Source organism: Pseudoalteromonas sp. 120-MNA-CIBAN-0494 (assembly GCF_040308885.1).
Classification (GTDB): domain Bacteria; phylum Pseudomonadota; class Gammaproteobacteria; order Enterobacterales; family Alteromonadaceae; genus Pseudoalteromonas; species Pseudoalteromonas nigrifaciens.
In genome coordinates this window covers 1-81,079 of sequence record NZ_JBEOOE010000016.1, presented here as the reverse complement: position 1 = coordinate 81,079, position 81,079 = coordinate 1, and the positions used below count along the sequence as shown (strand labels likewise).

At 40.2% G+C, this 81,079-nt stretch carries 69 protein-coding genes, 1 pseudogene and 2 riboswitches; of the genes and pseudogenes, 27 read left to right on the top strand and 43 right to left on the bottom strand.

Annotation, left to right across the window (positions count from 1 at the left end):
- Nucleotides 1-156 precede the first annotated feature (156 nt).
- Nucleotides 157-2,313 carry a prolyl oligopeptidase family serine peptidase gene (locus AAEY55_RS11450; protein ID WP_350551333.1) on the bottom strand — a complete coding sequence of 719 codons (2,157 nt, stop codon included), beginning with the start codon at nucleotides 2,311-2,313 and terminating at the stop codon, nucleotides 157-159.
- A gap of 158 nt (nucleotides 2,314-2,471) precedes the next feature.
- On the opposite strand from AAEY55_RS11450, the gene AAEY55_RS11445 reads away from it, so the two are divergent.
- Nucleotides 2,472-2,780, top strand: coding sequence for a DUF962 domain-containing protein (locus AAEY55_RS11445; protein WP_058373217.1), 309 nt, complete (start codon nucleotides 2,472-2,474; stop codon nucleotides 2,778-2,780).
- Between the two features lie 217 nt (nucleotides 2,781-2,997).
- Nucleotides 2,998-5,580: a TonB-dependent receptor gene (locus AAEY55_RS11440; RefSeq protein WP_350551330.1), complete on the top strand. Its 2,583-nt coding sequence runs from the start codon at nucleotides 2,998-3,000 to the stop codon at nucleotides 5,578-5,580.
- 109 nt (nucleotides 5,581-5,689) lie between these two features.
- Here AAEY55_RS11440 and AAEY55_RS11435 read toward each other — a convergent pair whose 3' ends face one another.
- The 3 genes from AAEY55_RS11435 to AAEY55_RS11425 form a co-directional block, all read right to left on the bottom strand.
- Nucleotides 5,690-6,691 (bottom strand): branched-chain amino acid aminotransferase, encoded by a 1,002-nt coding sequence (locus AAEY55_RS11435; RefSeq protein ID WP_254910712.1) that lies wholly within the window; start codon nucleotides 6,689-6,691, stop codon nucleotides 5,690-5,692.
- Between the two features lie 224 nt (nucleotides 6,692-6,915).
- A complete protein-coding gene (locus AAEY55_RS11430; RefSeq protein WP_058373214.1) occupies nucleotides 6,916-7,968 on the bottom strand; it encodes an acyl-CoA desaturase in 1,053 nt (350 codons plus the stop codon).
- Nucleotides 7,965-9,008, bottom strand: a complete 1,044-nt coding sequence (locus tag AAEY55_RS11425; RefSeq protein ID WP_350551327.1) for an FAD-binding oxidoreductase — start codon at nucleotides 9,006-9,008, stop codon at nucleotides 7,965-7,967. The genes AAEY55_RS11430 and AAEY55_RS11425 overlap by 4 nt, the downstream gene beginning before the upstream one ends.
- Nucleotides 9,009-9,235: 227 nt before the next feature.
- Here AAEY55_RS11425 and AAEY55_RS11420 point away from each other — a divergent pair, with 227 nt between their 5' ends.
- Together AAEY55_RS11420 and AAEY55_RS11415 are read left to right on the top strand one after the other, a co-directional pair.
- Nucleotides 9,236-9,415 (top strand): DUF6435 family protein, encoded by a 180-nt coding sequence (locus AAEY55_RS11420; protein WP_041454400.1) that lies wholly within the window; start codon nucleotides 9,236-9,238, stop codon nucleotides 9,413-9,415.
- A gap of 453 nt (nucleotides 9,416-9,868) precedes the next feature.
- A complete protein-coding gene (locus tag AAEY55_RS11415) occupies nucleotides 9,869-10,291 on the top strand; it encodes an N-acetyltransferase (protein WP_176359660.1) in 423 nt (140 codons plus the stop codon).
- A 29-nt stretch (nucleotides 10,292-10,320) separates the two neighbouring features.
- Here the strand turns inward: AAEY55_RS11415 and AAEY55_RS11410 are convergent, their stop codons facing one another.
- The 5 genes from AAEY55_RS11410 to AAEY55_RS11390 form a co-directional block, all read right to left on the bottom strand.
- Nucleotides 10,321-10,914 carry a DUF2238 domain-containing protein gene (locus tag AAEY55_RS11410; RefSeq protein WP_086994238.1) on the bottom strand — a complete coding sequence of 198 codons (594 nt, stop codon included), beginning with the start codon at nucleotides 10,912-10,914 and terminating at the stop codon, nucleotides 10,321-10,323.
- Between the two features lie 42 nt (nucleotides 10,915-10,956).
- A complete protein-coding gene (locus AAEY55_RS11405) occupies nucleotides 10,957-11,748 on the bottom strand; it encodes an SDR family oxidoreductase (RefSeq protein ID WP_089368159.1) in 792 nt (263 codons plus the stop codon).
- 51 nt (nucleotides 11,749-11,799) lie between these two features.
- Nucleotides 11,800-12,303 (bottom strand): DUF962 domain-containing protein, encoded by a 504-nt coding sequence (locus AAEY55_RS11400; protein ID WP_011327946.1) that lies wholly within the window; start codon nucleotides 12,301-12,303, stop codon nucleotides 11,800-11,802.
- Between the two features lie 87 nt (nucleotides 12,304-12,390).
- The gene (locus tag AAEY55_RS11395; protein ID WP_086994199.1) at nucleotides 12,391-12,798 is read right to left on the bottom strand and encodes a hypothetical protein; all 408 of its coding nucleotides are present in this window, start codon (nucleotides 12,796-12,798) and stop codon (nucleotides 12,391-12,393) included.
- A gap of 228 nt (nucleotides 12,799-13,026) precedes the next feature.
- Nucleotides 13,027-13,980: a LysR family transcriptional regulator gene (locus AAEY55_RS11390; RefSeq protein WP_192531461.1), complete on the bottom strand. Its 954-nt coding sequence runs from the start codon at nucleotides 13,978-13,980 to the stop codon at nucleotides 13,027-13,029.
- A gap of 108 nt (nucleotides 13,981-14,088) precedes the next feature.
- Here AAEY55_RS11390 and AAEY55_RS11385 point away from each other — a divergent pair, with 108 nt between their 5' ends.
- Together AAEY55_RS11385 and AAEY55_RS11380 are read left to right on the top strand one after the other, a co-directional pair.
- Entirely contained in the window at nucleotides 14,089-15,036 is a 948-nt protein-coding gene (locus AAEY55_RS11385) for a sodium-dependent bicarbonate transport family permease (RefSeq protein WP_192531460.1), read from the top strand.
- Nucleotides 15,037-15,459: 423 nt separating this feature from the next.
- Complete coding sequence (locus AAEY55_RS11380; protein WP_011327942.1) at nucleotides 15,460-16,629, top strand: MFS transporter; 1,170 nt, start codon at nucleotides 15,460-15,462, stop codon at nucleotides 16,627-16,629.
- A gap of 131 nt (nucleotides 16,630-16,760) precedes the next feature.
- On the opposite strand, the gene AAEY55_RS11375 is transcribed toward AAEY55_RS11380, so the two are convergent.
- On the bottom strand, nucleotides 16,761-17,168 hold the full coding sequence (locus AAEY55_RS11375; RefSeq protein WP_011327941.1) for a hypothetical protein: 408 nt from the start codon (nucleotides 17,166-17,168) through the stop codon (nucleotides 16,761-16,763).
- Between the two features lie 343 nt (nucleotides 17,169-17,511).
- Between AAEY55_RS11375 and sbcB the strand changes: the two genes are divergently transcribed.
- Nucleotides 17,512-18,957: an exodeoxyribonuclease I gene (gene sbcB, locus AAEY55_RS11370; RefSeq protein ID WP_086993433.1), complete on the top strand. Its 1,446-nt coding sequence runs from the start codon at nucleotides 17,512-17,514 to the stop codon at nucleotides 18,955-18,957.
- Nucleotides 18,958-19,189: 232 nt separating this feature from the next.
- On the opposite strand, the gene AAEY55_RS11365 is transcribed toward sbcB, so the two are convergent.
- Nucleotides 19,190-20,071: an NAD(P)-dependent oxidoreductase gene (locus AAEY55_RS11365; protein ID WP_089368116.1), complete on the bottom strand. Its 882-nt coding sequence runs from the start codon at nucleotides 20,069-20,071 to the stop codon at nucleotides 19,190-19,192.
- A 118-nt stretch (nucleotides 20,072-20,189) separates the two neighbouring features.
- Here AAEY55_RS11365 and AAEY55_RS11360 point away from each other — a divergent pair, with 118 nt between their 5' ends.
- On the top strand, nucleotides 20,190-20,684 hold the full coding sequence (locus tag AAEY55_RS11360) for a glutathione peroxidase (RefSeq protein WP_089368115.1): 495 nt from the start codon (nucleotides 20,190-20,192) through the stop codon (nucleotides 20,682-20,684).
- A gap of 53 nt (nucleotides 20,685-20,737) precedes the next feature.
- Here the strand turns inward: AAEY55_RS11360 and AAEY55_RS11355 are convergent, their stop codons facing one another.
- Nucleotides 20,738-22,063: a sodium-dependent transporter gene (locus tag AAEY55_RS11355; RefSeq protein ID WP_011327935.1), complete on the bottom strand. Its 1,326-nt coding sequence runs from the start codon at nucleotides 22,061-22,063 to the stop codon at nucleotides 20,738-20,740.
- Between the two features lie 173 nt (nucleotides 22,064-22,236).
- Here AAEY55_RS11355 and AAEY55_RS11350 point away from each other — a divergent pair, with 173 nt between their 5' ends.
- A complete protein-coding gene (locus AAEY55_RS11350; RefSeq protein ID WP_086993429.1) occupies nucleotides 22,237-22,980 on the top strand; it encodes a 4'-phosphopantetheinyl transferase superfamily protein in 744 nt (247 codons plus the stop codon).
- On the opposite strand, the gene lysC is transcribed toward AAEY55_RS11350, so the two are convergent.
- Together lysC and nhaD are read right to left on the bottom strand one after the other, a co-directional pair.
- On the bottom strand, nucleotides 22,957-24,348 hold the full coding sequence (gene lysC / locus AAEY55_RS11345; RefSeq protein WP_172459232.1) for a lysine-sensitive aspartokinase 3: 1,392 nt from the start codon (nucleotides 24,346-24,348) through the stop codon (nucleotides 22,957-22,959). The genes AAEY55_RS11350 and lysC overlap by 24 nt on opposite strands.
- 75 nt (nucleotides 24,349-24,423) lie before the next feature.
- Nucleotides 24,424-24,596, bottom strand: a riboswitch (Lysine riboswitch).
- Nucleotides 24,597-24,728: 132 nt separating this feature from the next.
- Nucleotides 24,729-25,976 (bottom strand): sodium:proton antiporter NhaD, encoded by a 1,248-nt coding sequence (gene nhaD, locus AAEY55_RS11340; RefSeq protein WP_089368114.1) that lies wholly within the window; start codon nucleotides 25,974-25,976, stop codon nucleotides 24,729-24,731.
- 231 nt (nucleotides 25,977-26,207) lie between these two features.
- Here nhaD and AAEY55_RS11335 point away from each other — a divergent pair, with 231 nt between their 5' ends.
- The 4 genes from AAEY55_RS11335 (at nucleotide 26,208) to AAEY55_RS11320 (ending at nucleotide 31,459) form a co-directional block, all read left to right on the top strand.
- Nucleotides 26,208-27,479, top strand: coding sequence for a hypothetical protein (locus tag AAEY55_RS11335; protein ID WP_086993437.1), 1,272 nt, complete (start codon nucleotides 26,208-26,210; stop codon nucleotides 27,477-27,479).
- Between the two features lie 5 nt (nucleotides 27,480-27,484).
- Nucleotides 27,485-28,033 (top strand): condensin complex protein MksE, encoded by a 549-nt coding sequence (locus AAEY55_RS11330; RefSeq protein ID WP_058373159.1) that lies wholly within the window; start codon nucleotides 27,485-27,487, stop codon nucleotides 28,031-28,033.
- A complete protein-coding gene (locus AAEY55_RS11325) occupies nucleotides 28,030-30,804 on the top strand; it encodes an ATPase (protein ID WP_350551317.1) in 2,775 nt (924 codons plus the stop codon). Before AAEY55_RS11330 ends, AAEY55_RS11325 begins: the two co-directional genes overlap by 4 nt.
- A gap of 109 nt (nucleotides 30,805-30,913) precedes the next feature.
- Entirely contained in the window at nucleotides 30,914-31,459 is a 546-nt protein-coding gene (locus AAEY55_RS11320) for a DUF4136 domain-containing protein (RefSeq protein ID WP_011327927.1), read from the top strand.
- Nucleotides 31,460-31,607: 148 nt separating this feature from the next.
- Here the strand turns inward: AAEY55_RS11320 and AAEY55_RS11315 are convergent, their stop codons facing one another.
- Nucleotides 31,608-32,117, bottom strand: a complete 510-nt coding sequence (locus AAEY55_RS11315) for a peptide-methionine (S)-S-oxide reductase (RefSeq protein WP_086993420.1) — start codon at nucleotides 32,115-32,117, stop codon at nucleotides 31,608-31,610.
- Nucleotides 32,118-32,281: 164 nt separating this feature from the next.
- Here AAEY55_RS11315 and AAEY55_RS11310 point away from each other — a divergent pair, with 164 nt between their 5' ends.
- On the top strand, nucleotides 32,282-34,150 hold the full coding sequence (locus AAEY55_RS11310) for a TonB-dependent receptor domain-containing protein (RefSeq protein ID WP_350551314.1): 1,869 nt from the start codon (nucleotides 32,282-32,284) through the stop codon (nucleotides 34,148-34,150).
- A gap of 55 nt (nucleotides 34,151-34,205) precedes the next feature.
- Here AAEY55_RS11310 and AAEY55_RS11305 read toward each other — a convergent pair whose 3' ends face one another.
- Nucleotides 34,206-34,469 carry a YkgJ family cysteine cluster protein gene (locus tag AAEY55_RS11305; protein ID WP_011327924.1) on the bottom strand — a complete coding sequence of 88 codons (264 nt, stop codon included), beginning with the start codon at nucleotides 34,467-34,469 and terminating at the stop codon, nucleotides 34,206-34,208.
- Between the two features lie 312 nt (nucleotides 34,470-34,781).
- Between AAEY55_RS11305 and AAEY55_RS11300 the strand changes: the two genes are divergently transcribed.
- Nucleotides 34,782-36,452, top strand: coding sequence for a pseudouridine synthase (locus AAEY55_RS11300; RefSeq protein ID WP_350551310.1), 1,671 nt, complete (start codon nucleotides 34,782-34,784; stop codon nucleotides 36,450-36,452).
- Nucleotides 36,453-36,514: 62 nt separating this feature from the next.
- Here AAEY55_RS11300 and AAEY55_RS11295 read toward each other — a convergent pair whose 3' ends face one another.
- Together AAEY55_RS11295 and AAEY55_RS11290 are read right to left on the bottom strand one after the other, a co-directional pair.
- Nucleotides 36,515-37,138, bottom strand: coding sequence for a LysE family translocator (locus AAEY55_RS11295; protein ID WP_011327920.1), 624 nt, complete (start codon nucleotides 37,136-37,138; stop codon nucleotides 36,515-36,517).
- Between the two features lie 120 nt (nucleotides 37,139-37,258).
- Nucleotides 37,259-38,194, bottom strand: coding sequence for a LysR family transcriptional regulator (locus AAEY55_RS11290; RefSeq protein ID WP_179806694.1), 936 nt, complete (start codon nucleotides 38,192-38,194; stop codon nucleotides 37,259-37,261).
- Nucleotides 38,195-38,362: 168 nt separating this feature from the next.
- Here AAEY55_RS11290 and AAEY55_RS11285 point away from each other — a divergent pair, with 168 nt between their 5' ends.
- A complete protein-coding gene (locus AAEY55_RS11285) occupies nucleotides 38,363-39,019 on the top strand; it encodes a nitroreductase family protein (RefSeq protein ID WP_086993412.1) in 657 nt (218 codons plus the stop codon).
- A gap of 72 nt (nucleotides 39,020-39,091) precedes the next feature.
- Here AAEY55_RS11285 and ribB read toward each other — a convergent pair whose 3' ends face one another.
- The 7 genes from ribB to dapB form a co-directional block, all read right to left on the bottom strand.
- Nucleotides 39,092-39,745, bottom strand: coding sequence for a 3,4-dihydroxy-2-butanone-4-phosphate synthase (gene ribB, locus AAEY55_RS11280; RefSeq protein WP_179806779.1), 654 nt, complete (start codon nucleotides 39,743-39,745; stop codon nucleotides 39,092-39,094).
- A gap of 159 nt (nucleotides 39,746-39,904) precedes the next feature.
- A riboswitch (FMN riboswitch) is annotated at nucleotides 39,905-40,084 on the bottom strand.
- Between the two features lie 64 nt (nucleotides 40,085-40,148).
- Complete coding sequence (locus AAEY55_RS11275; protein WP_089368110.1) at nucleotides 40,149-41,207, bottom strand: S66 peptidase family protein; 1,059 nt, start codon at nucleotides 41,205-41,207, stop codon at nucleotides 40,149-40,151.
- Nucleotides 41,208-41,414: 207 nt separating this feature from the next.
- Complete coding sequence (locus AAEY55_RS11270) at nucleotides 41,415-42,260, bottom strand: magnesium transporter (RefSeq protein ID WP_011327914.1); 846 nt, start codon at nucleotides 42,258-42,260, stop codon at nucleotides 41,415-41,417.
- A gap of 522 nt (nucleotides 42,261-42,782) precedes the next feature.
- Entirely contained in the window at nucleotides 42,783-43,259 is a 477-nt protein-coding gene (gene greA / locus AAEY55_RS11265; RefSeq protein WP_011327913.1) for a transcription elongation factor GreA, read from the bottom strand.
- Between the two features lie 53 nt (nucleotides 43,260-43,312).
- On the bottom strand, nucleotides 43,313-46,531 hold the full coding sequence (gene carB, locus AAEY55_RS11260) for a carbamoyl-phosphate synthase large subunit (RefSeq protein ID WP_179806695.1): 3,219 nt from the start codon (nucleotides 46,529-46,531) through the stop codon (nucleotides 43,313-43,315).
- 16 nt (nucleotides 46,532-46,547) lie between these two features.
- A complete protein-coding gene (gene carA / locus AAEY55_RS11255; RefSeq protein ID WP_041454397.1) occupies nucleotides 46,548-47,684 on the bottom strand; it encodes a glutamine-hydrolyzing carbamoyl-phosphate synthase small subunit in 1,137 nt (378 codons plus the stop codon).
- Between the two features lie 360 nt (nucleotides 47,685-48,044).
- Nucleotides 48,045-48,848, bottom strand: coding sequence for a 4-hydroxy-tetrahydrodipicolinate reductase (dapB, locus tag AAEY55_RS11250; RefSeq protein WP_011327910.1), 804 nt, complete (start codon nucleotides 48,846-48,848; stop codon nucleotides 48,045-48,047).
- A gap of 308 nt (nucleotides 48,849-49,156) precedes the next feature.
- On the opposite strand from dapB, the gene AAEY55_RS11245 reads away from it, so the two are divergent.
- A complete protein-coding gene (locus AAEY55_RS11245) occupies nucleotides 49,157-50,470 on the top strand; it encodes a Na+/H+ antiporter NhaC family protein (RefSeq protein ID WP_011327909.1) in 1,314 nt (437 codons plus the stop codon).
- A gap of 116 nt (nucleotides 50,471-50,586) precedes the next feature.
- Entirely contained in the window at nucleotides 50,587-51,375 is a 789-nt protein-coding gene (locus AAEY55_RS11240; RefSeq protein WP_086993405.1) for a nucleoside-binding protein, read from the top strand.
- 124 nt (nucleotides 51,376-51,499) lie between these two features.
- Here AAEY55_RS11240 and AAEY55_RS11235 read toward each other — a convergent pair whose 3' ends face one another.
- Entirely contained in the window at nucleotides 51,500-52,297 is a 798-nt protein-coding gene (locus tag AAEY55_RS11235) for a M48 family metallopeptidase (protein ID WP_011327907.1), read from the bottom strand.
- 401 nt (nucleotides 52,298-52,698) lie between these two features.
- Between AAEY55_RS11235 and AAEY55_RS11230 the strand changes: the two genes are divergently transcribed.
- Nucleotides 52,699-53,901 carry a Bcr/CflA family efflux MFS transporter gene (locus AAEY55_RS11230; protein WP_089368106.1) on the top strand — a complete coding sequence of 401 codons (1,203 nt, stop codon included), beginning with the start codon at nucleotides 52,699-52,701 and terminating at the stop codon, nucleotides 53,899-53,901.
- A gap of 27 nt (nucleotides 53,902-53,928) precedes the next feature.
- Here AAEY55_RS11230 and grpE read toward each other — a convergent pair whose 3' ends face one another.
- Both grpE and AAEY55_RS11220 read right to left on the bottom strand, forming a co-directional pair.
- A complete protein-coding gene (grpE, locus tag AAEY55_RS11225) occupies nucleotides 53,929-54,540 on the bottom strand; it encodes a nucleotide exchange factor GrpE (RefSeq protein ID WP_011327905.1) in 612 nt (203 codons plus the stop codon).
- A gap of 57 nt (nucleotides 54,541-54,597) precedes the next feature.
- On the bottom strand, nucleotides 54,598-55,563 hold the full coding sequence (locus AAEY55_RS11220; protein WP_041454395.1) for an HrcA family transcriptional regulator: 966 nt from the start codon (nucleotides 55,561-55,563) through the stop codon (nucleotides 54,598-54,600).
- 167 nt (nucleotides 55,564-55,730) lie between these two features.
- On the opposite strand from AAEY55_RS11220, the gene nadK reads away from it, so the two are divergent.
- From nadK to recN, 3 genes are all read left to right on the top strand, one after another.
- Nucleotides 55,731-56,615: an NAD(+) kinase gene (gene nadK, locus AAEY55_RS11215; RefSeq protein ID WP_086993357.1), complete on the top strand. Its 885-nt coding sequence runs from the start codon at nucleotides 55,731-55,733 to the stop codon at nucleotides 56,613-56,615.
- A gap of 77 nt (nucleotides 56,616-56,692) precedes the next feature.
- Nucleotides 56,693-57,250 (top strand): hypothetical protein, encoded by a 558-nt coding sequence (locus tag AAEY55_RS11210; RefSeq protein ID WP_089368105.1) that lies wholly within the window; start codon nucleotides 56,693-56,695, stop codon nucleotides 57,248-57,250.
- 75 nt (nucleotides 57,251-57,325) lie between these two features.
- Nucleotides 57,326-58,999 carry a DNA repair protein RecN gene (recN, locus tag AAEY55_RS11205; protein ID WP_089368104.1) on the top strand — a complete coding sequence of 558 codons (1,674 nt, stop codon included), beginning with the start codon at nucleotides 57,326-57,328 and terminating at the stop codon, nucleotides 58,997-58,999.
- A 688-nt stretch (nucleotides 59,000-59,687) separates the two neighbouring features.
- Here recN and AAEY55_RS11200 read toward each other — a convergent pair.
- Nucleotides 59,688-60,026 carry a Grx4 family monothiol glutaredoxin gene (locus AAEY55_RS11200; protein WP_004335359.1) on the bottom strand — a complete coding sequence of 113 codons (339 nt, stop codon included), beginning with the start codon at nucleotides 60,024-60,026 and terminating at the stop codon, nucleotides 59,688-59,690.
- A 267-nt stretch (nucleotides 60,027-60,293) separates the two neighbouring features.
- Between AAEY55_RS11200 and AAEY55_RS11195 the strand changes: the two genes are divergently transcribed.
- The 4 genes from AAEY55_RS11195 to AAEY55_RS11180 all read left to right on the top strand — a co-directional run bounded on the left by AAEY55_RS11195 (nucleotide 60,294) and on the right by AAEY55_RS11180 (nucleotide 65,856).
- Nucleotides 60,294-60,875, top strand: coding sequence for a superoxide dismutase (locus tag AAEY55_RS11195; RefSeq protein WP_011327899.1), 582 nt, complete (start codon nucleotides 60,294-60,296; stop codon nucleotides 60,873-60,875).
- Between the two features lie 210 nt (nucleotides 60,876-61,085).
- Nucleotides 61,086-63,008: a PrkA family serine protein kinase gene (locus AAEY55_RS11190; protein ID WP_011327898.1), complete on the top strand. Its 1,923-nt coding sequence runs from the start codon at nucleotides 61,086-61,088 to the stop codon at nucleotides 63,006-63,008.
- Nucleotides 63,009-63,038: 30 nt separating this feature from the next.
- On the top strand, nucleotides 63,039-64,322 hold the full coding sequence (locus tag AAEY55_RS11185) for a YeaH/YhbH family protein (protein WP_089368102.1): 1,284 nt from the start codon (nucleotides 63,039-63,041) through the stop codon (nucleotides 64,320-64,322).
- 19 nt (nucleotides 64,323-64,341) lie between these two features.
- On the top strand, nucleotides 64,342-65,856 hold the full coding sequence (locus AAEY55_RS11180; RefSeq protein ID WP_041454394.1) for a SpoVR family protein: 1,515 nt from the start codon (nucleotides 64,342-64,344) through the stop codon (nucleotides 65,854-65,856).
- A gap of 78 nt (nucleotides 65,857-65,934) precedes the next feature.
- Here the strand turns inward: AAEY55_RS11180 and AAEY55_RS11175 are convergent, their stop codons facing one another.
- Both AAEY55_RS11175 and AAEY55_RS11170 read right to left on the bottom strand, forming a co-directional pair.
- Nucleotides 65,935-66,906, bottom strand: coding sequence for a diguanylate cyclase (locus AAEY55_RS11175; RefSeq protein WP_011327895.1), 972 nt, complete (start codon nucleotides 66,904-66,906; stop codon nucleotides 65,935-65,937).
- 5 nt (nucleotides 66,907-66,911) lie between these two features.
- On the bottom strand, nucleotides 66,912-67,916 hold the full coding sequence (locus AAEY55_RS11170; protein WP_011327894.1) for a response regulator: 1,005 nt from the start codon (nucleotides 67,914-67,916) through the stop codon (nucleotides 66,912-66,914).
- 226 nt (nucleotides 67,917-68,142) lie between these two features.
- Between AAEY55_RS11170 and tpx the strand changes: the two genes are divergently transcribed.
- Nucleotides 68,143-68,724 carry a thiol peroxidase gene (tpx, locus tag AAEY55_RS11165; protein WP_011327893.1) on the top strand — a complete coding sequence of 194 codons (582 nt, stop codon included), beginning with the start codon at nucleotides 68,143-68,145 and terminating at the stop codon, nucleotides 68,722-68,724.
- Nucleotides 68,725-68,797: 73 nt separating this feature from the next.
- On the opposite strand, the gene adk is transcribed toward tpx, so the two are convergent.
- From adk to AAEY55_RS11105, 12 genes and pseudogenes are all read right to left on the bottom strand, one after another.
- Nucleotides 68,798-69,442, bottom strand: coding sequence for an adenylate kinase (adk, locus tag AAEY55_RS11160; protein ID WP_011327892.1), 645 nt, complete (start codon nucleotides 69,440-69,442; stop codon nucleotides 68,798-68,800).
- A 164-nt stretch (nucleotides 69,443-69,606) separates the two neighbouring features.
- Nucleotides 69,607-71,520, bottom strand: a complete 1,914-nt coding sequence (gene htpG / locus AAEY55_RS11155) for a molecular chaperone HtpG (protein ID WP_086993345.1) — start codon at nucleotides 71,518-71,520, stop codon at nucleotides 69,607-69,609.
- Nucleotides 71,521-71,630: 110 nt separating this feature from the next.
- Complete coding sequence (locus AAEY55_RS11150) at nucleotides 71,631-72,344, bottom strand: RluA family pseudouridine synthase (protein ID WP_011327890.1); 714 nt, start codon at nucleotides 72,342-72,344, stop codon at nucleotides 71,631-71,633.
- Nucleotides 72,345-72,541: 197 nt separating this feature from the next.
- The gene (locus tag AAEY55_RS11145) at nucleotides 72,542-73,711 is read right to left on the bottom strand and encodes an alginate export family protein (RefSeq protein WP_089368032.1); all 1,170 of its coding nucleotides are present in this window, start codon (nucleotides 73,709-73,711) and stop codon (nucleotides 72,542-72,544) included.
- A gap of 980 nt (nucleotides 73,712-74,691) precedes the next feature.
- The gene (gene recR, locus AAEY55_RS11140) at nucleotides 74,692-75,300 is read right to left on the bottom strand and encodes a recombination mediator RecR (RefSeq protein WP_011327887.1); all 609 of its coding nucleotides are present in this window, start codon (nucleotides 75,298-75,300) and stop codon (nucleotides 74,692-74,694) included.
- A gap of 6 nt (nucleotides 75,301-75,306) precedes the next feature.
- Complete coding sequence (locus AAEY55_RS11135) at nucleotides 75,307-75,633, bottom strand: YbaB/EbfC family nucleoid-associated protein (protein ID WP_011327886.1); 327 nt, start codon at nucleotides 75,631-75,633, stop codon at nucleotides 75,307-75,309.
- A gap of 63 nt (nucleotides 75,634-75,696) precedes the next feature.
- Nucleotides 75,697-78,231: a DNA polymerase III subunit gamma/tau gene (gene dnaX, locus AAEY55_RS11130; RefSeq protein WP_089368031.1), complete on the bottom strand. Its 2,535-nt coding sequence runs from the start codon at nucleotides 78,229-78,231 to the stop codon at nucleotides 75,697-75,699.
- 3 nt (nucleotides 78,232-78,234) lie between these two features.
- On the bottom strand, nucleotides 78,235-78,780 hold the full coding sequence (gene apt / locus AAEY55_RS11125) for an adenine phosphoribosyltransferase (protein WP_011327884.1): 546 nt from the start codon (nucleotides 78,778-78,780) through the stop codon (nucleotides 78,235-78,237).
- A 163-nt stretch (nucleotides 78,781-78,943) separates the two neighbouring features.
- The gene (locus AAEY55_RS11120; RefSeq protein WP_011327883.1) at nucleotides 78,944-79,066 is read right to left on the bottom strand and encodes a hypothetical protein; all 123 of its coding nucleotides are present in this window, start codon (nucleotides 79,064-79,066) and stop codon (nucleotides 78,944-78,946) included.
- 72 nt (nucleotides 79,067-79,138) lie between these two features.
- A complete protein-coding gene (locus AAEY55_RS11115) occupies nucleotides 79,139-79,891 on the bottom strand; it encodes a DUF2063 domain-containing protein (RefSeq protein ID WP_011327882.1) in 753 nt (250 codons plus the stop codon).
- 45 nt (nucleotides 79,892-79,936) lie between these two features.
- Nucleotides 79,937-80,764: a DUF692 domain-containing protein gene (locus tag AAEY55_RS11110; protein WP_089368945.1), complete on the bottom strand. Its 828-nt coding sequence runs from the start codon at nucleotides 80,762-80,764 to the stop codon at nucleotides 79,937-79,939.
- Between the two features lie 123 nt (nucleotides 80,765-80,887).
- A pseudogene (locus tag AAEY55_RS11105) lies at nucleotides 80,888-81,079 on the bottom strand (hypothetical protein); the annotation flags it as partial.

The following is an 81,079-nucleotide window of genomic DNA, read 5'->3' as shown; positions in this document are numbered from 1 at the left end:
TACCGACCTAATGCCGTGGAATGTGCAGCTAGACTTCGATTATAGCTAAGCGCACTGCTTAAATGCGCGCTTACTTTTAAACCATTAATAAAAAAACCGAGTAAGTTTATTTACTCGGTTTTTTTTTGTGGTTACTTCACTTTGAAAAAGTCGTAATTAAAGTGACTTAACTCCCATGTTATAAAGCGTAAAGCCATACATATCGGCGTACAAATCAATAATTTTACTCGTTGGTGTGCCTGCACCATGTCCGGCGTTTGTTTCAATACGAATAAGCGTAGGGTTTGTACCCGCTTGTTTAGCTTGTAACTGCGCAGCAAATTTAAATGAGTGCGAAGGCACTACTCTATCGTCATGATCCCCTGTTGTTATCATAGTTGCAGGGTATTCTATGCCCGCTTTTACATTATGCAGCGGTGAGTAGTTTTTTATGTAAGTAAACATTTCTTTGCTTTGCTCACTGGTTCCATAATCGTACGCCCAGCCGGCGCCTGCAGTAAATGTATGGTAACGCAGCATATCGAGTACGCCTACAGCCGGCAGCGCCACTTGAAATAAATCAGGTCGCTGGGTCATAACTGCGCCTACCAATAAGCCACCATTTGAGCCGCCACGCAGAGCTAAGCGCTGTTTAGATGTGTACTTTTTGCTTTGTAAATACTCAGCTGCGGCAATAAAATCATCAAATACATTTTGTTTTTGTAATTTAGTGCCCGCATTGTGCCACTCTTTCCCGTACTCACCACCACCGCGAATATTGGCGACCGCATACACACCGCCTTGTTCAAGCCAAGCGGCAGTGGTTGGGCTAAAGCTTGGCGTTAAGCTAATATTAAAACCACCATAACCATATAAAATAGTTGGGTTTGAACCATCTAACTTTATACCGTTTTTGTAGGTAATTATCATAGGTACTTTAGTGCCGTCTTTTGAGTTATAAAACACTTGCTCAGAGGTGTAATCGTCACTATTAAAATCAACCCCAGATTTACGATAAACACCCGACTCCCCTGTAGTTACATCAAACGTATAGGTCGTTCCTGGGGTTTTGTAATTGGTAAAAGAGTAATACAGCGTTGTTTGCTCTTTTTTGCCACTAAAGCCACCCGCTGTGCCCACACCCGGCAAGGTAATATCGCGAATTAGCTCTCCCTTTTTGTTGTACTGTTTCACTTTTGAAATAGCATCAACCATGTAATTTGCAAAAAAGGTATCGCCGCCTTTAGTAAGTTTTAATACATTTTTGGTTTCGGGAATAAAGTCTTGCCAGTTTTGCGGGCCAGGATCAGCTGCATCTACCGTCACTACTTTTTGATTTGGGGCATTTAAGTTAGTCACTAAAAACAGCTTACTACCTTCGTTATCAATAACCGATGTATCTGAGTCAGTGTTTCCTACAATAGTCACAAACTCGCTGTCTTTTTGAGTTAAGTCTTTAATAAATAGCTTATTACCCGAAGTAGAAGTACTGGCAGAAATAAGTAAATAACGGCCATCATGCGTTACATCTGCTCCTACATAACGATGTTTTTGCTCATCGGTTGCGCCAAATACCAGTTTATCGGTTGCTTGATCAGATCCTAAGGTGTGATAGTACACTTTATGCTGATCGGTTTTAGCCGACAACTCACTGCCTTCAGGTTTATCGTAGCTAGAATAGTAAAAACCCTCGTTGCCTAACCAGTCTATGCCACTAAATTTCACATCAACTAAAGCCTGCTCCACTTGCTCTTTAGTTTGTGTGTCTATAATAATAATTTTGCGCCAATCACTGCCGCCTTGAGATATTTGATACGCGAGTAATGAGCCATCTTTTGAAAACGACAACCCCGACATAGACGTAGTGCCATCGTCGCTAAACGTGTTTGGATCTAAAAACACCTCAACGTCACCACCCTCTTTACTGCGATATAAAACATACTGGTTTTGCAGGCCATCGTTTTTATAAAAGTAGGTGTAATCGCCCTCGGTAAAGGGAGCGCCTATTTTTTCGTAGTTCATTAACTTTTCAAGACGTTGCTTTAACTTATCGCGATAAGGAATTTGCTCTAAATACGAAAAGGTTACCTTGTTTTGTGCTTTAACCCAGCTGGCAGTCTCTGCGCTCATATCATCTTCTAACCAGCGATATGGGTCGGCCAGTGTTTCGCCAAAGTAGTTATCTACTACATTACCCTTTTTAGTTACAGGGTAGTTTACTGAATTTGCTTGGCTCATGGGTGCTTTAGCTTCTTTATTAGTGACGGTATTTGTTGGCTCTGAGCAGCCGCTAAGTGCTACAAGAACAGCACATGCTAGGGTTTGTTTAAACATTTATCGTTCCATTATTATTGATTTTTAATAGTAGGCCTAAGTTATTAACTTTAAGCAAGTTTGTCTAGCTAGATACGTTCAATACCACTTGTCGCTGTAAACAAGTGTAAACTTAGGCTTTAATAAGATTACACAGCATTAATAAATAAGAGCAGTACATGCCCAGCCCTAAATTTAATAGCTTTAAAGCATTTTACCCCTACTACTTAACAGAGCATCGCAATATTACGTGCCGACGCTTGCACTTTATTGGCAGCACTTTAGTACTTTTTGTTATTGGCGTAGCGGTGCTTAAATCGCAATACCGTTTATTGTGGTTGTTACCTGTAATTGGCTATGGTTTTGCCTGGGTTGGGCATTTCTTTTTTGAAAAAAACAGACCCGCTACCTTCAAGCACCCTTTTTACAGTTTGTGGGGCGACTGGGTTATGTTTAAAGATATGCTCATTGGAAAAATAAAGTGGTGAGTTATATCTAGTAAACAATGTAGTGAGTTATAGCTAATAAAATAAATTTCTATTATTAACCCCTCACTTTAAAGTAAACATTATGTTTATTGAATGTTATTCAATTGACTGCCTTTGCTGCTTGGGTATATGTTAAAAGCTGTAATTTTAATTAGCTCAATTGTTACTGCAAATTTAACTGAACTAATTTACTGCGTTTTTGAATGAGGGAATCAACATGAATAATAAATTATTATTAAAACTGCAAAAATCAACGCCACTCACTGTGTGCGCGCTAAGCGTATCGGCGGCATTACTGGGCTCTATGTACGCATCTGCTGCTGAGCAAGACACCCAAGCCGAGGCAAATATTGAACAAATTAGTGTTATTGGCTCGCGCCGACTAGGCCGAACTGTAGAGGACAGCCCAGTTCCAATTGATATTATTGGTGCCGATTCGCTTAAAAACTCAGGCCAAACCGAAACCAACGCCCTGCTTAGTAGCTTACTGCCTAGCTTTAACTTTCCGCAAGCATCACTTACCGATGGTAGTGACCATGTACGCCCAGCTCAACTGCGTGGTTTAGCACCCGATCATACCTTAGTGCTTGTTAATGGTAAGCGTCGCCATAGTAATGCGCTACTTAATTTAAATGGCTCAACGGGTCGAGGCTCATCATCGGTTGATTTAAATGCTATTCCGGCCAATGCTATTGCCCGAATTGAGGTACTGCGTGATGGCGCTGCTGCGCAGTATGGATCCGACGCAATAGCCGGTGTTATTAATATTGTACTTAAAAGTGCCAGTAGTGGCGGTTCTGTATCGGCTATATATGGCGCAAACATGACCGAAATGGATGGCGTGCCTGAACTTAAATCGGTATCAGAAGATGCCAATGGTAATTTAGCCTTTAACGAAGGGAGCGACCGTTCATTAACCGATGGCCAAACGTTAACACTGCAAGGCAATATGGGGTTTGAGCTAGGCGATAATGGTTTTTTAAATATATCTACCGAATATCGCGATCGTCATTCAACCAATCGCTCTGACTACGACCAACGTGAAAACTACGCTCGTTTAGATGATGGCTCCGTAAATGGCGCACTCGATCCACGCGAGTTAACCTGGGATCGCTACAATCATAATTTTGGTAATGGTAATGTAGAAGACTTTTCTGTTTTTTATAACGCAGGATATGAGCTAACAAATAACGCTGAACTGTATTCTTTTGGCTCTTATAGTAAACGTGAAGGCGAAGGTGGAGGTTTTTACCGCCGCGCGCAAGATGATCGTAACGTCACCGAAATTTACCCCGACGGCTTTTTACCGGTTATCACCTCTGATATAAATGACTTTTCTCTCGCATTGGGCGTTAAAGGCTTTGTGAGTGAGTGGAATTACGATGTATCTGCCGTATACGGGCTAGATGACTTTGAATTTGGTGTAATAGATAGCGTAAATACCTCGTATGGGCCAAGCAGCCAAACACGTTTTGATGCCGGTACACTTACCTACGACCAACTTACGCTTAATGTTGATTTTAGCCGCGAGGTTGATGTCGACTTTTTAGCCAGCGGCTTAAACATTGCTGTAGGTGCTGAGTACCGCCGCGAAGGCTACGAAATTCAAGCAGGCGAAGAAGCCTCTTATGCCCAAGGCACATTTGGCCCTGGTGGTGCAGTAACCGATCCAGTGAACGGCCCATTTGGTTCAGCAGGCTCGCAAGTGTTCCCTGGTTTTACCCCTGAATCGGCAAGCGATAACAGCCGCCATAATGTAAGCTTATACGTAGATTTAGAAGCCTACATTACCGACAACTGGAACTTAACCGTTGCAGCGCGTTACGAAGATTACTCTGACTTTGGTGATACCTTAAACGGTAAAATTGCCACACGTTATACACTAACCGAAGATTTAGCGCTGCGCGCCTCAGTATCAACCGGTTTTAGAGCGCCTTCGCTACAGCAACAACATTTTACTTCAGTTGCTACTGTATTTGTTGATGGTGAACCCACACAAACCGGTACTTTTGCACCCAGCAGTAACGTTGCAAAAGCACTCGGATCACCTGGCCTAGATGCCGAAGAAGCCACCAACTATGGAATAGGCTTTACTTGGTCAACCGACTTTAATTTCAGCTTATCGGTAGATTACTATCAAATACTTATTGATGACCGTATTGTACTGTCGAATAACTTATCTGGCGCTGCTATTGCCGATTTACTCGAAGGTACAGGGGCTAATCAAGGACGATTTTTCTTAAACGCTATTGATAGTAAAACTCGCGGTGTTGATGTGGTTGCATCATATAACCTAATTACAGATAACTACGGCGATGTAGCATTTAATTTAGGCTTTAACTATGGCAAAAACCAAGTAACAGACATTATTGCCCCACCTGCAGAGCTGCAAGGCGCTGGGTTTGATCAAGACAACTTATTTTCTGGTAACGAACTACGTCGCTTTGAAGTAAGTACCCCGCGTAATAAATATAACTTAAGCGCGGTTTGGACTATGGATGATTGGCGCGCCACCTTACGAAATACTCGCTACGGCGAAACCCAAGATCCATCGGATATTGCACAGCGTAACGAAGTTTTAAAACCTAAATGGATCACCGATTTAGATGTAGCCTACGCAGTAACTGACAATGTATCGGTAAGCTTAGGTGCTAATAATATTTTTGATGTATACCCAGATCCAACCCGCGACCTAATTGATGACGTAACTACATTCTCACGCTTATTTTCGTACTCAAGCTTTTCGCCATTTGGTTTTAATGGCCGCTACGTTTACGGCAAAATAGAAATGAGATTTTAATCCGCTAAGGTTTAAAGCTATTTAACCTAAGCGCTAATTAAATAGCAAAAATACAAAAGCCACCTAATTAAAGTTAATTAGGTGGCTTTTTAGTGGGTTAAATTAAAAACTAAATTTTAGTTAACCAACCGTGTGTATCTGCAGTTTTACCCCATTGAATATCGTTCAATGCTTGGCGCAGGCGCGCCGTAGTTGGGCCAGCTTCGCCGTTACCAACTTGGTATTCTTTATCATTATGAATAAACGTGCCCACTGGTGTTAATACTGCCGCAGTACCCGAAAGTGCTGCTTCAGTGCCCGGTTTAGCTGCGCGCTCTAAAAGCTCAGTAACACTAAAGTTACGCTCGCTTACCGTCATACCTAAGTCTTTAGCTATGGTTAAAATACTATTACGGGTAACACCATGTAAAAATGTGCTATCGAGCGCTTTAGTAATAATTTCGTTGCCATCAATTAAAATAAAGTTAGCTGCACCGGTTTCTTGTACGTCGCCACCTGGACAAAATAAAATTTGATCAGCCTGATGCTTAGTACGTGCTGCTGAAATTGGTCCTAGTGCACTGGCGTAGTTGCCACCACTTTTTATCATGCCCATGTGCGGCGCACAGCGCATACCATCTTCTTCAAGTAATACGCGCAGTGCCGTTGCACCGCCACTAAAGTAATCACCTACTGGCGATAACAAGGTATATAGCAATGAACTCATTGAAGGCGCAGCGGCTTTACCAATTGCGGCCTCAGTACCAATATGCGTTGGGCGAATATACATAGATCCCGGTGGTAAAGGCGTTTCATCTGCGTATTGGCGCACAATATCAATAATCATGGTTTTTAGCATCTCGCCATCAACACTTGGTAAACTAAGCAATTCAGAACTCTGCTGCATGCGCGCAATGTTTGCATCCATTCTAAAAATATAGACTGAGCCATCTTCATGGCGAAAGGCTTTTAAGCCTTCAAAACATGTGCTTGAATAATGTAAAACGTGAGCGCCAGGATGCAGTTCAAGCTTATCAGAAGGGACAATTGAGCTTTCGCTCCATTTATTATCAGAAAAACGAGCTTGAATCATCTGCGGCATAAACACAGTACCAAATGCGGCCATTTTAATCTCTCTTGTGTGGTCTATTTTTCTCCATTGTATGACAACCAACTACTACTTAACCATAGCAAAACAGCCTGTTTTTTAATTAATTAGAAGAATTTTTTGCATGTAGTGATGGTTATTTAATCAAAAAAGCCATTTTCAACACTTTAATGCAATAATCAGCTAACGCCTTTACGCTAACCGATTATTTAATGCAGGCATTACCGTTACAGCTACTTTATTAATCATTATTTAAAAGAATACCGAAATATACGCTTTAACACCGAGGCATATTGACTAAAAAACCCTCCCGTATTGTAGGCAATGCCTTGTTTTTGCAATACTGCTTGTACTTGCGGTGCCACTTCTTGATAACGCGACGAAGGCATATCTGGAAACAAGTGATGCTCAATTTGAAAACTCAAATGCCCGGTTAATACATGAAACCAACGCGGCCCTTTAATATTTGACGAGCCCAATACTTGGCGGTAATACCACTGCCCTTGGCTTTCGTTTACACAGTCTTGTTCTTTAAAAGTATGGGTTTGCTCAGTAAAGTGACCACAAAATATTATGGTCGACGTCCATAAGTTACGAATTAAATTTGCTACTAAGTTACCCGCTAATACCCACAAAAATAATGGCCCAGCAAGTAACGGAAATATCACATAATCTTTAATTAATTGGCGCGCGCCTTTACTAAAAAAGCGCTGTTTTAAGGTGCTATGCAATACGGCACCATCGCGGTGTGGCTTCTTTTTACCTATAAACACGCGCTCGCCTGCCAGTTCGTGATACGACACTCCCCATTGAAACAACACACTTAAATTTAAATAGGTTATAAATTGCCACGTGTTTTTTAAACGCCATTTAAAATCGTCACTTAACCTTAATAAGCCATAACCAAAATCGCGGTCTTTACCTATAATATTGGTGTATGTGTGGTGCTCAAAGTTATGCACTCGGTGCCAACTTTGTCCATCGCAGGCTATGTCCCATTCATAGTTTTGTGAATTAAGTTGCTTGTCGTTCATCCAATCGTACTGGCCATGCATTACATTGTGGCCAATTTCCATATTATCTAAAATTTTAGCAAGGGCGAGTAACAGCACACCCACAACCCACAGTAATGGCACAATAAAACCAAGCATAAGTAAAATACGCCCGCTCCATTCGCATACTCGCTGTTTACGTACAACAGCGCGAATATAATCAGCATCTTGCTGGCCTACTTTGCCAAGGGTATCCATTTTTATGGCATTTAATTCTTTTTCTAATTGCTCAAAGTTAATGGTTTTCATAATTGTAGCTCCAAATCACTTACCGCTTGGCTTACGCAAAGTTGAATTAACTGCTCGCCGCTATCACTTAATTCACCGGTTTTTAAATTGCGTACCACGCCCGACTTTTTAATACATTGGCACTGATGGCAAATACCAATGCCGCAACCACGTTTAACGGGTAGCTTTTTTTCTTCAAACTGAGTTAGCAAAACATCGTTGCCCAATACCACATGCGCGCCACTGTTAATTTTTACATTAAATTGGCTGTCGTCTTTTAAGCGCGGCAACGCTAAACCAAATGCCTCTTGGTAGTAATTTAAATCATGCTTTTTAGCAAAGTCACTCACCGTTTGCATAAAGGCTGCAGGGCCACAGCAATAAATATCGGGGTTTTCCCATGGTTTAATATTGCAGGTTATATCGCTTGATTGCTCGCGCGTTAATAATAAAAACGAAAAATGCGCAAACTGCGCCGCCAGTTCACTCAGCTCATCAACACATTGATGCTCAGTTACTTTTGCGTAATACACTAACAACACCTTTTGCGTGGTTTGGCTTAGGTAATCATCAAGCATAGCCAGCATGGGGGTAATGCCCGACCCACCAGCAATAAAAGTGGCCGGTGTATGTGTGTTTTTAAATACAAAGTCGCCATTTGGCGCAGAAATACTGCACCACAAACCCGCTTTTAAGGTGTTATTTAGTAAACTTGTAAAACGCCCTTGTGGATTTGTTTTGATTAGTAAACGCACTAACCCTGTATTTTTAAATTGCTGAGCGCTTGAAGCCACAGTAAAAACACGCGTTAATAATCGCCCGTTAATTTCAAGGGTTAAACTTATATGCTGCCCAGCAGTATGCTTAGGCCATTGCTTACTTGGTTTAAGTTGCACACTTAAAAAATTGCCATTAAGGGTAACTGCGTCAACTACTTGGGCTCTATATTGCCCTGCGCGCCATGCGGGTTTAAACACCTGCATAATTGGCTCTATATAACTGGCAAAACTTTGATGATGTAAAAACCATTTTGAAAATTGATCTAATATTTGCGTGATCATAAGCACTTAATTCTCTATTGCGATTCAAAACACTTTGGGCTTACACGTGTGCGCCCAAACTTTCAGCGCACAAGTGTACGCTCAATATTTGTGATTTCAACCCTGTTAGAGTAATTATTCAATATTTAGCTGCAGGACTAATTTATACTTTAATAATCGATTTTCCACGCGGCATCGTATGTATACTCAATCAAGCAAATACATTAAAAGTAATTAAGAGAGTAAGCATGTTTTCGATATTTAAATCAGATCCAAGCAAAAAACTACGCAAAGAGTACGACGCAAAATTAGAGCAAGGCATGCAGGCACAGCGTAAAGGCGATATTAAAAGCTACGCTATGTTAAGCGCCGAGGCCGAAAAAATTTGGAGTGAAATAGAAACTCTTGAGGCTAAAAAAGCTAAGTAAATGCATATAGTTAAACGCGGCTCTTTGCATTAAAAACACCGGGCAGCGTTTAGTAAAATAACTCATAAATTTAAACTTTCTTTTTATACCGTTGTGGTATTTTCTGATTACTTTCAAGTAAAAGCAGCAAATAAGTATTAATCAGCCTCCCCACCCCAAAAAAACCACTTAAAAACTTAACTACTAAATAAATCCCACTCAATAAAACCAAATAAATTATTAAGCGACAACTACTGCGCATTAAAACCGTATTTATATTTTGCCCTATAACCTTATTAAAAGTTGTTTTAGGCATAACAGTAAAACTTATTTTATACCCCGCATAAACAATTGTTTACATAGACGTTTTTAAGTGAAATTATTGAACAATATAATACACGCTATTTTGGGGTGTGATAACTCAAAAAGTGGGACTCATTATCCATATAAGTAATTAAAGCAGGGAGATTTGCAGTGATTTCATATCAAGCAACAGTCGATCTTTATGCATCGGCAGATATTACATATAAAAATATGCGTTCATACTATGAATATTATTCGGTTTGCTGGGAACAATCTAATATACAAGAGCAAATTGTAGACTTAGAAAATTGGGATATTCTTTATAATACTTCGCTCGTTGGCGCAATTCGTTTAGCCTTTGATAATGAAGGATGTTATATCCGAGATATACAGGTTAGTGAGAAATTTCAAAATAAGGGAATTGGGGCAGCTGCTCTAGCAGAGTGCGAACGATTAGCGATTAAAGCTGGTGTTAATTTACTTAGACTACGAGTTTTTAAAATTAGCCCTGCGTATCATCTGTATACGAGAAATGGCTTCGTAATAGACAAAGAAGAAGACCGGTTTTTCTATATGTCACGAAAGATCTATTAACAAGCGCTATAAAGCCTAAGCATAATAACTCATCCATAATCTTTAACGCTTTTTAGCTGCTTGTCGTGTACTTTAGAAAGTACTAACAGCGAGCAAATAGCACCTAATAGTGCTAATCCCATATCTGATTGGGTATCCCAAATATAACCTTGGGTGCCTAAAAATGCTTCGGCATTTTCGCCGCTCAACAATGCCACCCACCACTCTAGTAGCTCATAAAAAGCACTAAAGGCTAAGCATATCGAAATAATAAACGTAATGAGCCACCCTTTGCCATTAACTACATTTTTACGCAGTAAAATTTCGCGTGCTAGTAATGCAGGTACAAAGCCCTGAAAAAAATGCCCTACTTTGTCGTAGTTATTGCGCTCACTGCCAAATAAATTATCGAATAGCGGTACTTCAGCATAGGTGTAATGGCCGCCTACCATCAACACAATACAATGCGCTAAAATAAACCAATATAAAATAGGGGTTAACTTAAATTGTTTATAGGTGCCAAGCATAATTACCACACCAATAATGGCTGGTAGCACTTCTAAAAACCAAGTAAATTGATCTTTTGGGTTTATACCCGACCAGATCAGCACGCTAAAAAATAATCCGAGCCATATATACTTTATTATCATTTTTACACTCAACTATAGCTTTCTTGAATTTTGGTATTATTTAAAGTTAACTTTAGCTGTTAAACGGTTAAATAAACGCGGAAAAAAGCGTTTAATGGTAGGAGCCCAACCACTTAAGCCTTGGCCAACAATCACTTCATCTTTTTTGCTATTAATAGCGTTAATCATTTTTGATGCGGCTACTTTAACATCCATGCCATTTTCTATAGCTTGCTCAGATTTATTTTGTGCAACACCTTGCGGGTTTAATGAGTTGTGCGCAATCGCGGTTTTTATAAAACCTGGGCAAATTGTTAAACAATGAATGTTATGCTCTTTTACTTCTGCGCGCAGGCAATCCATAAACCCCACCACAGCAAATTTAGTGCCTGAGTAACCGGTTCTTAGTTTAGAGCCTACCTTTCCTGCCACACTACTTATAGCCACAACCGAGCCACTTTTTCTTGCAACCATAGAGGGCAGTACCGCTTTAGTTAATGCCACTAAACCAAAATAGTTAACCTCCATTAATTGGCGGTACACTTTAAAGTCGTTTTCTAAAAATAAGCTACGCTGCGATATGCCACCGTTATTAATTAAAATATCGATTGCGGGCAACTCATTTATTGCCGCGGTAACTTTACTTAATACTTCTTCGGGCTTTGCTAAATCGAGTGGCAATATTAAATGCCCTTCTCCTTTTAGTTCAGCCTTAAGCGCTGTCAGTTTTTCAACATTACGCGCCGATAAAATAACGCTAGCACCTAGCTCTGCAAACTGTATTGCCAGCTCCTTACCTATGCCCGATGACGCACCGGTGATCCACACTGTTTTATTATTATAATTCATACTTTGTTACCGTATTTTTATGCTTTAGTTACAGCACGTTAGTTATTGTGTTTATGGCTTGGTTGGGCCGGCAATATCGGTTACTTGCTGCTCTAGCTTTTTATAACAGCCCAACATAAATAATAGCTCTGCAGTAACATACAAAGGGCCAATAATAAGCCCCGATATATCATCTATAAACGCGGGTTTTTTACCTTCAAAATAATGGCCAGCAAACTGTAAAATCCAACCAAATACAAACAGCCCTACACTAATCGTTAACCAAGGCGTAAATGCCATGGCTGCAATAGGTTGCGCGCCCACAAGTAATATAGTTAATAGCACAGCCATAATAAGACCCAACGACACACTCAACATTAAATAATACACAACTGATACAAATACAATAAGTTGTCCGCCATCTATAACAAGGCCTCCCAACGGGATCTGAATGCGCGCCAATAAGCACAATACGGCAAATACAATGAGCGGAATGCCTAACAGGTGGGTGAGTACATTGCGTTTTGAGCGGTGATAAAGCCCGTAGTTACCTAGTTGCTGCTGCAGGGTTTTCATTAGTAATCCTTGTTTATTTTTGTTATAAGTTTTTACCTTAGCAAAAGTAAGCACAATAACAATGTAAACTATTCAATATTATGTAAATTAAATAAGTGCAAAAATTATTTTCCCCGGCTCATGCTGAGGTTTCATATCCATTCGATCGCGCCCTTGTTGGTATTCTTGCTCAAGCATTTTTTCAAGTTCGTTAATTTTATCTGCAATTACATCAAGATCAGCGCCTTGCGCTTGTAACTCTTTAGTCAGCTCCTCTATTGCCGCTTTTAGCTCGTCTATTTTGTCTTTATTTACACCTAAACGCTGATAAACAAGCGCTTCTTGGGCTTTTTCTAAAAATGATTGCTCTTTAGGGGCTGAGTTTATGCCTTTAACATCACCTGCTTTTTCATCAATGGGGGGATTGATTGCCGCAACTTCGCTTGGGCTTGCCGCTTTAGTTACACTAGAGGAGTTATAGTTACTGTATTGATTTTTAAACGTTATTGTTGTCATTAGCTCAAATCCATTGTTGCGTTACAAGCTATGCAGCAATTTTAGTTCCAACTAAGTAAAAAAGCCCTAACAAAATCTAAACTTAAACCTTACTTAGCTTTATTTAAAATAAAAGCAAAATAATAAATAGTTAGAGCTAAGTATTATGGGTGTTTTTATAACCATGTATTGATAGCAATATAACTATTATAAGTAGTTATATTGCAACATAACGACTGCTTATTTAATTTAAGTTTTAGGTTCTAAATGTAATCTATGGAGTTCATTGCGTACCCATTTAGTATCAAGGTAGTGCTCTAAATTAGCTTGGGCAAACTTTAAAAAGCTGCGCGCTGCGTGCGAAATGTGTCTGTCGGTACGCATTACAAAGTACCATTGGCTGGCTATATCGGTGTCGATCACATGCAGTTTTGTATAGCTATTATCACCTTTTGGTAAAACATGATGCGACAGCAAGCTAATTCCCATACCCGACGATACTGCAACCCGTATGGCTTCGTTACTCGCCATTTTAACGCCGTCGCTAAGTACTAAGCCCCTACTTTGTAGCTCACTTTCAAATAGCATACGTGTGGCAGAACCATTTTCACGCAGTAAAAATCGATATGACATTAAGTCCGCCAACGTTACGTTTTTTTTATTCAATAGAGGATGATTATTAGGCACTATAAATTCTAATGGATTATGTAAAAACCGAGCAGCTTGGGCTTGCTCTAACGATGGTGGGTGGCTAAAAACGTAAATGTCGTCTTCTCCACGCTCAAAGCGAGCTAATACCTCTTCGCGATTGCCTATTTCCAGCGGTAACTCTACATGCGGATGCAAATTACTATATGGGCCGAGTAATTTAGGCAAAATATATTGCGCCGTATTTACCATGGCAATTTTACATCGGCCTCGCTCGCCTCCACGTAATTCGGCTAAAAAATCTTGGTAATCTTCAAAATGAGCAAACACCTGCTTGCAGGTTCTAAATAGCTCAAGGCCAGCCTCGGTTACCTGTAACTTTTGCTGTTGCATAGTTATTAGTGGCTCTCCTATTTCTTCTTGTAAGCGCTTTATTTGAAGTGAAACAGTAGGTTGCGTTAAATAAAGCTGCCTTGCTGTTTCACTTAACGAGCGGGTTTTTACTACACTCATAAATACTTCTAGTAATCTAAACGATATATGCCTTAAATCCATACCCACCTCATAGATAGCTATCTATATATAACCACTGTTCATTTTATTATTTACTATACAAAGTTTTCTCTACAATAGCGCCACTTAATTTTATAGCTAGGAAACACCGTGCCCGATATTGTTGTTATGTTTTTTATATTAGGTTTAATCGCCGGACTTATACACTCTGATCTTGCTATACCCAAAGCCACTTACGAAACCCTAAGCTTACTGCTAATGCTTACTATTGGTTTAAAAGGCGGTATGGTTTTACACGGTAATTTAAATTGGCAACTACTCCCTGAAATGGGGGCCATTATGCTGCTTGGGGGGCTTATTCCTTTAATGCTGTACCCTATTTTAAAGTACGTTATTACACTTTCTCATGCTAATAGTGCCAGTATTGCGGCGCATTATGGCTCTGTTAGTGCGGGTACATTTGCTGTTGCGCTTGCCTACGCAGAGTCGTCTAGTTTGGTTGTAGGCGCTGAAGTAACTTTATATTTAGTGATGCTAGAGCTGCCGGCCATTATTGTTGGCCTGCTAATATATAGAAAATTTAATAAAGAAAGTGCGACAGCTAAAAAGCTGTCTTTAAAAGCGGTTTGGCACGAAGCGCTAACCAATAAAAGCGTTATTTTACTCGTTGGCGGTGTAATTATTGGCATAATGTACGGCACGCAACAAGGTAGCCAAGTTACCAGCTTATTAACTAACGGCTTTAAGGTTGTACTGGCATTATTTTTACTTGAAATGGGTTTAACCGCAGCGCAAACTTTGCGCCCTGTGCCTTGGCATCATTGGAAGTTAGCTTTATTTGCTATTATTACCCCTTTATTTTTGGGCACGCTTGGCGTAGCAGTCGGTACACTTTTACACCTGGAAATGGGTTCAATTGTAGTTTTAGGGAGCCTAGTTGCCAGTGCCTCATACATTGCAGCGCCTGCAGCCATAAAAGCCGCTATTCCAGAAGCGAATATTGGCCTTGCTATGCTGTGCTCTTTAGGTATTACCTTTCCGTTTAATGTTTTAATAGGTATTGGTTTGTATCATCAATTAGCGCTGCTAATGCAGTAATCAAACGTTTAGTTTTAACTCGGCTGCATAAATTAAAACCGCTCGTTTACAACACATAAAAGTAATCGTTTTAAAGGCTGTTACTTTTATTTGTTGTGCCGCAACTGTTTATAACTTAAAAACACTTACTAATGGTTTGCTCAATAGCTTAAATTTATTGCTCTTATCGCATTAAACCAAGCAAATAAAATAACAAAAACCATACAATTTTAATACGTTTAAAACACAAACACGTCGCAATTGTGCGCTTATTTTACGTAATTGTGCAGTTAAAAATTTATTTTCATTGATTAATAAAAAATCACTTTACTTCCTTTCAAAAGAGTCCTACATTCGCCGCAAAATCAACCAACATTAAATAATCGCCTTAAAACAGAGTCGGTAAACAGCGTTTATTTATGACCTTAAAATCGGATAATTCTAATGATAGAATTCGTTGCTACTAGCAAGTCAAATAACCCGTTAGCACCTGTTATCGGTTTGTCTTTTTTTGCTATAGCTTCTGGCTTTTTAATGAGCCTGATCCCGCTATCGCTATCGGCATTTAAACTCGATGTAGATCTTGCCCCATGGCTAGCGAGTGTATTTTATTTTGGCTTACTTATTGGCGCTACATGCATTGAACGCATAGTAGTAAAAATAGGCCACAGGTTTGCTTTTATTTTATTTCTTAGTTTATTAATTTTAAGTGTTCTTGCTCAGCTAGTTATGCCTAAAGCTGGGGTTTGGTTAATGGCGCGTTTTGTTGCCGGTATGGCCGTTGCAGGTGTATTTGTGGTGGTTGAATCGTGGTTATTAATGACCAACACGCCTAAAGCTCGTGCTAAACGTTTAGGCCTTTACATGACCTCGCTTTATGGCGGCAGCGCAGTAGGCCAACTTGCTATAGCACCGCTAGGCACGGTAGGTGCTGTGCCCTACTTATTTGTAGTTGGTTTATTATTGCTAGCAATTTTAGCACCGTTATTAATTACATCAGGCCAACCAGATAGCCAAGAACTACAAAAACTGCCATTAAAAGAAATTAAAACCCTTAGCCGCCCAGCAATATTAGGTTGCTTAGCGTCGGGGTTATTACTGGGGCCAATTTACGGATTAATGCCTGTATATATCGCAGCACAAAGCGAGCAAGCTCAATATACAGGTTTGTTAATGGCAATTATTATTCTTGGCGGCATGTTAGTACAGCCACTTGTAAGTTACTTATCTACTCGTATGGGTAAAAACTTACTCATGGCAATGTTTTGCTTTTTAGGTGCAGCAAGTGTGTTAGGTATATTGCAAGCAACCAGCTTTAGCGGCTTAGTTGTTAGCTATTTAGTGTTAGGGGCAGCAAGCTTTGCACTTTATCCTATTGCCATTACGCTCGCCTGCGACTCTTTGCCTATGGCTAAAATTGTATCAGCAACCGAAATCATGCTTTTAAGCTACAGCTTAGGCTCTGTGCTAGGCCCAATGCTTGCAGCTAACTTCTCTGATGCAAGCGATGGTATTTTACTTTATTTAGGCGGCTGCTTAGCCACCACCTGTATTTACATGCTAATTAAAAGCATGAAAGACATTCCAACAGGCAGTACACCCGTTGCAGGCTAAGCTAGCAACCACATAAATTAGTAATACAAAAATGCCGCTCAGTAAAATGAGCGGCATTTTTTGTTGTTCACAATTAATAATAATACTTTATAAAGGCATCGCCCTTTTTAATCTTTGCTATTTAATGCTTCTTATAAAGATAGCTCTTGTTTAGCGCGCGTTAAGTTATGTGATACAAGTGCGTTTTTATTAAGCTGCACTGCCTCGTATAAATCAGCGATTGCAGCAGTCTCGTTATTTGCTTTTAAACGTGCAACACCACGGTTACTTAACGCGTACGATGTAAGCTGGCGTAGTTTAAACTTAGAGCCTTGTGCATTATTTAATAGTGCAATTGCTTGTGTACACACGGCTTCAGCTTCAGCGTAATTTTTTGACTTAACGTTAAGCGCACAGCTGTTAAACGATTGCTCCAACTGCTGTGGTGCAGTTGCGGTTTCAATAACCATTAATTTGTAATCACTTTGCTCAGCCATTGCAGCAGCTGAACATGTAAGTAGTGAGCTAAGAGCGATAGTTTTGATAAGTGTTAATTTCATGGTCATAGTCCTATTAGTTAAGTCGTGCTTGTTGCCGACAACTGAACTTTAGAGAATTAACACAAAATCGACAAACGATTAAAATAAACTCGATAGGTGAATAAAACTAACCTATAGACTTTAGTCTAGTGATGATTCATTAATTTACTCTCATATAATTTATCTAGTTGTCGTAGCCCCTCTACTTACTTTTTGCTTCACTTATGCTTAAAAAGCAAGCACATCATTTTTCACCCAAAACTATAAACTCCCCCGCCCATATGCCATAATCTAAATAATTCATAATTTTAGTAACTTGGCGCTATTTTTGGCGCTTTAAAGTTAACTACTCAAGGTTTTACGCATGGCATATCAAGAGCAAAATCAACCTACAATATACTGGCACGACTACGAGACTTGGGGGGCTAGTCCGCAAAAGGATAAGCCGAGCCAGTTTGCGGGTGTTCGTACCGATCTTGATTTGAATATTATTGGTGAGCCGCTTATTGAATACTGTAAACCGCAGGCGGATTACTTGCCGCATCCTGAGGCGTGTTTAATTACCGGCATTACGCCACAAGTGGCGATGAAAAAAGGCTTGGTTGAGGCTGAATTTATAGCAAAAATTCATGCACAATTTAGTGTGCCAAATACCTGTGTTGCCGGTTATAACAGTATTCGCTTTGATGACGAAGTAAGCCGTTATAGCTTTTATCGTAACTTTTACGATCCGTACGAGCGCGAATACAAAAACAACAACAGCCGTTGGGATATTATTGATTTAGTGCGTGCTTGTTATGCACTGCGCCCAGAGGGCATTGAATGGCCGTTAAAAGAAGACGGTAGCCCAAGCTTTAAGTTAGAGCATTTAACCGTTGCCAACGGTATTGAACACGCTGCGGCGCACGATGCACTAAGCGATGTAACCGCTACTATTGCACTGGCTAAACTAATAAAAGACAAGCAGCCGAAGCTGTATAACTTCTTTTTTAGTTTACGTGGTAAAAAAGCCTTAGCTGAGTTGGTTGATGTATTTAACATGACCCCGCTCGTACATACCAGCTCACGCATTCCAGCAACGCAAGGCTGTACTAGCTGGGTTGCACCTATGAGCTTTCATCCGGTAAATAAAAATGCCGTAATTTGTTTTGATTTAACTCAAAGCCCACAAGTACTTATTGATTTAAGTGTTGAGCAATTACGTAAACGTTTATATACCAAGCGTATTGATTTAGCTGAAGACGAATTACCCGTAGGCTTAAAACTAGTGCATTTAAACAAGTGCCCTATTTTAGCACCTGCTAAAACGTTATTACCTGAAAATGCAGCGCGTTTAGGCATTGACCGCGAGCAATGTTTAAAAAACTTGGCGGTGTTAAAAGCCAATAGCGAGTTGCGCGATAAAGTAACTGAGGTGTTTAACGAACAAGGCGATTACAGCGCAACAACTAACGTTGACTATTTACTTTACGATGGGTTTACTAGCCATGCAGATAAAGCTAAATTTGCGATTATTCGCGATGCAAAACCCGAAGACTTAGCCGATTTAAAACTCGATTTTGAAAATAAAAAGTTTAATACTTTATTGTTTAGATACCGCGCTCGTAACTGGCCGCAAACGCTTAACCAGCAAGAGCTGGATCAATGGCGTCAGTATTGTCAAAACAAGTTAATGCACGGGGAAGATCAACCCTCAATTAACGCTCAAGACTTTATGATCACACTTGAGAATTTAGCCCATGAGCACGACGACAGTGAAAAAAACCTAACCATTTTAAAAGCCTTATATAACTACGCACAAAGCATGTAGCTTGCTTTAAGTTTATTGGTACAACGCATACAAAAACGCGACGCTTTATAACTAAAGCGTCGCGTTTTTTGTTTTAAGTAAATGAGAAGACATAAAACCAACAATGATCTTTTTAGATCTATCACTTCCTCTAAAAGCGCAGCGCCTCTTAACCTCTTGGTGAATAAATCACTTTACGGGCTTTGCACATCACGCAAGCTTGGCGTCTACAACGATATACTCAAGGTAAACGTTATTTTTTATGCTGTGCTTCAATGCGTGCAAGTAAGCTTGATGTATCGTAGCGGCCACCGCCTAATGCTTGCACGTCGGCGTAGTACCCATCTACTGTGGCTGTCATTGCTAGCGTTGCGCCGTTATTTTTAGCCTCATTAAGCGCTATGCCTAAGTCTTTACGCATCCAATCAACTGCAAAACCAAAGTCGTATTCCCCTGCCCACATGGTTTTGTAACGGTTTTCCATTTGCCACGAACCGGCTGCGCCTTTAGAAATAGTTTCTATTACTTTTTCACCATCAAGCCCTGCTTGCTTTGCAAAATGTAAGCCTTCGGCTAAGCCCTGTACTGCACCCGCAATACAAATTTGATTAACCATTTTACATAATTGCCCTGAGCCTACGCCACCTAACAATTGGCTAAAACGACTAAATGCCGTCATAACAGGCTGCACTTTGGCAAATACAGCTTCGCTGCCACCAGCCATTACCGTAAGCACGCCATTTTCGGCGCCAGCTTGGCCTCCCGATACTGGCGCGTCAGTAAAGTCGACTTTTAATAACGCTGCTTTTGCTGCCACTTCGCGTGCCACTGTTGCTGAAGTAGTGGTATGATCGACCAAAATACTGCCCGCTTTAATACCGGCTAATACTCCATTTTCGCCATATACTACCGAGCGTAAATCGTCGTCGTTACCCACACACATAAATACAATGTCGGCATCGTTTACAGCTTCGCGTGGAGTAGCTGCAAAGCTGCCGCTAAATTCGTTAGCCCACTTTTGAGCTTTAGCTTGAGTACGGTTATAAACGCACACACTGTGCCCTGCTTTTGCTAAATGCCCCGCCATTGGGTAACCCATTACGCCTAAACCTATAAATGCTACTTTCATTGACATAAAAATGACCTATTAAACTGATAACTTAAAAACCATGCCTGATTATGTCAATCGGTTGATAAAAAAGCGAATGAAGTCTTTATAAAGTTTATTTAATAGGAATTTAAGTAGGTGATCTATGGATAGTATTTATCAATTTAATGCAGAATGCTGTAACAAGGCGCTTTTTTCTTTTAAGCAGTTAAAAGGCAAAACGCTACTTATTGTAAATATTGCCAGTGAATGTCATTTTTCGGCGCAGTTAACCGCTTTAGAAAAACTGTATCAGCAGTATAAAAACAGTGGATTTACCATTTTAGCGTTTCCGTGCAATCAATTTGGCCAAAAGGAGCCGCTTGATAATTTAGCCATTAACAGCTTTTATCAAGCGCAATTTAATACTACATTTGAAATATTTGCTAAAGTAATGGTAAACGGCCCAGAAGCTCACCCCTTGTTTAATTACTTAAAACTGCACACCAGAGGTATTTCGCAAGGACGAGTAATAAAGTGGAACTTCACTAAATTTTTAATTAATTCGCAAGGCCAACTTGTTTCTCGTTATGCGCCGCGCACCAAGCCAGAAACATTAAAGCAGGCAATTGAAAATCAGTTATTGCTAACAGCTAGATAACAAAGCAAAACGAGAGCAAAAGCTCCCGTTTTATTTATAACGTGCAGTAATGCTTAACTACTAAATGCCACATTGGCAAATACCAAGGTCATTAATATTGGGCAAACAAAACGTATGTACTGAGCAAACCAGTAATGCGCGCCGCTAGTTGCTTGGTGTAATTTGTTACCGCGCTGCCATAACCAGCCCACTGTAACAAAGTAAAACAGCCCCATTAACGGTAATTGGTACTGGGTAAATACCATAATAACCAAGCCAAATAACCAATCAAAATTAAGTATTATTAAGCTGGCAAACACTAGCACTACGCCACTAACCAGCCACGTAGCTTTAGTGCGATCAACGCCGTGGTTTTCGACTAAAAACGCCACCGGAATTTCGGTGGTTGATATAGTAGAAGTAACCGAGGCTATCGACATTAATACAAAAAACAATAAACCAACCAATAAGCCAATATCGCCCATGGTGCTGAATAACGCTGGTAAAATGGCAAAAATAAGCTGCCCTTCGCCAATTAATTTACCGTTACTAAATACTTCTACGCCGTTGTGCTGCGCCACATAAATAGCAGGCACAATAAGTAAACCAGCTAAAAAGGCCACACTGGTATCGAGTAGTGCTACGCTGGCAGTCAGTTTTGGTAAGTTAGCACCGGGTTTTAAATACGAGCCGTAAATCATCATACAGCCCACACCTAGCGATAAGGAGAAAAAGGCTTGCCCCATAGCTGCAATAATTAAGTTAGGGTCGAGTATTTGGCTAAAATCAGGTATTAAATACGCTGCAAAGCCATCACTTGCACCATCTAGCGTTGCAATATAAATAATTAAACCAATTAGCAATACTAGTAGCACCGGCATTAAACGCCGTGACCAGGTTTCAATACCCGATTTAACCCCTTTTAAAATAATACTCGCGGTTAAAATAAGCATAAGTGGGGTAAACACAAAATTACGCAGCGCAGAGTCGCTGTGTAAAAATTCGCTAGCGCCGCTAAAGCCTAAAAATGTAGTTACGGGTTCAATAGCATACGACAGCATCCACCCCGCCACTATTGAATAAAAGCTAAGCATTACAATAGCGCCGCCAAGGCCAATATAACCTGCAGCCGCGCCTACTTTAGGGGCTTTATTTTGCCATGCTTGCCTAAGTGCTTTTACCGGATTAGCTTGGGCGTAATACCCTAAATACAGCTCGGTATATAAAGCCGGCAAAGCAAGTAAAAATATAACAATAAAGTAAACCAGTAAAAAAGCACCGCCACCATGATTAGCAGCCTGCGTAGGAAAACCCCATATATTACCTAAACCTACCGCTGCGCCAGCGGCGGCCAATACAAAACCAAGTCGACTTTGAAAACCATCACGCACTTGTGTCATACACCTACAAATCTGTTATTATTTTAGCTGTTGTGAATTAAACCATATTTCATCGCGCCTTAGTAATAAAAATGTACCTAGCGCGCACAACAACTAACAACCGCTCACTATATGTTCAGCTTATGCATACAAGCAGGTAATCGGTATTAAATTTATTATTATTTTGAGCGTTTATGAGTTCACTTTACTTTAAAAACACCCTGCAAATTAATCAGCCTTTTAGTAACAATAAAAGCCCTATTTTATTGTTTGACGCTAAAACGCTCGATATAAGCCAATATAATTTGCCTGATTATTTAAGCCCTTTTGAGCTGCAAATAATAAACCGCCGTAAAAGTGTATCGGCCAAGCAAGAATATTTAGCCACGCGATTATTACTTAAGTATTTAGTTATAACCTCGCACCCTAATATGGCGGGCATTAAGCCGTGTAATATAAGTTCAGAGTTTAACCTACAAACAAGTAAATTAGCGCTACACATTAATAACAGCCACACCGTTATTAATACCTGTATATCGCATTCTAATGGTTTTGTTGGCGCTGCACTTAACCCTACAAAAGCCCAGTTTGGTTTCGATATTGAAAAAATAAGCACAAAGCGCCCATTTGAAAAGCTCGCAAAGCATTTTTATCATACCGATGAAATTGCGCTGATCACCAAGCCTGCCAATGCAGAGGATCAAGCTAAACACTTTTTTAGAATTTGGACCTTAAAAGAAGCGCTCGCTAAAGCCACTAGCCGCCCTATTGCCAAGTTGCTAAGCCCTAATGTGTTTACTGAGTTAACTTGCTCACAGCTTAATGCCAGCAGTGCTGTGGTGGGTAAGTTTGATATAAGTGTAGTGAGTGAAAAAAGCACTGACTGGCAGTGCTCTCTTATTAATTTAGCTGTATTAGGCCGCGCAATCGCTCTCTAATAGTCGGCTATGAATAGCTTGCACTACGTTGTCGGATTCGCCTTGCTCGACCAAAAAGCACAAGTTATGCTTACTTGCACCGTGGCAAATTAGCCGTATATTAAAGTCACTTAATACCTGCATTAAGTTCATTTCATGCTGGCGTAACTGTATTTCTGAGCCAATAAGCGCCACTAAAGTTAAGTTATTTTCTACCGATACATGGCAAAACTCAGCAAGTTTATCTAAACACCCCTGATCAAGCTCTGGGCGCGATGCATTAGGCGCGTTATCAAGCGTTATTGCTACGCTAATTTCAGAGGTGGTCACTAAATCTACCGAAATATTAAACTCACTTAAAATAGTAAACACTCGTGCTAAAAAGCCACTAGCTAATAGCATTTCTGGGCTTTTAAGAGTAAGTAATATTTGGTTTTTGCGTTGTGTTACTGCGCGGATTCCTGGCAGTTGCGACTTTTCACGCTCAATCCAAGTACCACCACGCTCAGGTTCACGGCTCGACCCTACAAACACATTAATATGGCTGCGGCTGGCGGGTAAAATAGTTGCCGGATGCAATACTTTTGCACCAAAGGTAGCCATTTCGGCGGCTTCGTCAAAGCTGAGGCGTGCAATTGGCGTGGCTTTTACACATAAACGCGGGTCGGTACTAAAAATACCCACTACATCAGTCCAAATATGTACACTTTTAGCATGAATAGCCTCGGCCAGTAATGCCGCGCTGTAGTCTGATCCACCGCGCCCTAAAGTGGTCGTTTGGCCGTGTTCGTCGCTGCCAATAAAGCCCTGTGTAACAATTACTTGATCGTCTAACAGCGGAACAAGTAATGCGCTTGCCGCTTGTGCAGTAGCTGCAACATTAGGGGTTGCTTTGCCAAATTGACTGTCGGTTTTAAGCACTTGACGCACGTCAAAGCGTATTGCATTTAAACCTTTTGAGCGCAGCACTTGGGTAAATAAATAAGTTGATAATCGCTCGCCAAAACTTAATAGCTCGTCATGTAGCGCTTTTGTTTGTAACGTTTGGCTGGCTAGTTTTTCAAATGCCGCTAACGTCTGGGCAAAGCCCTGCTCTAAATCGGTATCTAAACTCAATTCAGCTAAAATAGCCTGCTGAATCGCTAGCACACCGTTAATATGCGCTTGGCGCTCATCTTCGCTAAGGCTGCTATTGCACAGCTCAACTAAATGATTAGTGACTCCTGCGCTGGCGCTTAGTGCAACAATACGCACGCTTTTATCTGCTACTATTATTTTACTACTGTGATCCATAGCTGCAAAGTTAGCTACGCTGGTGCCGCCAAATTTAGCAACGGTATAATTTGATTTGTTGCCTAATACTACATGTGGCACTGATTGGGTTGTCATTTCGTCTCCTTTCACGGCATCCAAACCGTAATAAAACAAGAAGAACTTGGCAGCAAATATAAGGTAAGAAAATTCACTGCCAGAAGCTCTCCACCTATATTGGTGACAGTTTTGAGGATTCAGCCCCATAAACCGAAAAACAACGACGACGACGTGTTATTTTTCTCGGCGAGTACTTCCCTCTTTAATGCTCAACGGCGTTCGTCACCTCACATTAAATACCTAAGTATCGCACCTCTTCTGAATGTTGTATTAATGGCTATTTTCGCAATCACTAATAAAACAAAACCCCAGCAATATATTGAAAAGCTCAATACTTTACTGGGGCTTTGAAAGTTATCGTTTAGACATCTAGCTGTCAAGCACTTTAATAACTAATATTAAACAAAACCAGCCATTAAATATGAGCCGGTATAGCCTACGGTGTAACAAATTAATAAATAAAACGACAAACGTAAGTAGTTCATAAAGGTCAGTTCTTTAACTTTACTCATGGCAATAATACCCGCCGCTGAGCCTATAATTAACATAGAGCCCCCTACGCCTGTGGCATAAGTAAACGACAGCCAATGCTGTTGTGTCATTACTATATCTGCTTTTAATAACGCGGCTGTAAGTGGTACGTTATCAACGCCTGCCGACAATATACCCATTAAATAGTTTGCGTATTCAGGTGCCATTATTGTGTACAGGTCGCTAAAGTGGCTTAACATACCAACTTCTTTTAGCGCTCCTACCAGTAATAATACACCTACAAAAAACAACAAGGTGTCGTATTCTATTTCACGAATGAAATCTATCATGTCTTTGTTTATGTCTTTTTTGCGCATTAAAAATTGCGCTACTAAAAACATCATAGACAAACCAAACAAAAAGGTAAGCAATGGCGGTACACTGTATAAAACACTCAGTGTTAAGGTAGCAATAACCGTAGATAAGAAGATAACTGCAATTGTAATATCGGTTTTTTCAATGCGTTTTTGCTTCGTTTTAGTAAAGTCGAGCTGGCCATTTAAGCCAATTGACAACAGTGCGGCTAACAGCATCACACTTACAAATGCTGGCCCAATTAACAATAACAAATTGCTAATAGTTACTTTGCCATCTAAAAATATCATTAACGTGGTTACATCGCCGGTAATTAACGACACACCACCGGAGTTAACCGCAAAGATAATCAGCGTGGCGTATCTAATTAGCTTTTTGGCTTCAAGTTTTAATGATAAAACCACCGCTAAAGATATAAGCGTAGCGGTTACGTTATCGGAAATAGAAGAGAATATAAATGCAAAAACACCAACCAAAAACATTAACTTACGTTCGCTAATTCGTTTTGGCATAATCCGGTTAACAATATTTTCGATAAACCCTTTTGAGTTTAAATAGGCAACAAAGGTCATTGCCGCCATTAAAAACAACCATAAGGAGGCAATTTCTAAAATATTATGATTAAGGAGTGATTGAATCGTATCAGGGCTTTGCCCATTAATAGGGAAGATAAAAGAGATAATCCAGCAGAGCGTACCAAAAAAAAGTGTCGTTTTAGCTTTGTTTACGTGGATTATATCCTCAATAACGATCAGCAAAAATGCAATCGCTATTAAAGTCAGGATAATAGAGGAAACCATGATAATTGAACAACCTTTGGAATAATGTAAAAATTGAACCTATGAAGAAAATAGAGCCGCACATTTCGTGTGCCTATTTTCGGTGCGGATGTTATCACTATGACCTGGTAAAAACTATTATTAAATCGTTGTAAAAACGAATACCATATAGCTATCAGCGCTATTAAAATTACGAATAACTAGCTTATTTAGCTACTTATTTAACAACATACTAGGATGTATAAACGCCTTATGATCCCAGCTAAAAAGCTATTAAATACCCTTAGCGAACATTGGGGGGTGCTAGAGCTATTATTTAAACGTTTTAAAATGGCAGACTTTAGTATTAAAGATTTGCAAAATGCCATTAAACAAAAACAACCTACATGGCATAACGAGCGTATTTATAAAGAAACTAATCGCTTGTTAAATCAAGATATTATAATTCCTTTAGCGAAATCTTCGCAGCTTGAAATAAACCGTGCCATTGCCGACTTTGCTACATTTTTACTGCAAGAAGAACATTTAGGTTTAGCACAAGAAATTAGCGTATTAGTAGAGGATTTAGCCCGCCTTGGCGATCGCTTAGCTAACGCGGGCGAAGTGGAAGACTTTGACGACTTACGCCGTTTTAGCCGTATTATGGATGATCGGGTGCGCAAAATAATGAAACTGTACGCACACAACGAAAACGCCATTTTAAATATTGTTGAGCAAGCTAAATCTAATAACGCGGTGCAATCGCTGCAAAAGCGTTATAAAGCGGTAATAGAAGCGTTTGACGAATACATAGAGCCAATGCTAGAAATGGTTGATATTCGAGGCGATTTTCATGCCTGCTTTAATCTTATAGAGCAGCAAATTAGTACGCAAATAGAGCGTATTGAGCAATCGGGTAAAGCATATACCGACAAACGCATGCTAGAGCAATTACGTACCCGTATTCTCGAAATGCATTTAATCGGCCGCGAAAGCCTGCGTAAAAGTGCCGACATGCTTATGCCACTGCGTGAAGAACTACGCCGTAATAACTTAATTACCCGCCAAGCTGCAAGAGTGCTTGGGTTAGTGCGTAAAAATGGCGTAGACAACATGCTAACTGCGGTGCAACCGCATTTTGTGAGCGACGCACAGCGTTACTCGCTGGGGCAACAACGCCATATAGTTGCCTATATGGCAAGTTTGGTTGAGTTTGAGCATCAAGAATATCAATTGCCTGATCAGCAAGATGTACCGCCTTTTCAAACGCCTAATATTCCCGATTACAACGATGTTAAAAGCAGCTTTGCAAAACGCTTCAATACAAAACGTAAAAAGCCGCAACCATTGCTGCAATTTTTAGACGAAAGTTACCCCGATTTAGATGCCGAAGAAATGCTGTTTTTGTATCAAAAATTAGTAAGTGACAACGAGCTTGAAAAAAGCCAAAGCGATGAAAAAGCGCGCTTTAAAATTGCCGGTCAGTATTTTTCTCTTTATCCCTATAATTCACAGCCGCAAACACCTAGTAAGGCAGATGAGTAATCACCATGACACAAATAAACTTAAACGAGCTTACCCACTTACAAGCAATTAATAAAAAATTAGTGGCGGGTTATCATATTTGCGAACAAGACAACCTAATGTGGCAAGAGCTGGATCAAAACATAGACGCGTACAGCGCGCTATTTAGCGCCCTAGGTAATGAGCTAAAACACGACAGCCGTGGCTTTTATTACTTTAGCAGCGACGAAAGCACACCCAATATGGGCAAAATATCCCGTGCTATTGCGCTCACTATTTATATTTTAATTGAGCACTACGCCAACACCGGCAAAGACCCAATGCGCGCCTTGTTCGACGAAGTAAACGATTTAGAGTTAATGCAAACCTTAGTGCAAATTAACAAACACTTGTTTGATCAACTAGAGATATTTTCGGGTTCAGATCTGCGCAAAGACGTGTACCTGCGCATGGTACGCTTAGGTTTGGCACGCGAAGTAGAAGCAGGCTTTATGCTGCAAGCCCCTATCCATCGCTATATAGATGCCTTAATGGAAGTAAACGAAGAAACCTACCTAACAGAGGACGAGCAATGAAAAATTTATACGGACTAAGTAAACTCGCCCTACTCAATACCGCAGGTTACGCAAAGTGTGTGATCCCGCTGGATAAAAGCAGCTCTATTTGCGCGCCCAACAATACGGGTAAAAGCTCAGTAATAAATGCCCTGCAATTTCCGCTTATTAACGATTTACGCCTAACCGAATGGGATGGCCACGATTTAGACGAAACCCGAAAGTTTTATTTTTCGTCAGATCAATCCTACATTTTGCTTGAAGCAAATTTGCCCCATGGCTCAGTAGTGATTGGTGTAGCGGGTTTGGGGAAAATTGCCGGTTATGCGCATCAATATTTTTGCTACCAAGGCAAGCTTGATTTAGAGCAGTACACCCAAGGTAAAACCATTATTAAATACACTAAGCTGTTCAGCCATTTAAAACAGCTTGGTTACAACCCCATAGAGCTAAAAGCGCAAGAACTAAACGCCCTACTCACCGGCGGCGCAACCCCGTTTGACGACGAGATCAACTTAAAAATGATCCCGCTTAATAACGTTCAAGATTCGACTATTTATAAAGAAATATTTCGCCGTATTCTTAACTTACATAAACTCGGTGCCGCCGATGTAAAACGATTTATGCTACGTGTATTTGAGCGCCACATGTCTAACTCTAAGGTCGACTTTTATGAAGTGTGGCGTCGCTCGTTCGATAAAGTAAACCGCAGTAAACGTGAATTGCACGCCCTTGAATCGATGCAAGAGCCCATAGCGGCGCTTGAGTCGATGCTAGAGAACCAAACCGTTCTAAAAGGTAAATTAGCGGCTTATGCTCCAAAAATTGACCAAGCACTGATTGATTTTGACAACTACCAAGAGTCGCAACTAGAAGAGCTAGCAATAGCACTTGAAAACATAGAACACGAAAAACACGAGTTTGAACAAAAGCAAAGTTTGTACGTACAGCAGTCGCGCGATATAGAGCGCAGGCAAACGCAAATAGAGCAATGGTTTTTAGATTTTAACGCACTTAAAAACGAATTTGAACTGGTTAACAAAGCCACGCTTAAAACGAGCCTTACCCAGTTAAAGCAAGACTACGAGTCGCTTTCACACTCTATTACCAGCGCACAAGGGCAAAGCCTGCATACACTTGACTACCGTATTACCGAAACCCAAAAACAAATTAAGAGCTTAAAGCTACAACTTAAAAACTTGGAGTTTAATTTATTTACCCGCATGCGCGAAGAGCTGTCGTTAAAAGAAGTGGAAGAAATTTCGCGCATTTTAAACCCCGACATGCTCTCGTTTGCAACCACCAGCAATGGCGGCATAAGCATTGATGACGAAGACGCATTTAGTGCGTTTTTATCGCACTTAAGCGAAAACGTAAAAGGCGGCGTGCTTAGCTTACCTGGCGCGAGTATTAAGCTTAAAAAGCTCTCCCCTGTACAAATGCAAAGCGGCGAAAATAAAGAGCAGCTAACCGCTCAATTAAGTGCCCTTGAGCATGCTTTAAAAGAGTTTAAGCAACAGCGCGATGTAGCTGCAAATGTGGCCGATAAGCAAAAAGAAAAAGACACCTTGTACGATGAACTAATGAGCGCCGAGGCCGCCCTTAAACGTTTAGAGCAGTTTGACACTATGCTGCAATCGGCTGAAGCACAAACCATGCTAAAAGAGCAGTTGTTAGCTGAGCGCGATCAGGTTGACGACTACCTACAAGACATTCAAAAAAATAGCGGCTCAATTAGCGACAGACGCTCAATTATTAAATCAAAACAGGCGCAAATTAATCGCCAATCAGATCGTCTGCGCCAAGTGAAAAGCGAACGAATTGATCACACGCTTGATTTATACAGCGGCAAAGTTACCCCTTACATGATAGAGGTAACAATAGACTTTGATAATTTAAGCGACCTAGTGCACCACTTTAATAAAGACTGCCAAGAGCTGCGTAACTTTGAGATAAACGTACGCAATACCTATTTGCATATTTATAATGCCGGTATTACCAAGTTTGATAACGAAAACGATGAGTTTAGTAAGTATCAAAAACTCATTAGTGCGTTTCATAACATTGATAACGAACGCGATGCCGTTGAGCGTCAAGGCCGTGTGGCCCTAACAGAAGTAGCCGCAACCATTAAAGGCCTACGCGAAGATTTAGACCGCCTGCGCCGCGAAATGAACAGCTTTAATAAAGGCATTAGCCAGCATCGTATTTCGAACCTGCAAGCATTTAAAATTAATGTAATACCGCGCAAAATGTTAGTTGATAGTATAGATACTATAATTAGTACCTCGCATCAGTTTGAGCAAGGGGACACGCTGGATTTACTCAGCCAAGAACCGTATAGCGAAAGCGCAGTAAACGAGGCGAAAGATCATTTAATTAAGCTCGCCTCCGACAAAGCTGGCCTTACCCTCACGGATTTATTTGATATTCGTTTTGAAGTAGTCAATCGCGCAGGCGATACCGAACACTTTGACAAAATAGACTCGGCGGGTTCAAACGGTACGCGAATAACTATTAAGTTATTATGTGGTATGTTGTTTATTCGCTATTTGTTAAGCTCACAAGAACAAAACTTATACCGTATACCTATATACATAGATGAAGCCGCCGACATTGATCCGCAAAATCAAAAGGCAATTATTGAAACCGCGCTTAGCTTTGGCTTCGTCCCTATATTTGCCTCAGTTAAACCGCAAACAAGCTGCGATTATATTGTGCCAATTCGCTCAGTTAAAGACGGTGCACAAAACTGGGTAGACGAAAAAGACTGGATAGAAGTTGAACATTAAGTAATTAATCAATGGTTCAGCTATAACAGCTAAACTGTTGTTAAGCGCTTAAATATCACACTGCCTAACAATGTGTGTTATTTTATAAAAAAGATTAGGAGTAAACTGTATGAAAAATATTTTTATTGTAGCCGCACTTGCGTTTTTAACTGCTTGTACGCAAACCGCAGATTGGGATTACGACAAGTCAGCAAACTTTGCTAACTATAAAACGTTTGCGTGGGTAGAAAATGCAGATTTAACAAAAGACACCAATAATTATCAAATTAATGCGTTAATGGAAAAACGTGTACGCAGCGCAATAAGCAGTGAGCTTAATCAAAAAATGGGCATGAGCTTAGCCGATCCTGCTCAAGCAGACGTGCTGGTAAACTACCATGCATCGGTAGATAAAGAGCTAGACGTAAGTTCTTTTAATATTGGCTACGGCGCTCGTTGGAGCTCGTGGGGTTTAGGGTATCAAAACGATATATCTGCTCGTGAATACGAAGTAGGTACTTTAGTTATTGATATTATTGACCGTGAATCAAACCAGTTAGTATGGCGCGGCGCTGAAGATGGTCGATTAAAGAAAAACCAATCTCCTGAGCAACGTGAACTGTCGGTTAGAAAAACAGTCGCTAAAATTTTAAATAACTTCCCGCCACAAAAGTAGCGGCAGGTTTTAAAGCACATAAAAAGCTCACAATTTGTGAGCTTTTTTGTGGCTGATTATTTTTTATTAAATCTTTTGTTGTAGCCACAGAGCTTACTGATGAGAGAAACAGTTGCTCTTAGCATAATTGATATAGCAGACTTTAACTTTATTTCGATTTATATTTATGTAATAACTCAGGTGGGATATGACAATAGTCATCGGGAAAATTAGTTAACCGGTCTTGGTGCTCTGCATCGCTGGGAACATAATTGGTTAGCAACTGAACTTGTACCACTATTTTATCTGCATCAGCGCGTTGATTTATATAGTCGTTTGCAATTGTTAAGTGACATTGCTGTTTACTATAAATAGCACTACGGTATTTTAAACCAACATCGTTACCCTGCTTATTAACACTGTAAGGGTCAATAATCTCAAAAAAGTATTCAATCAGTTTATAGAGTGTCACGGCTGTTATATCAAAGGTTACTTTCACGCACTCGGCATAACCGTCGTATTCACCTTGTGTATTATTATTTGTGCCATTAGCTCGCCCAGCCTCAGTGGTAACAACGCCGGGTAAGTACTTAATAAACTCTTGTACCCCCCAAAGGCAGCCTCCGGCAAAGTAAATACTTTCTAGATGCGAATTTTCGCTTGTTTGTACTGTGCTCATAAAATCAATTACCCTACTTTACGAATGATTATCAAATGCAATTTTTTAAGATTAATATACAATACCAAGCCAAATTACAATTATTTGACTACTTTATCACGCCTTAACAGGCGTGTTTCGGATTTAATTGTTAGCACAATTACATATACAAAAATGAGAAAAACATGAATCGTGCCCCGCGCCTTATATTACCCGTATTATTACCTACATTGCTATGCAGTGTTACTAGCTTTGCCTACGCTGAAGTGCAAACTAAAAATGCCACTGCAATAGAGCAAATAACGGTTGAAGCCTCCCCTACTGCAAATAAAGAACCCGTGGGCACTTTCGACTCACCGGTTTCTAATTTAGAGTATGATCCGCGTGTTGATGTGCAATCGCGTAATATGGCCGAAGCACAAGCAGATGTAACCATTCGTGGTGGTATTTTCGAAAATACTGGTTTTAGGGTTGGCAGCGCCACTTTGTTCGATCCGCAGTCGGGACATTATTTTGCCGAAATTCCTATAGCGCCGCAAATGCTACGCGGCCCAGCTATATTCACCGCAGCAGATAATGCACTTTATGGCGTTAACAGTTCAGTTGGTACAGTATCATTTGCTTGGAAGCCAATTAGTACAGGTGGTAGCGTATCACTTGGGGTTGGTAGCAATGATTTTAATTTACAAAGCCTGCATGCGGGCGTGAATATACCATTAGATGGTATTACCGATTGGCAGCTGGGTGTGGAAGGCGAGTTTTCTCACTCACAAAGTGATGGCTCTATTGATTATGGCGATCATGACTTTACCCGCGCCTCAAGCCGTGTTCAATTAGTGGGGCCAGACTCACAAACCGATCTATTTTTTGGCTCTCAAGAAAAGTTTTTTGGTTGGCCAAATTTGTATACTCCTTTTGGGGTTAACGAAACTGAAGATCTTAAAACTCAGCTATTTATGCTCAACCATAAGCAAAACTATAGCGCCGAGAGCTCGTTTGAAGTATCTACATATTATCGTAAACACGAGGATCACTATGTGTATTCTCGTGAAAACCCAATGTCGTTCGAAGCGTTTCATCAAACCGACGTTAAATCACTAGCACTTTCAGGGCGCCATGCGCACAGCACGTCTTTTGCTCTCAATTATTCTGCGCAATTTATTAATGATTCGATTGAATCGACCACGCTTGAAAATAATTTTACCACACGTAATTATTATAAAGTAAGTGTGCTGCCAGAGTACCAAATGGCACTTGAGAGCGATCAACACCTTACTATTCGCCTTGGTGCGGCTTTTGACGATACCAATCGTGACGATTCTGAAATTTCACTTATTGGTGATATAACTTTAAATACACAAAATAGTGACGGCACTGAGCGCACTGTTTATTTATCGTATGCACAGGCAAGCCAAGTAGCAGGCTATACCGCAATTGGCGGCAGTGACACTGGCGGTTTGTTTAGAAGTAACTATAACCTTGAGCGCGAAAGTACTAAAAACCTTGAGCTGGGTTTATTATTAGAGCGACAAAGTTGGCGTTTTAATTCTGCTGTTTTTTATCGTCAAGATGATAACTTAACCGATTGGACTTATAGTTTTGATGCCACTTCTGCCCGCTTTGCCAATCCGGTAGATATTAATACCTCGGGGGTTGAGTTTCTTGCAACTAAGCATTTTGATAACGCAGAAATTATTGCCAGTTATAGCTTTTTAAAAAAATCAGAGAATTATGGCGCAGCCGATATAGATGCCAGCTTTTACGCATTAAACTACCCAGACCATAGGCTAACCCTTGCGGCTATTTGGAACCCAACAGATATTTTAGAGTTTCGTATAGATAACGAGTGGCGCAAACAACATGAAAATACGCTGCGCAGTGGCGATGATGATGCGTTATTTACTCATTTAACCTTAAAAATAATGCCGCCGCAGATTAAAAACTTATTTATTACATTGGCCGCAGATAACCTGTGGAATGAATCGTTTCAAGAGATCCCGGGCACTCCTGGACGGGGCGAGCAATATACGCTAAGCGCAACGTATAGTTGGTAGCGCACTACACAAGCAAGCTTATTATTTACCAGGTGGTTGTAGATGATAGGCTTGCTCAGGTCAACTCCTCAAGCTCAGTAATAAGCGCTAAAGCCTGCGCATTAGTTGTACCGCATACATCTAATGTGGCGCTAAAATCGCTGCATACTTTTGGCCGACTGGCGTCGCCAAATAACTTACATAAATTACGCTCATCTAGCTGAATACAGCGCTCTCCGGCCTTTTTACCGTTTGGCATTCCTGGTATGGGCGAGCTAATACTTGGCGCAATACAACATGCCCCACAGCCTAACCGACACGCCATAGGCTGTGTTTTCATAATAACCTCTGTTTAAATGCATTTGCTTATTAGTAATCTAGTTGATGCTACACACACGATATTAACGCTTAGCGTTTTGTAAAATTAAAGTCCAGCCTAGCTCACTAAAACATTGATTTTTTAACGGGCTAATATTTTAACACGAATTACGATAAATAATGGCGCTACTCATTTAATTAAAACTTTGCAGCAACCCGTTACATCAAACAATTAAGGCACATACTAATAACACAACACACTTAGTGACATAGCAGCGACTATGTTATTATATTGGCTAATTATTTCGTTAAAAACTTCATTATTATATTGCCCATGCCAAATATTGCTACTTGCTTTACGCCATTTTCAGCGCCTGTAAATCACATGGCGCTACCAGATAAATTTACTTTTCCTTTTTACTATGAGCCTAAAGCAATTGCTGTAGCAGCAACCGAGCAGTTGCAACAACAGCTCGAAACACAGTTAGAGTACTTGGCAAACCCAGCTAATAATGAAGAGTCGGGTAAAATGTTTGGCGTACTAGTGGTGCAAAATAATCAGCAACAGCTTGGTTATTTAGCCGCTTACTCGGGGCAACTTGAGGGCGTAAGCAGTAAAATTAACTTTGTACCTGCCGTGGCCGATATGCAGCTACACGATGCTGAGTATTTAGCACAAAGCAGCATTATTAATAATATTAACGCCCAAATTGAGCAGCTAGAAAATAGTGAGCAATTTAGCACTCTTAATAACGCATTTAACCAAGCCAATGCCACTTATCAGCAGCAGTTAGAAGCGCAGCAAGCGTTAATGCAAGTTAGCCGCCGAATGCGTAAACAACAACGCACTGATGCAAGCACTCAGTTATCCCCAACTGACTTTGAGCAGCTAAAAATTCAGTTAGCTGGGCAAAGTATTGTCGAAAAAAAGCAACTGCAAGCACTAAAGCAGCAATGGCAAAGTAAACTCGACACCCTGCAGCAAGCTCTAAATAATATTACTGATGAAATTGCACACTTAAAAAAACGTCGTAAAACACTTTCTAAAAGCTTACAAAAAAAGCTGTTTGCGCAATACCAATTTTTAAATGCTAATAACGAAACTAAAGATCTAAACGCTATTTTTGCACCCTTGCCTGAGCATACGCCACCAGCAGGCGCAGGAGATTGCGCCGCGCCTAAGTTATTGCAATATGCGTATCAACATAATTTAAAACCTTTAGCTTTAGCAGAATTTTGGTGGGGCGCTGCGCCTAAATCAGCTATTAGGCATCATAAACATTACTACCCGTCTTGTTATAGTAAATGCCAACCTATTTTAGGGCATATGCTCAAAGGCTTACATGTAGAAGAAAATCCATTATTGATCAACCCTGCTATTGGTAAAGATTTAACTATTATTTACCAAGATCACGATATATTAGTGATCAATAAACCTGCTGAATTTTTGTCCGTTCCTGGGGTTAATATTGAAGACTCGGTTTATTTGCGCATTAAAACACAATTTCCACACGCTACCGGCCCGCTCATTGTGCATCGCTTAGATATGTCAACGTCAGGGTTATTAATTATTGCACTCAATAAAAGAGCGCATAAAGCCCTGCAAAAACAGTTTATAGAGCGTACCATAGAAAAACGTTACGTTGCTTTAGTTGCCGGAAATGTAGTTCAAAACAGTGGTACAATTGATTTACCTCTGCGCTTAGATTTTGATGACAAACCGCGCCAATTAGTGTGTTATCAACACGGTAAAGCATCCCTTACTACTTGGCAGGTGTTAGAGCGAAAAGATAATATTACCCGCTTGCACCTTTACCCTAAAACGGGGCGTACGCACCAGCTAAGAGTACATTGCGCGCATAAGTTAGGCTTAAATATGCCCATAGTTGGTGATGATCACTACGGTGAAAAAGCCAATAGATTACATTTACATGCCGAGTACTTATCGTTTTGCCACCCGATTTATCATCAGCAGTTAGAGTTTGAAGTAGCGCCCGACTTTTAAAAATGGTCGAGCCTAGGCCCATTGACTTCTTATTGTTTAAATTTGCTCTCAGGGTGTTTTGTTTAAACGCCTTGGGAGAATACCTGCAGCGTAATTTCTTTCACCACAGGTGCTACCGATAAAACCAGTAACGCCGACATAGTATAATTAAAGTAGCGTCTATAACGTTCAGACTTTAATACTTGCTTTAATAATGTACCAAAAAACAACCATACTCCTGCACACGGAAAAGCAACCAACAAAAACGTCAGCGCTAATGTAAAACTTTGCCCGTAATAACCTGCGCCAACGGTTGTAAACGCCGCAATAGCACCAGTGGCTACAACCCATGCTTTACCATTTACCCACTGAAATAGTGCTCCTTTTATAAAAGTAAGCGGCTTGGTTTGACTGTTTGTTGAGTTTACACTGCCAGATTTAGCAATGAGCCATGCTAAATACAGCAAGTACAGTGTTCCTAAGCACTTAATAATTAAATGCAAATTAGGGAACAACGCAAATAATTGCCCAAAGCCTAAGCCTATCAGTAGTATCATTAAGGCAAAACCAATACAGATCCCCGTAAGTAAAGGTAGGCTTTTTCGCACGCCAAAATTTACCCCTGAGGTCATAAGCATGATGTTATTTGGCCCAGGAGTGACCGAAGCTGATACAGCAAAAAATACGGTTGCAACTAAATAATCCATAAGCACACCTTATTAAAAGTCCTTTATTTAAATTTAACTGCCCGACTTAATATTTACCACCTTAAGCTAAAGCCTTATATTTATACCCTACACTTAAAATTATCAAGCGTAAATAAATGGCTAGTCCAATACACTTTTATCAATAATACCTTTGGCAATTAACTGTTTTATAATTGTGCGGCATTTTTCACGGCACACATCGCGCAGTAAACGCACCGCGGGAGTAATTGACTGCCTGCTTGGGCAAATAAGCCATAACTCACCGCTAACATGTTGATAATTTGGCATCACCGTAACCACCCTATCGGCCAGTAAATCATCTGCTATATCGAGCGCTGACTTAACCGCCAGCCCCTTACCGGCAACGCACCAGCGTCTAACTAAATCGCCATCGTTAGAGGCACGCTTACCTTGCATTTTAACTTTAAACTTACTTTGCCCGTCGGTAAATTCCCAGCTGTTATTTATAATGTCTTGTAGTTGATAAAACATGCCCTGATGACGATTCAATTCGTCTGGGTGATTGGGGCTACCATGTGCTATTAAGTATTCTTTAGTGGCGCAAAGGAGCCGTGGTACGTTACAAATTTTAAAACCATACATATTAGTATCGCTTGGAGATCCATAACGCAGCGCTATATCGACCGAATCACGATAAAAATCAACGTTACTGTCGCTTATATGCGTTCTTAAACTGAGTTTAGGATAATTATCCATAAGCTCATCAATCCAGGGGATCACTAAATTACGCCCAAAATCTGATGACAGTGCAACGCGCAGCTCTCCCTCAATTTCATCATGTTCGCCTTTGAGGTTTTGTTTTGCTTGCTCTAGCACTGCAAGTGCTTGCTCACACTGAGGAATGTAACGCTCACCCGCTGCCGAAAGGCGTAAGTGGCGTGTTGTTCTTATAAACAGCTCACTGCCAAGGGCTAACTCTACACGTTTAATGGCAGCACTCGCGGTTGCGGTGCGCATATCGCATTTTGCTGCGGCTAAAGTAATGCTTCTAAATTCTGCAACTTTTAAAATAAGTTTAAGATCGTCTATCTGCATATTATCTATTTTTATTTGATAATGTTTCAATTATTATGCTGTTTATTTTTCACAAAGCAAAGCGTATATTAGCTGCCATTCGCACTAAGCACTTATTACTCTAACCAATCGTTAATTTTTATCTGTTAAGTATGATTGTTTTAAAGTTAAATTTACCCGGAGAAAACCATGACTCACCCTATTATTAGCGATTTAGAAAAACGCCACACGGCCAAACATTATGATGCAGCTAAACGTATTAGCGATCACGACCTTAACGTAATTTATGAAGCTATGCGTTTATCGCCTTCATCAATTAACTCGCAACCGTGGAAGTTTATTGTTATTGAGTCTGATCAAGCTAAGCAACGTTTTCATGACAGCTTTGCAAATATGTTTCAGTTTAATCAAAAGCACGCAAAAACAGCATCGCATATTGTGCTTTTTGCTCACAAAACTAACTATACCCGTGATGATTACGCACACGTTATAGACACAGATATTAAAAATGGTCGCACGCAAAGCGAAAACCGTGAACAAGCTTTTGGCGCGTTTGCGTTTGTAGATATGAATACCGATGAGCAAGGCAATAATGCAACTTGGACTAAAGCGCAAACTTACATTGCACTTGGTAATACCATGCACGCAGCAGCTCGTTTAGGCATTGACTCAACCCCAATGGAAGGCGTAGATGCGCAGTTACTTGGTGAAATTTTTGCGAAAGAATTAGATGGTTACGTATGTGATGTCGCATTAGCGCTGGGCTATCACGATAGCGCTGAGGACTATAATGCTAAGTTACCTAAATCGCGTTTAGACGCTGAGCAAGTAATTCAGGTTTTATAATCGCGTTTATCGCCCGTTTTTAATAATTTAAACCCCTGTTTAATTAAATTAAACAGGGGTTTTTTATTGCAGTTAACTTACTTTTTGTTGTGCAATTTGAATGTACTGCACTAAATCCTCTATCGATACCACTGGCATATTATGCTTATTTGCATAACCGCTCACCTCAGGTAAACGCGCCATTGAGCCATCGGGGTTAGTTAGCTCGCAAATAACGCCAAACGGCTTTAAACCCGCAAGTTGCATTAAATCTACAGATGCTTCGGTATGACCACGGCGTACCTGTACTCCACCCGTTTTAGCTTTTAAGCCAAATACATGCCCTGGGCGCGATAAATCCTCAGGTTTAGCATTGTCGGCTGTGGCGGCTTTAATCGTTGTAACTCTATCGGCTGCAGAAACGCCTGTAGTTACGCCCTCTTTGGCCTCAATGGTTATGGTGTAAGCGGTATTGTTTTGACTGGTGTTATGAGTAACCATTTGCGGTAGGTCGAGCTGTTTTATGCGCTCCTCCCCCATGCATAAACACACAATGCCGCTGCCTTCGCGGATCATCTCAGCCATTTGGGCGGTGGTTAAATGCTCGGCTGAAAATACAAAGTCACCTTCGTTTTCACGGTTTTCGTCATCAACAACCAATACGCCTTGGCCTTGCTGTAGTGCGGTAATGGCATTTTCGACGCGCGTTAACGGCTCGCCAAATTGAGTAAGTAGAGACTGAATCATCATTATATTCCTGATTAAAAATAAATAGATTCAGGACACTGAAAGGATCGATAAAATAAACTCTAAAAGCATTAAAGTATAAGTACCAACAATAACTTAAATTAAAAAACATAAATAGCACACAGCCAAAAGCCACGCACTATTAACGCTATATTTAAGCCATATTCTCTTTCATCCGGACTGTAACCGTCGGCTCTGGCATCTCACCAGATCTGCTGACCTTTGATATTATATAAAACAACAAAGCGCTCGCGGGCTTATTTAAACACTACAAATGTAATTAAAATAGTAATTAAACATACCGCCGGTGGGGAATTTCGCCCCGCCCTGAGAATGTACTTAAATAACGAATTATAAAAGCCAGCTTATTATACCCCTGTATCGGCACGTTATTCAAAGCCAATTAAGAGAGCGACGTATTTAATGATGCTTTTATTACTCTGCCTTCGTTTATATCGGCAATTAATGTGCAAGTAGCACCGTTAATTAAATTTAAGTTAGGTGCAATATGGCCTATATCTGCATCTATAATAACCGGAAACATACAGCCCCCAAGCGCTACATTTAATGCGTGGCGATAGTCAAATTCGGGGTTTTTGCCTTGTGTAATTTCACTGCGGCCGATAATTATGCCGTTAATGTCGTCAAATATACCGGCTAGTTTTAACGACAGTAAAAATCGCGCTACAGTAGTGGGGGTTAACTCTGAATTTTCTAAGTATAAAATTAGCCCTTCGGGCGCGCTGTGCTTTTTAAATTCATGCAGGTCTAAAAATGGTGAATCGAGTAATAAACCCACGGTATCTAGGCAGCCTCCAAATAAACGCCCCGACATTTCGATAGTACGCTGATCAAAGTAATTTAAGCATTGCCACTGAGTCGTCTCGGTATAATTAAATAAGGCTTCTGGGTGCTGTGCATAATCGGGGGCTACTTTTTGATAATGTGTTGATGGTGCCTGTGTAAACTCACTATTTGCTGCATAACTTAGGGTTTCAAATATTTGTAAGCAATACGGGCTTTTTTCGTTTGGGTGCAATTGCATTAAATTGGCACAATGCAGCGTTGCCCATTGGCATTTAGCAGTGAGTGCACAGGCCACAGTACTCACATCTGAAAACCCCACAAGCCATTTGGGTTTAGCCTGTTTAATAGCATTAAAATCAAGTTGCGGCAGTATTTCCATCGCAAGTTCGCCACCAAAGGGAGGCATAATTGCATCAATACTATCGTCAACTAAAAAGCCCATTAACTGCTCTGCATGGGCTTTGGTAGCTAATTCTGCTGTTGCTTCGCTGCGCCGTAAAAACGCCCCCTCAATTACTTCATAGCCACGCTGTTTTAAACCGTTTATTACACTCTCTAAACGAGCATGATATTTAGCCGCGATCCCTTCTGAAAGCGAACACACCGCAATTTTAGAACCTACTTTTAAAGGTGCCGGGTAAAGTATATTAGCCATTATTTATCCTTATTTGAGAGGACGTTAAACCGTATTGCTCCATATCAGCATAGATCAAATTGATGGCAGATGAATAACCTAAAGAAATTTTAGTTAAAAGTAATTGGTAGAGGGGGAAATGTGCAAGAATAAATTCAAACTAAGTTTTGCGCTAATTACTGAGTGTTAAGTGATTAGCGCAAAACATATAAACCTAAAACTTTTGATTTAACCAATTTCTAAAAAATAGTTAACTACGGTAAAGTAAATCCACATCCCCGATATATCAACAATTGATGCCAATACAGGGCTCACTAATACCGCGGGGTCTAGCTTAAGTGCCCGCGCTAAAATAGGTAATAACCCCCCTAGCGTAGTAGAAATAGTTACCTGAATAAACAATGCCACTGCGATGGCCATCGCAATTATATTTAAATCGAACCCACCGGCAGATTTAACATCGCTAAAAAATAAGATGCGAATAACCATTACGCCCGCCACCGCTAACGCAAGACACACTGCAATTTGGCTTTCTTTAAGAAACACAGCAAACCATTGTCTTTTTTTCAGCTCGCCTGTTGCTAACGCCCGTATTACCAAAGTAGCCGCTTGTGAGCCTGTGTTACCGCCCGCAGCCGCAATAACCGGCATGTACACTGCCAACAATACTAACTGGCTTAATGTGTCTTCGTATTGAGTAATAATTAACCCAGACACTATACCTAATAACGCTAATACTATGATCCAGCCAATACGCTGCTGCACATGCCCCAGTGCCGAGGTATTTAAATAACTTTGCGCTGTTTCAACTTCTGAGTGAATAAAACCCAACTGATGCGCATAGTGTCGAGCGAGTTTGTCGTAACCGTCTTTTTCTAAACGACTTATTAAGTCTTGTACATAAGTAATTGAACAGTGCTGTAAAATAGCAACCGCTTCTTCAACATCCATTATTGTTAATAAGTGCACTTGTTTATTATAGCTGTGCGCTAAAAACACTTTTCTAGCCGCCCCTATTTCTGCTTGAGAAAAGTGTGGGTTATTTTCTACGTAGTTTTTGCTCATTACCGTCATGGCGAATCTCCCGATTGGCTAATGCTAGGCTAATTGTATTTTATTTAAATTAATAACATGGCGTTCAAACAGTTAAAACTACTGCTTAGCTAATAGCCATTAATTAGGAGTAAAACACATTAGCATAAGGTAACGACCATCAAATAATGAAACTATATGACTGATTAAAATACCAGCGTACTAGTAACTATAATCAGCACTTTAATAAGGCTAATTTCATTATTTATATCTAGGTGTCTGAGAGAAGAAAAATAGGAAAGAATAAAATTACTCTACCGCTTAGGTAGATTTATAGAAGATAAATACCAATACGGGTTATTTTTCTGCCCTCAATCTAGAGGGATGGTCGGTATCGTTCATAAATATCTCCGAGTAAACTGCTTAATTTGCAGCCTGTATATGGTAACAAAGTAAAATTTTTAAGGCCAATTTATAAGGGCTGTTTTAACACTTTTAAACACTTTAAAACAAAAAAGCCAGTGTATTAATACACTGGCTTTTATTTATACGTAAAGTGAGTTATTAAATATACTCAACCTCGATGATTTCGTATTCAACGGTGCCTTTAGGGGTTTCAATGTTCACAGCATCATCTGCTTGCTTACCAATTAAACCTCGTGCGATCGGTGAATTAACCGAAATACGATTATCTTTAATACTTGCTTCGTCATCACCAACAATCTGGTATTTAACTTCAACATCAGTTTCAACGTTGACAATAGTAACTGTTGTACCAAAAATAACTTTGCCGGTATTAGGCATTTTAGTTACATCAATTATTTGTACATTTGAAAGCTTAGCTTCAATTTCTTGAATTCGGCCTTCACAAAAACCCTGTTGCTCACGCGCAGCGTGATACTCAGCATTCTCTTTTAAGTCACCATGCTCTCGTGCAACTGCAATATCGCTGACGATTTTAGGACGGGTAACTGTTTTTAATTCGGTAAGTTCTTTGCGCAGTAAATCTGCACCACGAACTGTCATCGGAATTGTTTGCATACTTTTTCTCACTTAATCCCAAGGCCGCAATTTAACGGCCTTGGCACATTTCCTTAGTTCAATCGCAGGTGTAGTTCTTGAACTGACGTCACCTTCCCACGGTCATCTGCTTGGTTTGCTGTACAGTTTGCAAACGCCGCATTTAAGGTCGTAGTATAGTTGGTTTTGTGCTGTAAAGCACCACGACGTAACACCTTCGAATCTTCAATCGCTTGGCGACCTTCTGTGGTATTAACAATATAGCTATACTCGCCACTTTTGATTCTATCAAGAATGTGCGGGCGCCCTTCAAATACTTTATTTACACGGCGAACCGCAATGTCAGCATTTTCAAGTGCAGCAGCTGTACCACCTGTTGCATCTATTTCAAAACCAAGGTCTGTCATGATTTTAGCTAGTTCAACAATACGTGGCTTATCGCTATCACGCACGGATAATAGCGCGCGACCACCGCGTGGTAAAGTATTGCTTGCACCTAATTGTGCTTTTGCAAACGCTTCGGCGAAAGTATCACCAACACCCATCACTTCACCGGTTGAACGCATCTCAGGGCCACGGATTGGATCCACACCTTGAAACTTAGCAAATGGTAAAACAACTTCTTTTACGCTGTAATATGGAGGAATAACTTCTTTAGTTATACCTTGGCTTGCCAAAGACTGACCCGCCATACAACGTGCAGCTACTTTTGCAAGTGCAACACCGGTTGCTTTTGATACAAACGGTACAGTTCGTGCAGCACGTGGGTTAACTTCAATTAAATACACTAAGCCATCTTTAACAGCAAACTGAGTATTCATTAAACCAACCACACCAAGCTCAAGTGCCATATCAGTAACTTGCTTGCGCATTACATCTTGTACTTCTTGCGATAGCGTATGAGCAGGTAATGAACACGCTGAGTCACCTGAGTGAACACCCGCTTGCTCTATGTGCTCCATGATGCCGCCAATAATTACTTGCTCGCCGTCGCAAATTGCGTCAACGTCAACTTCAATCGCGTTATCTAAAAAGCGGTCTAATAATACTGGTGCTTCGTTTGAGGCTTGTACTGCTTCGGTCATGTAGCGACGTAAGTCTTGCTCGTCGTATACAATTTCCATGGCGCGACCACCTAGTACATACGATGGACGTACTACTAATGGAAAGCCAATTTCAACTGATTTTAAAATTGCTTCTTCAGTTGATGTTACCGTAGCGTTTTCTGGTTGCAGTAGATTTAAACGCTCAACTAATTGTTGAAAACGTTCGCGGTCTTCTGCACGGTCGATTGCATCTGGCGATGTACCAATCACAGGCACGCCATTCGCTTCAAGTTCACGCGCTAATTTAAGCGGTGTTTGACCACCGTACTGCACAATGACACCCACTGGCTTTTCAACACGTACAATTTCTAGCACGTCTTCAAGGGTAATTGGTTCAAAGTATAAACGATCTGAGGTGTCGTAATCGGTAGATACCGTTTCAGGGTTACAGTTAACCATAATGGTTTCATAACCATCTTCACGCAGTGCAAGCGAGGCGTGTACACAACAGTAATCAAACTCAATGCCTTGACCAATACGGTTAGGACCGCCACCAATCACCATGATTTTGTCACGGGTTGTTGGATTAGCTTCGCACTCTTCATCGTAAGTTGAGTACATGTAGGCTGTGTCTGAGCTAAACTCTGCAGCACAGGTATCAACACGCTTGTATACTGGTAATATATTGAGCAAATGACGCTTTTTACGAATTTCAGCTTCTGATACGCCAGCAATTTCTGCAATACGTGGGTCAGCAAAGCCTTTACGCTTTAACTTGCGTAGGAAGTCGGCATTTAAACCAGCCATGCCTACGTCGCTAATTTTTGCTTCGTCTTTTAAAATGTCTTCTATTTGTACTAAGAACCAGCGGTTAACTTTTGTTAGCTCGTAAACATCCTCAACGCTCATACCATGGCGCATTGCATCGGCAATATACCAAATACGCTCTGCACCTGGCTCGCGTAGTTCACGAATGATAATTTCTTTTGCTTTAGGGTCGTCAAGCGCCACAATTGGGTTAAAACCAGTTGCACCCACTTCAAGGCCACGTAATGCTTTTTGTAATGACTCTTGTTGGTTACGACCAATCGCCATTACTTCGCCTACTGATTTCATTTGCGTGGTTAAACGGTCGTTCGCACCGGCAAATTTTTCAAAGTTAAAGCGAGGTATTTTTGTAACTACATAGTCAATTGCCGGCTCAAACGACGCTGGTGTTTTACCGCCAGTAATATCATTTTGTAGCTCGTCAAGTGTGTAGCCTACAGCTAATTTTGCAGCAATTTTAGCAATTGGGAAACCCGTTGCTTTTGACGCTAATGCTGATGAGCGTGATACGCGTGGGTTCATCTCAATGATAACCATACGGCCATCTGCAGGATTAATACCAAACTGTACGTTAGAGCCACCGGTTTCAACACCAATTTCACGTAATACCGCCATAGAGGCGTTACGCATAATTTGGTATTCTTTGTCGGTTAATGTTTGCGCTGGTGCAACTGTGATCGAATCACCCGTGTGCACACCCATAGGGTCAAAGTTTTCAATGGTACAAACAATAATACAGTTGTCGTTTTTATCACGTACAACTTCTGTTTCGTATTCTTTCCAACCAATCAGTGATTCATCAATTAGCAATTCGTTCGTTGGCGATAAGTCTAAGCCACGCTCACAAATTTCTTCAAACTCTTCTAAGTTATACGCTACACCACCACCGGTGCCGCCCATAGTAAAAGAAGGCCTGATAATACACGGTAAGCCAATGCGAGTAATGATGTCTCTTGCTTCATCCATTGAATGAGCAATTTCAGCACGTGGGCATTCTAAACCAATGTTTTTCATTGCTGTATCGAAACGTTCGCGGTTTTCTGCTTTGTCGATTGCATCTGCTGTTGCGCCAATTAACTCAACGCCGTGCTTAGCCAATACGCCGTGCTTGTCTAATTCAAGCGCACAGTTTAATGCTGTTTGCCCACCCATAGTCGGTAGGATTGCATCTGGCTTTTCTTTTTCGATAATTTTTTCTACAACTTCCCAGTGAATTGGTTCGATGTACGTCGCATCTGCCATATCAGGGTCAGTCATAATTGTTGCTGGGTTTGAGTTAACTAATATAACTCGATAGCCTTCTTCTCTCAGTGCTTTACACGCTTGTGCACCAGAGTAGTCAAATTCACAAGCCTGACCAATAACAATTGGGCCTGCGCCTAAGATAAGAATGCTTTTTATGTCGGTACGTTTTGGCATTATTACTCCGGTTAAATTAGTGTTTACGCGCTTGCATCAAATCGATGAAGTGATCAAATAATGGGGCGGCATCGTGCGGGCCTGGGCTTGCTTCAGGGTGACCTTGGAAGCTAAACGCTGGCTTATCTGTACGATGAATACCTTGCAAAGTACCGTCAAATAACGATGTGTGCGTAGCACGCAGGTTATCAGGTAGCGTAGTTTCATCGGCAGCAAAACCATGGTTTTGTGCGGTGATCATCACTACATCACGTTCTAAATCTTTAACTGGGTGGTTGGCACCATGATGGCCAAACTTCATTTTGACTGTTTTAGCACCTGAGGCAAGCGCTAATAATTGATGGCCTAAACAAATACCAAAAATAGGGATTTCGGTTTCTAAAAGGGTTTTAATTGCATCAATGGCATAAGTACACGGTGCTGGATCGCCCGGGCCATTAGATAAAAAGATACCATCAGGGTTTAATGCTAGTACGTCAGCGGCAGAGGTTTGCGCTGGTACTACAGTCAATTTACAACCACGATCTACAAGCATACGTAAAATATTACGCTTAACACCGAAGTCGTAGGCAACAACATGAAACTTTTCATCAGCCGCGTTTAAGGTTTTAAAACCTTCGCCTAATGTCCAGCTTGATTCGCGCCACTCAAACATTTCCTTGGTTGAGACTACTTTTGCTAAATCCATACCTTTTAAGCCTGGGAAGGCTTGCGCGGCTTGAAGCGCTTTGTTTTCGTCTAATTCGTCACCGGCTATAATACACCCGTTTTGAGCGCCTTTATCACGCAAAATACGCGTTAGTTTTCTGGTGTCGATGTCCGCAATACCTAAAATATTACGTTGTTTTAAGTAATCATCTAACGATTGCTCGCTACGAAAATTACTTGCTAGCAGTGGCAAATCACGGATCACTAGGCCTTTGGCCCATATTTGATTCGCTTCTTCGTCTTCGCTATTAGTACCCGTATTACCTATATGTGGGTACGTCAAAGTTACGATTTGTTCCGCGTATGATGGGTCAGTCAAAATTTCTTGATAACCAGTCATAGACGTATTGAATACTACTTCACCTACTGACATGCCGTCAGCGCCGATTGCAGTACCGCGAAACACTGTGCCGTCTTCTAGGACTAACAGAGCGGATTTAGTCAAATTAACCTCCTAACAGTAAAAAACGAGGCTAAGCAAAATGCTTAACGCCCCGCCAATACCCAGGCGATTGTTAAAGCGAGTTTTTGTGGATAAAGTTATTTTATAAACAGTGTTAAATGACGCCGATAACGAGCTTTAAACCTTAATCATTTTTTCTTGCCTTAAAACGACTTTATTCCCACTGAACCCTGCTTTTTTCAAGCCACTTGGGTATAATTGGAAACACGCGATTATTAATTTTTGGCAAATTGGCTACATTTTACATTAAGTTTTCTTTTAGATCTAACGCTATTTAGTAAATTATAATAAATAACTGCTTGTACCTTTATTCAGACCCAAACAGCTGAAAGAACAAGTTAACTACTTCAAATCTAGCACATCTTGCATATCATAAAGTCCTGCGGGTTTATTTATTAACCAGCCTGCAGCTCTTATAGCACCTAATGCAAAGGTCATTCTTGAGCTTGCTTTATGGGTTAATTCGAGTCTTTCGCCCATTGTTGCGAAGTATGCGGTGTGTTCACCTACTATGTCGCCGCCTCTGAGCACCGAGTAACCAATTTCATTTTGCGACTTAGCCTGCTCAACTTTGCTGCGGTCGTATACGGCAACTTTGTCGTGATCCCAGCCTTTTGCATCTGCAATGGCTTCGCCAATGGCCAGCGCAGTACCCGACGGCGCATCTATTTTATGGCGATGATGCGCTTCAAAAATTTCAATATCCATATCATCGCCAAACTTTGTAGCTGCTGTTTGCACTAAATTAAGTAATACATTTACCCCCACACTATAATTGCGCGCAAATACAATAGGAATATGGTTTGCAGCCTCGTGTAGCAATGTCATATCGGCTTCGTTTAGCCCGGTGGTACCAATTACCATAGGGACACCTTGCTTAACCGCTGTTTGTAAATGTGTGCGCATGCCGGCTGGCAAAGTAAAATCAATTAATACATCAACATTCGTAATATTAGCTTCATCGCTAAAGGTTACTGTTTTATCTGCAGCACTGTTGAGTTGATTAACATTAATGCCTAATAACGGTGAACTACTGCGTACATAAGCGGCTGCAAGTTCACTATGCTCTTTTGTACTTGCTGCTTCTAATAAGGCTGAGCCCATTCTGCCGTTGGCACCAAAAACACCGATTTTATTTTTTGTCATTACCTTACCTAATATTTTAATTTGCAGCACCTTGTGGCTCGCGCGAAGATACTATTGGTCAATTAACACTATTTACTAGGCTAGATATTACCTAAATAGCATGTAATAGTCAGGTCACACTTTTAATTTAAGTAATAATACCAGTTTACTTTAGCCGTCTATACATTTAAACTTCTTTTCAGCGTCGATTTGGTCTTTGGCTTGCGGGCGCAGTGGTCTCCTAGTTTAAGTACAGTGGAGGATTCGCTAAACACAGCTAAAAGAGGAGTTTTTGGCTGTGATCTTTTTTCAATAATACGAGGAATATGATGCAGCCATCATTTAACAAAAATAAAGCAATACTTTCTTTGCTTCCCCTACTTACCTTTGTAGCGATATTTTTAGGCTCAGGCTTATATTTACAATCACAAGGGGTTGATTACGCTTTTTATCAATTACCTGCACCTGTTGCTATTTTACCCGCCATTATTCTGGCTTTCATTTTAAATAAAACCTCAATAAACCAAAGCGTCGAAACCTTTATTAAAGGCGTAGGTAATAACAACATAATTACCATGTGTTTAATTTACTTATTAGCGGGTGCGTTTTCTGCTGTTGCCGGTGCCACAGGTGGCGTTGATGCGGTTGTTAACGCTGGTTTGTCAATTATTCCACCTTCTTTATTGCTCCCTGGATTATTTTTAATTGCCGCCGTAATTTCCACCGCCATGGGTACTTCAATGGGAACTATTGGTGCCATTGGCCCTATAGCGTATGCAGTGTCGGTTAAAACCGGCATAGATCCAGCACTCATGGCCGGTACTATAGTATCGGGCGCGATGTTTGGTGATAACTTATCGATTATTTCAGATACCACTATTGCGGCCACCCGTACTCAGGGCTGTGAAATGAAAGATAAGTTTAAAGAAAACCTTAAAATAGCTATTCCGGCCGCCATTGTCACAATTGCGTTGTTGTTATATTTAACACCCGCTGCACAAGTTGTTGAAACCAAAGATTACGACATTTTATTAGTGTTGCCTTATGCCTTTATTTTAGTGCTTGCGGTAATGGGCTTTAACGTATTTGTAGTTTTGCTTAGCGGTATTGTTTTTGCTGCACTTATGGGCTTTACTGGTAGCTATGAAGGCGCCAGCTTTGTAAAAGATATTTATAAAGGCTTTACCGACATGCAAGAAATATTTTTGCTGTCGATGTTTATAGGTGGTCTTTCTGAGTTTATTCGCCTTAATGGTGGCCTGGATTACATAGCGCAAAAAATCCAAGCAATTACTAAAGTGATTGCTAAGTGGCATCGAAAAGTGGCTGACCAACTCGGTATAGCGGCGTTAGTAATGGCCAGCAATATGTGTATTGCTAATAATACCGTGTCTATTATTGTTACCGGCCCAATTGCTAAAAAACTTGCTGATGATGGTAATATTACTGGTAAACGCTCGGCTAGTTTGCTCGATATATTTGCCTGCGTAACGCAAGGGACACTGCCTTATGGCGCGCAAGCATTGCTACTTGGAGCTACATTTAAAATTAGCCCATGGGAAGTATCAACTTCTTCTTATTACTGTTTTATATTAGCTTTTAGTGCTATTGCGGTTATTTGTCTGCGCAGAAATAAAGCATAAATTAACGTTACTGTGTTGTAGCTTAGTGATTAAGCTACAACACAGTAATATAATAATTAACAAACCACTCCCCTTTGCTTATAATAGCGCTCCCGCGTGTTACACTAATTAGTATTATGAAACTAAAAAAATTACTTCCCGCTTTATGTTTAAGCACTTGCGCTTTATCTACCTCTGCTATTGCTGCTAACTGGAGCAGTACTGCTCTACACATTAATTATGGCGAGCAAACAAATCCATTCACAGAGCAAGAGTCAGATACCGCTGTGTATTCAATTCAGCACGCATCTGGTTATGATTACGGCGATAATTTTTTCTTTATTGATTACAGTAAAGACGACCTTGAAGACGGTTTTCAAGACCGTGATTTTTATGGCGAATGGTATTCAACCGTTAGCCTATCAGCTATTACCGGCCAACAGATTGGTTCAGGCGCGTTAATTGATGTTGGTTTAACCGCCGGTATTAACGTAGCAGGAGACGCCAAGGTAATGAAATATTTACCGGGTGTTAAATTAAGCTGGGATGTACCTGGTTTTAACTTTTTTCAGACATTGGTAACTGCCTACATTGATGACAGTGAAGGCGTAGCAAAAGGTGGTGCACCTATAGAAACTAATAGCTGGATGTTTGATGTTGCGTTTGATTACCCTTTTATGATCGGCACGCAAAAGTTTAATGTAAAGGGCCATGTTGAGTACATTGCTGAGCGTGAAAATGAATTTGGTCAAGATGTGCGTGCGTGGTTTTTAGCGCAGCCTATTATTACCTGGGATTTAGGCCATGCCCTTGAAATGAAAGAAAACACTCTGTTGCTAGGGATGGAATGGCAATATTGGCATAACAAATTTGGCACTAATGTTACAGAATCGGTACCACAACTTCATGTTGAGTGGACTTTTTAAGCTTTAACTAGGGTCTTATATGGACTCCCTAATAGCTCTTTACTCAATAAATAAAGATTAGCACTGAATATAAAAACCCTGTAAGTAAATTACTTACAGGGTTTTTATTTGTAGTTAAACTAAATTACAGCTTACATTGTGGGTTTTTACCCTGTGCTCTTGCTGTTTTTTGCTCACCTAAAGCTTGGCTCATTTGTGCTTGCAAGTCTTTAATTCGGCTTGCTGGTGCTGGGTGAGTTGATAAAAACTCAGGTGTTGCGCCACCACCCGCTTTACTCATATTTTGCCATAAAGTAACTGACTCTTTTGGATCAAAACCAGCTTGCGCCATTAAATCCAAGCCGATTTCGTCAGCTTCTGATTCGTGCGAACGACTAAACGGTAATACAACACCGTATTGTGCACCCAAGCCCAAACCCTGCATAATTTCGTTACGATACCCAACATTACCCATTTCAAGAGCTGCACCGCCAATTTGCATGCCGGTTTGTAGCATTGAGCTTTGCGATACACGCTCGTTCGAATGCTCTGCAATTACATGCCCCACTTCATGGCCAAGCACTGTAGCCACTTGGTCTTGGTTAGTAGCCACTTTTAGCAGCCCCGTATGCACACCAATGTAACCGCCTGGCAATGCAAACGCATTCGCTGAGTCGTCTTCAAATACCACTACTTCCCATTTTTGCGAAGCGTACTGCTTAGGTAAAACAGCCACTACTTGCTCGGCAATACAATTTACATACGCGTTAGTTTGTGGGTTTTTATTGATTGGCTGATTTTTTTTCATCTCAGCAAAACTGGCTGTGCCCATTTCACTCATTTGTTGATCAGAATAAAGCGCAATTTGGGTGCGCCCTGTTGGTGATGTTTTACAGCCAGCCAGCACTGCAGTAGCTAATATAGCTATCACGAGTTTTTTCATTATATTCCCTCAAATCATATTTTTTGTTAGCGCTAGAATAGCAAATACCACCGCAGTTTAAAATAATTGCTTTTTAGCAAGTAACAATAAAATTTTGTTGTTTATTTAACCTGAACTCTGGTTAAGAGATTTACTAACGTATTGAATCATAGTTATATTTAATTTTATTTTCTCTAGCCAGAGATTTTCAGTGAAAATAAGGCAAATTTACGCGTCAATAGCTGGCCTATTGCAAGTAAATTCAACGCAGTTAGCGCTGAAAATAGCTGCTCGAGATAGGTTTATTATCCGGATCTCAGGTTATTTACCCATTACAATTAACTTAGCAGGCAAACTAAGTTTATCCAATCAGCATGCCCTGTTACACTATACATCCTGTTTAGTAATGATTGAGTTTATACATGCCTGCATCGGCTTCGTCTTTTAACACCCGTATTTTATTGCCTTTACTAGCTAGTATTGTGGCAATTACGCCTTTAGCTATTGATATGTATTTACCGGCAATGTTAGTTATTGCGGACGACTTACAAACCAGTATGCCTAACGTACAAATATCGTTAAGTATTTATTTAGCGGGCTATGCATTAGGGATGTTATTTTTTGGCCCTATTGCCGATCAAATTGGTCGCCGTAAATTGGCTAAAATTGGCTTAACTTTATTTGGTATAACGTCATTAGCACTTGCCTTTACTACCGATATATATGCATTTTGGGTCTTGCGTACCGTACAGGCATTTACCGGTGCAGCGGCAACCGTGGTAGTTCCTGGGATAATTAGGCATATTTACCAAAAAAACACCGCCAAAGGTATGTCTTATGTATCGATGATTATGATGGTAGCGCCATTACTTGCACCTTCAATTGGTTCGCTTATTTTAGGGTTTTCTGTTTGGTCTACCATCTTTTTAATTTTAGCGGCCTACAGCTTTATTATTTTAGCTTTTGTGCATGTGTATTTAATCGACATTCCTATTTTTAAAAATGACCTTAAAGGGCTGCCATTATTTTTTAATAGTTATAAAATAATACTGAGTAACAAAGATGCACGTGCCGACATTTTAAGCTCTATGTTTGTATCGTTTGGATTTTTTTGTTTTTTAACCTCAGTACCGTTTGTATATTTAGACTTATTTAAAGTATCAGAGCAGTTATTTGGCATTTTGTTTGCATTTAACGTTATAGCACTCATGTTTGGGAATTTTTTAAATACTCGTATTGTGCCGCGAATTGGCTCTCGTAAAATGCTCTACTACGGATTAATATTTGGCTTACTTTCGGGCGCTGCGTTACTTACTTTTAGTATTATGCAGCTGTCGCTTTACTTTATTGTTGGTGCTATTGCACCACTTATGATGAGCTTAGGCATAATAGCCAGTAATGCTGACTCACTTATTTTAATGAAGTTTGAAGCAAATACAGGCACAGCAACCGCAGTTATTGGTACGTTACGCTTTGGTAGCGGTGCTTTGGTCGGCCCCCTATTAGCTATACTACATGCTAAAAGTGCCGTGCCTTTTTCAAGCTTGATGTTTGGTGCTGTAATACTAACTGTTTTAGTGCAATTGGTTCACTATTTAAATAGCAAAAAAAATGCCTCAAATTGAGGCATTTTTTAAATCATTAATAACAACTTAAGCGTCAGCTGCTTTAGATACCATAACCATAGCTGGGCGCAATAAACGTCCGTTTAAGGTGTAGCCTTTTTGCATTACCGCTAATACTGTATTTGGCGATACATCGTTGCTTGGCTGAATTGACATAGCTTGATGAAACTCTGGATTAAACTGCTCACCCTGTGGGTTAACAATTTCAACGCCAAATTTTGCAACAGCATCGTTAAAGCTTTTTACCGTCATGCTAATACCTTCTAGCACAGGTTTTAGCGTTTCGTTTTCTTTATCAGAAAACTCAATTGCGCGCTCTAAGTTATCAATAACCGGGAGTAATTCGTTAGCAAACTTCTCTAGTGCAAATTTATGTGCTTTTTCTACATCTTGTGCTGCACGACGACGCATGTTTTCAACATCAGCAGCGGCGCGAACTACACCGTCTTTTTGATCTGCTATTGTTTGCTTTGCTACTTCAAGCTCTGCATATAACATTGCAATTTCGGCTTCAGGGCTTTGCTCTTGCTCTGCGTGTTCTTCTGCTGCTTGTACAGCGGCTTCAACATCAGCTTCCATTTTTGCTAGGTCTTCGTTTAGTTCTACTTCTTGTTCTGGGTTTTGTCTCTGCTCAGACATAAATATGTGCTCCAATTCTTTACAACTGCGGTAATTATGGGGATTGAATTAAAAGATTCAAGAGTTAGATGTCTCAATTAATTTAAATTCTTGGATTATTTTTTCGATTGGCGCTGATTTTGGACAAATTACACAAAAACGACTCTGATATTCTTGATTTTGAAAGTACGGCAAGCTAATCACAATCAATTCGTTACACTCTGAAAAAGGTAGGTTTTCAGTATTAAGTACCGACACCCCATTTTTAAATACTAGCTTGTCTTCGACAAAATTTAAAAAAGACACCCCAATGTTTAGGCTTTGCTCGCAATCTATTTGTTTATACAAATAGTTTTCACCAACCACAATACTATTATCAGAGCCAAGCTTTTGGCTTAGTTCACGCGTCCATTGGTTTAGTGAATCATGACAGTTACGCGGTGCAGTATTAGCCATTGCCTGCATACGGTACAAGCCTTCTATTAAGGTTTGTTGGCTAAATACCGTATTTAACCACGTGGCAAACTGATAACGCACAGTATCACTTGCATCATCGGGCTTATTAATACAAATGTTATGACTTTGCCCTGCTCTGTCTATTAATAAGATTAACCAATCCGTGGAATCAAAATCGAGCACTTCCACTCTAAATACTTGTTGCGAGCGTACCTGTGGCAAACCAACACAACAACACACCTGATAACGCTGACTTAAACCATGCGCTAATTCAACTAATTGTGTTTGCGCAGGTTGCCAGTAATTAGCTATGTCGGCGAGTGCAAAAAATTCCTCAAACCAATAATCAAATCCGTAGTCTGTTGGCACGCGCCCCGCTGATGTGTGGGGTGAGTAGAGCAAGCCCACTTTCTCTAAACGTGCCATGGCATTACGTACTGTAGCTGAGCAAACTGCCATACCTTTTAGCTTGGCAATTTTTGTTGATGGCACAGGTAAACCTTCACCATTACAATACGTGCTCATTACAGCCGCAAAAATTTGTTGATCTCGTGGGTTTAGTTTCATGGTTACTGCATCTTGTCTCATGTGCTTTATATCGGGGCAGAGCTTCTTAATTTCAAGTGATTAGCTACACGGCACGTAAATTAATGAGCTGCAAGATTAATTCATTGCAGTATTGCTAACGATCTGTATTTTCAAACACTTCTGTTTTAGGTTACTCTACAAATATTAAAACTTGCTGTGTATTTATTATGGATTCTCCTTTTCGCACTATCGGCCTTATTGGTAAACCAAATCATCCAGATGCGGCGGCAACCTTGCAGCGCCTGCATACATTTTTACTTGCGCTTGGTTTTACAGTTATTGTAGAAAAACGCACAGGAAGCCAACTTATTGATATACCAAAAAATAAGTTAGTTAAACTGGTCGACTTAGGTGAACAAGCTGATTTAGCCATTGTAGTAGGTGGCGATGGCAATATGCTTGGCGCAGCGCGTGTATTAGCACGCTTTAATATAGCCGTTATAGGTGTAAACCGAGGCAATCTTGGGTTTTTAACCGATTTAAACCCCGAAGGTTTCGAAGCCAGTTTAGAGCAGGTACTCAGCGGTGAGTATGTTGAAGAAAAGCGCTTCTTACTCGAAGTAGAAGTGTATCGTCATAACGAACTTAAAAGTGCAAACTCGGCTGTAAACGAAGCCGTTTTACATGCCGACAAAGTAGCGCATATGATTGAGTTTGAAGCCTTTATAAATAACGACTTTGTGTTTTCTCAGCGCTCTGATGGACTTATTGTATCTACCCCTACCGGCTCAACTGCTTATTCACTATCGGGGGGCGGCCCTATTCTTACTCCTGAGCTTAACGCAATAGCACTAGTGCCTATGTTTCCACATACTTTATCGAGCCGACCTCTGGTAGTTGATGCCGATAACGAAGTACGCTTAAAACTAAGCCTTGAGAACACCGATAGTTTGCAAGTTAGCTGCGACAGCCATGTGGTACTCGCCGTTTTACCTGGTGATGAGGTGGTCATTAAAAAAGCCGATAAAAAGCTGCGCCTTATTCATCCTAAAAATTACTCTTATTACAACGTATTACGCCAAAAGCTCAATTGGGGCAGTCGTTTATACTAATTTTATTGCTAAGTATCGTGCTTTAGAGCAAAATATATTTTTTATAAAATAGCTAACCAAATCAGGATTGTGCGGCAATGACTTATATTGTTTTTTTTGCTTTATTATTATTAATTACATTATTAGCTAGTTATTTAATTGTTGAAAATAACCGTAAAAAAGCAATCGAAGCGAAAAAAAAGCTTTTTAATGCTCGAGTATCACAAGTTAATACTCGCTTAAAGCTAAAGCTCAATGAGTTACTTGACGCTAAGCTTATCCGACCCAAATACCTGCCACGTATACAAGCCATTGTAAGCAATTTTTTTGTGGTGCAAGCTCACACGGATGAAAACCTAAACCAGTTAGAAAGTACTGCCGATTTACTTATTAATATACTGTCGAACGAGTTAATTAAAACTTATCAAAGCAATGTTTCTCAAAATTTAGTCGATAATATCCAGTACTTTGTAGCGGAACTTCCCTTGCAAGGTATTTTATATAACAAGACTTTTTATCAAACTATTTTACCCGCCCTTATTGTTAATATTAAAACAGAAGACATAGAACAACTCGCTGATAATATTAATAATGCTGACGAAACAAGCGAAACTAATAGCCATTCTAAAATTATTCAAGATGAAGAAATTGCGTAAGTCATAAAAATTTAATTTGCAAAAAACCAAAACACTGTATAAATTAACAGTCAATTGACTGGATGGATAAACAGTATGTTAATTGGTTTAGAAATTAAAAATTTCGCAATTGTAAGTAATTTAAGTACAGAGTGGCAAAACGGCATGACCGCAATTACCGGTGAAACGGGTGCGGGTAAGTCGATTGCTATTGATGCCCTTTCGCTATGTTTAGGCGAGCGCGCCGAAGCCTCAGCTGTGCGCCCAAACACAGATAAAGCGGAAGTATGCGCGCAATTTGATTTAAGTAATTTACCCCTCGCTCATGCTTTTTTAGAACAAAATATGTTGAGTAACACCGATAACGAATGTTTATTGCGCCGCGTGGTGTGTAAAAATGGCCGCAGCAAAAGCTACATTAATGGCAGCGCTGTAACAGCAGCGCAACTAAAAGAGCTTGGCCAGTATTTAATTTCGATTCATGGCCAACATGCCCACCAACACTTGTTAAAAGCCGAGCATCAACTGCAGCTACTAGATGCCTATGCCGGACATCATAATTTGGTCAGTGGCGTTAGCCAAAGCTATAAGCAATTTGCTAATTTACAAAAAGAATTTAAACACTTACAACAACAACAGCAGCAGCAAGCTGCGCAAAAACAACTATTAGAATACCAAGTAGCAGAACTTAACGAGTTTGCCCTACAAGAAGGTGAGTTTGAACAAATAGAAGCTGAGCATTACAAGTTAAGTAATAGCCAAACGATTTTAGAAACGTGTCAGCGTGAGTTACAGCATTTATACGAAAGTGATGAGCAAAATGCTTGTTCGTTATTGCAACACAGCGCGCAACAGTTTTCTGAGCTGGCACAATATGACGAAACATTAGCAAGTGTAGCTACATTGCTTGCAGAGGCCGCAGTACAAGTAGAAGAAGCTAGCCGAGAAGTGCGCAGTTACACTGAGCAGGCCGATTTAGATCCTGCTCGCTTGGTGGAGGTAGAAAACAGATTAAGCGGCGCTATGGATTTAGCGCGTAAACACCATATTAAACCACAGGCATTGGTTGAGTTTCATCAAGCTATTAGTCAAGAACTCGAGTCTATTAGCAATAACAGCTCTCGCTTAGAGCAGTTAGAATCTGAAATTGAAAACACACTTAGCCATTATCAACATGCTAGTGAACAGCTAAGCCAAAGCCGCCGTGAGTATGCTAATACACTAAACCGCTTAATTAGTAACAGCATGGCAAACCTGTCAATGGAAAACGGTATATTTGAAATTGCCCTAACTCAAGAAACAGAACGCGCACCAAATAGCTTAGGCTACGACAATGTATCGTTTTTAGTATCAACTAACCCAGGACAACCATTACAACCATTAGCAAAGGTTGCATCGGGTGGTGAGCTGTCGCGTATAAGTTTAGCTATTCAGGTAATTATTGCGCAAAAAGTCACAACACCTACCCTTATTTTTGATGAAGTTGATGTGGGGATCTCCGGCCCAACGGCCTCTGCTGTTGGTAAGTTATTGCGTCAATTAGGTAAGTCTACCCAAGTGATTTGTGTTACCCATTTACCGCAAGTAGCCAGCAGTGCGCATCAACAGTTTTTTGTTGCTAAAGAAATAGCAAATGGAGAAACTTTTACCCATATGCAGCCTTTAAACAAAGATGGCAGAGTTAACGAAATAGCACGCCTATTAGGGGGTGATAATATAAGTAAAACAGCAAAAGCAAATGCTAAAGAGCTAATAATGGCACACGCTTAATATTACTTTTATACGTTTATTTTAATATGTGGTTAGTAGGGTTAAGAGTTAAGGATTAAAATGCAAAATACAGTTGCCTACTTTTGTTTAACTTCGGGCTGGTTAGTGTTAATCGTTAGCCTTGTTTTTCTAATTTTGAGTACCTTTAAACATACTCACTTTAAGCAGATTTTATTGCGCTATTTAAATACAGCATTGGTATGGCAGTTATTGGTCACGCTGGTTTTTATAATGAATAATACAACAGCCACTTTAAACAATTTTATTATTAGTTGTGGGGTAATAATTACATTGCAATTGCTATGTAATTTAGCCTGTTATTTAGGTTTAAAACGCGCAAAAGCAAAAGGCAGACCCTCTTTAGATCATTTTTCTATGGACTAAGTGTTCCTGCATTTTATTCAAGCAATAAATAAAGAACTTACAGTGTAGTAAAGCGTTTTAATGTGCTGCTTTGATGTTGGCTTTTAGTAGGTATTTTATTGCTGAGCTACTCAACTTTTTAAGTCTAAAAGCTAATGTTGCAGCATTTACGCACGTCTAATTTGGTTTGGCTGGTAAGTTTTTAATGATTAATTTATCGATAAGAAACGATTAATAAAAAACAATAAAACCACTATAAAAGTGGTTTTATTGTTTTAGCAAAATTTTGTATCAATACACCTTAAAAAGCGTGCTTATCGAGATATTATTCTGCGTCAGCTTCTTTATATTTAGCTGCTGTTTCAGTAATTAATGGTTGTAATTCACCACGCTGAAACATTTCGATGATAATATCACAACCACCAACTAATTCGCCATCTACCCATAACTGTGGGAATGTAGGCCAATTTGCATAAGCAGGAAGCTCAGCACGAATGTCTGGATTAAGTAAAATATCAACATATGCAAATGGTTCACCACATGACATTAACGCTTGCGATGCTTGTGAAGAAAAACCACAGTTAGGCAACTTAGGTGATCCTTTCATGAAAAGGATTATTGGGTTTTCTGAAATTTGCTGTTTAATTTTATCAATGGTTTCCATCTACAACCTCAAAATGACGATAATTTAATATACCTAAGGCCTTGAAAATAACTCAGTGAGACCATAGATCTATAACTTAAAATGGGCAAATAAAGCCGCAATTGAAATAGTCTTTAGCAATAGCATTGCTGTTTGCTAAAACTTGAGTAGAATACTCAACAATTATAGTAACACTATATTCCCGTTTGGTATAGATAACTGGCCTGTTCCAACAGGCATTACGTATTACTAAATCGACTATTAACTAAAAGAAGATGGAGATAAAAAATGGCATTTGAACTACCGTCACTACCATATGCAATTGATGCACTTGAGCCGCATATTTCAAAAGAAACTCTTGAGTTTCATCATGGTAAACATCACAACACTTATGTTGTTAAACTTAATGGTTTGATCCCAGGCACTAAGTTTGAAAACAAATCTCTTGAAGAAATCGTATGTTCATCAGACGGTGGCGTGTTTAACAACGCTGCACAAATCTGGAACCATACGTTCTACTGGAACAGTTTATCGCCAAATGGCGGTGGTGCACCGACTGGCGCGGTTGCTGATGCAATCAATGCTAAATGGGGCTCTTTTGATGCATTTAAAGAAGCATTAAACGACAAAGCAGTTAATAACTTTGGTTCTAGCTGGACTTGGTTAGTTAAACTAGCTGATGGTTCACTAGACATAGTTAACACTTCTAACGCTGCTACACCATTAACTGATGATGGCGTTACTCCAATCCTAACTGTGGATTTATGGGAACACGCTTACTACATCGATTACCGTAACGTTCGTCCAGATTACCTTAAAGGTTTTTGGTCGCTAGTTAACTGGGAATTCGCGAACGCTAACTTCGCTTAATTAGCCCTTAAAAGCTAAATTTAAAAAGACGCTGCGGCGTCTTTTTTTATGCTTGGTAAATTACCATCTCCTTGTACAAGTACCTCTTATATTAAAAAGTCAAGATCATAATTTTTAATATAAATTTTTAATTTTATTGCACAAAAATTCAAAATCGTGACTAGACTTTAAGAAGTTAAGCTATTTTTAAAGTGGGTTTTGGAGGTCTTTATGACGATTTTTGATCATTACCAAGCACGATACGAAGCTGGACAAGAAGAAGAGTACAGTATTGCTGAGTTTTTAGATATTTGTAAAACCGACAAATCTGCCTACGCAAGTGCCCCTGAGCGCCTACTAATGGCAATTGGCGAGCCACAAATGATAGACACAGCAACAGACGCACGCTTAAGTCGATTATTTTCTAATCGTGTAGTAGCACGCTATCCTGCCTTTGCTGATTTTTATGGTATGGAAGATGCCATCGAACAAATTGTTTCTTATTTAAAACACGCCTCTCAAGGCCTAGAAGAATGTAAACAAATTCTTTATTTATTGGGTCCGGTTGGTGGTGGTAAATCATCTATTGCCGAAAAACTGAAATACTTGATGCAACAAGTACCCATTTATTCTATTAAAGGCTCCCCTGTAAACGACCACCCGCTGTCATTATTCGATCCGATTGAAGATGCTAAATTACTTGAACAAGAATACGGCATTAAACCACGCTATTTGAAAACTATTATGTCGCCTTGGGCCGGAAAACGCTTAAAAGAATTTAATGGCGACATTAGTCAATTTAAAGTGGTTAAGCGCTACCCTTCTATTTTAAATCAAATAGGGATTGCCAAAACTGAGCCTGGGGATGAAAACAACCAAGATATTTCGGCATTAGTAGGTAAAGTAGATATTCGCCAACTAGAACATTTTGCACAAAATGATCCCGATGCTTACGCCTACTCTGGATCTTTATGTTTAGCAAACCAGGGCTTAATGGAGTTTGTTGAGATGTTTAAAGCGCCTATTAAGGTACTGCATCCTCTGCTAACAGCCACCCAAGAGGGTAACTACAACGGTACTGAAGGTATTAGTGCTCTGCCCTTTAACGGCATGATACTAGCCCACTCTAACGAATCTGAGTGGCAAACTTTTAAAAACAATAAAAACAATGAGGCATTCCTAGACCGGGTATATATTGTTAAGGTTCCTTATTGCTTACGTGTTACCGAAGAAATTAAAATTTACGATAAGCTACTTCAACACAGTGAGTTGTACAACGCGCCATGCGCCCCGGGAACACTTAAAATTTTAGCGCAGTTTTCAACGCTATCACGATTAAAAGAGCCTGAAAACTCGAGCCTTTTTTCAAAAATGCGAGTGTATGACGGCGAAACCCTAAAAGACACCGACCCTAAAGCTAAATCGTATCAAGAGTATCGAGATTATGCTGGGGTTGATGAAGGTATGACAGGACTTTCTACCCGTTTTGCTTTTAAAATTTTATCGCGAGTATTTAATTTTGACACCCTAGAGGTTGCTGCGAATCCAGTACATTTATTTTATGTGTTAGAACAACAAATTGAGCGTGAGCAGTTTGCATCTGATACCGAAGAGCGTTATTTGAGCTTTTTAAAAGGCTATTTAATTCCGCAATATGTGGAGTTTATTGGTAAGGAGCTGCAAACCGCATACTTAGAGTCGTACTCTGAATACGGACAAAATATTTTTGACCGTTATGTTATTTACGCCGACTTTTGGATTCAAGATCAAGAATACCGCGACCCCGATACTGGCCAACTATTTGACCGTGATGCCCTTAATGCAGAACTTGAAAAAATAGAAAAGCCAGCGGGTATTTCTAATCCAAAAGATTTTCGTAACGAAATAGTAAACTTTGTGCTTAGGGCTCGAGCGCACCATAATGGTAAAAACCCACTGTGGACCAGCTACGAAAAATTGCGCACCGTGATCGAGAAAAAAATGTTCTCTAATACCGAAGATTTGCTACCCGTTATTTCGTTTAATACCAAAACCTCTGCCGAGGATCAGCAAAAACACGAAGACTTTGTTAATCGTATGGTCGAAAAAGGCTACACACAAAAACAAGTGCGGTTGTTATCTGAATGGTATTTACGGGTTAGAAAATCGCAATAACCTTCATATTGGTAGTTTAGGAGGTAATTAATGGCGCATTTTATAGATAGGCGATTAAACGCAAAGAATAAAAGCACGCTTAATCGCCAGCGCTTTATTAGGCGCTATAAAAAACAAATTAAAGAGGCGGTTTCTGATGCGATTAATAAACGCAGTGTCACCGACGCAAGTTCGGGAGAGAGTATTTCTATTCCGCAACGCGATATTAGCGAACCTACATTTCATCAAGGAAAAGGCGGCAATAGAGAACAAATACATCCAGGGAACGATCAGTTCTCTACTGGCGATAAAGTAGAGCGCCCTAAAGGTGGGCAAGGTGGTGGCGCAGGAGGCGGTGAAGCGAGCGACTCGGGAGAAGGCCAAGACGAATTTGTATTTTCGATTTCAAAGGATGAATATTTAGATTTATTGTTTGAGGATTTAGAGCTGCCAAACTTGCAAGAAAATCAGCTCGACAAACTAGTACAAATGAAAACTCATCGCGCTGGTTTTTGCAGCGATGGTATGCCAAGTAATATTGATATTGTACGCTCACTCAAAGGCTCGTTAGCACGGCGCGTGGCCATGAGCGCAGGTAAAAAGCGTTTATTAGCAGAGCTTGAAGCTCAGTTAGTTATTTTACTTGCACAAGCACATCCTGATAAAGCTGCTATTGTGCTGTTAAACAGTGAAATTGAACTAATTAAAAAGCAAATTAAGGCAGTGCCTTTTATTGATAATTACGACTTACGTTTTCGTAATTACGAAAAGCGCCCTCACCCTACCAGCAAAGCCGTGATGTTTTGTATTATGGATGTGTCTGGCTCTATGGATCAGGCCACAAAAGACATGGCTAAGCGCTTTTATATTTTGCTATATCAGTTTTTAACACGCAGCTATAAAGACATTGAAGTAGTATATATTCGCCATCACACGCAAGCTAAAGAAGTTGACGAACAAGAGTTTTTTTACTCCCAAGAGACCGGCGGCACGATTGTTTCGAGTGCCCTTAAACTCATGGACGAAATAATTAAAGAGCGCTACAACTCTGAACAATGGAATGTGTATGCCGCGCAAGCGTCTGATGGTGATAACTGGGCAGACGACACACCGCAATGTGGACAAATTTTGCGTAATAAATTATTAAACGCAGTGCGCTATTTTGCCTATATAGAAATAACCACACGGGCGCATCAAAGTTTATGGCGCGAGTATCAAGACATAACCCAAAGCCATGCTAATTTTGCCATACAACATATTCAAAGCGTTGAGGATATTTACCCTATTTTTAGAGAGCTATTTAAAAAAGGTCGTCAGCAGCAAGGGGCTGCATAGCCTAAGCGAGGTAGTAAATATGAAGGATAAACATATAAGTGATGGCCCAGATTGGACTTTTGAGTTATTGGCCCAGTACCGTGATGAAATAGCCCGTGTTGCACAGCACTATCGCTTAGACACGTACCCTAATCAAATTGAAGTGATCACCGCTGAGCAGATGATGGATGCCTATTCTAGCGTTGGTATGCCTATAGGCTATAGCCATTGGTCATACGGTAAAAAGTTTATTCAAACTGAGCAAAATTATAAACGCGGTCAAATGGGATTAGCCTACGAAATCGTCATTAACTCCGATCCATGTATTGCCTATTTAATGGAAGAAAACACCCTGCCCATGCAAGCACTGGTTATGGCGCATGCTTGTTATGGGCATAATTCTTTTTTTAAAGGGAATTACTTATTTAAAACCTGGACCGACGCCGGCTCAATTATCGATTACCTACTGTTTGCTAAAAAGTACATTAGCCGCTGCGAAGAAAAATACGGTATTACTGAGGTAGAAACCCTGCTCGACTCTTGTCATGCGCTAATGAATTACGGCGTAGACAGATACAAGCGCCCGCAACGTATTTCATTATTTGAAGAACAAAAGCGCCAGCAAGAACGAAAAGACTATCTACAATCACAAGTAAACGAGTTGTGGCGCACTATTCCAGCTCAACAACAAGAAGCTAAAAAGCATGAGCGTCATTTTCCACAAGAGCCACAAGAAAATATTTTATACTTTATTGAAAAAAATGCGCCATTGCTAGAGTCATGGCAGCGTGAAATCATTCGGATTGTACGTAAAATATCGCAATATTTTTATCCGCAAAAACAAACCCAGGTGATGAATGAAGGTTGGGCTACATTTTGGCATTATACTATTTTGAATCACTTATATGACGAAGGAAAATTGACTGATTCATTTATGATGGAGTTTTTACAAAGCCACACTAATGTGATTTATCAACCACCTTATAATAGCCAATATTACTCGGGTATAAACCCTTATGCTCTGGGCTTTAATATGATGGTAGACATTCGCCGTATTTGTGAGCAGCCAACAGAGGAAGATAAACGCTGGTTCCCGCAGTATGCTGGCAGTAATTGGCTCGACACGCTGCACTTTGCTATGCAAAACTTTAAAGATGAAAGTTTTATAAGCCAGTTTTTATCACCTAAACTGATCCGTGACTTTAAATTATTTACTATTGTTGATCATACAAATAACCCTCATTTAGAAATAGGTGCTATTCATGATGATAATGGCTATAAAGCAGTGAGAGAGGCGTTATCGGCGCAATATAATTTAAGTAATCACGAGCCTAATATTCAAATCTATAATGTTGATATTAGAGGCGACAGATCTCTTACATTACGTTATGTGCCGCACAATAATATTCCGCTCGCTAACTCACACGATGAAGTACTTAAACATCTTTACCGTTTATGGGGATTTAAAGTAAAGCTAGAACAAGAGTCGAGTAGCGGTGAGGTTTCTATTCTTAGTCAATGTCCAATAGATGATTATCGCCATACCACGGAGTAAATAATCTAGGTTATGGATAATAGATTTATTAAGCAACGCTGCATACTCGCGTTAACTAACCGATATAAAAAATGACGCTTAGGCGTCATTTTTTATATCATCAAACATAGTAATACTATTCCTACCATTGTGTTTTGAATTATAAAGTGCTTTATCGGCAGCCTCAATCCAGCGTTCATGGTTTTTAAATTCATTACTATAAGAGGCAATGCCAATACTAACCGTCATACTCACTAGCTGATCTTTGTAAGCCACCGGGGTTGCCGCAATTAGTTCACGTAAACGCTCGGCTATTATCATCGCACCTTGTTTATCAGTATCGAGTAAGGTGATAGCAAATTCTTCACCACCGTAGCGCCCTGCTATATCTGTTTCGCGCAATGTGCCTTTTAGTAATTTTGCAATATGACGCAATGCCTCGTCACCACAACTGTGGCCGTACTCATCGTTCACTTTTTTAAAGTGGTCAATATCAAACATTAATAAAGTACTGCAACCACCACTGCGTTTAGTACGCAAAAACTCTTGGCGTAACGTATGTTCCCAGTGCCCTCGGTTAGCTAGCTGCGTTAAGCTATCGGTTTGACTAACTTGCTCAAGCTTTTTATTTAACTGTTCGAGTTCTTTTTTATTAACGGCTACATCTGTTACATCGTAAATAATAATACATATATGCTCAACATCACCACGGGTATTTGTTAGTGGAATAAAGGTGGCATTTTGGTACATATAATCAGCTTTGCCGGTAATTGGCCGATAGTTTTTAAAACGAAAGATATAAGGTTGCTGTTCCCAAATTGTAAACGAGCGGTTTTTTAGTACAAACACGGATTCAGATTTACTTCTAAACCACTTTTCATCTATTGCGGGAAATAAATCAAATAAGTCTTTGTGTTTAACTGCGCTTGGCAGTAATCCAGAATGATTTTCCATAAAACCATTCCATACACACACTTTATATTCTCTGTCGAGCACCACTAGGCCCACATCAACAGTATTAAACATATCCATTAACCAATGGATTTCATTCATATTTAAATCAGCTGACATAATCGTTAATCTTCTAATAGGTAGGCAACTTTGTACTTCAAAGTTTTTAGTGAGTCTTCGGTAAATAACAACATCAAATCGCAATTTATATTGTGGTTTTCAATACCGTAACTTATCTCGATTGCTAAGGTACGTTGCCAACGTGGTTTGTTAGATTTAACCAGCTCTGATACATCTCTATGCTGACCCAGTACTATGGGATGCCCTTGGCTAAATGTCATATCAAGTTGTTTAGAGAGTCCAGTTAAAATAGCGCCAATAAGTATATTACTGATATCCATTAACAGCTCTAGCTCTACTTTTTCATTGAGCTCACCGTCGTAGTTCATTAGCGATGCTATTTCTTTAAAGCTCGAGTCATTTAAAAGTAGTAATGCTTCCCCTGATACACCGCCGCCTATAAAGCCTTGGCAGATACCCGAGGTTGAGGTGCTGTTATCAATTGAGCGCAGCGCCATATCAAGCTCATTTACTTCTAGAATATTAACATTAGGTATGGGCAGCTTAACAAATACATTAAGTAACCTTGCGAGTAGGTCGCCTGCTTGCCCCATGGCCACGTTAGTAAGCTCTTGGTATATATCTCGTACATCAGGGTCTACCTGCTCACCTAACGAGTGCGCAAGGCGCTCTCGCATTGCTTTATCTTTAATGCCATGATGTTCAATAATAGTGGCTAGCTTTTCTGCGGAGCAAGGTTTTTGAATAAAATCAATTGCACCTAGCTCTAATACGCGCTCATGTGCCGCCGGCTGAATATCGCCAGAAACCACCACAGTGAGCACATTAAGACCAAGCTCTCGTATCGCTATGAGTACTTCATAACCATCCATTTCCGGCATATTTAAATCAAGAAAAAGAATTTCTGGCTGTATTTTTTTTATTTGGTTTATACAATCTACACCGTCATGCGCAAATTCAATTTTAATATCCCAATCCACTGGTAAAGATCGAGCTAATTGGCGTCTAGCTAATTTTGAATCATCACATATTAGTACCGATGTTGACATATTCTCTCTCTATTTTGACCCTGTTATAGGTATCAAACTGCATTAATAAAGGTTTAATTATTGTTTTTTATATACATATTTTTTACATATGTATGTTATATCAAAGTATACCTTGTTTACAATTTTTGATTAATAAATAAAAGCATCTACTTCTTCTGCTTGGTGAGCACTTCGCAGTATAATACACTTAACGCTATTACAGCCTGAATCTAAAAGGAAATACCCTATGTTTCGCTCGTTAATTTTTGCATTAAGTGCATTTAGTTCTGTGGCCTTTGCTGCCGATTATACCGAAAACACGCTTGATGCTGGCAAAGTATCCGCACAAGGTAAACCTGTTACTTTATTAGGTAAGGGAGTTGCTGTAGGTGATAGCGCACCAGAGTTTAAAGTGGTCGACGCTAACTTTACCCCTGTTACATTGAGTGCGTATAAAGGCCAAGCCGTTTTGATTAGCGTAGTACCTAGTTTAGATACCGGTATTTGCAGCCTACAAACTAAACACTTTAACGAAAAAGTAGCACAACAATTTCCAAACATAACCATGTTGACCATTAGTAGCGATTTACCTTTTGCGCAAAAACGTTTTTGCAAAGCTGAGAACATAGATAAGGTAATTGTGCTTTCTGATTCGGTATGGCACGACTTTGGTCAGAAGTATGGATTTATAATTAAAGATATGGGGCTACTAACACGCGCTGTACTTATTTTAGATAAAAACCATAACGTGGTTTATAAGCAATTAGTGAGTAACCTTGCAACTGAACCAGAATACGCCAGCGTGATTGAAAAACTAAAGGCACTTTAAATTAACCTAAACTCTGCACAAAAAAACCGCTAAATTTTACATTAGCGGTTTTTATTTAATAGAGGACTGTAAATTAGCCTAATAGCTCACCTAACTGTTTGCTAATAGCATCAACAGCTTGTGTACCATCTAGCTTATGATACTGGGTGTTACCCGCAGCAGCTTCTGCTTGGTAGTAATCAACCAATGGCATAGTTTGCTCATGGTAAATACCTAAGCGTTTACGTACTGTTTCTTCAGTATCGTCTGCACGAATAATAAGCTCTTCACCTGTTTCGTTGTCTTTATCTGCCACTTTTGGTGGATTATAAACAACGTGATAAACACGACCAGAACCTGGATGAACACGACGTCCACCCATACGCTCAACAATCACTTCATCAGCAACATCAAATTCAATAACGTGATCAACCACTACGCCATTTTCTTTCATCGCATCAGCTTGTGGAATAGTGCGCGGGAAACCGTCTAATAAAAAACCATTTTCGCAATCAGCTTTAGTAATACGCTCTTTTACTAAACCAATGATAATATCGTCAGAAATTAACTGGCCTGCATCCATTACTTTTTTTGCTTCAAGACCCAGTGGAGTGCCTTCTTTAATTGCTGCACGTAACATATCACCAGTCGAAATTTGTGGAATACCGTATTTATCCATCAAGTACTGAGCTTGAGTGCCTTTACCTGCACCCGGCGCGCCCAAAAGAATAATGCGCATATCATTGTCCCTTAGTAATAGTTTGTTTTTTGAAGCCTGAATTCTTCCATAAGCGCCGCCGATACTCAAGCAACTTATACTAATTGATAAGTCATTAGCGGGCATATAGCGTATAAAAAAGGGAACTTAGGTTCCCTTTTAACTTAATCTTTAATTTTTTAAACTTATTTGCTTAATTCAAGCATAAGTTTATTTAAGCGAGTTACAAACCCTGTAGGGTCTTTAAGTGTGCCACGCTCTGCAAGTAACGCTTGGTCAAGTAATACATGCGACCACTGTGCAAACTTATCTTCGTCTTGCTCATCATTTAAATGCTTAACAAGTTGATGCTCTGGGTTTAGCTCAAACACAGGTTTTGCTTCAGGAGCGGCTTGACCAACCGATTCCATTAGCTTTTGCATTTGTGAGCTCATGTCGTTGTCATCGCTAACAACACATGCTGGAGAGTCGGTTAAACGATGCGTAAAACGCACTTCTTTAACTTCATCACCTAACGCAGTTTTAATACGCTCTACTAAACCGGCAACTTCTTTTTCAGACTCTTCTTGCGCTTTTTTAGTCTCTTCGTCGTCAAGCTTACCTAAGTCTAAATCACCACGGGTGATTGATTGTAGTTGCTTATCAGCAAATTCAGTTAAGTGGCTCATCATCCACTCATCTACACGGTCACTTAGCAGTAATACTTCAATGCCTTTTTTACGGAAAATCTCTAAATGCGGAGAGTTTTTCGCAGCAGTAAACGTATCAGCCACTACGTAGTATATTTTTTCTTGGCCTTCATTCATGCGCTCAACGTATTGCTCAAGCGATACATCTTGCGTTGCTGAATCGGTATGCGTAGAAGAGAAACGTAATAGTTTACAAATTGCTTCTTTATTAGCTGCATCCTCTGCAGGGCCTTCTTTGATCACTTGACCAAATTCATTCCAAAATACTTGGTAATCGTCCGCTTTGTTTTTAGCCATACGCTCAAGCATTTTAATAATACGCGATGTACACCCTTTACGAATAGCTTGCGTTACTTTGTTGTCTTGTAGAATTTCGCGAGATACGTTAAGTGGTAAATCGTTTGAATCTAACAAGCCTTTTACAAAACGTAAATAACTTGGCATGAATTGTTCAGCGTCATCCATAATAAACACGCGTTGTACGTACAGTTTTAAACCACTTTGGCGATCACGATTCCATAAGTCGAATGGCGCTTTTTTAGGGATGTATAACAAACTAGTGTATTCAGTTTTACCTTCTACCTTGTTATGCGCCCAACTTAGTGGATCTTCCCAATCGTGGCTTACGTGCTTGTAAAACTCTTTGTATTCGTCATCTGAAAGCTCTGACTTATCACGAGTCCACAGTGCAGTAGCGCGGTTAATACTTTCCCACTCACCTGGTACTGCTGGGATTTTTTCGCCATCTTCCCCTTCAGACTCTGGCACTTCTGCTTTGTACATTTGTACTGGGGTCGAAATATGATCCGAGTATTTAGTCACTATGCTGCGCAGGCGCCACTCATCAGCAAACTCTTTTTCTTCTTCGCGAAGATGTAGAATAATGTCGGTACCACGGCCTTCTTTTTCAATTTCTTGCAGCGTGTACTCGCCTTCGCCTTGAGACTCCCACTCGTAAGCAGTTGTTTCGCCAGCTTTACGGGTGCGAACCGTTACTAAGTCTGCCACGATAAATGCTGAGTAAAAACCAACACCAAACTGACCAATTAACTGCGAGTCTTTACTTTGATCGCCAGTTAAGTTTTTGAAAAACTCAGCAGTACCCGATTTTGCAATCGTCCCTAAAGAGCTTATTACTTCATCGCGGGTCATACCAATACCATTATCAGAAATAGTAATGGTGTTAGCTTCTTTGTCAGCGCTAATACGCACACGTAAGTCAGCGTCGCCTTGGTACAGATCACCTTGTGATAATGCTAAAAAGCGTAACTTGTCTGCTGCATCTGAGGCATTTGACACAAGTTCACGTAAAAATATTTCTTTATTAGAATAAAGAGAATGAATCATTAAGTTTAATAATTGTTTTACTTCTGTTTGAAAGCCTAATGTTTCTTTTTGTGCTGCAGTCATTTATATATCTCCAATTTGCAAAGTGTCTGCGTTATGCACTTAATATGGGGGGAGCTGCTAGAACTTCAAGGGAAAAAATAAAAAAAGTCCTAACCAATATTGTCTTAAAACTAAAACGTACCAGCGCATTGCATATGAATTTGTTCATTGCTTACCGGGTGCTGAAAATACAAATCACTTGCATGAAGCTGTAAGCGCGCTGCCATATGCTCGCTTTGTGCATTGTTATATAAATCGCACCCTAAAATAGGATGCCCTATAAACTGGCTGTGAATACGCAATTGGTGCGTACGCCCTGTAATGGGTGTAAATTGCACTAAGGTTCGCTGTGGTTGCGTTAGGCGCTGCAGCACTTTATATTCACTTACGGCTGTTTTACCTGTGGTTTCGCAGATTTTAACCCGCGGAAAAAGCAGTTTATCTTTTGCTATCGACGCACTAATTTGCCCTTCGTCGTCAATTAACCATCCGTGTAACATGGCTACATAGCGCTTTTTAATTGTACGCGCCTGAAACTGTTTATTTAGGTGCTTAGAAGCCGCCGCGTTTAATCCCACAATCATAATGCCTGATGTACCTAAGTCTAACCTATGCGGTAACTTAGCCTCAGGGTACGCAGCCGTAATACCTGTTTGCCCATTTACCAAACGATAATGCACAGAATCCCAATTGAGCGGATTTTTACCCGACAAACTCAACAAACCACTGGGTTTGTTGATCAGTAAAATGTCTTCATCGTGATAAACAATCTGCACGCTCTGATCACACTGCGGCGCGACAAAGTTATCAATAGCGCAGGGGGTTAAGTGATGAAATTCAGACATAGTCTTCCTAATAACACATAGCGCCACCTAGGCGGCATGTGTCTGGTTCAAAGTAAAGTGAGTAAATTACACCGGTAAAGCTGAGCGCTGATTAGCTGCTCTGCTAGGGATAACACTTGATACAGGGCCATTTATTAAAAGCAGATAGTAACATTTGCCGCTGTAAAATAACCCATGAATTGGTTAATCAGTGTGACTTAATAGGCAAAATGCAGCATCGCTTCAACAAAAAAGCTTTGATCTTTTTCTAAATTCGCTCTGTTACTCATATTTATATAGCTGGTAATCAGTTCAAAAGAGATTTTTTTTGTATACAAATACTGTGTTGTTAAGCTATAAGTATCGGCAATTTTAGCGCCTTTTAATTGCTCATTAGCAATAAATAGACTCCTGCCAGGACCAAAAATATCGCCCTGTTCGTTCACTCTAAATAATCGACGCATATCCAAACTAATATCAAATTTATCAGTAAGTTGAGCTTGCAATTTTGCGCCTATATGTTTGATATTTGTGGTAGAAAATATACCTGCCTCAGAATAATACGGCGCTTTTGCATATAAAGATCGAAAATATCCATCTTCATGCCCTGCCTCACCGCCCGTTGCATAACTTAAAGTAGGGCCAAACTTTAAGTTTGCGAAAGAATACAGCCCAGAAAACTGTGCAAACCATGCTTTAGTATGCTCACTCTTTACTATGCTGGTTTGATGAGCCACGTGAAAAGTGCTACTAAAACGGCCTGATTTTTTACGATATTGGGCTTCAATAGTGTGTCTGCTTTCGTTATTTTCTGCCGTGGTATCGCGGTACCACATGCTGTGCAGCAGTAATTCAGCTGTGCTCAAGTACACACCTGTTATTCTTTCAGAAGATAAATGTTTATCATCAAACACGCCTGCTTTGCTAACCACAGCATAGCCATGGTATGCATTAATTTGCAGCTGGTTAAGGACGTTATTTTGATACATCACGCCATCGAAGCGTCTTCTTACGTTGGTACCTTCGCGCTTACCTAACAACCTTTGGTCTGCAACTGACCAAACTTGTCGACCTAATTTAATAGCATGATTAGGGCTTGTAACACTCAGATAGCCTTGATGCAGATCAAATTCATTATGCTCAAATGAATATTTTCCTTGTGCAAAAGAGGAATCATACGCAGCAATCGTTTCGAGATAAAATAAGCTATTATTACTAAGTGGCAAATCTGCCTTAAGTAGCAGTCGAGCGAAGTTGGTTGATAAATCAGTATCGGAGAGCTCATTATTTTCAATGTGTTGAAACTTAATACGTCCTTCAACGGCAACCTCAGCCAAAACACAACTACTAAGTAAAAGTAATAGTAAAGACAAACCATATCGAGTCATTTAACTTTCTCCGCACGCGACGACTAGCTAAGCTAGCTCATCAGTTAAACCTAAAGAACCACAATAATTGGTTATCTTTATTGTGTAGCTAAACGGATATTAATTTATTCCAGCCAAGCTATTTACGGTATCGGTGTTGTTTACACTAATTTTTTTGCAAACACAGCTGAAATTATAAGTGATTATTAAAAAGATCAATATTATAAAAAATAGCCTGTTACACTCTACTCACGAGAACGTAATGCCATTGTGCGTATAGTTCTTACTCAAACAGTAAATTACTCGAGGTTTTCAGCTAGTAAAAGCGAATGACATCCCAGATAGCACCTACCAATAAAGCATTAAACACTGAGCACTCCTAATAGAGCCTTAAGGTATAAAATGATAAAAACGATAGCTTATTAAGTGCAGCAATCGTTGTGGCGTTAGTTTCAGCCACGGCTAATGCGAGCAGCGCATATGGATATGGATATGGATATGGAGTGAACTACCCAGCGGCTAAAGATCACAGGGTTTTCTCGTTAAGTAATCGATAAAAATGCAGATCGTATTGCAGCAGGAACAAGTTTACTTGGTTACGATGTATATCGTACAAGCGATATACAGGGTAAATCTGATGGGTTTACTAAGATTAATGAGGCAATGATTGCTGCTAAAGGTTTGCAGATTGCCCAAGTGAAAAGTCGTCACCATTACGCGTTAACCGATACACTGCTATTAACAGAGAGAGTTATTAAACGTATAGTTCGTCACTCTAGTTATAGTCCAATCTCAGCGGTTGCTTAGTCAGCCTATGTAACCTGAGCTCCGGATAATAAACTTAAATATAACTATGATTCAATACGTGAGTAAATCTCTTAACCAAAATTTATCCTAAGCGTCTTACGCGGTTATAATGCTATTAATTAAAGCGAAAATTAATCAGCCGACACAACATAAGTTATGTGGGCTGATTTAGTTATTCAAATAGCCGTGCTAGTTCAGTCTTGTGTTACCGCTCGTCTGCCACTAAAGGCATGCATTAACGTTGTCCCGTCGACTAAGTCAAGCTCACCACCTACCGGTATGCCATGGGCAATACGCGAGGCACCTACTTTGTATTTATGACAAAGCTGGGCAATATAATGTGCGGTGGTTTCGCCTTCAACCGTAGGGTTGGTTGCTAAAATCACCTCACTTATACCGCTTTGAGCCAGCTTTGTCTCTAAAACATCTAGGCCAATTTCTTTAGGGCCAATACCATCAATAGGCGATAAATGCCCCATTAATACAAAGTACAACCCTAAATATTGACCCGTTTGCTCTATAGCAAGTACGTCGCTTGGCGATTCAACAACACATAATATGCCGCTGTCTTGGCGTTTAGTACTTAAACAAATATCGCACTGCGACTGCTCGCAAAAAGTGCGACATGACTCACAATGACCAACCGCCGTCATAGCTTTTGTCAGTGCATTGCCAAGTTGAGTGCCCCCTTTACGGTCGCGCTCTAGCAAGTGAAAAGCAATTCGTTGCGCTGACTTAGGGCCAATGCCCGGCTGACAACGCAATGCTTCTATAAGCTGAGTTAAACTAGCTGAAAGTTGCATATAGGCTTAAAACGGCATTTTCATACCTGGTGGTAATTGCATACCGCCAGTTACTTTACCCATACGCTCTTGTGTTTCGTCTGCTACACGGCGTACAGCATCGTTACATGCAGCTGCAAGTAAGTCTTCAATCATGTCTTTGTCGTCTTGCATTAAGCTCTCATCAAGCTCTACGCGACGAACGTTGTGATTACCTAGCATAGTTACTTTAACTAAACCGGCACCGGCTTCGCCTACAACTTCTAATGTTGCAATTTCGTCTTGGGCTTTTTGCATGCGATCTTGCATTTGCTGCGCCTGCTTCATCATGTTACCCATTCCACCTTTAAACATAACTTTCTCTCTTTCTTTTTTAATACATTAACTAGGTTACTAAATAAGGGCTGTTGTAATAAATTACAATGCCTGAATGCTGTTTTCGTCAATTTCGGCGCTAAATAGCTGCTGAAATTGTACTATATTATCGTCTGAGGTGATCACATCTATTGCTTGCTGATGACGACCTGCATCAATTTTTTGCTGAATTAAGTAAGGCGAATCAATCACCCCTTTAGCAAAATTAATACTCAGTGTTACATTGTGCTCATAAATACTGGATAACACCGCATCAAGTCTTTGGCGTAGCATGGGCGTATCTAAATGTTTTTGTGATTCATCAACATCTATATGCAAATTATTGCCTTGCTTAGTAAAAATAGAGTGCAACGCAAACTGGCGCATACGCCCGCCTAATCCCATGCGTTTAATTAAATATGCCCACTCGTCTTGCTGATGCGCAAAGCGAATTTCGCTTATTGGGCTTTGAAAATCATCAGGCGCTGGAATGCTAGGCTGCGCTACAACAACTTCGGGTACTTTTTGCGGGTTAATTTGCTCAAGTAACTCAGGGGCTAAATTTTCGGTAATTGTTTGGTGCTTTGCTTTAAAGTCTATTTTTCGCTCAGGCTTTGACTCAAACTGAGCTTGGCTTGCTGCCTTGTTTTGGCTCCCCGCTAGTGGGAGCTGTGGCTTTTTTTCGCTCTCACCTGCGAAATCATTAGGCCACGGCGGCGGATTATCTGCGTGTGTTTGCTGCGCATTATTGTTAGCTCTACTGTGATCAATTGCATCGCTATTTGTTGTAACATTTTGCTCATTGCTGTTACTGCTATTAGCTGTAAAACGACTCGGGCGAGTGTTAGCAGAGCTTAAATTTGCTGTATTTTGCTGCTCCGTCTCTTTTGCATTTGAGAGCTTACCCGCACCCGATATATTTCTATCTCTTAAAATACGTGCAATAGCAGATTGCGCTCGCGCTTCTTGTTCGCTAATTGAGGTGTCTGTTGCTTGGCTTTGCTGAGCTTGCGCTGCCGTATTTGTTGCAGGGTTAAACCCTTGATCAACCGCACTACTAATAACATCATCAAACTGTGCAGCTAATGAGTGCTCTAAATTACTTTGCTGTAAGTAGGCTTCATCTTCGCTTTGACGCTGGGCTTGCTCGTCAGTAACGTCATTTGTATGCTGATGTTGCTGAGTTACTAATTGCTCACTCGCCGCTTCATTTGGCACAGCCGACACAATTGTTGGCTCTACTGCTTGATCAACTGCTGGTACCGCAGTTGAAACCTGCTGCGTTGTACTAGAGTTATTATTAAGTGGATCGGGCGCTACGTTTTGCGGCTCTGATAGCTTAGCGACCTCAGCTGGTTTTGGCTCAATAATTTGTGGTTGCGTTGTATCATTAATTTGAGCTGTGCTTGGTAGCGGTTTACTTTTATTTAAAATATCACGTAAGGCACTGGCCTTTGTCGTATTACTTTGCACCGGCTGTGTATTTACAGCTACTGGTTGCTGACTTTGTGTATCAATTGGCTGAAACGCTAACAGCCTCAGCATAATCATTTCAAAGCCTAAACGAGGCTCTGGCGCCCATTGTAGATCTTTTTTACCGTTTAACAGGAGCTGATAGTAAATTTGAATTTGCTGTGGATTTGTATTTTGAGCAACATGCGTGATGTAATCGGCATTTGTTTCATCAAGGGCGGCAGCTTCAGGCACTAATTGGCTTAACTGTGTCAAATGCGTTAATGCAATTAAATCATCTAGTAAGGCCACATAATTAGGATTTCTGCTAGCAACATTAGCTACTTCTTTCATTAGCGCTGCGCCATCTTGGGCAAGTAACGCGGCTAGTAAACTTTGGCTATAATGGGTGTCCATTAAACCAAGCATAGTTTGTACAGCTTGGTTATTAATATCACCATTAGTTTGCGCTATAGCTTGATCGGTTAAGCTAAGTGCATCTCGCATACTACCGTCTGCGGATTTGGCAATAATGCGCAAAGCATCGTCGTCAAAGTTCAGTTTTTCATACGTCAGTACGTGTTCAAGCTGAGTTTTTATTTCACTTTGCGATAACGCATTTAAGTTAAATTGTAAGCAACGAGATAATATAGTGACAGGTAGCTTTTGTGGATCGGTAGTCGCAAGTAAAAACTTCACGTGCTCAGGCGGCTCTTCCAACGTTTTTAGTAGCGCATTAAAGCTGTGCTTAGAAAGCATGTGAACTTCATCGATTAGGTATACTTTATAACGGCCCCGTGTAGGCGCGTATTGTACGTTATCGAGTATTTCGCGAGTATCTTCTACTTTAGTGCGCGAAGCTGCATCTATTTCGAGTAGGTCAATGTAACGTCCTGCTTCTATATCTTTACAGCTACTACATTGACCACACGGATTTGCCGAAATGCCTTCATCACAATTTAAGCTTTTAGCAAAAATACGCGCTATTGTGGTTTTACCCACACCTCGGGTTCCAGTGAATAAATAAGCGTGGTGCAGTCTATTTTGCGTTAGCGCATTAACCAGCGCTTGTTTAACATGAGACTGTCCAACCAATTCATGAAAGGTTTGTGGACGCCATTTTCTCGCTAGAACCTGATAACTCATCGATTACTCGCCTTCGAATTCAACCAATTTTAGGATTTTAATACCCATTTTTGCGATACGCTTTTCACCACCAAGCTCTGGTAATGAAACAACAAATGCTGCATCAGTGGCTTCGCCACCTAATTTTTGCACTAATTTAATGGTTGCTTCAATAGTACCACCGGTTGCTAGTAAGTCATCCACAAGCAATACTTTGTCACCTGGAACGATAGCATCTACATGCAGTTCTAATGTGTCTTCGCCATATTCAAGTAGGTAGTCTTGACGAACAACTTCACGCGGCAGTTTGCCAGGCTTACGCACTGGAATAAATGGAATACCCAAAGCATAAGACAAGGGTGCACCAAAAATAAAACCTCGTGATTCAGTACCAATAATTTTGGTAAAGCCCTGATCTTTATATGCAGCAATAAAAGCATCGATAGTCGCTTTAAATGCATCTGGGTTTGCCATTAGTGTAGTTACATCGCGAAACATAATGCCCGCTTTAGGGTAATCAGCAATAGTAGTTATGCTGTTTTTGATAATTGCTGGTGTTACTTGAGTCATAATTTTAACTGCTCAATGGTTTATATTACAAAGCAGCTGATTATAACCTTAAGTGACCTTTGATTGCGAGTTTGACGTTATTATAAAAGGTGTTTTAACCGTTTCAGTCGAGGGGAAGTTTTATAAATAAGGCTGTTGGTAACAACAGCCTTGAGATAAATAATTAAGATAACACAGCAAACCAGCCAACAATTGCATTTAAGCAACCAATACCTACAAATATAGCTACGAAGCCAAAAAAGTACGCTGCATTGAACGGATCTTTAAATTCTTTATCATCTGACATTTTTACAACCTTTTATTAAGCACGACACATAAGGGCGTCATAATAAACGATGTAAAATAATCTATAAAGAGCTTAAGCTTGATTTTTTGTCACTATAATCCCAAGCTCAGCCATGGCACGTAAAGTAACAAGTGCGCCTTGGGCAATTTGTGCAGCGCTAAACTGCACAGCATGGCGGGTTACTTGCTCGCAAATAGTATCGAGTATCAAACCATCATGCTCACTTATAATCGATAATAACAAGGCTGTCATAGCATTAGTTGTTAAAAATTGAACTTCATCATCGCCATCGCGATATACAACAAAATAATTTGGCTGTGCTGATGGTTGTTGCGGCTGAAACTGTGTACTTATTGTTTGCACCGCAAATTGGTAACTTAAATTACGTGCAGTACTTGATAAGTACAAACGCGCAGAAGCAACCTGATCAGACGCTATGAGTTGCTCATTTTCAGCCTGCTGTGTAATAGCTACATCTAATTCAATCCATTCATAATGGGCAAGCTCGAGCATAAATGGCGGATCATATTTTTGCATCTCATAATTACTTGATAAATAATTAATGAACTCCCCTGCTATATCTAAAAAATACGGTGAGTGACAATCATATTCACTAAAAAATCGGCGAATAAGCATTTGCCATTGTTTATCGCTGTATAAGGTTTTTAACACCGGAAAACCTGACGAAATAAACCCAACAATATTATTAAAAAATAAATCGCGGTAAATCGCCATGCGTCTATCTTCAATTCCTTGCGGCTTTTTATTTTGGCTGGGTTTGCGAATATGCGCCATAAATTCGTTTTGTATTTCAATAAAGCTCATAACTAAATACTCCTTTTGCAGGCACTCTAGGTTCAGACATGCTTATTAAGCTCGCTGTTTGATTAATGATTTATCAAGGTATTTTGCTTGCAGGTTATGAATAATATCTAGCTCTTTGGTTAATACATTAATGGTCGGTATATTAAAATCTCGCTCGAGCAACGTCGAAAATACACCGTGAGTTTGGTACGCTTTATCGAGTAACTGCCAAACTGGGTCAATTACATCTGCACCATGAGTATCTACAATTAGATCATCTGCTTCATTGTAATGCCCAGCTACATGGCCGTAAGCAATGCGCTGTGTAGGTAATCCGGTTAAAAAGGCTTCGGCGTCATAACCATGGTTTACTGAGTTCACATAAATATTATTCACATCGAGTAACAGCTTACAATCAGCTTGCTCTAAAATAGCATTAGTAAACGCCAGCTCTGACATTTTCTGCCCTGGGGCTGCGTAATAAGACACATTTTCTATAGCAATTTGGCGCCCTAATATATCTTGTACTTGTTTGATACGCGGCACTACATGAGCAATCGCTTCTAAAGTAAACGGAATAGGCATTAAATCGTACATATGCCCAGTGCCAGAGCAGTAACTTAAGTGCTCGCTGTAAATTTTTACATCATGTTCATCAAAAAACTTTTTAAGTGATTTTACAAATTCAATATCAATTGGCGCAGTTGAGCCAATTGAGAGCGATAAGCCATGACAAGCAAAACTATTAGCACTGGTTAATGCTTTAAATTGTTTTTTAAAACGCCCACCTAATTTCAGCCAATTTTCTGGAGCAACTTCCATAAAATCGACTTGTTTAGGTACATGCATTAGTAACTCGTCAAGCATTTCTCTGCGTAAGCCTAAACCAACCATACCTAAGTCAGTATTTATAATTTGTGTCATAACCACTCCCAACAAAAAGGGCCAACCGGCCCTTTATTCTATATGGTATTAAAGTATTTAACCTGAAGTAAAGTTATTCTACTTTAATAAATTTTAATGACCGCCACACTTACCTTCACCACACTTGCCTTCTTTTTTGGCTTTTGCATCTACGTCACTTTTAGCTTCGCCACATTTGCCTTCTTTTTTAGCTTTTGCATCTGCGCCACATTTAGCTTCGCCACATTTGCCTTCTTTTTTAGCTTTTGCATCTGCGCCGCATTTAGCTTCGCCACATTTGCCTTC

Excerpts from the sequence above, each read along its gene's own strand:
- AAEY55_RS11150 (WP_011327890.1), bottom strand. The coding sequence starts at position 72,344 with ATGTCTGAATTTCATCACTTAACCCCCTGCGCTATTGATAACTTTGTC.
- nhaD (WP_089368114.1), bottom strand. The coding sequence starts at position 25,976 with ATGGTTTCCTCTATTATCCTGACTTTAATAGCGATTGCATTTTTGCTG.
- AAEY55_RS11210 (WP_089368105.1), top strand. The coding sequence starts at position 56,693 with ATGACTTATATTGTTTTTTTTGCTTTATTATTATTAATTACATTATTA.
- AAEY55_RS11145 (WP_089368032.1), bottom strand. The coding sequence starts at position 73,711 with ATGACTCGATATGGTTTGTCTTTACTATTACTTTTACTTAGTAGTTGT.
- AAEY55_RS11335 (WP_086993437.1), top strand. The coding sequence starts at position 26,208 with ATGATCCCAGCTAAAAAGCTATTAAATACCCTTAGCGAACATTGGGGG.
- nadK (WP_086993357.1), top strand. The coding sequence starts at position 55,731 with ATGGATTCTCCTTTTCGCACTATCGGCCTTATTGGTAAACCAAATCAT.
- AAEY55_RS11120 (WP_011327883.1), bottom strand. The coding sequence starts at position 79,066 with ATGTCAGATGATAAAGAATTTAAAGATCCGTTCAATGCAGCGTACTTT.
- carB (WP_179806695.1), bottom strand. The coding sequence starts at position 46,531 with ATGCCAAAACGTACCGACATAAAAAGCATTCTTATCTTAGGCGCAGGC.
- AAEY55_RS11365 (WP_089368116.1), bottom strand. The coding sequence starts at position 20,071 with ATGTCAATGAAAGTAGCATTTATAGGTTTAGGCGTAATGGGTTACCCA.
- AAEY55_RS11355 (WP_011327935.1), bottom strand. The coding sequence starts at position 22,063 with ATGACACAAGTGCGTGATGGTTTTCAAAGTCGACTTGGTTTTGTATTG.
- AAEY55_RS11170 (WP_011327894.1), bottom strand. The coding sequence starts at position 67,916 with ATGTCAACATCGGTACTAATATGTGATGATTCAAAATTAGCTAGACGC.
- AAEY55_RS11330 (WP_058373159.1), top strand. The coding sequence starts at position 27,485 with ATGACACAAATAAACTTAAACGAGCTTACCCACTTACAAGCAATTAAT.
- AAEY55_RS11405 (WP_089368159.1), bottom strand. The coding sequence starts at position 11,748 with ATGAATTATAATAATAAAACAGTGTGGATCACCGGTGCGTCATCGGGC.
- adk (WP_011327892.1), bottom strand. The coding sequence starts at position 69,442 with ATGCGCATTATTCTTTTGGGCGCGCCGGGTGCAGGTAAAGGCACTCAA.
- AAEY55_RS11395 (WP_086994199.1), bottom strand. The coding sequence starts at position 12,798 with ATGACAACAATAACGTTTAAAAATCAATACAGTAACTATAACTCCTCT.
- AAEY55_RS11305 (WP_011327924.1), bottom strand. The coding sequence starts at position 34,469 with ATGAAAACACAGCCTATGGCGTGTCGGTTAGGCTGTGGGGCATGTTGT.
- dnaX (WP_089368031.1), bottom strand. The coding sequence starts at position 78,231 with ATGAGTTATCAGGTTCTAGCGAGAAAATGGCGTCCACAAACCTTTCAT.
- AAEY55_RS11275 (WP_089368110.1), bottom strand. The coding sequence starts at position 41,207 with ATGGCTAATATACTTTACCCGGCACCTTTAAAAGTAGGTTCTAAAATT.
- AAEY55_RS11135 (WP_011327886.1), bottom strand. The coding sequence starts at position 75,633 with ATGTTTAAAGGTGGAATGGGTAACATGATGAAGCAGGCGCAGCAAATG.
- AAEY55_RS11115 (WP_011327882.1), bottom strand. The coding sequence starts at position 79,891 with ATGAGCTTTATTGAAATACAAAACGAATTTATGGCGCATATTCGCAAA.
- AAEY55_RS11310 (WP_350551314.1), top strand. The coding sequence starts at position 32,282 with ATGAATCGTGCCCCGCGCCTTATATTACCCGTATTATTACCTACATTG.
- AAEY55_RS11290 (WP_179806694.1), bottom strand. The coding sequence starts at position 38,194 with ATGCAGATAGACGATCTTAAACTTATTTTAAAAGTTGCAGAATTTAGA.
- grpE (WP_011327905.1), bottom strand. The coding sequence starts at position 54,540 with ATGTCTGAGCAGAGACAAAACCCAGAACAAGAAGTAGAACTAAACGAA.
- AAEY55_RS11350 (WP_086993429.1), top strand. The coding sequence starts at position 22,237 with ATGAGTTCACTTTACTTTAAAAACACCCTGCAAATTAATCAGCCTTTT.
- AAEY55_RS11400 (WP_011327946.1), bottom strand. The coding sequence starts at position 12,303 with ATGAAAACCCTGCAGCAGCAACTAGGTAACTACGGGCTTTATCACCGC.
- AAEY55_RS11450 (WP_350551333.1), bottom strand. The coding sequence starts at position 2,313 with ATGTTTAAACAAACCCTAGCATGTGCTGTTCTTGTAGCACTTAGCGGC.
- AAEY55_RS11375 (WP_011327941.1), bottom strand. The coding sequence starts at position 17,168 with ATGAAATTAACACTTATCAAAACTATCGCTCTTAGCTCACTACTTACA.
- AAEY55_RS11300 (WP_350551310.1), top strand. The coding sequence starts at position 34,782 with ATGCCAAATATTGCTACTTGCTTTACGCCATTTTCAGCGCCTGTAAAT.
- AAEY55_RS11285 (WP_086993412.1), top strand. The coding sequence starts at position 38,363 with ATGACTCACCCTATTATTAGCGATTTAGAAAAACGCCACACGGCCAAA.
- AAEY55_RS11445 (WP_058373217.1), top strand. The coding sequence starts at position 2,472 with ATGCCCAGCCCTAAATTTAATAGCTTTAAAGCATTTTACCCCTACTAC.
- AAEY55_RS11315 (WP_086993420.1), bottom strand. The coding sequence starts at position 32,117 with ATGAGCACAGTACAAACAAGCGAAAATTCGCATCTAGAAAGTATTTAC.
- AAEY55_RS11245 (WP_011327909.1), top strand. The coding sequence starts at position 49,157 with ATGCAGCCATCATTTAACAAAAATAAAGCAATACTTTCTTTGCTTCCC.
- sbcB (WP_086993433.1), top strand. The coding sequence starts at position 17,512 with ATGGCATATCAAGAGCAAAATCAACCTACAATATACTGGCACGACTAC.
- AAEY55_RS11425 (WP_350551327.1), bottom strand. The coding sequence starts at position 9,008 with ATGATCACGCAAATATTAGATCAATTTTCAAAATGGTTTTTACATCAT.
- AAEY55_RS11420 (WP_041454400.1), top strand. The coding sequence starts at position 9,236 with ATGTTTTCGATATTTAAATCAGATCCAAGCAAAAAACTACGCAAAGAG.
- recN (WP_089368104.1), top strand. The coding sequence starts at position 57,326 with ATGTTAATTGGTTTAGAAATTAAAAATTTCGCAATTGTAAGTAATTTA.
- AAEY55_RS11270 (WP_011327914.1), bottom strand. The coding sequence starts at position 42,260 with ATGACGGTAATGAGCAAAAACTACGTAGAAAATAACCCACACTTTTCT.
- AAEY55_RS11180 (WP_041454394.1), top strand. The coding sequence starts at position 64,342 with ATGAAGGATAAACATATAAGTGATGGCCCAGATTGGACTTTTGAGTTA.
- AAEY55_RS11440 (WP_350551330.1), top strand. The coding sequence starts at position 2,998 with ATGAATAATAAATTATTATTAAAACTGCAAAAATCAACGCCACTCACT.
- htpG (WP_086993345.1), bottom strand. The coding sequence starts at position 71,520 with ATGACTGCAGCACAAAAAGAAACATTAGGCTTTCAAACAGAAGTAAAA.
- ribB (WP_179806779.1), bottom strand. The coding sequence starts at position 39,745 with ATGATTCAGTCTCTACTTACTCAATTTGGCGAGCCGTTAACGCGCGTC.
- AAEY55_RS11390 (WP_192531461.1), bottom strand. The coding sequence starts at position 13,980 with ATGGATTTAAGGCATATATCGTTTAGATTACTAGAAGTATTTATGAGT.
- AAEY55_RS11220 (WP_041454395.1), bottom strand. The coding sequence starts at position 55,563 with ATGAGACAAGATGCAGTAACCATGAAACTAAACCCACGAGATCAACAA.
- lysC (WP_172459232.1), bottom strand. The coding sequence starts at position 24,348 with ATGACAACCCAATCAGTGCCACATGTAGTATTAGGCAACAAATCAAAT.
- dapB (WP_011327910.1), bottom strand. The coding sequence starts at position 48,848 with ATGACAAAAAATAAAATCGGTGTTTTTGGTGCCAACGGCAGAATGGGC.
- AAEY55_RS11325 (WP_350551317.1), top strand. The coding sequence starts at position 28,030 with ATGAAAAATTTATACGGACTAAGTAAACTCGCCCTACTCAATACCGCA.
- AAEY55_RS11110 (WP_089368945.1), bottom strand. The coding sequence starts at position 80,764 with ATGGTTGGTTTAGGCTTACGCAGAGAAATGCTTGACGAGTTACTAATG.
- AAEY55_RS11175 (WP_011327895.1), bottom strand. The coding sequence starts at position 66,906 with ATGTCAGCTGATTTAAATATGAATGAAATCCATTGGTTAATGGATATG.
- AAEY55_RS11320 (WP_011327927.1), top strand. The coding sequence starts at position 30,914 with ATGAAAAATATTTTTATTGTAGCCGCACTTGCGTTTTTAACTGCTTGT.
- AAEY55_RS11295 (WP_011327920.1), bottom strand. The coding sequence starts at position 37,138 with ATGGATTATTTAGTTGCAACCGTATTTTTTGCTGTATCAGCTTCGGTC.
- tpx (WP_011327893.1), top strand. The coding sequence starts at position 68,143 with ATGTTTCGCTCGTTAATTTTTGCATTAAGTGCATTTAGTTCTGTGGCC.
- apt (WP_011327884.1), bottom strand. The coding sequence starts at position 78,780 with ATGACTCAAGTAACACCAGCAATTATCAAAAACAGCATAACTACTATT.
- AAEY55_RS11195 (WP_011327899.1), top strand. The coding sequence starts at position 60,294 with ATGGCATTTGAACTACCGTCACTACCATATGCAATTGATGCACTTGAG.
- AAEY55_RS11190 (WP_011327898.1), top strand. The coding sequence starts at position 61,086 with ATGACGATTTTTGATCATTACCAAGCACGATACGAAGCTGGACAAGAA.
- AAEY55_RS11240 (WP_086993405.1), top strand. The coding sequence starts at position 50,587 with ATGAAACTAAAAAAATTACTTCCCGCTTTATGTTTAAGCACTTGCGCT.
- AAEY55_RS11380 (WP_011327942.1), top strand. The coding sequence starts at position 15,460 with ATGATAGAATTCGTTGCTACTAGCAAGTCAAATAACCCGTTAGCACCT.
- recR (WP_011327887.1), bottom strand. The coding sequence starts at position 75,300 with ATGCAACTTTCAGCTAGTTTAACTCAGCTTATAGAAGCATTGCGTTGT.
- greA (WP_011327913.1), bottom strand. The coding sequence starts at position 43,259 with ATGCAAACAATTCCGATGACAGTTCGTGGTGCAGATTTACTGCGCAAA.
- AAEY55_RS11230 (WP_089368106.1), top strand. The coding sequence starts at position 52,699 with ATGCCTGCATCGGCTTCGTCTTTTAACACCCGTATTTTATTGCCTTTA.
- AAEY55_RS11185 (WP_089368102.1), top strand. The coding sequence starts at position 63,039 with ATGGCGCATTTTATAGATAGGCGATTAAACGCAAAGAATAAAAGCACG.
- AAEY55_RS11200 (WP_004335359.1), bottom strand. The coding sequence starts at position 60,026 with ATGGAAACCATTGATAAAATTAAACAGCAAATTTCAGAAAACCCAATA.
- AAEY55_RS11430 (WP_058373214.1), bottom strand. The coding sequence starts at position 7,968 with ATGAAAACCATTAACTTTGAGCAATTAGAAAAAGAATTAAATGCCATA.
- AAEY55_RS11360 (WP_089368115.1), top strand. The coding sequence starts at position 20,190 with ATGGATAGTATTTATCAATTTAATGCAGAATGCTGTAACAAGGCGCTT.
- AAEY55_RS11235 (WP_011327907.1), bottom strand. The coding sequence starts at position 52,297 with ATGAAAAAACTCGTGATAGCTATATTAGCTACTGCAGTGCTGGCTGGC.